The organism is Paenibacillus massiliensis 2301065 = DSM 16942 (genome assembly GCF_000377505.1).
GTDB classification, from domain to species: domain Bacteria; phylum Bacillota; class Bacilli; order Paenibacillales; family Paenibacillaceae; genus Paenibacillus; species Paenibacillus massiliensis.
Genome location: NZ_KB898189.1, coordinates 1 through 115,343, shown reverse-complemented (window position 1 = coordinate 115,343; position 115,343 = coordinate 1). Strand labels below are relative to the sequence as shown.

Annotated in this window: 98 protein-coding genes and 1 riboswitch (1 of these 99 running past the window's edge); of the genes, 71 read left to right on the top strand and 27 right to left on the bottom strand. The window is 49.0% G+C overall.

The window, feature by feature from the left end; translation table 11 throughout:
• A protein-coding gene (locus D328_RS28930) for an S-layer homology domain-containing protein (protein WP_018885160.1) crosses the window boundary here: on the top strand, positions 1-3,126 show its 3' portion. Its footprint begins 2,481 nt before the window's first position; 3,126 of the gene's 5,607 nt are visible here — the last part of the coding sequence; its start codon lies off the left edge, out of view; it ends in the stop codon at positions 3,124-3,126.
• A gap of 133 nt (positions 3,127-3,259) precedes the next feature.
• On the opposite strand, the gene D328_RS0111500 is transcribed toward D328_RS28930, so the two are convergent.
• Positions 3,260-3,829, bottom strand: coding sequence for a hypothetical protein (locus D328_RS0111500; protein WP_018885159.1), 570 nt, complete (start codon positions 3,827-3,829; stop codon positions 3,260-3,262).
• Positions 3,830-3,987: 158 nt separating this feature from the next.
• Between D328_RS0111500 and D328_RS0111495 the strand changes: the two genes are divergently transcribed.
• Complete coding sequence (locus tag D328_RS0111495; protein ID WP_018885158.1) at positions 3,988-4,809, top strand: hypothetical protein; 822 nt, start codon at positions 3,988-3,990, stop codon at positions 4,807-4,809.
• Positions 4,810-4,991: 182 nt separating this feature from the next.
• Positions 4,992-5,891, top strand: a complete 900-nt coding sequence (gene cyoE / locus D328_RS0111490) for a heme o synthase (protein ID WP_267879789.1) — start codon at positions 4,992-4,994, stop codon at positions 5,889-5,891.
• 249 nt (positions 5,892-6,140) lie between these two features.
• Here the strand turns inward: cyoE and D328_RS0111485 are convergent, their stop codons facing one another.
• Positions 6,141-6,992, bottom strand: a complete 852-nt coding sequence (locus D328_RS0111485) for a DUF6612 family protein (protein WP_018885156.1) — start codon at positions 6,990-6,992, stop codon at positions 6,141-6,143.
• A gap of 335 nt (positions 6,993-7,327) precedes the next feature.
• Here D328_RS0111485 and D328_RS0111480 point away from each other — a divergent pair, with 335 nt between their 5' ends.
• The 16 genes from D328_RS0111480 to D328_RS0111405 all read left to right on the top strand — a co-directional run bounded on the left by D328_RS0111480 (position 7,328) and on the right by D328_RS0111405 (position 30,470).
• Entirely contained in the window at positions 7,328-8,251 is a 924-nt protein-coding gene (locus D328_RS0111480; RefSeq protein WP_081625264.1) for an NAD(P)-dependent oxidoreductase, read from the top strand.
• Between the two features lie 398 nt (positions 8,252-8,649).
• A complete protein-coding gene (locus tag D328_RS0111475) occupies positions 8,650-9,618 on the top strand; it encodes a hypothetical protein (RefSeq protein WP_018885154.1) in 969 nt (322 codons plus the stop codon).
• 533 nt (positions 9,619-10,151) lie between these two features.
• Positions 10,152-12,749 carry a rhamnogalacturonan lyase gene (locus D328_RS0111470; RefSeq protein WP_018885153.1) on the top strand — a complete coding sequence of 866 codons (2,598 nt, stop codon included), beginning with the start codon at positions 10,152-10,154 and terminating at the stop codon, positions 12,747-12,749.
• A gap of 244 nt (positions 12,750-12,993) precedes the next feature.
• On the top strand, positions 12,994-14,931 hold the full coding sequence (locus D328_RS0111465; protein WP_018885152.1) for an ABC transporter ATP-binding protein: 1,938 nt from the start codon (positions 12,994-12,996) through the stop codon (positions 14,929-14,931).
• Positions 14,912-16,750 carry an ABC transporter ATP-binding protein gene (locus D328_RS0111460; RefSeq protein WP_018885151.1) on the top strand — a complete coding sequence of 613 codons (1,839 nt, stop codon included), beginning with the start codon at positions 14,912-14,914 and terminating at the stop codon, positions 16,748-16,750. The genes D328_RS0111465 and D328_RS0111460 overlap by 20 nt, the downstream gene beginning before the upstream one ends.
• A gap of 259 nt (positions 16,751-17,009) precedes the next feature.
• Positions 17,010-18,635, top strand: coding sequence for a DEAD/DEAH box helicase family protein (locus D328_RS0111455; protein WP_018885150.1), 1,626 nt, complete (start codon positions 17,010-17,012; stop codon positions 18,633-18,635).
• 100 nt (positions 18,636-18,735) lie between these two features.
• The gene (locus D328_RS0111450) at positions 18,736-19,692 is read left to right on the top strand and encodes a nucleoside hydrolase (protein WP_018885149.1); all 957 of its coding nucleotides are present in this window, start codon (positions 18,736-18,738) and stop codon (positions 19,690-19,692) included.
• Between the two features lie 271 nt (positions 19,693-19,963).
• Positions 19,964-20,356 carry a GntR family transcriptional regulator gene (locus D328_RS0111445; protein ID WP_018885148.1) on the top strand — a complete coding sequence of 131 codons (393 nt, stop codon included), beginning with the start codon at positions 19,964-19,966 and terminating at the stop codon, positions 20,354-20,356.
• Positions 20,349-21,251 carry an ABC transporter ATP-binding protein gene (locus D328_RS0111440; protein ID WP_018885147.1) on the top strand — a complete coding sequence of 301 codons (903 nt, stop codon included), beginning with the start codon at positions 20,349-20,351 and terminating at the stop codon, positions 21,249-21,251. Before D328_RS0111445 ends, D328_RS0111440 begins: the two co-directional genes overlap by 8 nt.
• The gene (locus tag D328_RS0111435) at positions 21,205-23,235 is read left to right on the top strand and encodes a DUF6449 domain-containing protein (RefSeq protein WP_156897695.1); all 2,031 of its coding nucleotides are present in this window, start codon (positions 21,205-21,207) and stop codon (positions 23,233-23,235) included. Before D328_RS0111440 ends, D328_RS0111435 begins: the two co-directional genes overlap by 47 nt.
• A gap of 470 nt (positions 23,236-23,705) precedes the next feature.
• Positions 23,706-24,923 carry a branched-chain amino acid ABC transporter substrate-binding protein gene (locus D328_RS0111430; protein WP_018885145.1) on the top strand — a complete coding sequence of 406 codons (1,218 nt, stop codon included), beginning with the start codon at positions 23,706-23,708 and terminating at the stop codon, positions 24,921-24,923.
• An 87-nt stretch (positions 24,924-25,010) separates the two neighbouring features.
• On the top strand, positions 25,011-25,997 hold the full coding sequence (locus D328_RS0111425; RefSeq protein WP_018885144.1) for a branched-chain amino acid ABC transporter permease: 987 nt from the start codon (positions 25,011-25,013) through the stop codon (positions 25,995-25,997).
• Positions 25,998-26,006: 9 nt separating this feature from the next.
• Positions 26,007-27,290: a branched-chain amino acid ABC transporter permease gene (locus D328_RS0111420; RefSeq protein WP_018885143.1), complete on the top strand. Its 1,284-nt coding sequence runs from the start codon at positions 26,007-26,009 to the stop codon at positions 27,288-27,290.
• A gap of 24 nt (positions 27,291-27,314) precedes the next feature.
• On the top strand, positions 27,315-28,100 hold the full coding sequence (locus D328_RS0111415) for an ABC transporter ATP-binding protein (protein WP_018885142.1): 786 nt from the start codon (positions 27,315-27,317) through the stop codon (positions 28,098-28,100).
• Entirely contained in the window at positions 28,097-28,801 is a 705-nt protein-coding gene (locus D328_RS0111410; RefSeq protein ID WP_018885141.1) for an ABC transporter ATP-binding protein, read from the top strand. Before D328_RS0111415 ends, D328_RS0111410 begins: the two co-directional genes overlap by 4 nt.
• Positions 28,802-29,060: 259 nt before the next feature.
• Positions 29,061-30,470 carry a helix-turn-helix domain-containing protein gene (locus tag D328_RS0111405; RefSeq protein WP_018885140.1) on the top strand — a complete coding sequence of 470 codons (1,410 nt, stop codon included), beginning with the start codon at positions 29,061-29,063 and terminating at the stop codon, positions 30,468-30,470.
• Between the two features lie 382 nt (positions 30,471-30,852).
• Here the strand turns inward: D328_RS0111405 and ald are convergent, their stop codons facing one another.
• Positions 30,853-32,004 carry an alanine dehydrogenase gene (gene ald, locus D328_RS0111400; protein ID WP_018885139.1) on the bottom strand — a complete coding sequence of 384 codons (1,152 nt, stop codon included), beginning with the start codon at positions 32,002-32,004 and terminating at the stop codon, positions 30,853-30,855.
• Positions 32,005-32,264: 260 nt separating this feature from the next.
• On the opposite strand from ald, the gene D328_RS0111395 reads away from it, so the two are divergent.
• From D328_RS0111395 to D328_RS0111380, 4 genes are all read left to right on the top strand, one after another.
• Positions 32,265-33,932 carry a PucR family transcriptional regulator gene (locus D328_RS0111395; protein WP_018885138.1) on the top strand — a complete coding sequence of 556 codons (1,668 nt, stop codon included), beginning with the start codon at positions 32,265-32,267 and terminating at the stop codon, positions 33,930-33,932.
• Between the two features lie 145 nt (positions 33,933-34,077).
• Positions 34,078-35,586: a copper amine oxidase N-terminal domain-containing protein gene (locus D328_RS0111390; protein WP_018885137.1), complete on the top strand. Its 1,509-nt coding sequence runs from the start codon at positions 34,078-34,080 to the stop codon at positions 35,584-35,586.
• A gap of 123 nt (positions 35,587-35,709) precedes the next feature.
• On the top strand, positions 35,710-36,630 hold the full coding sequence (locus tag D328_RS0111385; protein WP_018885136.1) for a PD-(D/E)XK nuclease family protein: 921 nt from the start codon (positions 35,710-35,712) through the stop codon (positions 36,628-36,630).
• 156 nt (positions 36,631-36,786) lie between these two features.
• The gene (locus D328_RS0111380; protein ID WP_018885135.1) at positions 36,787-38,058 is read left to right on the top strand and encodes a methyl-accepting chemotaxis protein; all 1,272 of its coding nucleotides are present in this window, start codon (positions 36,787-36,789) and stop codon (positions 38,056-38,058) included.
• A gap of 192 nt (positions 38,059-38,250) precedes the next feature.
• Here the strand turns inward: D328_RS0111380 and D328_RS0111375 are convergent, their stop codons facing one another.
• Positions 38,251-38,463: a hypothetical protein gene (locus D328_RS0111375; RefSeq protein WP_018885134.1), complete on the bottom strand. Its 213-nt coding sequence runs from the start codon at positions 38,461-38,463 to the stop codon at positions 38,251-38,253.
• Between the two features lie 201 nt (positions 38,464-38,664).
• Between D328_RS0111375 and D328_RS31520 the strand changes: the two genes are divergently transcribed.
• The 3 genes from D328_RS31520 to D328_RS31760 all read left to right on the top strand — a co-directional run bounded on the left by D328_RS31520 (position 38,665) and on the right by D328_RS31760 (position 39,923).
• Positions 38,665-38,778 (top strand): putative holin-like toxin, encoded by a 114-nt coding sequence (locus D328_RS31520; RefSeq protein WP_018885133.1) that lies wholly within the window; start codon positions 38,665-38,667, stop codon positions 38,776-38,778.
• A 242-nt stretch (positions 38,779-39,020) separates the two neighbouring features.
• The gene (locus D328_RS0111365) at positions 39,021-39,740 is read left to right on the top strand and encodes a M50 family metallopeptidase (RefSeq protein WP_018885132.1); all 720 of its coding nucleotides are present in this window, start codon (positions 39,021-39,023) and stop codon (positions 39,738-39,740) included.
• 51 nt (positions 39,741-39,791) lie between these two features.
• A complete protein-coding gene (locus tag D328_RS31760; RefSeq protein WP_267879788.1) occupies positions 39,792-39,923 on the top strand; it encodes a hypothetical protein in 132 nt (43 codons plus the stop codon).
• Between the two features lie 36 nt (positions 39,924-39,959).
• Here the strand turns inward: D328_RS31760 and D328_RS0111360 are convergent, their stop codons facing one another.
• Positions 39,960-40,754, bottom strand: a complete 795-nt coding sequence (locus tag D328_RS0111360; protein WP_018885131.1) for an SDR family oxidoreductase — start codon at positions 40,752-40,754, stop codon at positions 39,960-39,962.
• 342 nt (positions 40,755-41,096) lie between these two features.
• Here D328_RS0111360 and D328_RS0111355 point away from each other — a divergent pair, with 342 nt between their 5' ends.
• On the top strand, positions 41,097-42,473 hold the full coding sequence (locus D328_RS0111355; protein WP_018885130.1) for a hypothetical protein: 1,377 nt from the start codon (positions 41,097-41,099) through the stop codon (positions 42,471-42,473).
• A gap of 262 nt (positions 42,474-42,735) precedes the next feature.
• Here D328_RS0111355 and D328_RS0111350 read toward each other — a convergent pair whose 3' ends face one another.
• Together D328_RS0111350 and D328_RS0111340 are read right to left on the bottom strand one after the other, a co-directional pair.
• Positions 42,736-43,410 (bottom strand): peptidylprolyl isomerase, encoded by a 675-nt coding sequence (locus D328_RS0111350; RefSeq protein ID WP_026281130.1) that lies wholly within the window; start codon positions 43,408-43,410, stop codon positions 42,736-42,738.
• A 451-nt stretch (positions 43,411-43,861) separates the two neighbouring features.
• Positions 43,862-44,122, bottom strand: coding sequence for a YqkE family protein (locus D328_RS0111340; RefSeq protein WP_018885127.1), 261 nt, complete (start codon positions 44,120-44,122; stop codon positions 43,862-43,864).
• Between the two features lie 206 nt (positions 44,123-44,328).
• Here D328_RS0111340 and D328_RS0111335 point away from each other — a divergent pair, with 206 nt between their 5' ends.
• Complete coding sequence (locus D328_RS0111335) at positions 44,329-45,546, top strand: MFS transporter (protein WP_018885126.1); 1,218 nt, start codon at positions 44,329-44,331, stop codon at positions 45,544-45,546.
• Between the two features lie 287 nt (positions 45,547-45,833).
• Here D328_RS0111335 and D328_RS0111330 read toward each other — a convergent pair whose 3' ends face one another.
• The 3 genes from D328_RS0111330 to D328_RS0111320 form a co-directional block, all read right to left on the bottom strand.
• The gene (locus D328_RS0111330; RefSeq protein WP_018885125.1) at positions 45,834-46,118 is read right to left on the bottom strand and encodes a hypothetical protein; all 285 of its coding nucleotides are present in this window, start codon (positions 46,116-46,118) and stop codon (positions 45,834-45,836) included.
• Between the two features lie 29 nt (positions 46,119-46,147).
• Positions 46,148-46,309 (bottom strand): hypothetical protein, encoded by a 162-nt coding sequence (locus D328_RS31225; RefSeq protein ID WP_018885124.1) that lies wholly within the window; start codon positions 46,307-46,309, stop codon positions 46,148-46,150.
• 124 nt (positions 46,310-46,433) lie between these two features.
• Positions 46,434-46,700, bottom strand: coding sequence for a hypothetical protein (locus tag D328_RS0111320; RefSeq protein WP_026281129.1), 267 nt, complete (start codon positions 46,698-46,700; stop codon positions 46,434-46,436).
• Between the two features lie 286 nt (positions 46,701-46,986).
• Here D328_RS0111320 and D328_RS0111315 point away from each other — a divergent pair, with 286 nt between their 5' ends.
• Positions 46,987-47,277, top strand: coding sequence for a hypothetical protein (locus D328_RS0111315; protein WP_018885122.1), 291 nt, complete (start codon positions 46,987-46,989; stop codon positions 47,275-47,277).
• A 144-nt stretch (positions 47,278-47,421) separates the two neighbouring features.
• Complete coding sequence (locus D328_RS0111310; RefSeq protein ID WP_018885121.1) at positions 47,422-49,308, top strand: sensor histidine kinase; 1,887 nt, start codon at positions 47,422-47,424, stop codon at positions 49,306-49,308.
• 60 nt (positions 49,309-49,368) lie between these two features.
• Here the strand turns inward: D328_RS0111310 and D328_RS0111305 are convergent, their stop codons facing one another.
• The gene (locus D328_RS0111305) at positions 49,369-49,605 is read right to left on the bottom strand and encodes an NHLP leader peptide family RiPP precursor (protein WP_018885120.1); all 237 of its coding nucleotides are present in this window, start codon (positions 49,603-49,605) and stop codon (positions 49,369-49,371) included.
• A gap of 140 nt (positions 49,606-49,745) precedes the next feature.
• A complete protein-coding gene (locus tag D328_RS0111300) occupies positions 49,746-50,681 on the bottom strand; it encodes a hypothetical protein (protein WP_018885119.1) in 936 nt (311 codons plus the stop codon).
• A gap of 127 nt (positions 50,682-50,808) precedes the next feature.
• Between D328_RS0111300 and D328_RS0111295 the strand changes: the two genes are divergently transcribed.
• Positions 50,809-51,324, top strand: a complete 516-nt coding sequence (locus D328_RS0111295) for a hypothetical protein (protein ID WP_018885118.1) — start codon at positions 50,809-50,811, stop codon at positions 51,322-51,324.
• 88 nt (positions 51,325-51,412) lie between these two features.
• Here D328_RS0111295 and D328_RS0111290 read toward each other — a convergent pair whose 3' ends face one another.
• Positions 51,413-52,642, bottom strand: a complete 1,230-nt coding sequence (locus D328_RS0111290; protein WP_018885117.1) for an acyltransferase — start codon at positions 52,640-52,642, stop codon at positions 51,413-51,415.
• 284 nt (positions 52,643-52,926) lie between these two features.
• Between D328_RS0111290 and D328_RS0111285 the strand changes: the two genes are divergently transcribed.
• On the top strand, positions 52,927-53,409 hold the full coding sequence (locus tag D328_RS0111285; RefSeq protein WP_018885116.1) for a YhcH/YjgK/YiaL family protein: 483 nt from the start codon (positions 52,927-52,929) through the stop codon (positions 53,407-53,409).
• Between the two features lie 115 nt (positions 53,410-53,524).
• Here the strand turns inward: D328_RS0111285 and D328_RS0111280 are convergent, their stop codons facing one another.
• The 7 genes from D328_RS0111280 to D328_RS0111250 all read right to left on the bottom strand — a co-directional run bounded on the left by D328_RS0111280 (position 53,525) and on the right by D328_RS0111250 (position 59,022).
• Positions 53,525-54,793, bottom strand: a complete 1,269-nt coding sequence (locus tag D328_RS0111280; protein WP_018885115.1) for an MFS transporter — start codon at positions 54,791-54,793, stop codon at positions 53,525-53,527.
• 243 nt (positions 54,794-55,036) lie between these two features.
• Positions 55,037-55,534: a preQ(1) synthase gene (queF, locus tag D328_RS0111275; protein ID WP_018885114.1), complete on the bottom strand. Its 498-nt coding sequence runs from the start codon at positions 55,532-55,534 to the stop codon at positions 55,037-55,039.
• 50 nt (positions 55,535-55,584) lie between these two features.
• A complete protein-coding gene (gene queE / locus D328_RS0111270; RefSeq protein ID WP_018885113.1) occupies positions 55,585-56,346 on the bottom strand; it encodes a 7-carboxy-7-deazaguanine synthase QueE in 762 nt (253 codons plus the stop codon).
• Positions 56,339-56,830 (bottom strand): 6-carboxytetrahydropterin synthase QueD, encoded by a 492-nt coding sequence (queD, locus tag D328_RS0111265; RefSeq protein ID WP_018885112.1) that lies wholly within the window; start codon positions 56,828-56,830, stop codon positions 56,339-56,341. The genes queE and queD overlap by 8 nt, the downstream gene beginning before the upstream one ends.
• Positions 56,823-57,518: a 7-cyano-7-deazaguanine synthase QueC gene (queC, locus tag D328_RS0111260; RefSeq protein WP_018885111.1), complete on the bottom strand. Its 696-nt coding sequence runs from the start codon at positions 57,516-57,518 to the stop codon at positions 56,823-56,825. The genes queD and queC overlap by 8 nt, the downstream gene beginning before the upstream one ends.
• A gap of 130 nt (positions 57,519-57,648) precedes the next feature.
• A riboswitch (PreQ1 riboswitch) is annotated at positions 57,649-57,692 on the bottom strand.
• Between the two features lie 131 nt (positions 57,693-57,823).
• Positions 57,824-58,528: an AIM24 family protein gene (locus tag D328_RS0111255; protein ID WP_051091135.1), complete on the bottom strand. Its 705-nt coding sequence runs from the start codon at positions 58,526-58,528 to the stop codon at positions 57,824-57,826.
• Positions 58,529-58,590: 62 nt separating this feature from the next.
• Complete coding sequence (locus D328_RS0111250) at positions 58,591-59,022, bottom strand: hypothetical protein (RefSeq protein ID WP_018885109.1); 432 nt, start codon at positions 59,020-59,022, stop codon at positions 58,591-58,593.
• 224 nt (positions 59,023-59,246) lie between these two features.
• Between D328_RS0111250 and D328_RS31220 the strand changes: the two genes are divergently transcribed.
• From D328_RS31220 to D328_RS0111235, 3 genes are all read left to right on the top strand, one after another.
• Positions 59,247-59,393 carry a hypothetical protein gene (locus D328_RS31220; RefSeq protein ID WP_018885108.1) on the top strand — a complete coding sequence of 49 codons (147 nt, stop codon included), beginning with the start codon at positions 59,247-59,249 and terminating at the stop codon, positions 59,391-59,393.
• Positions 59,394-59,841: 448 nt separating this feature from the next.
• Entirely contained in the window at positions 59,842-60,543 is a 702-nt protein-coding gene (locus D328_RS30025) for a hypothetical protein (RefSeq protein ID WP_018885107.1), read from the top strand.
• A gap of 129 nt (positions 60,544-60,672) precedes the next feature.
• A complete protein-coding gene (locus D328_RS0111235; protein ID WP_018885106.1) occupies positions 60,673-61,659 on the top strand; it encodes a helix-turn-helix transcriptional regulator in 987 nt (328 codons plus the stop codon).
• Between the two features lie 95 nt (positions 61,660-61,754).
• On the opposite strand, the gene D328_RS0111230 is transcribed toward D328_RS0111235, so the two are convergent.
• The 4 genes from D328_RS0111230 to D328_RS0111215 form a co-directional block, all read right to left on the bottom strand.
• A complete protein-coding gene (locus tag D328_RS0111230) occupies positions 61,755-62,429 on the bottom strand; it encodes a 3'-5' exonuclease (RefSeq protein WP_018885105.1) in 675 nt (224 codons plus the stop codon).
• A gap of 256 nt (positions 62,430-62,685) precedes the next feature.
• Positions 62,686-64,521, bottom strand: a complete 1,836-nt coding sequence (locus D328_RS0111225) for a 5'-nucleotidase C-terminal domain-containing protein (protein WP_018885104.1) — start codon at positions 64,519-64,521, stop codon at positions 62,686-62,688.
• A 239-nt stretch (positions 64,522-64,760) separates the two neighbouring features.
• Entirely contained in the window at positions 64,761-65,207 is a 447-nt protein-coding gene (locus tag D328_RS0111220; RefSeq protein ID WP_018885103.1) for an ImmA/IrrE family metallo-endopeptidase, read from the bottom strand.
• Positions 65,208-65,341: 134 nt separating this feature from the next.
• Entirely contained in the window at positions 65,342-65,773 is a 432-nt protein-coding gene (locus tag D328_RS0111215; RefSeq protein ID WP_018885102.1) for a helix-turn-helix domain-containing protein, read from the bottom strand.
• A gap of 466 nt (positions 65,774-66,239) precedes the next feature.
• Here D328_RS0111215 and D328_RS0111210 point away from each other — a divergent pair, with 466 nt between their 5' ends.
• From D328_RS0111210 to D328_RS0111125, 18 genes are all read left to right on the top strand, one after another.
• Complete coding sequence (locus D328_RS0111210) at positions 66,240-66,713, top strand: ArpU family phage packaging/lysis transcriptional regulator (protein WP_025676579.1); 474 nt, start codon at positions 66,240-66,242, stop codon at positions 66,711-66,713.
• A 1,097-nt stretch (positions 66,714-67,810) separates the two neighbouring features.
• On the top strand, positions 67,811-68,650 hold the full coding sequence (locus D328_RS0111205; protein ID WP_018885100.1) for a hypothetical protein: 840 nt from the start codon (positions 67,811-67,813) through the stop codon (positions 68,648-68,650).
• 10 nt (positions 68,651-68,660) lie between these two features.
• Positions 68,661-68,873, top strand: a complete 213-nt coding sequence (locus D328_RS0111200) for a hypothetical protein (RefSeq protein WP_018885099.1) — start codon at positions 68,661-68,663, stop codon at positions 68,871-68,873.
• Between the two features lies 1 nt (position 68,874).
• Complete coding sequence (locus D328_RS0111195) at positions 68,875-70,335, top strand: phage tail sheath family protein (protein WP_018885098.1); 1,461 nt, start codon at positions 68,875-68,877, stop codon at positions 70,333-70,335.
• A 356-nt stretch (positions 70,336-70,691) separates the two neighbouring features.
• Positions 70,692-71,099, top strand: a complete 408-nt coding sequence (locus D328_RS0111190) for a phage tail tube protein (protein WP_018885097.1) — start codon at positions 70,692-70,694, stop codon at positions 71,097-71,099.
• A 423-nt stretch (positions 71,100-71,522) separates the two neighbouring features.
• A complete protein-coding gene (locus D328_RS0111185) occupies positions 71,523-71,957 on the top strand; it encodes a phage tail assembly chaperone (protein WP_018885096.1) in 435 nt (144 codons plus the stop codon).
• Between the two features lie 23 nt (positions 71,958-71,980).
• On the top strand, positions 71,981-72,124 hold the full coding sequence (locus D328_RS31215; RefSeq protein WP_169445798.1) for a hypothetical protein: 144 nt from the start codon (positions 71,981-71,983) through the stop codon (positions 72,122-72,124).
• Positions 72,125-72,133: 9 nt separating this feature from the next.
• Complete coding sequence (locus D328_RS0111175) at positions 72,134-74,026, top strand: collagen-like triple helix repeat-containing protein (protein WP_018885094.1); 1,893 nt, start codon at positions 72,134-72,136, stop codon at positions 74,024-74,026.
• Positions 74,027-74,112: 86 nt separating this feature from the next.
• Positions 74,113-74,772, top strand: a complete 660-nt coding sequence (locus tag D328_RS0111170) for a LysM peptidoglycan-binding domain-containing protein (protein ID WP_018885093.1) — start codon at positions 74,113-74,115, stop codon at positions 74,770-74,772.
• Positions 74,769-75,746 carry an XkdQ/YqbQ family protein gene (locus tag D328_RS0111165; RefSeq protein WP_018885092.1) on the top strand — a complete coding sequence of 326 codons (978 nt, stop codon included), beginning with the start codon at positions 74,769-74,771 and terminating at the stop codon, positions 75,744-75,746. Before D328_RS0111170 ends, D328_RS0111165 begins: the two co-directional genes overlap by 4 nt.
• Positions 75,739-76,146, top strand: a complete 408-nt coding sequence (locus D328_RS0111160; protein WP_018885091.1) for a hypothetical protein — start codon at positions 75,739-75,741, stop codon at positions 76,144-76,146. Before D328_RS0111165 ends, D328_RS0111160 begins: the two co-directional genes overlap by 8 nt.
• Complete coding sequence (locus D328_RS0111155) at positions 76,139-76,597, top strand: DUF2634 domain-containing protein (protein WP_018885090.1); 459 nt, start codon at positions 76,139-76,141, stop codon at positions 76,595-76,597. Before D328_RS0111160 ends, D328_RS0111155 begins: the two co-directional genes overlap by 8 nt.
• The gene (locus tag D328_RS0111150; protein ID WP_018885089.1) at positions 76,597-77,748 is read left to right on the top strand and encodes a baseplate J/gp47 family protein; all 1,152 of its coding nucleotides are present in this window, start codon (positions 76,597-76,599) and stop codon (positions 77,746-77,748) included. The genes D328_RS0111155 and D328_RS0111150 overlap by 1 nt, the downstream gene beginning before the upstream one ends.
• 101 nt (positions 77,749-77,849) lie before the next feature.
• Positions 77,850-78,380 (top strand): YmfQ family protein, encoded by a 531-nt coding sequence (locus D328_RS0111145; protein ID WP_051091136.1) that lies wholly within the window; start codon positions 77,850-77,852, stop codon positions 78,378-78,380.
• Positions 78,380-79,645 (top strand): pyocin knob domain-containing protein, encoded by a 1,266-nt coding sequence (locus D328_RS31340; protein WP_018885087.1) that lies wholly within the window; start codon positions 78,380-78,382, stop codon positions 79,643-79,645. Before D328_RS0111145 ends, D328_RS31340 begins: the two co-directional genes overlap by 1 nt.
• Positions 79,646-79,963: 318 nt before the next feature.
• Positions 79,964-80,338 carry a hemolysin XhlA family protein gene (locus tag D328_RS28915; protein WP_018885086.1) on the top strand — a complete coding sequence of 125 codons (375 nt, stop codon included), beginning with the start codon at positions 79,964-79,966 and terminating at the stop codon, positions 80,336-80,338.
• A 4-nt stretch (positions 80,339-80,342) separates the two neighbouring features.
• Positions 80,343-80,570 carry a hypothetical protein gene (locus tag D328_RS0111130; protein ID WP_018885085.1) on the top strand — a complete coding sequence of 76 codons (228 nt, stop codon included), beginning with the start codon at positions 80,343-80,345 and terminating at the stop codon, positions 80,568-80,570.
• A gap of 660 nt (positions 80,571-81,230) precedes the next feature.
• Entirely contained in the window at positions 81,231-82,190 is a 960-nt protein-coding gene (locus D328_RS0111125; protein WP_018885084.1) for a glycoside hydrolase family 25 protein, read from the top strand.
• Positions 82,191-82,426: 236 nt separating this feature from the next.
• Here D328_RS0111125 and D328_RS0111120 read toward each other — a convergent pair whose 3' ends face one another.
• The gene (locus D328_RS0111120) at positions 82,427-83,452 is read right to left on the bottom strand and encodes a LacI family DNA-binding transcriptional regulator (protein ID WP_018885083.1); all 1,026 of its coding nucleotides are present in this window, start codon (positions 83,450-83,452) and stop codon (positions 82,427-82,429) included.
• Positions 83,453-84,144: 692 nt separating this feature from the next.
• Here D328_RS0111120 and D328_RS0111115 point away from each other — a divergent pair.
• The 11 genes from D328_RS0111115 (at position 84,145) to D328_RS0111060 (ending at position 101,643) form a co-directional block, all read left to right on the top strand.
• Complete coding sequence (locus D328_RS0111115; RefSeq protein ID WP_018885082.1) at positions 84,145-85,491, top strand: ABC transporter substrate-binding protein; 1,347 nt, start codon at positions 84,145-84,147, stop codon at positions 85,489-85,491.
• A gap of 288 nt (positions 85,492-85,779) precedes the next feature.
• Positions 85,780-86,673, top strand: coding sequence for a carbohydrate ABC transporter permease (locus tag D328_RS0111110; protein ID WP_025679080.1), 894 nt, complete (start codon positions 85,780-85,782; stop codon positions 86,671-86,673).
• Positions 86,673-87,491 (top strand): carbohydrate ABC transporter permease, encoded by an 819-nt coding sequence (locus tag D328_RS0111105; protein ID WP_018885080.1) that lies wholly within the window; start codon positions 86,673-86,675, stop codon positions 87,489-87,491. The genes D328_RS0111110 and D328_RS0111105 overlap by 1 nt, the downstream gene beginning before the upstream one ends.
• 54 nt (positions 87,492-87,545) lie before the next feature.
• Positions 87,546-88,898, top strand: coding sequence for a GH1 family beta-glucosidase (locus D328_RS0111100; RefSeq protein ID WP_018885079.1), 1,353 nt, complete (start codon positions 87,546-87,548; stop codon positions 88,896-88,898).
• Between the two features lie 8 nt (positions 88,899-88,906).
• Positions 88,907-92,206 (top strand): hypothetical protein, encoded by a 3,300-nt coding sequence (locus D328_RS0111095; RefSeq protein WP_018885078.1) that lies wholly within the window; start codon positions 88,907-88,909, stop codon positions 92,204-92,206.
• A gap of 930 nt (positions 92,207-93,136) precedes the next feature.
• Positions 93,137-94,732: an ABC transporter substrate-binding protein gene (locus D328_RS0111090; protein WP_407667789.1), complete on the top strand. Its 1,596-nt coding sequence runs from the start codon at positions 93,137-93,139 to the stop codon at positions 94,730-94,732.
• Positions 94,733-94,843: 111 nt separating this feature from the next.
• Complete coding sequence (locus D328_RS0111085; RefSeq protein ID WP_018885076.1) at positions 94,844-95,848, top strand: ABC transporter permease; 1,005 nt, start codon at positions 94,844-94,846, stop codon at positions 95,846-95,848.
• A 19-nt stretch (positions 95,849-95,867) separates the two neighbouring features.
• Positions 95,868-96,764: a nickel transporter permease gene (gene nikC / locus D328_RS0111080; RefSeq protein WP_018885075.1), complete on the top strand. Its 897-nt coding sequence runs from the start codon at positions 95,868-95,870 to the stop codon at positions 96,762-96,764.
• Between the two features lie 91 nt (positions 96,765-96,855).
• On the top strand, positions 96,856-98,271 hold the full coding sequence (locus tag D328_RS0111075; protein ID WP_018885074.1) for a deoxyguanosinetriphosphate triphosphohydrolase family protein: 1,416 nt from the start codon (positions 96,856-96,858) through the stop codon (positions 98,269-98,271).
• 499 nt (positions 98,272-98,770) lie between these two features.
• A complete protein-coding gene (locus D328_RS0111065; protein ID WP_018885072.1) occupies positions 98,771-100,621 on the top strand; it encodes a methyl-accepting chemotaxis protein in 1,851 nt (616 codons plus the stop codon).
• The gene (locus tag D328_RS0111060) at positions 100,621-101,643 is read left to right on the top strand and encodes a TRM11 family SAM-dependent methyltransferase (RefSeq protein ID WP_018885071.1); all 1,023 of its coding nucleotides are present in this window, start codon (positions 100,621-100,623) and stop codon (positions 101,641-101,643) included. The genes D328_RS0111065 and D328_RS0111060 overlap by 1 nt, the downstream gene beginning before the upstream one ends.
• Before the next feature lie 264 nt (positions 101,644-101,907).
• Here the strand turns inward: D328_RS0111060 and D328_RS0111055 are convergent, their stop codons facing one another.
• Positions 101,908-102,879, bottom strand: coding sequence for a D-2-hydroxyacid dehydrogenase (locus tag D328_RS0111055; protein WP_018885070.1), 972 nt, complete (start codon positions 102,877-102,879; stop codon positions 101,908-101,910).
• Positions 102,880-103,279: 400 nt separating this feature from the next.
• Between D328_RS0111055 and thpR the strand changes: the two genes are divergently transcribed.
• From thpR to D328_RS0111040, 3 genes are all read left to right on the top strand, one after another.
• A complete protein-coding gene (thpR, locus tag D328_RS0111050; RefSeq protein WP_018885069.1) occupies positions 103,280-103,876 on the top strand; it encodes an RNA 2',3'-cyclic phosphodiesterase in 597 nt (198 codons plus the stop codon).
• A 98-nt stretch (positions 103,877-103,974) separates the two neighbouring features.
• Positions 103,975-104,814 (top strand): cell wall hydrolase, encoded by an 840-nt coding sequence (locus D328_RS0111045; RefSeq protein WP_018885068.1) that lies wholly within the window; start codon positions 103,975-103,977, stop codon positions 104,812-104,814.
• Positions 104,815-104,939: 125 nt separating this feature from the next.
• Positions 104,940-105,623 (top strand): metal-dependent hydrolase, encoded by a 684-nt coding sequence (locus D328_RS0111040; RefSeq protein ID WP_018885067.1) that lies wholly within the window; start codon positions 104,940-104,942, stop codon positions 105,621-105,623.
• A gap of 226 nt (positions 105,624-105,849) precedes the next feature.
• On the opposite strand, the gene D328_RS28910 is transcribed toward D328_RS0111040, so the two are convergent.
• Complete coding sequence (locus tag D328_RS28910; RefSeq protein WP_018885066.1) at positions 105,850-107,055, bottom strand: MGDG synthase family glycosyltransferase; 1,206 nt, start codon at positions 107,053-107,055, stop codon at positions 105,850-105,852.
• A gap of 610 nt (positions 107,056-107,665) precedes the next feature.
• Between D328_RS28910 and gltB the strand changes: the two genes are divergently transcribed.
• The 4 genes from gltB to D328_RS28905 form a co-directional block, all read left to right on the top strand.
• Positions 107,666-112,267: a glutamate synthase large subunit gene (gene gltB / locus D328_RS0111030; RefSeq protein WP_026281127.1), complete on the top strand. Its 4,602-nt coding sequence runs from the start codon at positions 107,666-107,668 to the stop codon at positions 112,265-112,267.
• Positions 112,268-112,641: 374 nt separating this feature from the next.
• A complete protein-coding gene (locus D328_RS0111025) occupies positions 112,642-114,252 on the top strand; it encodes a sensor histidine kinase (RefSeq protein ID WP_233426190.1) in 1,611 nt (536 codons plus the stop codon).
• A gap of 96 nt (positions 114,253-114,348) precedes the next feature.
• Complete coding sequence (locus D328_RS0111020) at positions 114,349-114,981, top strand: response regulator (protein ID WP_018885063.1); 633 nt, start codon at positions 114,349-114,351, stop codon at positions 114,979-114,981.
• A gap of 241 nt (positions 114,982-115,222) precedes the next feature.
• The coding region (locus D328_RS28905) for a transposase (protein WP_018885062.1) at positions 115,223-115,343 on the top strand (121 nt) is incomplete at its 3' end.

The window sequence follows — 115,343 nt, the reverse complement described above, 5'->3', positions numbered from 1 at the left end:
CCAGACATCATAGGTGTCATGGAGGTTCAAGACAACGACGGCGATACGAATAGTGGAAATACAGCAGCGGACCAAAGCTTCCAGACCCTGATCGACGCGATTCGGAATCAAGGCGGCGTTGACTACAGCTATACGGATATTGCCCCAGTGAACAACCTGGATGGAGGGGCACCTGGAGCGAACATCCGGGTAGGCTTCCTGTATAACCCTGACCGTGTAAGTCTGACAGGCAATGCCGGGAAGGGCGATGCTGCAACACCAGTTGAGGTGAACACAGATGGTACTCTGTCGCTGAATCCGGGACGGATTGCACCTGGTGATGAAGCGTTCGCCAGCTCACGTAAGCCATTGGCTGCGGAGTTCCAATTCAAGGATGAGCGGGTAGTTGTTATCGCTAACCACTTTAATTCCAAGGGTGGCGATCTGAAGCCATATGGCAGTGTGCAGCCTGTTGTACGGAGCAGTGAGGTGCAGCGTGCGAAGCAGGCGACGATCGTGAATGGCTTCATTAAGCAATTGGTGGACCGCGATCCGAACGTCAGAGTCGTAGCACTGGGTGACTTTAATGATTTCCAATTCTCCAGAACATTGCATCTGCTGAAGGGTCAAGAGCTTACGAATCTGGTAGATCAGCTTCCAGAAGAGAAGCGTTACTCGTATATTTATGACGGTAACTCCCAGACTCTGGATCATATTCTGACCGATCGTAAGACGGCTAAGGCAGCGGCTATTGAGGTTGTACATGTGAATGCGGATTTCGAGCAGGCTCATGGGCGAGTAAGTGACCACGATCCGTTGCTCGCGCAGTTGTCCTTCGAGGATCTTCCGCAGGATGGAGATTACAAGCTGCGTGTGCTTCATACGAACGATACACATGCCCATCTTGACAATGTGCCTCGTCGTATTACAGCGATTAACGAGCATCGCAATGACAACACCCTGCTTGTCGATGCCGGGGATGTATTCTCAGGTACACTGTATTTCAACCTGTTCAATGGATTAGCCGATCTACGCTTCATGAATCTGTCGGGATATGATGCGATGACGTTCGGTAATCATGAGTTCGACAAAGGACCAGCTTTATTGGCAGACTTCATCAAGAAGGCTGAATTCCCGTTTGTGAGCTCGAACATTGATTTTACAGCTGAGCCTAGCTTGTCTGGGCTGTACCGTAACGAGATTGGTCAGCCAGCAGCCAAGGCTACGATCTATCCAGCCATCATCAAGGAGGTCGAAGGCGAGAAGATTGGTATTTTCGGTCTGACGACACCGGATACCGTATCTCTGGCCTCACCTGGTGAGCATCTTGTATTCAAGAATCAAGTAGCAAGCGCCAATGCTACGGTAGATATGCTTAAGCAAGAGGGTGTCAACAAGATTATCGCTGTCTCTCATCTGGGTTACACGGTAGATCTGGAGCTGGCGCAGGCTGTACAAGGCATTGATATTATTGTGGGTGGACATTCTCATACGAAGCTGTCCGAGCCTGTGGTAGTGAATGAGCAAGCCGAGCCGACGTTGATTGTGCAGACAGGTGAATACAATCAATCCCTTGGACAATTGGATGTGACCTTTAATGAAGAGGGCGTATTACAGACATGGGGAGGCTCCTTACTGAACCTGGATCAGAAGGACGGCTCCGGAGCTTACGTCTACAAGGATGACCCGGAAGCAGCTGCCATTCTGTCTGAATATGCTCCTCAGCTTGACGAATTCAAGAAAACGATTGTAGGAAGCTCTGAGGTGTTCCTTGACGGTGAGCGGGGAAGTGTCCGCAAGAAGGAGACCAATCTAGGCAATCTGATGACTGACGGTATGCTGGCTAAAGTCAAAAGCATCGTTCAAGCGAATGATGTGAAAGGCTATGTAGCCATTCAGAATGGCGGAGGTATTCGTGCATCCTTGCCTCAGGGAGACATTACCTTGGGTGGGCTGCTGACCATGATGCCATTCGGCAACAATCTTACAGCGCTCAAGATGACAGGTAAGGAAATTACAGCCGCTCTGGAGAATGGTGTCAGCGGAGTAGAATCTGGAGAAGGACGTTTCCCGCAAGTATCCGGACTCCGCTTCTACTATGACTCGACCAAGAAGGGTGAGAAGATCGACGCTACAACTGGACAAGTGACACAGGTAGGCGAGCGTGTCCGCCGTGTTCAGATCCAAAATGCGAATGGCACGTATAGCAATATTGATCCTAATGCTTTCTATATTGTAGCTACGAATTCTTTCATGGCTGACGGTGGTGACTTCTACCGCTCCATGAAGGCAGCGAAGGCAGATCAGCGTCATTATGAGCTGAACCTTGTCGATTACGAGGTGTTCCTGGAGCAACTGGATCGGGTAGGTGTCGTGAAGCAAGGGGTGGAAGGGCGCATCATTGATCTTAAGGGAGGTCCTCTTCCTGGCGGTGGCTCCAGCAGTGGCGGCTCCGACGATATCGATGGAAATACCCCGGGTGGCAGCTCCGGCGGTGGAGGGGCTCCAACGCCTACTCAACCAACAACACCAGAGCCAACAACACCGGAACAGCCGACAACGCCAGAGGTTCCTGGTGATAACACAACTCCACCAGTCTCTAATGTGAACTTCTCGGATACGGCAAGTCACTGGGCAAGAGAAGCTGTTCAAAAGGCAGTAGCACTTGGAATTGTAAATGGCTATGAAAATGGCGAATTCCGTCCTAATGCAAAAGCAAGCCGGGCAGAATTTGTGGTTATGCTGGCGCGAGCATTAAGGCTTGAGGCTAGCAGCAATAACCTTTCCTTCCAGGATGCCAACAACATTCCGGCCTGGTCCCGTTCATATGTGGCCCAAGCAGTGCAAATGGGCATCATTAGCGGATATGAGGACGGAACCTTCCGCCCAGCCGCGAACATGAACCGGACAGAAATGACAGTAATGCTGGTTAGGGCACTTGGTCTGACGGTGGACCCGGCAGCGAAGCCGACATTCACCGATGCAGGCCGCATCCCAGCATGGGCAGCTTCATATGTAGCTGCTGCGGTAGATGCAGGTCTCGTACAGGGTGCTGGCAACAATCAGTTCAATCCACTGGCAGAAGCTACTCGTGCCGAAGTGGTAACCTTGCTTCTGAACGCCCTTGAGGCGCGTCAAGCACAATAAGCTTAAGGGAGCTCATTTCGTCTAAGGCATAACAACAACAGGATTGCATTCGTAAGCTCACTGCTTGCGAGGCAATCCTGTTTGTTATTTACAAGCTATTACTTGAAAATGAGCTGCTAAGGATCATCCTCCATTAAAGTGCCTTCAACGCATGATCGAGTTGGACGGCTGTATCGAGCGTGGCAGGATTATCCGTCTCCTCTGCATTGTACCAGTACAGAATCAGGACATTCTTGTGTTCGATAGCTGCTGGCTTTTTGATTGGGAGATTGGCGGTCTGTTCGTTGAAGTTGGCTAATCCCTCCTGCCGAGCCTGCTCGGAATCGAAGACATAGATGGTGACGATCTCGTTGTTCTCTGGCTGATCAGCCGAGCCATTGAGCGTATTTCTCTGTGGCTCTACATCATTCAGCACCCAGTCGTTTTCCTGCGAAGCAGCAGTAAGCTCCAGCCCTTGAGCCTGGATGGCTTGTTGGACCTGGTCCAGCGTTAAGATCGCAGCTTGTCCGGTGTTCGTATCCTCAGTTCCGTCAGGAGTGCCTGGCTCTGGTGTTGCCTCATTATCGGGAGTCTGGCCATCGGGCTCAGTTACGACCTCCTGTCCACTTCCTGTGTCCTCCTGTGCGGGTTCTGTACCTGAATTGGAGCATGCAGCTACGAGAAGTAGATCAGCTACGAGCATAAGACGAGCGAACCATTTCATAAAATATAACCTCCTGAGATATATAGAAAAGTTATGTTCTCATTAACCGATTTTTTATCATTCCAAACGTATACCTTAGCACGTGATGTCAAATTGACCGAGGGTAGATAATATTCTATAATCCTTTCATATGAATTTGTTTGAGGGAGGAGAATTCGTTGGAAGACAAGGTATTGTCGAACAGCACGAATCTGGACACCCTGGTAAACATGATTGAATTAGCACTTTCTTTCGAGGATTGGAGCACGATGATTATGCATGCGGATCATCTTGCATCTGTGGCGGGTAAGGCATACCAGCTGCAGCAGCGCTTCCGAAAGGATGGTGTACATCCCAAGAGATTGCAGATGAAACAGCCCCTGGTACATTACTATGGCTACAGCCATATGATGAAGGGGGTTGCATACAAGAGGATGGGCGAGTATGGATTGGCGAGAGATTGTATAAGTGCCTTTTCCCACCTCGATTGGTTCGATGATCCGAAGGAATCGGAGTGCCATATAAGAAAGCGTTTTCGATCTATAGCGAGATTACAGCTGCTGGAGCTTGACCTTCTGTCTGGTCGTATTGATAAGCTTTATGAATATACACAAGTTTTGCTTGAGCACAAGCCAGACATCCTCCCTGGTCTCGTCACCCTAATCCGCATAGCTAACCTACACCATCTGCTCATTGACGACCTGCTGCCTCTTCTGGCACAATCTATTTCGCTAATGAATCCTGCCCAAATGCTTAAGCATTTATCGGATTATCATATGTACCTATTAGAGCTTATTAAATATAATGCTTCGCGTCATCGGTTTGGACAAGTGGTGGAGCATGTCCTAGAGCTGCTCTCCTCGGCCATTCAGCATAATAGTGGAAATGACTTCAAGAAAAGCGTCGGGCTGTTCGAGCAATATAGAATACATGCCTCGAAGAATCACATTCAGCAGTATCAGGAGCTTGTAGAATCTGCACTTAAGGAAGTACTGGTATAGATTGAAAGAAATCATTGCTCGTCATGGACAACATAAATGTGAATGCTGAGTAAGCCGATTGCAGAATAACTGTAATCGGCTCTTGGTATTTCTCCTGTCATTGGCAGTGGTGAATGCGATGAATTAGGGTACATTATCTATAGGGGGTAGGAGGCTCGTCAAAGTTCTGGTACAATGATATTTTGCGTTGCAGGACTAATTGTCATCAGGAGGATTTTTACAAAGTGATAAAGGACATGATAAGTCTAACCAAGCCTAGGCTGCTGCAGTTAAATGTATTTGCCTCCTTGGCCGGCTTCTGGATTGCTTCACGCTGGTCGCTGGATTGGGGCATTATGCTCTGGATGCTGATCGGTACTACCCTAACGATTGCTTCGGCCTGCGTAATGAACAATTATTGGGACTATGAGCTGGATCAGCGAATGGAACGAACGCGGGAGCGTGCTGAGCCCATTGATCGACTTTCCTTACCATTTGTCTTCGGATATAGTATTGTGCTCGGGGTCATCGGGATCGGAATTTTGTTCTTACTCGTGAATCCCGTCACAGGCTTGCTGGGACTGCTTGCCTGGTTCGTTTATGTGGTAGTGTATACAATGTGGCTGAAGCGCAGCTCCACCTGGAGCACCTCTATTGGTGGAATTGCTGGCTCCATGCCTCCGGTGATGGGCTATTGTGCTGTTCGTGGAGAGGTTGATCTGGGTGCATGGCTCCTGTTCATCTTTTTGTTTCTGTGGCAGCCCGCGCACTTCTGGTCCCTTGGCATTCGTCGGGTTGAGGAATATCGGGTAGCTGGCTTTCCACTTCTGCCTGTCGTAAAGGGCGTCCGTCGTACGAAGCTGCAAATGATTCCCTATGTACTTCTGCTAATACCTGCTGGCATTTTACTTTTCGTATATGGCTATACCGGATATATTTTCTTGGTGGTGTCGGTCATTGGCGGCGTGGCATGGCTGGTGCATACCATCAGCGGACTTCGCGTTCAGGAGAATGAGCGCTGGGCCAAGGTGAATTTCATGTTCTCCGTCAATTATCTAATGATCATGTTCATTCTCATGGTAGTCGATACGCCACGCCTGTAGTGCTTATTTACTCTTCGTTAAACTTATGCTTCTTAAGAAGCATTCTTTCAGAAAGCTTTTAGCTACGCTTCTCCAGCACGCTTCTGCACGCTTCATTATCGTTTGTTGTTGAATTGCTTCGTATATAACGACTAGTAAGGTGCAGGAGGTTTGTTCATGATAATCTAATTTGCACTTGTAGCATGAAATCCATACAACAAAACCTCCTGCACCTTGACTAAGGTACAGGAGGTTTTGTTCGTGTTGATCTTATTGTGCGCTGTCGATAACCTCTTGCGGGATCGAAATAGCTTCCACCTCGTTAAGCTTGGAGAAGGTAGCGTCCATGGCCATGCTCATATCAAGTGATTGCCCATCCATGCTCATGTCCATCTGCATTTTGACAGTGGAGCTAAGTGGGAAATAGGTCTTTTTATCAATCAGATAGCTGATCTCCATACTCTTCAGGTTCATTTGCTGCAGCATCGCCGATAGCTGTTCGTCGGCAGCACCACTTTGACTCAGAAATTTCTCGGCCAAGGCTTTTACGTTATCGCCAGAAATCTTGGCTTCCATGAAGTATTGTCCATCCTTCTCGGAGACGTTAACTTCGTCAAGGATCGAGCTGAGCTGCTTCAGCTGCTCCTCAGGATTCCCTTGTGCTTTCATCTGTTCAACCAGTTTTGTAATGGTCGCATCAGGCAGCTTCATCCACGTTCCGGCATTTTCCATGTAGGCAGCTTTTTCGGTAATGTACTGCTTCATGGTTGTTTTCTCGGCAACACCAGGCATTTCGGTAACAATCTCCGAATAGACGCCAAGTGGCTCACCTACATAATCCATGTCAATAGTCATATTGAGCTTCTGATCCTGTGTATTCTCACCAGCTGTGATCTTCATGTCTTGGTTGATGCTGCTTTGCATGTGGAAGCTCTTCAGATTGGCTCCCTCACTAGCAACCTTCTCGATCAATTCCTGAGCTGTTGGCAATGCCTCTGCTTGAGTAGCTGTACCTGTACCTGCGGCCGGAGCCGCCTCTTGTGGAGCAGCGCTGTTGCTACCACATGCGGTGATGCTGATCGCCGCGAGCAACCCCACTGCAATTGATGTCCATTTCTTCACAATTATACCCCCTAATGTAGTTAGGGATTCTGCTTGTGTCGTGTAACACTTCTTTATTCCAGACTGCCTTCATGGTAATAGCAATAAAAGAAAACACAGAACCCTCTTTATTCAGTACTGCATAATGGTTATGCAAATACTCAATACACCTAATCATAACCAATATTGGCGAAATATGCAGGAGTCTTAATTCCTAACATGGAATGTATTGTTTGCACACCAAATTAATCATACTTTTTTTCAAAATCAGGAATAATGTCCTAGAAACAGACTTTTAGTATGTATTTTTTGTAAGCTATAATAGCATCAGGACAGCTCTGCTTTCACAAAAGAACATGATGTGGGATGATGAAGGCACAGGAAGGGGTAGGGATATGGGATTGGAGCCAGGAAAGACGGTTGTTGGTTTTATTGGTATTGGTGTCATGGGGAAAAGCATGGCTGGGCATATCAGGCGGGCCGGATATGAGCTGCATGTGTACACAAGGACAGCTGCAAAGGCGCAGGAGCTGATTGAGCTGGGTGCTGTGTGGCAGGAATCGCCTGCACATCTTGCGGAGATCTGTGACGTGATCATCACGATGATTGGCTATCCCAAGGATGTGGAAGAGGTATATCTGGGGACAGAGGGGCTGGTCCAGCATGCCAAGAAAGGTGCTTATCTCATTGACATGACGACCTCCAGTCCACTTCTGGCTGCGCGGATTCATGAAGCTGCAGCAGCGAGGGGATTGTATGCACTGGATGCTCCCGTATCCGGTGGAGATATTGGAGCACGGGACGCGAGACTGTCCATCATGTGCGGTGGTGCGGAGGATGACTTCGCAGCCGTGCTGCCGATCTTGGAGCTTATGGGAGCCAATGTGGTGCTACAAGGTAAGCCAGGAGCAGGACAGCACACGAAGATGTGCAATCAGATTGCCATCGCAGCGGGAATGATTGGTGTGTGTGAAGCGCTGGCTTATGCACGTACTGCTGGTCTGGACCCGGCGCAGGTACTGAAAAGCATCGAATCCGGGGCTGCGGGTAGCTGGTCGTTAAGCAATCTCGGCCCGCGGATGATCGCGGGTGATTTTGAGCCGGGCTTTTATGTGAAGCATTTTATCAAGGATATGGGGATCGCCCTTGAGGCTGCCAAAGAGATGAAGCTGGAGACACCGGGCCTGGCTCTGGCAGAATCTCTCTATCGCGAGTTGGCTGCTCTGGGCTATGAGGAGAAGGGCACGCAGGTGCTCTATAAGCGCTGGTTCCAGGACTAGACTAGTGACTTGACCGGCACCTTAACCAGTATCGAGATCAAGTGTGAGTGTAGAGTCGCTGCAAGCGGGGAGCCTTTTTCGATGCGAAATTAGATTCGCTCAAGGTACTGCTATAGGATTATTCAATAATCGCTAAGCTACAACTGTACGCCTTGGAGGGCTGTGAATAGTCTCCAGGGCGTTTTGAATTTCTACTATTTCGCAATTGCATAAATATGAAATGAACCAGAGACTGAGTACGAATAGATGACTTCAGCTAATAAGGGGAATTGGTACAAAGTTCTTAAAAAAAGGCTACCACAAGCTGATATGATTTGTCGCCGCATTGTACTATGATGCAATAAGTGCATTATTTGTAAGAGACTACATAAGAAGACATAGAGGAGTGGGTATTTGTTTTGAAGACAGGACATCAGGATCACAGCACAGTACACCAATCAAGCCTAATGGACAGATTCAGAGGCAGTGTCAGCTTGAAGCTGCTCATGATCGGATTAATCATCGTTCTGCTGAATGCATGCGGTAGTGGTAAAGGTAGTGGTGATGGACAGACGCTCGACAGTCCGAATATCGACAGTGATATCCAGGTCGGGCAGGAGACAGGTCAGCCGGCTACTAATGATACGAAGACAGAAGACGGGGCAAGTGAGACGACTGGAACGCAAGCAGCTGAAGACACAGCTACAGACTCAGGGACGGCCAGTCCCGCTGGACATCTCGGATTAGAGACCTCGCAGGAGGAGCTGGGCTCGTATGTGGATGAGCATGGCTTCATTCGCATTAAGGAGCATCCCATCCGTCGAGTGAAGGTGCAGGATACGGGCAACATCACTGTAGCCAATTTCGGGGATTCAGTAGTCAATGTAGAGACAGAGGAGGCCATCCATCCGAATTCAGAGCAATATATTCAGGATGCGTACACATTCTTCACAACAGGGCTTGCACCAGAGGAGACCTATAAGACATGGAACGAGGCCTCTAATACGGAGAGAGCGCTGGTGAAGGTACTATTTTTGTCGAGAGAAGGATTGCTGATCCTGGAGGAGGCTCAGCGGACCAACGACTTCACCAGTGAGTCGGCGCGTAATTCGCTTCGATTCTTCCAGGAAGCTTCTTCTTTGGATTCGTGGCTGCCTAGCGGGATAACCTCCTCGGACACGATTATGTTCACGAAGTATGACACGCTAACCAAGCCTGCCTGGGCGAAGCTGGCCGCAATTCAAGATCCGGCAGCACAGCCTGAAGCATTCGCAGCAGCCTACCAAGAGGCAAGAGCAGAGACTAACAATATCATGGGGCTTCTCAATATATTCCTGTCGCCGAATGCACAGGAGCGTCTGGACAAGCTGGATAATGGCAGCAAATAGAATCTATTCAGGTTGAACGCGTAAAATTAAGAAAAAGGAGGGCAACAGAGAAGTGTGAAATGGGAAGAGAGACCGCTGTATGCTCTCTTTCATTCTTCAATAATAGAGTCATAACTTGGCTGGCTAGGATGATCTAGTCAGCTCTTCTTTTTTGGCCACCTCTATGCTCGGGGGTCTTAGTTGATCCGCATATTCACTTGCTTCCTTAGTAGCTAGTATCACCGATTCGATCCACTCATCCAATCCAATTATAGATTGTTCGCTTTCGTCTTATAACGATGGATGCAGGAGCTTTATGAACTAGCTTCTCAGCATAACACCTCAAAGGTCGAATCATTGAAGAAATGGTACGGATTTTTGAACACTGTGGATAGAGGACAGAAATTATAATAATAAATGGTAATTCAGTATGGCGTGGTAGGGAGGCGCGCACCAGCAGATTGGCAGCATCTATTTTTGTAAGCGCAAACATTTAACGATTGTTCAGAATGAATGTACCTTGGACCATGACTACACTTGGAAGGAGACTGTACATGAAGAAGCGAACAAAAGGAGCTGCGCAAAAAATAGCGATCATTGCTGTAAGCGCAATCATGATTGTGACTGGTGTGGGAGCCGGGGGGCAACCGGCAGCAGCCAGCACCGAGGGGGCTGGGGAGACAAGGATGAAGCAGATGGAATATCTGAACCGTGGACTAGTCGCGGCCACAACGCCGGACGGAGCATTCTTAAGCTGGCGTCTGCTCGCGGATGAAGCTACGGGCCATACAGCATCTGGTCTTAGCGGACCGGGCTTCTATGTATACCGGAACGGTGAGCGGATTGCTTATGTCACGGACAGCACTAATTATCTGGACCGTGAGGGAACACCGGAGTCTCAATATTCCGTATCTGCTGTCGTATATGGAGCGGAAGCTGATCCAACGGGCACTACAGAGGATGTGTATGGCCTAGAGCTGGAGAGAAGTCCTGTAGTACAGCCTTGGGATGGCGAGTACATGGACCTGCCACTGAAGAAGCCGGCCGATGGCGTTACGCCAGCAGGAGAATCCTATACTTACTCGGCTAATGATATGAGTGTGGGAGACGTGGACGGTGATGGAGAATACGAATTGTTCGTGAAATGGGATCCATCCAATGCCAAGGATGTGTCCCAGAAGGGCTACACGGGGAATACTTACATTGATGCCTATCGCTTGGATGGCACCCTGCTGTACCGTATTGATCTGGGGAAGAATATTCGTTCAGGCGCCCATTATACACAATTCATGGTCTATGATTTTGACGGGGACGGGAAGGCAGAGCTAATGTTCAAGACGGCCCCGGGCACGCAGGTCATTCCTTATGATGCGCAAGGTCGTGCAGGCAAGGCGCGTTATATCACGATGCCCAAAGCAGATCTCAAAGCAGGCTATAGTCATAAGGATGACTACCGCATGAGTGCGGAGGATTACTATGAGCATGTCGTGAACATGTTCATGAACTGGCATCGTCATGAGGAGGTCCTTAACGGGAACTGGCCAGCAACTCTGGAGGAGAGCTTCGGAATCGAGCCTCGATACAACTATCCACTCTCTCGTGCAGACGCTGAGAGCCTGGCTGACTATTTCATAGATGAATACGCTCCTTCCCGGAGTACTCGCAATGAATTGCGAAGCTTCGAGGGCTTCATCCTGGAGGGACCAGAATATCTGAGTGTATTCGAAGGACTTACAGGCAAGGAGCTACAGACGATTCCGTTCAAGGTAGGACGTCATGATGATGGTCTAATGTGGGGAGATTATGCCATGAGCCGTATCGAACCGGGTAACCGGGTAGACCGTTTTCTGGCAGGAGTGGCCTATCTGGATGGCGAGCATCCATCGGCTGTCTTCGCACGCGGCTATTACACACGTTCGACGCTGGTAGCGTACCGTTGGGATGGTGAGCGTCTGAAGGAGGATTGGCTGGTGGATAGCGGCTGGACACCGATGAGCAATCCTTTCAATGACGGACCGCATGGTGTTAATGGCACGGACCCTGAGTTCGGAACACTGACGACCCAAGGCGCCCATTCTCTCAGCGTGGCGGATGTAGATGGTGATGGCAAGCATGAGATTATTTATGGCTCGGCTACGATTGATCATGATGGCTCCCTGCTCTATAGCTCCATGGATGTCATGCCTCCAGAGAGCGCCACGCCAGGGACGACAGCACGGCTCGGACATGGAGATGCGTTGCATGTCGCTGACATAGATCCGGATCGTCCGGGGCTGGAGATCTTCATGGTGCATGAGGGGGGCTCCTATGCTCCGTATGGCTATTCCCTGCGGGATGCCCGGACCGGTGAAGTCATCTACGGAGGATATACAGGCAGGGATACTGGACGTGGCATGGTCGGGGATGTAGATCCTTCGCATCGTGGTCTGGAGACCTGGGCTGTCCAGCTTCGTACCGCCGATGGGCAGCAGATTAGTACTTCTATTCCGGGTACGAACATGAATATCAAGTGGGCCGCTAACATGACGACACAGATTGTGAATGGCTCCCTGGAGAACACACCAACTATCGAGGACTGGCAACGGGGAACGTTGCTGACAGCAACAGGAACACGCACCAATAATCACACGAAGGGTACGCCCTCTCTTGTAGCTGACATCTTCGGTGATTGGCGAGAGGAGCTGCTTGTGCGCACAGCCGATAGCTCGGCCATCCGTATTTATATGAGCACCGAGTTAACGGATCGAAAGCTGTATACACTCATGCATGATGCGCAATACCGAACAGGAATTGCATGGCAGAATTCGGGCTATAATCAGCCATCCTATCCAAGCTTCTATTTTGCTTCAGATACGGAGTGGTCTGAGGTGCCGCTTCCACAGCTGCGGGCTCCGGGAGCACTGCATGGAATGGGGGAGGCGTTGAAGCAATTCAAGGCTGATGGTGAAGTAGATGAGAAGGTGTCCCGTAAGCTGGAGCAGCGTCTGACCCAGGCACAGCGACAGCTGGATCGAGGGGAGCTTGGCAAGGCTGAGGAGCATGTGCAGCAGATGATCCGATTGCTGGAGAAAAGTAAGAAGCCGCAGGATATCTCCGTGCGTGCTGAGCATGGCTTGCTTCGATACACGAATATGTTCTTGGGTTCGAACTAGATCGGGAACGTATTCATGTGACCCGACCCTGATCGCTTCATGATTCGTTAATATCTTCCGGTAGATATGGCCTTGTGCCATGATCTGCCGGAAGTTTTTTTGCAATTTCGGACGAAGCTACTGGCAAATGCAGAAAATCATAAAAATATGGGGTATATTAAAGTATACATATTTTGCAATTCACAGTATGAATAACAGGTCCGACAGAGGACGGAAAATTCCGGTTTCGGAGGAATGACTGACTATGGCACTCATATTTACTTTCTTGAAAAAATACCGGATTGCTTCTTGTGTGGCACTGAGTATGATGCTGATCGAACTAGTTGTAGAGCTGTTGCAGCCCTGGATCATCTCCAAAATCATTGATGAAGGAATACGTCAGCAGAATGCGCAGGTCGTATGGATGTGGGGTGGCATCCTGACTGGTGGAGCACTATTGGCCTTCGCAGGGGGTGTATTTGGCTCCTTCTACGCATCACATGCCAGTCAGGGAGTCGGCTACGATCTGCGTGATCGCCTATACCGCAAGCTGGAGTCACTGTCCTACGCAGCGTTTAGCCGCTTTGCCGTGTCCTCGCTCATTACGCGTCTCACAGGTGATGTCACGCAGCTGCAGGAGACGATCTTTATGAGTCTGCGTTTCATGTCACGGGTGCCGTTAATCGTCATTGGGAGTGTCATCATGTCATTATTGGTCCACTTCAAACTGGGGCTGCTGCTAACGGTGATGGTTCCCATCCTGATCGTAATCCTGACCATCGTCATGAAGCGGGCAGCACTGCTGTATCGAAGTGTGCAACGCAGACTGGATAAGGTAAATGGGGTCATCCAGGAGAATCTCAGCGGGATTCGTCTGATTCGCGTATTTGTTCGCATGAAGCACGAAATGGGCCGCTTCGCAGAGCATAATCGGAATCTGATGCAGGGGACGATGTCTGCCTTGCGGTTCACGGAGACGACAATGCCCTTTGTGCTGTTCCTAATGAATCTGGGCATTATCGGTGTGCTGTGGCTGGGAAAAGCGGATATTGCTACCGGAGATGCTACGATAGGTGAAGTCGTTGCGGTCATTAACTATATGCTGCGGACCATTGGAGCCTTGTCGGCCTTGTCGTGGATTGTATCGACGTATTCCAGGGCCGGGGCCTCCGCACAGCGGATTGGTGAGGTGCTCTACGCCGAGGATCTTGCTCCAGAGAGCTCGCACTCTCTATCGAACTCACACGCTCTATCGAACTCGCAAGCACTATCGAACTCGCAAGCACTATCAAACTCGCAAGCTCTAGAGAGCTCGTATGCTCCAAGGAGTCTTGTCCCACAGAGCCATGCATCAGTAGCGAGCCCTTCGAACGGTGATACTCCAATCTCCGAAGCTAATGGTACTACGGAACGGTCGAGGTCTGAGATAGGGCCTGCGTCAGCGCCGATTGTGGGAGACATTGCCTTCGAAGAAGTAAGCTTCAGCTACCCCGGAAGCGACCTGCCTGTCCTGCTAAATATATCGTTCCAAGCGAGGGCAGGGCAACGGATCGCCATCATGGGGGCTACGGGCTCAGGCAAGACGTCGCTGGTGCAGCTCATTCCCCGCTTATACGAGGAGAATTCGGGCGTGGTGCGTATCGATGGACATCCGGCGCGTGAGCTGGATGTGCACCGGGTAAGAGGCTCTATTGGATATGTACCGCAGGAGGTGCTGTTATTCTCGGGCAGTGTGCGTGACAATATTGCTTGGGGGAATCCAGCGGCAACAGCCGCGGAGATTGAGCTTGCAGCCCGCCAAGCACAGATTCACGAGACGATTGAACGTCTGCCCCAAGGCTATGATACGATGATCGGCCAAAAGGGTGTGAATCTGTCTGGCGGCCAGAAGCAGCGGCTGTCCATTGCCCGTGCGCTAGTTCGCAAGCCAGCCATTCTTATTCTGGACGACAGCACAAGTGCGCTGGATGTGCAGACCGAGAATGCTCTGTTGCAGGAGCTAAAAGAACTGGCGTGCACTACGATTCTCATTACGCAGAAGGTCAGTTCAACGGCCTCGGCAGATCTGATTTTGCTATTGGACGAAGGACGGCTAATGGAGAAGGGGAGCCATCAGGAGCTGATGGAGCGCTCATCCTTATACCGTACCATTTATGATTCACAGCATGAGGAGGAGGGGCAGCATGTTCAAGGCATTCGTTGAACCTTTCCGCCATCCACGACCTGTCATAGAGCCGGGCGCAGGACAGGCAGCAGGCTCTGGCCGAAGAGGCAGACCTGCCAAGGTCAAGGACTGGTCTGCTACGTTGCGGAGATTGTGGACCTACCTTGCGTCGCGCAAATTAAAGCTGTTCTGGGTGCTCTTCATGGTGGTGCTTAGCTCAGGCCTCGCATTACTAGGACCTTATATGGTTGGGGTGGCTGTGGATGACTATCTGCAAGGTGCAGGTAGCTGGAGCTGGGGGTATTACCTCTGTGCGCTGGCCCTTGTCTATGCTCTTGTCTCGATTACAGGCTGGCTGCAGAGCATCTGGATGATCGGAATTGCCCAGGATACGGTGTATCGTCTCCGGTGTGACCTGTTCTCTCATCTGCATAGACTGCCAGTCGCCTATTTTGGCAAGCGCCAGCAGGGAGAGATTATGAGCCGTCTGACCAATGACATCGAGAATGTTAGCTCGACGCTGAACAGCTCGGCTATCCAGATATTCTCAAGTGTGCTTACCCTCCTCGGTACGCTTGGCGTCATGCTCTGGCTGAGTCCGTTGCTGACACTGCTCACCTTTATTGTTGTGCCTTTGATGTATATGGGGATGCGCTGGATTACACGCAGGACAGGTCCCTTGTTCAAGCAACGCCAGCGCAATCTGGGCGATCTGAACGGCTACATAGAGGAGACATTGTCAGGACAACGGCTAATCAAGGCCTTCTCTCAGGAGCAGCGGGTCATACGTGAGTTCGGAGAGCGCAATGACCGCATCCAGTTATCTGGCTTCTGGGCGCAGACGATTTCCGGCTTCATTCCGAAGCTGATGAACGGACTGAACAATCTCAGCTTTGCCATTGTAGCAGGGATCGGCGGGATTCTGGCTATCCACGGAGCTGTGACGGTAGGCATCATGATCGTCTTCGCCGAGTATGCTCGCCAATTCACACGACCGTTGAATGATCTGGCGAATCAATGGAATACGCTCCTGTCTGCTCTGGCTGGAGCAGAGCGTGTATTCGAGGTGCTGGATGAGGACGAGGAGGCTGGTGATGAAGGAGCCTCTACAGTAATCTCCAGTGTACAGGGGGCTGTTCGTTTTCAGGAGGTCAGGTTCTCCTACGACAAGGATAGTGGTGTAACGCTAGAAGACATTACTTTTGAGGCTCGGCCTGGGGAAATGATTGCACTGGTCGGTCCTACCGGGGCTGGCAAGACAACCTTGATTCAGTTGTTATCCCGCTTCTATAATCCTGACGCTGGGACGATTACGCTCGACGGGCGCGACCTGGGCACGATCACCCGCGAAAGTCTGAGGTCTCACATGGCCTTCGTACTGCAGGATTCCTTCCTATTCGAGGGAACCATCCGCGAAAATATCCGGTATGGAAGGCTGGATGCGACGGATCGGGAGGTGGAAGAGGCTGCTAGGCTTGCGAATGCCCATTCCTTCATTTCCCGCTTGCCGCAGGGCTATGATAGACTGCTACGGGCAGATGGAAGCGGAATTAGTCAGGGGCAGAAGCAACTGCTGGCTATTGCCCGTGCCATGCTGGCTGATCCTGCCATTCTCGTACTGGATGAGGCGACCAGCAGCATAGATACGGTTACTGAGATCAAGATTCAGGAAGGGCTTCACCGTCTCATGCAGGGACGGACCAGCTTTGTAATAGCCCATCGGCTGAATACCATCCGCAGAGCCGACCGTATCCTGGTGTTGAAGGACGGAAGATTGATTGAGCAGGGGACCCATAAGGAACTTCTGGCCGAAAAGGGCTTCTACAGTCGCCTGGTCTCTGGTCAGTTGGAGAATTAAATAGCAGGTATATTACTGAAGGTCTATTAAGCAGAGCACTATTTCCCAACGATGGGGGAACGGGTGCTTTGCTTTTTTATATAACTGATCAATATGATCCTTTGTTAGAAGCCACTCATCCTGGCCTGTTCAGAATCCGTTCAGTGCGTCCTGTTAGAATGAGTGCCACAAGTTACTCAGACAGTCAGGTGTTCACTGAGCTCAATTCGAGAATGGGGACGGCATTACAATATTATATAAAAGGACGGACAGGGCTAATATGAGTAAAAGTTCATACAGCTTGGCGTTGTTGTCGGGGAAGACTGTGGAAGAGCATTGTACAGAGATTATGCAAATCTATCGAAGATACAAGTTCATGAAGGATGAAGATCTCGGCAGGATCATCCGTTCAGCACAGCAGGAGCCGAAGTCAGCACAAGATAATGAATGGCGTTACATGGTATTCGCTGCAGCAAAAGAGGCCGTTCGCAGGGTAACAGGGCTGGAGGTGCATGATGTTCAGCTCTCGGCAGCCTGGTTCATGACAGAAGGATACTTCATCGAAATGAGATCGGCAGAGGAGAGGCTGCTAGTCTCTCTTTTGGCATCGACATGGTTAGCTGTACAGGGCTGTGGGGCTCACATCATGGCTGTCAGTGATGAGGAAGCCTTTCAGGACTATAAAATGCTGCGTCCAATCTTTGAATTGCTTGGACTGCAGGCAGGTATGAATTATCCACAAGGAACCGTGAAGCGTAAGCAGCAGGCGTATTTGGCTGATGTGACGTTCGGTGGTTTTCATGAATTCATGGCCGATTATTTGCACGATCATCTGACGATACAGGACAGGGAGCGCATTCAGACCTTTCACCGATATGCGATTATTCATGATGCTGAATCTGTGCTGATTCGTCATATGCTGAGTCCATTGATCATGCAAAGGCAAGGGTATGGAAAAGAGGATAGAGAGCATCTGTTACGGGCAGAAATGTCGATAGCTCACTATTACAGACAATATACGCACGTATGTGGATCGGCGGCTGTACTGACTTCCGATGAGGAGGAGCTCGCAAGTATCTATGGTGTTGAATGTGAGATTATGCCTTCCTCGCATTTACGCCAGCGTGCACTCACAGAGGAGATTGTTCGCCACCACCGCTCAGCCGCCCAGATGACTTGGAACAGACCCGGCTACCAGCCTGAGTCATCAGACAGTCTTCGGGCAGCGGGATTAACTTGTCTCGCAATTAAGCCCGATAAGGAGAAGGAGCATGCGGAGAAGATCTTCAAGGAGCAGCAGGAGGAGCTCTCCTTCCATCTGCATCGACTTGGGCGCACCAAAGAGATGAGAACACGTGCAGCTGCGCTGGATGAGCCTTTATACGATCACCGCTCCAAGATATATAGCCGAAGAGATCAGATGTGGGAGAAGAAGTCTGTTGCAGGTCATCTCCATACACATATGAAAAGGTATATACGAAGGTATTCGGGGCCACGAAGTAGCCTTCAGCTACAATTATTTAACTTGGGGCTTGAGCTGCTTGAGGATCGACATCCGGTACTGCAGGAGGAGCCTTTAACAACTAGTGAGCTTATCGAGACCTGGGAAGATCTGTGGTCAGCCATGCTGCGTAGGAATGGTGCCTCCAGGATGCTCATGCACTGTCGGGAACAGTATATGCGTATGCTGGATAAGCACTGGTCACTATATACGGAGAGCTTATTGGAGCTTAAATGGGGAATGACCCAAGGCAAGGAAGAACGCCAAGGAGTAGCAGAGGCTTATTATCAGGCTGCTGAGCATTTCTTTCAGCAAGCGGATCAGGAATGGAACGGTGACTTTGCCTCATGGATGCTGGAGACCGCGTTGCCATCTTATTTGGCACATGGGTCCAGCTTGGCCTGATCCTCTGCCCGAATCGGACAAGCTCGTGTATACTGTAACCATACAGTGACGAACTTAGGAACAGCGACATGTTGCTAGGATTCATGATGGAGGTTATTGCATGACTACACGAATCATTCTGGATGTCGATACAGGGATTGACGATTCACTCGCTATTGCCTATGCTGCAAGCTCGCCGGAGCTCGAATTGGCCGGAATTACGACTACGTACGGGAATATCTCGCAAGAAGAGGCTACGCGTAATTCCTTGATATTGCTGGAGCTGCTGCAACATGATGCACCGGTGTATCCGGGAGCTGCCAAGCCCTATGCCCGTGAGCTGTTCAAGCCTTATGCCCGGCATATTCATGGGGAAGATGGTATTGGCAATCAACTGGCTGGGGAGCCGATCAGGAAGGCAGAGGAGAAGCATGCAGCCGACTTCATTATTGAGCAGGCCAAGCTTCATCCACAGCAATTGACGGTAATTGCTGTGGGACCTCTGACGAATCTGGCTCTGGCACTCGACCGATGCCCGGAGCTGCCGCAGCTGCTCGGCCATCTGATTATTATGGGGGGTGCCGTGACGGTTCCAGGGAACGTTACACCTACGGCAGAGGCCAATATTTATTCTGATCCAGAAGGAGCTGCTCGCGTAATCGAAGCAGGCTTCCACATGACGATGGTGGGGCTGGATGTGACGATGCAGACCCTTCTGCCACAGCGACTCGTAGAGAAATGGCGGGCACAGGGGACAGCGCTATCCGGTTTCTTGACAGGGATGACGGAGTTCTACATCGACGCCTATCAGAAGTTCAAGCCGGGCATTGCTGGCTGTGCGCTGCATGATCCGTTGGCTGTAGGAGTGGCCATTGATCCGAGCTTTGTTCGCACGAAATCCATGTACATTCAGGTGGAGGCTGGGGCTTCAGTGGCTGTCGGAAGAACGAGTCAGTCAGACGGACCCATAGGGTCCGCCAGTCAGCAGATTGAAGTGGCACTCGAAGTGGATGCTGACAGATTCCTGGAGCATTTCTTGCAAAGGGTCATGCATATCCACAGCACAGCGGCTAACTAAATGGTTCCAGCATTACAAGGGAGAAGGGCCGATAGCTCAGAGTGGCTTGTCACTCACGAGTTGGCCTAGATCCTGTACGTACATGCCCTGGCACGAATACGTTTTATTCTACAATCATGTCTCTCTTTTTGTGGGGAGCATGATTTTTTTTGTTGACACACCGTACTAACTGTATTATATATGATAGTACAGTTAGTACAGATATTAGAGATAAAGAACACTTGGAGCATATGAAACGGGATTATGAACCTTAACCGAAAGGAGGAAGTGTATGTTTGAATTGGATGTTCGCAGCCGGAAGCCCATCTACGAGCAGCTAATGGATAAAATTCGATCCTTGATAGTCAGTCGTGCTCTGGCACCGGATGAGCAGCTTCCGTCTGTACGCGTCTTGTCCTCACAATTGACGGTGAATCCCAATACGATTCAGAAGGCTTACCGCGAGCTGGAGCGAGAAGGCTACATTTATTCCGTTCCCGGCAAAGGCAGCTTCGTATCTCCGTTGGAGGAGCTACCCCAAGGAGTCAAGCTGGAAGAGCTACGGGGACATATGCTTACTTTGATGGAGGAGGCTATATTCTTGGGTATGACGAGAGAGGACCTGCTGCAGCTATATGCAGAAGCGTCTCAGCTTCAGCACGGAAGGGGGAAGCACGGTGATTGATATTAGTGGGGTCAGCAAAATCTATGAGAGTGAGAAGGCGGTCGACAGCCTGAGCATGCAGGTACAGCAGGGATCTATCTTCGGATTGCTCGGCTCGAATGGAGCTGGCAAGACGACTTTGCTGAAGATGCTCGCAGGAATCATCCGGCCCGATGAGGGGACGATTACATTGGAAGGGCGCGAGATCTATGAGCAGCCAGAGGTGAAGCGGCGGGTGCTGTTTGTTCCCGACAGCCCGTACTTTTTTCCACAATCGAATTTGCGTCAGATGGCGGATTTCTACCGATCAATCTATTCGTCATGGAGTGAGGAGAGGTTTAGTCAGCTCAGTAGCATATTCAAGCTGGACCCTCGTCGCAAGCTACATCGCATGTCTAAGGGAATGCGGCGTCAGGCAGCCTTCTGGCTGGCTCTGAGCAGTTCCCCGGATCTACTCATTTTGGATGAGCCCATTGATGGTCTTGACCCGGTGATGCGCAGACATATGAAGAACCTGCTGTTCCAGTATGCTGCCGAGCGTCAGATGACTGTCGTAATCTCTTCCCATAATCTGCGAGAGATTGAGGATATGTGCGATCACGTAGGCATTATGCACAAGGGGTGCCTCTTGCTTCATAAGGAGATCGACGATCTGCGAGGAGATATTCACAAAATTCAGGTCGCCTTCAAGGAAAGTGCTCATCTTGATGAATTAGAGCAGCAGCTAGATATCTTACATAAAGAACAACGTGGCACGGTACTGCTCTACATCATTCGTGGCGATCAGCTTCGTATTAAGAATGTGTTCGCTTCCTATCAGCCTTTGGTTATGGACCTGCTTCCGCTAACCTTGGAGGAAATATTTATCTATGAAATGGGGGACGCCGGGTATGCCATCCAACCGATCCTTCTTTAATCGTGGCATGTTTCGTCAGAATCTTAGACAGCACGGGTGGATCAGCATCTTGTATCTACTCGCTCTGATTTTCGTACTGCCGATCCAACTCATACTAACCGTGAATTGGGAGGGAAGGCTTGGAAGGGAGCAGCTCGACAATCTCTTTGTCGTGCAGGATGCCTTGCAAGCTCTCATTTTGGTGGTATTTCCTGTTATAACCGGGGTGTTCATAACCAGATACCTGCAGAGCAGGGCCGCTGCCGATCTCTACCATAGTCTCCCGCTACGTCGGAGCCAAATGCTGACCAATCAGCTGTTGTGCGGGGGGCTCATTGTGCTGGTACCTGTATGTCTGACCACTGGCATTTTGATCTTGATGACAGGGAACGAGCAGTTAGCTTATCTTTTTGAAAGTGCTGATGTATGGTATTGGGGAATTACCGCGAGTATGGTGTCACTGTTCCTGCTTGCCTTTACGATATTCGTTGGGATGTGCGTAGGACAGTCTATATTCCAGACGGTGGTAGTCAGTATTTTATTGCTTCTTCCTGCCCTATGGGTGGAGTTGATAGAGTTATATTTACGAAAGTTCATCTTCGGGTATCCAGATGTCAGTCTGCTGGGTATGAAGAGTGAAAGGCTATCGCCGCTAGTCACGGTATTCTCCGCTTATTATTTGCCATTAACCTGGATTGACCTGCTCATATATATTGGATTATGTGTGATCTTCGTCGCACTCTCATTCCTGCTGTACAAGAGAAGACATATTGAGAAGGCGTCACAAGCCGTCGTGTTTACTTACTTTCACCCGGTATTTAAGGCAGGGGTAGTCCTGTGTGCAATGATGGTGGTGGGATTTTATTTCAGTGAGCAATCACGAGGGAGTCTGTCATGGACGTTGTTCGGATACGTGCTTGGCGCGGTGATCGGATACATCGCTGCCGAGATGATGCTTCGCAAGTCGTGGCAGATCTGGGGTCGCAAGATGCTTGTGGAGTCTGCCGTATATACAGCTGTTATTGGACTCCTGCTCTATATTCCTGTCTCTCCGTGGACTGGCTATGAAAGTCGAATACCAGCAGCTTCTACGGTGGACGGCGTATTTTTCGGGGAATATTTACATCCATACAACCAAGATGGTAATGATAACAAGGACATTCCATATGTACAAAATGAAGAATATACGGCTGCTGTCCTGAGCCTGCATCGTGAGATCGTTACCTCGCGTCCTGACGAACGTCGGATAACGGGTAGAGAAAGCCGTCCCGTGGTGATCTCCTATCATCTGAAGAATGGGAAAACGATGCTGAGAGCATATACTGTGCCTGAGCAGCAGCTGAGGGAGCAACTGAAGACGGTTATGGAGATGCCTGCTTATAAGCAGGAGCGGTATCGTCTGCAGCAGCTGGAGGCTTTGCCGGATCGCGTCACCATTGAATCTCCTGACAGCTACAACAAATATACTGTGGTAACTGGTAAGGATGAGATTGATGAACTGATGCAGGTGCTTACTGAGGAATACCAAGCGATGGACTATGAAGTGATGAGCGATAGCATCCGGCCCCGTGCAAATATTGATTTGTTATGGCAGTCACAGGACAAACAAGAAGTGGACCAGAACAGGATTACTTTGCAGTGGAAGCCTAGCTTCAGCAAGCTGAGTGCCTGGATGGAGGAGCGTGGGTTTGCACAAGAGGTTGCTCTTCAGCCTAAGGACATTCGAAGTATTGAGATTGTGAAGTATACACCAGCAAGTGCAGAAGCTATGTCTCAGCAGTGGCTGCCACCATATGAGCTCGTCAAGCAACCCAATTCCATTTCCTTGATGGAAGCTCGGGACGACGCTATGATGCAATATATTCTGGACCATAGAAGAGATTATGATCCTGCTGATCCGCGGACAGCCTATGTACTTCGAATGCTAGTTCAGAATACGGAGAATTTCTACGTACTGTTCGCAGAGGATGTGACACCAGAGCTGACTGCATTTCTTGAGCGCTGACCAATTGCTCGCAAGATAAATTCAGCTTAAAGCAGTCTGTTGTCTGTGAAAGTACGTCAATAGAGTTTGTTATAAAGGAATACCAGGGATGATCTCTGATTGGTTCAGAGGTCATCTTTTTTTGGTATATGCGGATAAAAATCGACAACAAATGATACATAACGTATTTATGTTAGATTATTTGACCCGAAATTGGCTTGATTGCTGCAAGAAATTTCTAATGCAAATTAGTTTAAAAAGCATATATTAATTCAATTTAACATTCAAAATGTAAATAAATAAAGAGAAAAATGGTAGAAAACTAATATTTTTTGCGCTTATAATTATTTTTTTGTAACATTATTTGAAAAAGGTAATTGCCCACCCCTAGGAATGTGTGTATACTAATTGTATAATTCATACCACATAATGTTAAATAAACTAACGTGAAACAGCACAAAGTTTCGCAAAACTCATTAGGGGGAATCTCAGTGAAGTTCAAGGGACAGGTATGGATCGTGTTAGCACTGATTACGGCGTTGCTCGCAGGTTGCGGAGGGGCTGGTGGTAATGAAGCTGCTCCTGCATCATCTGAGCCTGCAAGCAGCAGTGAAAGCAAGCAGGTTATCAAGATTGCTACCCAGTCTCCGCTGTCGGGCGGAAGCTCTGTTCAAGGAGAGGCAATCAAGCTTGGAGCGCAGATGTCCTTGGACGATCACAAGGAAGAATTCAGTGCTCTTGGCTATGAGCTGGAGCTAGTGCCGTATGATGATCAAGGAGATCCCAAGAAGGGGGTCGCGAATGCGGAATTGATCGGTGCTGATCAAGCTGTACTTGGGGTCATCGGCCATCTGAATTCAGGCGTGACGATTCCCTCCTCCGTTATATATGAGAAGTACAATATTGCCATGATATCGCCAGCCAGTACAGCAACGGACGTCACCGACCGCAAGCTGAAGGTTGTGAATCGGGTGGTAGCCCGTGATGACTTCCAGGGCCCGGCTGCTGCCGATTATGCAGTGAATACGGTCGGAGCGAAGAATATCTTCGTGGTTCAGGATAAGACGGCTTACGGACAAGGGCTTGCGGAGGCGTTCCGCGATGCGGCCCAAGGTCTTGGGGCTAACATTTCGGGATATGAAGGAATTACGGTTGGTGAGAAAGACTTTAACGGCGTGCTTAATATCGTAGCTGCCCAGAAGCCTGATTTTATTTTCTTTGGTGGTATGTATGCTGAAGGCGGCTTGCTGGTCAAGCAAGCGCGTGACAAGGGGATCACAGCACCGCTGATGGGTGGAGATGCGCTGGATTCCTCGGGTATGGTTAATGTTGCAGGTGCGGAAGTCAAAGGTGCGCTATACAGCTCGGTTGCTGGGGATATTACGAATTCAGACAGCGGCAAACAATGGGCTGACAAGTATGAACAGACGTTCAAAAAGAAATCAGAGGGATATTCCGTATATGCTTATGACTCCATGAGTGTGTTGCTTGAGGCTATCAAGAAGGGCATTGATGAGAATGGAGGCAAGCTTCCTACGCGCGAAGCAGTCAGCACAGCGGTTCGGGCAACGAAGGAGTTTGAGGGTGTAGCAGGCAAGATCACATTTGATGACATTGGTGACAATGCGTATGCGAAGGTGTTTATCTACGAGTTCAAAGATGCAGCTTACCCGGGTGAGATGATCTCGGAGATTGAGAACAGTAAATAATCATCGCATTTTGCAGCCAAGGGGTTCGTGCCGATTGGAGGCCGTCATCCCTTGGCTGTTACTGCATTTGTCGAGAGGAGCAGAAATATGTTAGGGAGCATGCTGCAATCTTTGCCACAGGTATTAATTGATGGTCTGGCGCTTGGGGCGATCTATGCTGTCGTTGCCTTGGGATACACCATGGTGTACGGAATTCTGGAATTGATTAATTTTGCTCATGGCGAAATATTTATGACAGGCGCATTCGTGGGCACGGCGGTGCTGTTCATGTTCCAAGCCTTTGGCTGGATGCAGGGAATACCGTCATGGCTATTCTACATTCTTATTATTGTAGTAGCGATGCTAATTACCGGTGCGCTCGGGGTCGGTATTGAACGAGTAGCCTACAGGCCCTTGAGAAAAGCACCCAAGCTGATCTCGTTAATCTCTGCTTTTGGGGTATCCTTCGTGCTGCAGGATGTGATTCGTTTTATTGCGGAGCTGAAGACAGGGAATTTCGTGGTGAGCACCCCGACGCTGTTCTCGGAACGCTTCAATCTGGAACTTTCCTCGATCTCCAGTGTATTTTCAGATGCGACGATCAAGGCGAATACGGTGTTTATCCTAATTGTGGCCATTCTTCTGATGGCAGGGCTCGACCTGTTCGTGAATCATACCAAGTGGGGAGTAGCCATGCGGGCGGTTGCCCAGGATAGGGAGACGGCTTCGCTGATGTCCATTAATGTGAACAAGGTCATCGTACTTACCTTCTTCATCGGCTCTGCTCTGGGAGGTTCGACAGGTGTGTTGTTCGCCCAGCAGTATGGCACGATTGATCCTTATATCGGCTTTATTCTGGGAATGAAGGCATTTACGGCGGCTGTACTCGGCGGTATTGGTAACATTCGGGGAGCGATGTTCGGTGGTCTGGTTATTGGTGTGCTGGAGATGTTCGCCTCCTCGAATCTGGGTCTGATGACGAGCGGCAACTTCGGCGCGGAATACAAGGACGTGTTCGCATTCATGATCCTCATTGTCGTGCTGATCTTCAAGCCAGAAGGCTTGTTCGGTAGAGCAGTCAAAGAGAAAGTGTAGGTGGACTGTATGAAGCGAATTCAAAGCATGATTACAAGCTTAATTCAAGCTAGCAGGCCTATCCAGGCTGGAATTCTGATCGTCTTTGTAGCACTGGCAGCCTCGGGAGTCTATTTCATGGACAAATCGGTTGCCTCCTTCCTGCTGCTGCTGGGCTCATTGCTCATGTTGTACTACACAACCTTCAGTAACGGGATGAAATGGGCGATTGCCGGCGTGCTGCTGATCTTGATTATTCCGTTTGCTAGCTCGGGTGGACCTGCTTACGAATCCTACATGGAGGTAGCGACACAGTGCGGAATCTATATTGCCATGGCCTTGGGGCTGAATATTGTCGTCGGGTTCGCCGGGCTGCTGGACATGGGCTTTGTTGCATTCTTTGCAGTTGGGGCCTATACCTACGGCATTTTCGCTACGGGGCAGGCTAATAATTTTATCCGTGGCGATTTCTTTCCGCTCGATGGCACAAGCTTCTGGATCTTTATTCTACTGGGTGGCTTCATGGCGGGGATCTTCGGAATATTGCTAGGGCTACCTGTGCTCAGGGTAAAAGGAGATTATCTGGCCATCGTGACCTTGGGCTTCGGAGAGATCATCCGCATTATCTTCAATAATATGGAGAAGCCAGTGAATATTACGAACGGAGCGCTCGGGCTGTCCTCTATTCAACCCCCGGTGATGTTCGGATATGTATTTACGTTCCCGCATCAATTTTATTTCATTGTCATAGGGATTCTGGCCGTGGTCATCTTCGCAGTGAGAAGACTTGAACATTCACGCCTCGGTCGCGCCTGGAAAGCCGTCCGTGAGAACGAGATTGCCGCTCAGTCCATGGGAATTCCGCTGATTCGTACGAAACTTACGGCCTTTGCGATTGGTGCCTCCTTCTCCGGGATGATGGGGGTCGTGTTCGCAGCCAAGCAGACCTTCATTGACCCGACGAGCTTCACACTCATTGAATCGACCACGATTCTAGTCATGGTGGTACTGGGGGGGATGGGAAGCGTCCCTGGTGTCATTCTGGGTGCGGCGGTGGTCACTATTCTGAATCTGCAGGTGCTGACGGAGTTCACGGGTTGGCTGAACCAGCTCTCCAACAAGGGGATTGTAGAAATCCCGAATGCGTTATCTCCTGCGAAGATGCAACGCTTTATTTTTGGAGCTATTTTGATTCTGGTGGCCATCTATAGGCCGCATGGTTTGATCTCAGCCAAGAACCGCAAGGTGGCTGTACCTGGCAAGCAGGAATCCAACGTACGTCCAGTCTCTAGCAAGGCGACATTACCTGAATAACAGGGTCAGGAAGGAGGAAAGCGTATGTCGATACTGGCAGTTAGAAACCTTAAGAAGCAATTTGGTGGCTTGCTGGCGGTGAATGGGGTGAACTTTGAGTTCCCGGATGCGACAATATCGGCTGTAATCGGCCCAAATGGAGCGGGAAAGACAACATTTTTCAACATGATAACCGGCATCTATGTCCCGGATGAAGGGGATATTGTGCTGGATGGGGAGTCGATTGTGAATGTGAAGCCTGACCGGATTACGGGCAAAGGTATTGCGCGTACTTTTCAGAATATTCGTCTGTTCGGGTCCATGACGGTGCTGGAAAATGTTCAGGTGGGGATGCATATTCACCTCAGGACGGGAATTGTCGGTACATTGCTGAATCTTGCCCGTGTCCGGCATGAGGAGCAGTATGCGCAAGAGGAGGCTTACCGTCTGCTTGAATATGTGGGGCTAGCCCCGTGGTATAACGATGAGGCTAGCAGTCTATCCTACGGTGCTCAGCGTAGACTGGAGATCGCACGAGCGTTGGCGGCCAGACCGAAGGTGCTGCTGCTGGATGAACCGGCAGCCGGGATGAATCCGAGAGAGACTGTGGAGCTAACGCAGCTCATTCGCCGCATACAAGAGGAGCTAGGCATAGCTATCATTCTGATTGAGCATGATATGAAGCTGGTTATGGAGCTGTCCGAGCATATCCTGGTACTGGATCATGGAGAGAAGATTGCCGAGGGTGGTCCAGCAGATATTCGCTCCCATCCGAAGGTGATTGAGGCCTATCTCGGAAAAAGCGCTGTAGAGGAAGAGGTGACGGTATGAGTCTGCTGCAGATGGAGCAGGTGGAAGCTTATTACGGCGGTATACAGGCGCTCAAGGGCATCTCGCTAGTGGTGGAGCAGGGTGAGATCGTGACACTGATTGGCTCCAACGGGGCGGGAAAGTCTACGACACTCAAGGCCATATGTGGGCAGGTTCAGACGAAAGGTAAGGTGATGTTTGGCGGTAGCGACATCACGTCCAAGCCGCCCTACGGCATCGCTTTGGAAGGGATTGCTCATGTACCGGAGGGGAGACGAATTTTTCCCAAGCTGACCGTGAAGGAGAATCTGGAGATGGGCGCCTTCTCCGTAAAGGATAAGAAGCTGATTAAGGAGAGAATGGAGAAGGCGTTTGTCTATTTTCCACGCTTGAAGGAGCGATTCAATCAGGCTGGCGGCACGATGAGTGGTGGCGAACAGCAGATGCTGGCGATTGCCCGCGGGCTAATGATGGGGCCCAAGATATTGCTGCTTGATGAGCCTTCTATGGGGCTTGCTCCTGTGCTTGTGGATCAAATATTCGAAATTATACAGGAGCTGAACGCTGAGGGAATGACGATCCTGCTGGTTGAGCAAAATGCTTACCATGCGCTTCAGATTGCGCATCGTGGATATGTCATTCAGACGGGAGAGATTATACTGCAGGATGATGCTTCCCGCTTGCTGTCCAATCATCAAGTGAAGGAAGCGTATCTGGCCTGATGGTTAACGGATATGGAATTGAATAGAGGCATCTTGATCATGATCAGACAGGTCCCCTTTTTACCGTCGTGCGTTATCGTAAGGCGGAAGGAAAGGGGTCTTTGCTTACGACATACGGTGAGGATATAGCATTATGATACAAGACCTTGAGCGATGTGATGGGGCAGATTGACGATTGTCGAACAAGGAAATATAATATAATTATTGTAAAAATTTGGTGTAAATCTCTCGTCAAATTCCGATTGGAGGTGTGATTCGTATGGCTGAGACCACCACGATTCGTGACGAACTCAGGCAGCATCTGATAAGACAGAACTATACATTGGAGCAGTTCGCCGAGATCAGTGGGATTAATCGGGGGACGCTTAGCTCCATCCTGAGTCTACATTCACCGCGTCCCATATCTGTCGGGCAATTGGATCGGATCACTGAGGGTATGGGACGCATGGAGGGTGACTTGTATGACGTCTATGTAGAGGAATGTCTGGTAGAGTTCGCACCGCATTGGCGGAGAATTCGCCCTTTTCTTCTACGGTGCGCAGAGCTTGGCAAGACAGCCTGTATTCACAGAGTGCTGAATCAACTGGCTGATGATTTGTCCTACATTCCAGGGATTTTCGAGACGGCAGAGCAGATGTATCAGGGGCAGCTGTATAGCGCGTCGGCAGTGCTCTATGAATGCATTGCTGAGAGCGAGCGCTATGCTCACTCCGAGAGGCTGGCCACTAGTCATTACCGTCTCTTCGTCATCGCCTGCAAGCTTCAGGGCAATGCAGCGGACGAGACGATTCGCTTCATGCCATACCGGACCAAGCTGCCTGAGAGCTATGCTGTAGATGCCTTACTGATGTTATGTCAGCAATTTGCCATGACGGATCGCTGGGCTGACGTCTATGCGATAGCAAGTGAGCTGGAACAGTTAGCGGGGACTATGCTGCACAATCCCCGTGAACGAAAAGAATTTGGACAAACGTTGTTGCAGGAGAAGGAGCTTCAGCCGCTGATCGTCTACTATGGGCAAAGTCTGTTCTATCGTGGAATTGCAGCGGAGCAGCAAGGGAGGCTGGATGAGGCGCGGAGCTGCATTCAGGCTTACCAGGAGCTCAGCGAGCTTGGAGAGTTGGATGAATGTGGATTTCAGGAAGCGCAGCAGTTGGTTCGGCAGGCGCAGAAGCATCTGTATATGCTGGAGCTACGTAGCGGGAATGTGATGCTGATTACGGAATATGCTGAATTCCTGGCAGGAGGAAAGCCTGCGGAGCTTATGGAAGGGCTGCTGTTGCTGGTGCAGACGGCCATCGCTCATCGGATCTGCATCGATAAGCAGTTGGCGCTACTGCTGGTCGATATGGAGTTTGGTAGTCATGCTGGTGAAGGACAAGGGGGTGGTAGTCTGGGAAAAGCTCAATATGCCCGCTTCTGCTACTATTATGGCATCTATTTGCTTAGCAGCAGACGCTATACCCTCGGCTTGAACTATAATCTGCTCAGCCTCCGGCGTTCGCTAGAGCTGAATCAGACGGAGCAATTAGTATTATGCATGGCCTTGTTCGAGGAGTATCGTAGCGAGGCAACAGTAGCGCAGCGTGAGCAGTTCGAATTGCTCTGCAAAAATGTACTGCGTCAGACAGAGCGGACGATCCCGGCTGCCTTAGAAGCCTTGGCATGAATCCTACACGCTTTATTAAGCGTGTTTTTTTAATCAAGTGATCTCAACCCTCTGATGCTGCGGAAATTGCTATCAATGAAGGTGAAAGGCTGGCTTCCTCCTGTAGCTACTACTACTTGAAGACATGTGATGAAGACAGTGCAAGAATTATTAAGAGAACGGGCAAAAGGACAGCTCACAAAAGTCTGTCCCGTGCCTGTTTTTATTTAACTGCAAATCTATAAAAGTCTATAAAAATTTATGCAAGTCTACGCTAAACTATTGCAAGTCAACTTCTAGATTAGTGCCCCATAACCGATTAATAATTGGACAGGCTTAGCCATCTCAAGAGCTCTTAGATGCTTTATTTAGAGAAGGAGCGATCTTACTGGGGAGCTGTGATCTATCGAACGGAAGTGGCCTGCTCAGTTGGTGCTTGCGTTGCCAAAGCATCCTCTACGGACATATAGTTATATCCCAGATCCCGGGCTACAGCCTGATAGGTGATAAAGCCATTCAAGGCATTGGTCCCACTGCGAATGGCTGCATTACTGCGAATGGCTTGCTCGGCGCCCAGATCAGCAATGCGCATGGCGAAGGGCATTGTGGCATTGGTCAGTGCCAATGTGGAGGTCTGAGGGACGGCTCCCGGCATATTTGCGACAGCATAATGGAGGATGCCATACTTCACATACGTAGGGGCGTCATGAGTAGTGATATGGTCGATTGTCTCTACGATTCCGCCTTGATCAATGGCTACGTCTACGATGACAGAGCCAGGCTTCATCGTCTTCACCATCGCTTCAGTCACCAGCCTTGGTGCTTTGGCTCCCGGGATCAGTACCGCTCCAATCAACAGATCAGCCTCTGCTACGGCAGTAGCGATATTGGAAGGCGTGGATGCGAGTGTGCGTATGTGTGTACCAAAGATATCATCCAGCTGACGGAGACGAGGCAGACTCAAATCGAGCATCGTAACATCTGCGCCGAGGCCAATGGCCATCTTGGCAGCATGTGTACCCACGACCCCGCCGCCAATAATCGTTACCTTTCCTCTCGACACACCTGGAACACCGGATAATAGAATGCCTTTGCCGCCCTTAGGCTTCTCCAGCAGCTGTGCTCCAATCTGCACGGACATGCGTCCGGCGACCTCGCTCATGGGGGTCAGCAGTGGCAGACTGTCATTCACCTCTATAGTCTCGTAGGCGATAGCCGTCACTTTGTGATCCGTAAGGGCTTTGGCCAGAGCAGGCTCGGCCGCCAGATGCAAATAGGTGAATAAAATGAGTCCTGGGCGAAAATATTCATATTCGCTTGACAGAGGCTCCTTCACCTTCATGATCATTTCAGCACGTGACCATACCTCGGCTGTGTCATGAATGAGGGAGGCTCCTGCTGCCTCATATTCGGGATCAGAGAAGCCACTGCCCGCACCAGCTGCACACTCGATCAGTACGGTATGTCCATGCTGCACCAGCTGTGCAGCCCCCGCTGGAGTAAGGGCTACACGATTTTCATTGTTTTTGATTTCTTTGGGAACGCCAATAATCATAATCCAATCACCTCATTCATAAAATGGCATGCAGGTTGTACATTTCCTTTCATCCCGATGGTGTCTTCGTTCGTAGTTGTTCAGGCCGTTCTTCATAGCAAGTGTTAGATTTACTGTCAGTTTACTAGTCTCTGTTCCGGTTGGCACTATACATTCTGTCAATGGATTTACAGTGTGGGCGTTACTTTTTGTTGAATTATCCAGTGTGATGCCGTAAAATCCTCTTGTAATGTGAACTAATGTCACATAAGGGGGTCATTATGAACGGGAAAGATACATTTACCATCGCAGATCTGCTGAAGAGACCCGTATTCCAGCGAGCAGTTCTGGTCGCTGGAATCCAGGGCGTGCAGCGCACCGTCGGTTGGGTGCATGTACTGGAGATTACCCATGTATCTCCGTTCGTAAGCCAGCATGATCTTATATTATCTACGGGTCTTTGGATGAAGCGGGATGAGAAGGAACGAATCGAGTACATGGAGCAATTGATTCGTCAAGGAGCGGCAGGCTTATGCGTGGAATTTGGCACGACTATTGATACGATTCCCGAAGAAATTCTGTCGCTTGCCAATGCACATCAGCTACCGATTATTGTATTTGAGCAGCCTGTGAGATTTGTTGAGATTACTCAGGATATCCACTCCCTTCTTATTAACCGTCACCACCTGCTACTGCAAGATCTGGAGAGCTTCTCGCGAAAGCTACAGACAGAGACCCTGCGTAGCTCTGATATGACAGCAATCCTTCGTCTGCTTCAGGAATATGTGTCACGGCAGGTTGTCTATATGTCCACTATTGATGCGAACCGTTTTGTTCCTTCTATTCATCCAAGGCTTGCTGAACGTCTGGAACAGCTGTATTCACAGGAGGTAGAGGGAGCTTTGGGTTCAGATCGGGAGACGCACTCCGTATTCAGGCTTAATGAGCATACATCCATCCTATTCTCTCCTGTAGTCTGCTTCGGTCAAGTATTCTCGGCTGTCGGCATCTTCATTCAAGCGGATGAGACTCTGAAGGAGTCGATGTCGCTGCTTCTGGATCATACGTCGAGGGCGGCTGCCACACTGGTGCTGCGCACACAGTTCTTGGAGGAACGAACCCTTCGCAATCAGAATGAGCTAATTCAGGATCTGCTTCATAGGAGAATTGCTAATGAAGAGCAGGCTCAGAGTCGGATGGGATTACGTCTCTTGACGAAAGGGCAGTATTGGTTCACAGCGGGCATGATCGAGGTAGAGCATCTGCGCAAGGACATTAGCCAGGTGCGTAGAGAGGCCGTACACCAGGATCTCCTGGTGCTGTTGCGTTCCTTGCTCAAGAAACTGAACCTGCACGGGCAGATTATGGCCAAGGGGAATCAGGTCTACTTGCTGTGCACAAGAGAGGCGCTCACCCCCAAATCAATTGTGCATATTCGCGAAGTGTTGGCTCAATTGATTCAGGGTATGCGCAATTATGCAGAGAAGCAGCTGGAAGGAGTTCGAATCCATGCAGGCTTTGGCCGCAGCAGATCTCGTGCACTGGAGGCGAATCAGGGCTTTGAGGAAGCCTATCAGGTGATTGAGATCGCCCGAAGCGTGAAGGGAAAGCGAAATGTATTGTTTTATGAACAGCTTGGGATCTATCAGCTTCTGAAGGCAATTCCACGCAACCCTTTTCTGACAATGTTCGTAGAGGATCATATCGGCGAGTTGATCGCTTACGATCTGGAGCACCATATGCAGCTTATGGATACGCTGGAGATGTACCTCAATTGCTCTGGCTCCAAGCAAGATACCGCTGATCGGCTATTCATCCATCGGCAGACCCTCTACAATCGCTTGTCCAAAATCCAGGAAATTCTCGGTGAAGGCTACATGGAGGCGGATAAACGACGCTGTCTAGAGATGGCGCTGCTCGCTCATCGAATGCTCCAAGGTGAAAGCTGAATCGTACTAATTAGGACTAAGGACCCTGTCGTATGTAAGTGTTTACTCTCTTTAAGGCTGATTTACAAATGCAGCTAACATTGAGATAATAGGAGGGAAATTATTACTGGCATTGTAAAATGTTCATTAGGGAGGAGAAATCGCATTGAAGATTAAAAAGTGGCTTGCAGCTCCGTTGGTGCTGTTATTGATCGTCTTGACGGGGTGTCAGGCGGTAGGTGGTCTGGATGTGAACAAGGCTCTGTTAGGGAGCATTGATGTAAAGAGCTCGGAATCTCGCTCGACAATTTCGTTACACTTGGAACCAGCAGCGGGAATCACGGCCGGGGATAAGGAAATTATTGATCTTATTAATTCCATCAGTCTTTCCTTTGATGAAGTGAAGGCTCAGTCCCAGGAGGTAGCTTCTGCCAAAGGGGTGCTGGCTGTTCAAGATGTCCGTCTTCCATTTGAGATGGCTGTGGATACGCAAGGTGTAACTGTGCTAGTTGAGGGGGCCAAGAAGCCGCTATACATACCTATGACGCAGGACCCTATGCTGGCTGAGCTGGGATTGAATCAGAAGGAGTTCCAAGAACAAATCGTTGAGCTGGTGAAGGATGCGGCTGGTCTGTTCGTTGAGCACGCTCCGAATCCATCCAAAATCACCGTTCAATCCGTGAACGAAGAGGTATACGGTGAGAAGCTGCAACTGACCAAGCTGCAGGCTGAGATCAGTGCCGAAGAGGCTGTTAAGCTCGTTAAGCCGATGCTGGAAAGCCTGTCCAAGGATGAGACAGGGCTGAAAGAGCTTATCGGTCAAGTGCTGGAGGTTGCATCCAGCGTAACTGCATCAATGGGCGAAGAGGTTACGGAAGGTCCTCTGCTGCAATACCGTACAGACAAACAAGCGGGAATTGACGCAGCTTATGCTGAGGTGAAGACGGTTCTGGATGAACTGATTCAACAGTATGACGCAGGTGTGACCCTCATGTATGCCCAAGTACCTGAACTCAAGACGGTATTGGGACCGAACACGAAGCTGAGCACTGAGCTGTACTTTGACAACAACCTGAACATTCGCAAGGATCGGACGGAGCTGGTCGTAGCTCTGCCTGCTAACCAGGGGGTTCCGATCTCATCTGCAAGCCTTGTTAGCGAGAATGAAATCTGGAATGTGAATGGTGCAGTAACGGCAGCCAAAATTGATACCTCTGCTGGTGTGATTACCCTGGAAGACAGCTCGTCAACAACTCCAGGCAACATGCTTCGCAATTTTGACAGCAATTCCTACATCTATTCTTTGTTGAAGGATACGATGAAGATCACCCAGAAGTATGGCTACTTCTACCCTGAAGAGGAATATGGGGTCATTAACCGCAATGGCACGAACCTCGTGTCGGTTCGGGATCTGGCATATACTTTCGATGCTGATTTGAAATGGGATGCAGATGCCAAGGCAGTTCTGATGACTGATGATATTACTGGAACGGTCATTAGTCTGAAGAATGGAGCGAAGGAGATCATCGTTGATGGTCAAACGATTGCTCTGCCAACACCAATCTACACCGATAAGAATGGTGACATGTACATTCCGATTCGCCAAGGAGCACAGGCATTGGGAGCTACCCTGGAGATCGATGAGGATGGCATGATGATTCTGGAGCGTAAATAACCGTTGATGTACTACAGTATAGCTGTACTATAGTATAATAGAGGGCGGCTCGGACAGAGAACTTCTGTCTGGGCTGCCTTTTTCGTCGTATGAACACTGACTTTTGAGAGAGGAGAGGTTGTTGTGGTCATGTACCCGCCTTGGTCCTATTCCCAATCCAGAGCGAATATGTTCAATGAGTGCCTTCGCAAGTATTACTATCATTATTACGGCTCGCACAATGGCTGGAATCCGGAGCAGTCCACCCCAGAGCAGGTGAAATTATATCGTCTCAAACAGCTCAGCAACCTGTATCTGTGGTTCGGGGATCTTACGCATCGAATGTGTCAGTCAGCTGTGCAGGCGCTTGATCAGGGCAAGCCAGTGCCTCGAACGGCCTTTCTACAGCAGGCGATGAAGGATATGCTCAATCAAGGCTATCAGGAGTCAAAGGATGTGGAGGCGTGGCTGTTGCAGCCCAAGCGCAGATTGATGCTTGCCGAAATGTATTACCAGGAAGAGGACAAGCTCCGCGAACGAATCATGGTGATTAAGGAGCGCCTTGGGGCGGTCATTCAGCATCTATATACCTCTAAGACTTGGTCTGAGCTGCAGCGGAGTGGAAGCCAGATTGTAGAGGTGGAGAAGTGGGACACCATGCTGCTGCATGAGACCAAGACGTTTGTGAAGATGGATATGCTGTATCGGCGGAATGACGGTCGCATGATTATCGTAGACTGGAAGACGGGCAAGAAAGAGGATTTCACAGATCAGCTCTATCTGTATGCTTCTTATGTAAGAGATACGTATAATCTTCCCCTACAGGACATAGAACTCCGTGTTGAATATCTGGCGACAGGTGAGCAGGAGACTTATCAGGCGACCAGCGAAGACATTCAGCGTGTAGAAATACAAGTGGGAAGAGACCTCGATGAGATGAAGTCGTGTCTGGATGATGAATACTACAATCGGCCCAAGCCTATGACATATTTTACGCCAATACCCTCAAGACGAGCCTGTGGAGGCTGTAATTTTCGGGAAGTCTGTGAATATCGCGTCTACTAACAAGCTCTAAGACCCATATGACGAAAATATCTCTATCTTCATAGGTCTTTAGACTCTCGTACTCAAGGCCCCTGCTATTATATGGTAGTGATATATGTCACGCTAGCTTTATGGATGAAATGGTAAAATTATTCAATGACGATTCAAGGGGGCATCATGAAATTATCTTTGGGCGCTAAAATGGTATTAGGCTTCATCATTATTTCTGCAATCACCTACGGTACCAGTTCCGTCTTTATCTTTGTTCTCAAAGATTGGATTGCTCCGTCCATGGCAGAGTGGGTCTACATTTCAATCATTCTGCTGTTGGGTGTGATGTGGAGCGGGATTCTGGGCTGGCTCATCTCGAAGCTGCTCACCAAGCCGATCGTTGTATTGGCAAGAGTAGCAGAGGAAATCTCCTCTGGCAAGCTTGTGGTAGATATCCCTGAACGACGCGAACAGGACGAGATTAAAGTGTTGTACGATTCGTTCCGCCATATGGTTCATAATCTTAAGGACTTGTTCGAGGAAATCTCACATAGCAGCAATACAACCTCTCATAATGCAGAGACATTGAGCGCAGCAATCGCTGAAGCTACTGCACAGATTGAATCCATGTCTGGTCAGGTAGATGTCATTGTAGAGGGGGTAGAGGAACAGAAGAAGGCTTCCACTCAATCCATTGAGACAGCTGACCGCATGCTGGGCGATTTCAGGATGATGCATACCAAGTCTGAGCAGATGCTATCCATGTCAACCCAGATGGAGGGCTCGGTAGAGGCTACTCGTGCTGTCTTCTCGTCCTTGCTTGCAGGTATGAACGAACTTATGAAATCGCATTCGCAATCCAGAGATGTCGTATCCCGACTGGAGCAGGAAGCCTCCAAAATTGAAGAGATCACAGCGAGTGTCAAGGAAATTGCGGAACAGACCAATCTGCTGGCACTTAATGCGTCTATCGAGGCGGCCCGTGCGGGTGAGGAAGGTCGGGGCTTCGCAGTGGTGGCCGAGCATATTCGTGGACTGGCCTCCCAGAGCTCCGCATCGGTAGAGCAGATTAACGAGATGATCAGCCGTATACAAGGGCAGATTCATGAGACGGTCACGCTCATTCATCGTCAGAATACGTTGGTGATGGAGGAATCCAAGCGTAGCCACTCTGTCGAGGAGACCCTGAAAGGGCTCATAGCGATGATTGCAGAGTTCATTGATGCTACGCGGGTAATGGAGACGTCCGTTGCACAGCAAGCGACTCGTGTCGAGCAGACGTACGAGTATATGAATCGCATCCAGGAAATGTCGACAGCCTTCCATGATGGGGCACAGCGAATCTATGAGGCTGCGAACGAGGAGACAGCCATTATGGAAGAAATATCTTCCTCCTCCGAGGAGCTTAAGGCCTTGACGAACAAGCTGCTCATGAAGACACGGACCATACAGGCTTAGTGACTGTATTAGCTGAAGGCCTCTAACTAGTTCTTGATGACCTAGTATGGCCTTGTCGCTGAGCAACAGGCATGCATGGGACAGCTTGGGGGAGCTCTTGTAGCTTTACTAACAAAGAAAGAGGGATTCACGCAGCAACGGCTGCAGTGAGTCCCTCTTTGTGGTTATACTCGTGTATCGGATGAGGTATGACTAGTCCTTCAGAGCGAAGAACTCGCAGTTGTCACGTGAATGGTAATCGACCTCGCTGACACTTCGCTGGACGACGATAGTCTGATCATCAAAGCGAATGACGACTCCCCCGCTGCCAACGAGCTGATCCGCTTCGAAGATGCGGACCGGGATGCGCAAATCCATAACTTCCTGGAAATCGGCGTCTGTATTTAATCTGCGATTAATTGGCATATGATATCTCCTTATTGAACGGAATGCAGTGTTAAGAATGCATGATAAAGTATGCTATCCTAATCATCATATAACAAATAGGCATAAAAAGCTGTAGTGTGAGCCGAAGAAGCTCCGTGGACTCATTTATGTTATAATTTGGCTTGTACAACTTAGGCTAATAGGGCGGTCGGCTAATCTCCCGGAAGGGAGGTGATGCCTGTGGAGGTCAAAGACGCATTGATGCTAATGGTAGCGTTCGGATCATTGCTTATTGCACTGATCGGGCTTGTCGTTACAATATCCATTGCGCTTAATCAACACAAAAAGAAATAGACCGCCCGCCCAAGGGATAGGGTCTATTTCTGATCGCTTTCTCACAGCCGGCCGCTCTTTTAGCGGTGTTGTGCAGGGACCGGTTGCCGCCGGTCCTTTTTATATTCTTATGTTAGCATACACGAATTATACAAGCAATGTGACTCTGGACAGTTGCTGGAGCTGTTGGATGAAGGTTAGGAATATGAGACGGGACAACAACGGATATCGTAAAGGACTATAGATGTAAGGAAGGAGACTTTATGAAAGATTGGCTGAAGACAATATTATTACTATTTGTGGCCGCGCTGCTAACAAGGTTCATTCCATTTTCTTATCTATTCCGCACACTGGATACAATGGTGCATGAATTCGGTCATGCTGTAGTCACGCTTTTGACCTCAGGCGAGGTCATTCGTATTGATCTCAACGCAGACCATAGCGGAGTGACCTATTCAACATTAACCTCCAACTGGGCGGCTATTCTTACAGCATTGGCAGGATATATCGGTGCTTCTCTGTTTGCTGTACTTCTTTTCTATTTATTTTACAAAAGGCTTGAACAGCTGGGGTTCGCCGTGATGACCTTGATTGCCGCCGTTATGGTCGCACTGTACGTGCATGGTGGCTATGGCTTTTGGTGGCTAGCTGGCTTCATACTTCTGAATGCCATTATCATGTTCTTCGCGGGCGATTGGTTGCGCAAAGGGTATTATCTGCTGCTCGCGTTCATCACGCTTGAGGAATCGGTGCTAGCTCCAAGCATGCTCATGTTGGCTGCCGTCACCTCGCCAGGGCAAGCCGGGGATGCGTCTAATTTGGCCGCGAGTACGTTCATTCCTGCTCCGGTATGGGCTGCAATGTTCCTGTTTGTTGCGCTGTGGTGTGCAAGGCTGGCTGTCTCATTATTCTTACGCAGGAGCCGCGGGCAGAGCAGCAAGGGAGACTCTCGCAGACGACAATCCGTGGATATGACTGGATAGCAGGTACAATCACTGTACGTGGCATAGAAAGGAAGGGAGCTGTCACGATGATTGGCATTAATGTCACACTCCAGTCGTGAACACGCTGGGCAGCTTCAAGCACCGCCAGTAGGAAGAGCACAGCAGAGGGCTGAACAGTATGAGGGGATGGAGCCTCATTTCATGTTCGGCCTCTTGCTGTAGCTTCAAGCTATGCCTGAGTATACATTGACATAGCAGTTATCCGCGGAGCAACGATTCTGCTCCATCGATGTAAATCTCGGTTCCGGTGACATGAGAGGACTCGTCAGATGCCAGAAAAGAAACAAGATGAGCCACCTGCTCAGAGGTACCCGGTGCATCTTCAAGGGGATGATCCCCCTCCGGGAAATCGACTGTAATCTGTACCTCTTCCAGATCGTCAGACGGATAAGTGTTGTCGTCAATGTCTGTCTCGATGGCACCAGGACAAATGGCGTTGACCCGGATTTTGTACTGGGCCAACTCCAGAGCAGCCATTTTCATGAACGCTACTTGCCCGGCTTTGGTAGAAGCATAGGCTGAGAAGCCAATATTGGAGAAGGTACGATTGCCATTAATGGAGCTAGTAATAATGATGCTGCCTCCCCCACGTGCTCGTAGATGAGGAATGGCATATTTGACTGTTGCAAAGGTGCCCCGGAGATTAATGTTCATCGTCTGATCCCAATCCTCGATGTCCATCGTCTCAATGGGTGCCATGGAACCGTTAATGCCTGCGTTGGCAAAGATAATATCGAGCCCGCCCATCTGGCTTGCAGCCTGATCCATGCTGTCCTGGATCATATCCGTTCTGGAAATATCGCATTTCATGACAAGCGCTTCACCACCTGCGCGTTCGATGATGTTCTTCGTCTTCTCAGCATGCTCTGGTGTACGGTCCAGCATGACGACTCTGGCGCCTTCCTGCGCAAATCTGATTGCCGCGGCTTGTCCGATGCCTGAGCCGCCGCCTGTGACTACGGCCACTTTTCCCTGTAATCGTGAATTTGTCATAGGTATGCTTCCTCCCTCTCTAACAGGCTGTGCTTTCTTGTATTCCATACCCTTGTCGAGAATAGAATAAACACAGGAGCACGGGAATACAGACAGCCTAAGCTAGAATGAGGGTGTGTGTGTCCCCTTAACCCGATTCTGATATCCGCAGAGACTGATGAAATTAAAGCGGGGGCTATAGAAGCCATGTGAATAAAAGGTTAATGAATCGACAGAAGTTCATGTGCAAATACAAGAACAGAGACACAGAGACACAGAGACACAGAGACACAGTATAGTTACAGACACAGATTCCGATAGATATGCAGTCCATATCTAGCAGAAGAAGAAGGAGGCGGGGGAATGAGCGCAGGTACGTTGGGCCCGTATAAACGGGTACAGAGACTGATGACGGGAGCTTCTATTCAGATTGATCCGCTATTTGCGTATTACCAGGATCGCTCGGCTGACAGCGTGGCAGTAGAGCTTGAGGCTGCGGGCTATCGCTGTGTCCATTATTTTGTAGTCCGTGAGGATCAGGTCAACGATAAGATCGTAGAAGCTCTCCAGCGACGCGGAATTGCTGTATGGGCGATGATCCTGGGAAATGGGGCGTTCAGCACAGCTCATCTCCCTGAAGGCTGGAAGCAGTGGAGGATGGAGCTGGTAAAGGAGCCTAACGATAGCTATTGCCGACTGTCACCGTTCGCAGAAGAATATGTGCAGTGGCGAAAGCAGGAGGCGGCCCGCTTGGTACAGCGCATACCTTTCGACGGGTTCGAGATTGCCGAGCCTTATTTTCCCGAGTGGGAGGGGTTAGCCAGTGGGACCTATGGAGATATCGGGACACATGCGGCAGCTGTCTTCCAGGCACAATTCGGCTCTGCGATGCCGGATTTCAGAGACAAGCGTTCATCAAGTTACTACAAAAAAGTCCCTGAGCTATATAGCCAGTGGGTCGAACTCAGAGTGCAGGCCGTGAATCACATGATTGATGAAGTAATTAATGGAGCAGGTGGTGTTCGTCAAGCCAGACCGGATATTCAAATAGCGACCTGGTCGCTTGCTGTCCAGAGTGGACGGAGGGGGCCAGCGTTACTGCGGGAATGGCAAGGACTCGATGCCGTCTCCATGATTCGTCAGGTCAAGCCCGATATGCACATTCTCCAGACGCATTGGCCAGACTGGATGAAGGCCAGATTACCTGCAGATTACATTACAAAGTATCGAGAGTTCCTTGATCCAATCCGTTCCAGCTATCCAAGGCTACCCATTGGTATTCAGGCGGATATTGGCTCGCTTCCTCGTATGGTACGCGGGACAGATTGGCTGCGGCAATTTGCTGCCCATGTTCCCGCAGCTGGATTTGATGCTTGGACTGCCTATGAATACCATGTTGGCGGTTATATGTATGAGCAGCCCCCGATCCCATTATCGGTCAGTCGTTCGGCGGCTGATGAGCTTGTCGTTACCTTCAGCAAGCGCATTGAGACGAATGCTGCACTAAGTGTTGGTCATTATCCTCGTCAAATCTCTGATTACGTTGTGGAGGAACTGCGTATACGCTCATCAGAGACGGATGGGAATCGCCTGTATCTGCTGCTTGAGGGGCTACCTGCCGGAGCTTTTGTTATGCGCCTGAGCGGAGTACAGGATACGCCCCAGCTCTGGCTACAGAAGCACAGGAAAGCAAATTCTGTTCCTGCCGATACCCATGTTCAGGTACCTAGCTGGAGATAATCTCTCACTGGAATCCGCACCTAAAGTGACTCAAGTGCGTATAATTAGGGTAAAGAAAACGTATACATGATACATGAGGTTAGTTTCTCAAGATCACTTAGGTGGGTTCCGATGCAGGATCTCCTATACTTAAGCAGAGAGACCGCATGCATCGCATGCGGTCTCTGGTCCCAGGATATGAAGCTGAGATATAGATCAGGTTATGGTCACGAGAGGCTGATCCAGGTTTGGATTATGCTCATCCTGAAGAATGGGCGCTCTCTTATTGTACTTTTACAGGCTCGGGGTACTCTTTGCCCAAGGTGTCGATCGTTACCTTCTTCATAACTGGTGGATCATTTGGACGATCATTTGCACCGCGGGGAAGATTGACGATCTCCTCGACAACATCTTGTCCTTCCGTTACCTTACCGAAGGCCGCATATTGACCATCCAGCTGGCTGGCATCGGCTGTCATAATGAAGAATTGCGAGCCGGCAGAATCCAGACTTTGTGAGCGTGCCATGGAAATCACGCCTGTAGTGTGCTTCAAAGTGTTATCAAAGCCATTGGTTTTGAACTCACCTTTGATACTGTAGCCAGGACCACCTGTACCCATTCCTTCAGGGTCTCCACCCTGAATCATGAAGCCTGGGATGACCCGGTGAAAGATCAGCCCGTCATAGAAGCCCTGCTTGGCAAGACTAATAAAGTTATTGACCGTATTTGGTGCTACCTCCGGATAGAGCTCAAGCTTAATCACTTTGCCGCTGTCCATCTCGATCGTTGCAATCGGATGGGATACCTCGCCCGTGCCTGCGGTAGATTCTGTCGGAGCTGCCTCTGGTGTTGGCGCTGGAGTCGCAGCAGGCTTCGAGCCGCAGCCCGCAAGAATCACCATGAGTACAGCAAGAAGGCTGATCAGGATAGTGTATCGTCTGGAACGCTTTTGATTCATAAAGTTCATCGTTTCTACTCCCTTGTACATGATATGTAACCTGATTGTGTGCGGTAACTTGGGTATGGCGGTATTGAATTGCTGCTGGATGCCCATACTGCTGCTATCCCAAGGAAAGGGGAAGAGAACAATATGGAGATGAATACGAAACTAATCAAAGGTCTGGCGTGGGGGCTGCTGTTCAGCCTTCCGGTATGGACCGTCGTCTGCTATTGGTTGCTTGCTATACAGGATTGGCTATAGTTTTCAAGATTACTCTTTTCATATACATTTTTCATATACATGCACTAAGTGGCATGTTGCCAAGCCGGAGCCCAGAGGGCTGCGGCTTATTTAGATGTTAGAATGTATAAGCTGTCATCAGCGTCAACCACTTCATCAGCGCGAGAAAAGAAAAAGACCACAGCTTCACTCAGAAGGCGACATTCCATAAATGTACGTCAGCCGACGCTCATTTATGCTTTTGCCAGTCCATCTTGCTGTTGTTCAGCAGATACTCAAAATCATTATCCAACCGGGCTTGCTCAGCCTTGCGAGCCTCGGCGGCTCGTGTACGCTCTTCCTCCGCTTTCTTGTCCTGTTCGGCCTGAGTAGCTTGTGCTGCGGCCTTCAACTGGGCAAGCACATCACTGCTTAGCATATCCTTCAAGGTAGCAGGCTTATCCGGTGCAGAAGGACGAGCAGCTAAAGGCTTCTTATTCTTTTTAGCCATACAATCCTCTCCCAACTCTTCAGGTATTCCATTGGTTACAGCTATTTATTATATCAGCTTCTTCAGCGACATGCACCGAGGCTGGTGTGACGGATTCCATAGACCCGATGCTCGTGGGACTGTTGTAATTAGCTATTGATGTCAGGTAGGCTGGACATTTTCGGAAACAGGCGTAGAATGGAGGCAACGGAAAGGACGTGTGCACGATGGACTTCTCTTGGAAACGCAATCTGGTAGTGCTATGGATCGGTGTGTTTTTTTGCAGCACGGCCTATTCCATCTCGATCCCCTTTCTTCCGATCTATCTGACCACGGAGCTTGGTGTAACAGATCGTCTGGAAATCTGGTCTGGAGTGGCCTTTGGGATCACCTTTTTGGCCAGTGCGCTGATCTCTCCATTCTGGGGCTCACTGGCAGATAAATATGGACGCAAGCCGATGCTCATCCGTTCCGGATTCAGTCTTGCCGTTCTTTATTTATTGAATTACTTTGTGAGTGATCCTTACGCTTTTCTTGTACTAAGGGTATTTCAGGGCTTGCTGGCCGGGTTTGTACCGGCAGCCATTGCGCTCGTCGGGACAAATACCCCAGAGGAGAAGACAGGCTATGCACTGAGTATCATGGCTACCTCGGGTGCCACGGGCAGCATCATAGGGCCACTGATTGGCGGAGTAGTTAGTCATTATTACGGGAATCGAAGTGCTTTTCTGTTCTCTGCCGTGGTCGTTCTGATCTCGGCACTGATCGCTACGATCGGCGCGAAGGAGCACAAGCTGAATAGCTCTGCCCCCCGTTCTCATATCAAGGATGATTTGAAGGTGGCCTTTGCCAACAAGCCCTTTGTGCTGCTCCTTGGCATGGTTGCTCTCAGCTCATTCTCGGTCATGATCCTGGAGCCGCTAATTACGGTATATGTCATGGAAATGGGTGTTGATCGAAATAGCGCCTCGCTAACCTCTGGCATTGTCTTCTCCGCTGTTGGAATTGCCACGGTGGTCATGGCTCCACGCTGGGGAAGAATCGGCTCCAGAATCGGGTTCGGCAAGGTGCTGTTCATTGGTCTCATCGGCTCGGGAATCGGTAACATATTGCAGTTTTTTGTAACGGATTTTGTAGGCTTCGGTGTGCTTCGCTTTGCATACGGACTATTCTATGCAGGCGTGCTGCCCTCTATTAATGCCATGATCGTTCAAGTCACGGAACGCGAATTTCGTGGACGGGCATTCAGCCTTAACCAGTCGGCATCCCAGCTGGCAACAATGGCAGGACCAATACTGGGAGGGCTACTCGGATATCTGCTACCGATTCGCTGGGTATTCATCATTAATGGCATCATGCTTCTGGTGGCTGCAGTTCTCTTATACAGCAAGGCGAGAGCCATGGAGCCCAGAGTGCAAGCCAAGACAGCTCATTCTGCTCGGTGAGGTTATCAATATTACGATAAGATACTTCAGGATTATGACGAGCTATCCAAAGCACAGCAGAGCAGCCAGAATACCCGAGAACACACAAGAAGACAGCCGCCTCATGAAAATGGGTCGGCTGTCTTTTGTTCTCTGTGAGCCTGTGCTCACTCCGAACTATCTATTCGCCCAGAAAGCATCTAATGGGCTGCTGCTGTAAAGTTCCCTTGAGTATACTTGAGATAAGGATGCTTTGCTATTGCCCAAGGTTCCATACAATACATTGGGTATCCGAGCTATGTGACGAGCTACGTATCCGAGCGCTCCTGAGATAATGCAGACCCCGGGCCTCGTGGTCGATGATCTGCGCTCCTGCTATCACGCATACGAACCTCAAACGGGTCTGCAAGTGCCGACCGTACAGGTTCGGCTTTCTTGAAGCCAGGGATTGAAGCCAATCCCTCGTGATCAGTGACGGTGCCTACATATTCCATATCACTCTCCGGAATGTCCGGCTCTGAACTTGGTGGAGAGAGCTTATTATAGCGTTCGTAGGCCAGATCAGCCTGACTTAATGGGTCCTTATACATCATGCTTCATCTCCTTGTTCATGCGGATCGTATTATAGCATCGGAAAGACGTAGCGGACCAGAAAATACAGAAATCCAAAAAAGATAATAATATAGGCAGCATATTTGATGAATGTGGAGGCTACCCGGCTGGAATCGGAGGTTCTCCTTACTTCGGTACGTTCCATATCGACCTTGCGATGTTGTTCACTCATGATGTAACCCTCCTTGAATTCGGCGAATAAAGTATCTTGACACCACTTTAAACGGTTAACGGAGGCTTGAATCATAATTATAGTCTGTGTCAGGTGATTGCTATGTCATTGCATAGCTTCAAGCTTAGCCTGATGTACGCTCAGGATGTGAAGACGCCACTTCAGCGTTATCAGGAGGCGTATCCTCTTCGCCATCGAAGCCGTTCAGCAGGTCGATTCCGTGAAGTAGCTCTTCGGGTGCAGAGGGATCAATCGGGCTATTGGGACTGAGTGCATCTGCATCAGGTACATTTTGGAGCGTCTCATATTCTCCCTGCGTCAGATTATCCCAGTTGTTCTCTGCGTTCTGCAATGACGGCTCCGTGTACAGTCTCGGGTTATCATTAGGCATGACAATCATCTCCTTTGATAAATTAGATTGTGCATCTTTGTTGATCCTCTGAAATAACATGATCATGTTCGCTTGAATAAGAAACATCGTCACCTATGGCCACCCATGGCCTCTTATTGGCACCTTACCCCAACTACGCCAAGGTCAAACGCGCATGAGGGTGATGAAGTATATATTACCTAGGGAAGTGAAAGGCTATTCAACCGATGCCTTATTGCTGTATGATAAATGGACACTTCTGACGCTGATTTTTTCAGCAAGGGACCCAACAACGGGAGGTAACACAATGGACTGGCTGACACTCGGACATATGGTGAGGTCTATCAGGATCGGACAGAAGGCGTCTACTCCGGGTTATGGTCGAACGGTGATCCGCCGCCCTGATGGCCTGTACTGGGCAAATGGTATTTTGGCGGGCAAGGTTGTTGAACTACGGGACTACCTATTCAGTGATATATGGACGATATATGAGGATGAGGACAGCAAGCAATGGGTGGAATACAGAGATCAGATTGAGAAGCGGGAGCGTGAGATGATTGAGAATCAGTATGAGGAGGCCCGCTTTCGCTCCAAATGAGTTTGTGCATGCTACAAGCAGGTGTTCAAGGTGCGGCTATAGAATTATTACATGTAACATCAAGTTGAGCGAGTATTATAACTTCCATCATAGAAGTAATCACAGGATGGCTACATCGAAAATGAAACTGTTGAGGTGCCTTGCATGAAATACGCTTATAAGGCAATAACGGTTATCTGGATCGTAGTGATCTTCGCTGCAGTTGGCGCTATACCTGCATCAGCTACCCGAGTAGCTTCTACGGATCAGATTATTCCGACTTGGGATATGAGATGGGCTGGACCAGGTGAGAGAGGGACGATTCATGAAGGTCTATCCAAGGATCTGTCATGGACGACGGTTACAGGGGATGAAGTTCTGCCGGACAAGCCTGAACGTGTAACTGCTGCGTGGATCCGATTGAAGGTACCCCAGTTGTATGACGAGATACCGGCTATCTATTTTCAGAATATTTACGGGAAGCACATTACGATCTACAAGGACAACATGATTATGTATGAATCGTACCGTCCTTACAGCTATGAATTGAACAAGGTACTGCTTCCGATCCAGCAGAAGGACAGCGGCAAGGAGCTATACATATGGATGGACAGCCGTCAGGATAAGGTTGGAATTAGCGGTAAAGTGGTCGTAGGCGATCATCGGGAACTGATGGGAGACCTGATCTGGGAGGATATACTGGATATCGTGCTAGGTGGAGCCTTTATCCTGATCGCAACCGTTCTGGCTTTTTGCTCATTCTTTTTATTCCGACCGAATCTGCTTCTCTGGATTTCTTTATGTATCGTGGTGCTATCGGTAGGCGTGTTGATCGTCACTTATTCTCCGTTCCTGTTCACCTTTTATCGAGAGGGTGGCAAGCTCTATCTGCAATTATTCGATATTTCACTGTACATGCTGTCACCAGCACTCGCCCTGTTCTTCGAGCAGATTCTGGATGATAAGCGTTATATTCGCTGGGCACGGATTTGGCTAACAGGCTACTCCCTGTTCTGTATGGTGTTCATGGTCATTAATTTGTCGTCGGGCGACCGTTATTACGATAGCTATTTCGTAGTTAGCGTTCTGCTTCTGGGCGTGCAGCTCATCGCACTGCTCCTGCTACTCTTCTCTTCAGTCATTCGGCTGGCGCTGAAGGGGAGTAAGGAAGCTTCGATTATGTCCATGGGGTTCGCATGCTTCTGCTTCTCGTCTGTAGGAGAGCTACTGCTTTATTACGTAAGACAGGGGCAATATGAGTTCTTCTTATGGAAATGGGGCGTCGTTGGCTTCATTCTTTCACTGATTACGATTCTGGGCCGACGCTTGACAGAGAAGCACCGTCAGGTCGTCCAATATTCTCGCGAACTGGAAATGTTCAATAATGAGCTTCAGCGCTCGGAGAAGATGGATATCATCAGTGATCTGGCTGCATCCGTAGCTCATGAGGTGCGCAATCCCCTGCAAGTGACACGCGGCTTCCTACAGCTCATTAGCGGTCAGGAGAAGGGCAAGAATAAGGGATATCTGGATATTGCTCTAGGTGAGCTGGACAGAGCATCCAGTATTATTACCGACTTCCTCACCTTTGCGAAGCCAGAGCCTGACCACGTGAAGACACTGCAGCTTCTGGAGGAATTCAGGCATATTGAGGCCATCATCAGTCCAATGGCTAATCTGCAGGGTGATCGAATCTACCTGGATATTCCGCCTGGACTGAATGTGCGCGGAAACTCCTCCAAGCTGAAGCAGGCGTTCATTAATATTATCAAGAACAGCATTGAAGCTTTGGATGAAGAGGGTCAGATCAACATATGGGCATATCAGGAGGGCAAAGAGGTCATCATTCACATTCGGGATAACGGTGAAGGGATGGACTCGCAGACGTTGTCACGTCTTGGGGAGCCTTATTTCTCCAACAAGACAAAAGGTACGGGGCTTGGAATGATGGTGACGTTTCGAATTATTGAAGCGATGGGAGGCAGCATTTCATTTACAAGCTCAAAAGGGGTGGGGACAGAAGCTGTTGTCCGATTCCCGTCAGCCGGATAACTCCGGCTTTTTTTTCGGGTTAAGCTACGATGAGCTTCAGTTCCCCACGGTTAAACGCTGTTACCACCTTGCCTGAGGTCTAACGGCTGATAAGACTCCTGATGGATTCGGTGGCAGCACCAGATAGATTTGATCAGGTGTCTCCTCCAATGTTTTCAGCTGAATATGCTCTGGAAGCTGGACTCCGAGCATCTCCTGAATAACAGACTTAGGATCATGCAGCAGTCTTTCCCGGAACTCCGGATCTTCCCAGGCTTTTTGAATTACCTGTGTTTGAAGAAGTTCATTGATAGCCATCCATATCATCCTCTCCTAAGGGTATGAAGCGCTTGTCCCATCCAGTATAGCACGCAGCTTCAGAATTAGGCTATATTCATGATACATTTTGTTACAATTTTAAATTATAAAAATACCAAACATAAGCAACTTGTGCTCGATCACTCCAAGTGTCTCGACAGCCAATACTCCAATCCCCCTCGCTGCAATCGCTGTTTCCCCGCTTCAAGTGATTCGGCCTCCTGCAGCAGTTCCCTTGCGATTTCCTCGGTGAATTGATGCAAATCCGGAATGACAGGCTGGGCTTGTCCAAGATGCTCCGTGATGTCGATTGCGATGTAGGCATATCTCTTCAAGACATCGTGCAGGAAGATAGCCTGTTCAATCTGGTGCGCTTCCAGTCCTTCCATATAGCTGCGTCCATTCTCTGCACTGACCAGTGATAGCAGACAGTTGTAGTCTCCTGCCTCCAGATCTTCTCTCCAGTCTGCCCAGTCATCGGACATCTGCAGTACGACCAATGCGTCGTCTGTCATGCCAGTAACCGCAGGAATAAAGGCTTCCTTGCCAGCCAGTATCAGGGCTCCAGTACCAGCGAGCTTGAGCGGGCTAGCCTTCAGTGCAACCTTTCTCCGATCCTGCTGAAAATCATCCTTCGTTAGCTCTCCGGCGACGCTGTCGGCCCATTCATGGACATATGTACGGTAATATTCCCAGAACGCTGAATTGGAGGGGAAGTCACGCTGATATATATCCAGGCTTTCCGTTAGGAATAAGTTCGCTAGTACTAGCTGTGTGCGACAATCCTCTGCTTGAGAGTCGATCACATCGTCCTGCAGCAGGAAGTACAGCATGACAAAGACATTGCCAAGGGCCAGTCGGCGGTAGACATCATGGCTGAGACCCGTGAAATCACGCAGCCAGTAGGGAAGCAGATAACAAATGTAATTGCGCGTACTGTCCTCTTGAAGAGGATCAAAGCGATCCATGTACTGAAGAGCTTGATTCCGCAGAGCTAGGGGGAATTGATTGACTCGGTCTCGGGCATCTGCAAAAACAATCTCCAGCTCATCCTTGTATGTCGTGTACCATTTCATAGTTAGCCTCCCGCCTTCCAATGTACGTCCCGTTATAGTCACAGGAAAACTCTGCATAATAATGGGACATCCATGTCATAATATTACGGAATTGGAGGAAAAGACAAGACAATAAGGAGGTATAATCGTGGCATTACATTGGAAACGGCCTGTATGGATTGGATGCACCGTGGTCTTGTTGCTGAGCTCAATGCCCATGCATGCACACAGCTCCGAGATCCATCCGGCTCATCCTGCACCATCCAGAGAGCAGAAGTCCGAGCCGGGTCATCATTTACTGTACAGATCACATAGACCTAAGCATTCGTTCATGGCAGAGACAGCTCGACTGCTCGGCATGAGCCGGAAGGAGATACACAAAGAGATTGAAGCAGGCAAGACGCTTGCCCAACTGGCTAAGGCAAAACGAGGCTGGAATGAGGTTCAGTTAATTGATCAGCTCATGCTCGTCATGAATAATAATCAACAGCAAATGCTGAAGGAGGGAAGGCTGACGCCAAAGGAGGCAGAGCAGCGCCAGCAACAAGCGAAGGTGTGGCTGCAGAAGATTGTGAATCAACCATTGCGGGATATCCACGCCAGGGATTCATCTCAATGCAAAGAGCAGAAATCGACCGGTAAAGGCACTGAGCGCTCCAAATAAGGCCGCAACTGTGATGAGACGCAGCGCGGCCTTCAGCTAGCAACAAAGTAATTTAAAGTTTGTATTGCAAGGTTCTATACTATCTTATTCACAGACTGGTTCCAGCTGCCGATTGATCAGCGGAGGTGGAGGTACGTGTCCAGGGCAGCTTCAGAGAACGCTTCTTGCCGGGACCCACGAGCCAGCGGCCAAGAGAAAGCGAGGACAAGCCTCTGCTAATCGCTAGAGAGACGCTAGTGACCACAACAAAGGTCAATAGTGTAGCAATCATGTGATAGCCTTCCAGGGACCATTCCCGGGTTAACAGCGACACCAGTAGCAATACCAGTGCATGAGCTAAATAAGCACCGTAGGAATAGCTGCCCATCCAGGCTAGCATTTTCCGGAACGGTCCTGGCTCCACCGCTGTATCCGTACGAAGTAGCAGACCATAGAGCAGCAGAATCTGCGAAATGATCAACAGGAAGGTGCTTGGCTTGAGATAGGTGGAAATGTTCAGATTCATGGTCGTACCTGACTGGTTCAGCACGGTATAACCCATAATCATGTACAACAGGACGAACGCGATGCCATTCCAGGGCAGGACTTTCATGACCCACCGTCGCCAGGTCCCTATCATTCCCGCACATACGGCTCCCAGTGCAATGTAAAAGAAATACATCAGCACATTATAAGTGCGGAACTGAATGAACGGTTGGAGCCAGCTTGGCATTCGTTCGTACCAGTCAGCCATGTCATAGTAGGACCAGTGCATCAGGAGCGCATAAGCGCAGCCTAGTACAGCTAACAGCATTCCGGTCAGTAGCGTGCGGAAGGTGCTGTCATACCCATTCAGTGCGCTACGGACCCGGTTCACTCCGAGCACAACAAGAGGGAACAGAATATAGAACTGGAAGATCATGACGACGAACCACAAATGATAACCTTGAGTCGGGATTATAAATTCCTTCAATAGCCCCGTCCAGAAGGAAGGCTCCGTCCAGGTATGGGACGACCACATACGAGTCACCAGCCAGTAAATGATGGTCCAGAGCATAAACGGAACAAAAATATCAGAGAACCGTCTTTTTATATATTTCGGGTAGCTCACATCGTTCTTGTGATTATAAAATAGCAGCGCCGCTGAAAGAAAAACAAAGGTCGGCGTGCCAAAACGGGTCAGATGATAGATCATAACCAGCATGGTCGAATCCGGCTGCAAAATATCGCTCCTGTAAATATACTCCCCGATGCTGTGCTGCAGCACAATAGCCATAAAGGCAAGGCCGCGCAGCTCGCTCCACTCCGCAATCCGCGGCTTTCCTTTCTTTTCCAACATGCATGACTCCCTTCTTTCCCTACCCTAACCAACGGCTATTATAACGCAGCAAGATTAATGTAGTATTAATGCCTGAATACCGACGAACGTGTATATCAAAAAGTAGAACTATATAGAAATATAACCTCGTAACGTCGCTCAAAAACGACCATAACGTAGCAATATATACCTGAGCTGTGCGATTTGGCATATACAATATCCTATTCCAGCGTTTATAATGATACCGCTTACTTTTTTCTAATTTGTGAAATTCATCCTATTCAGCAAAGTAAGGAGCGACGGTAATGTTTATTGGTCGACTTTCGGACTGGGCGCAAGAGAAAGAGCTTTTGCACCCAGCTATTCATCAAGCGATGGCGTTTTTGCAGCAGACGGACTTTTCGGGCCTGGAGAATGGTAGATATGATATTGATGGAGATCGGATCTTTTGTCTACTGCAGGAGGCTGAGACAGCACCTACAGCAGAGAAGCGCCCAGAGGCACATGAGAGATTTCTCGATATCCAGTATTTGATCCACGGACGGGAGCGTATCGGTACGGCCCGCTTGAATGGACAACCTGTGGAAGAAGATTTAATGAGTGAGAAGGACATTGTATTTTTTGCAAGAGAAATGACTGATGAGATCGATGTTATTTTGGAGGAGGGCATGTACGCGCTCTTCACGCCACAGGATATTCATCGCCCATGCTGTGAAGCCGGGAGCAATATGACCATTCGCAAGGCAGTAATCAAGATCGATAGTCATATTCTGAAGTCTGCAGAATAACCAGTACACCAACAAAGCTAATACACCTGCAAAGCCACCAGAGGCGGTCTGCAGGTGTATTTTTATTAGATAATAGCATGTAAAGCTATCAGCGTAGCCTGAATGAATGGTAGGTCTACACTTCTGCACCGTTCTCCTCAGCCCAGCGATTCAGCGTGCGGTCTGATGGAAGCAGGTAAGTCAGTATGCCGAGCAGTGGCAGGAAGCCAGATACATACATAACGGTCGTAATCCCCGCGAAGTCTATCCAGTTCCCCATGACGAGGGCGCCAACGCCACCCAGACCGAAGGCAAGCCCGGTGATCAGCCCTGAAATGGTACCGATCATGCCAGGTACCAGCATTTGTGCGTAGACGACGGTGACAGAGAAGCTGGATAGGAGAATGAAACCGATCAGCGCAAGCAGGACACCTGTCCAGAACAGATTGGCATAAGGCAGTAGCAGGGCCATTGGAGCAGCCAAAGCCATAGACAGGAAGATCACATTGCGTTTCCCGAAGCGGTCAGCCAGCGGACCTCCAAAGAAGGTACCGACGGCACCTGCCGCAAGAAACAGGAAGATGTACAGCTGTGCACTGCTCAGATCCACCTTGAATACCTCCATGAGATAGAAGGAGTAATAGCTTCCGATGGAGGAGATGTACCATGAGCGAATGAACACCAGCAATACGAGCAGTACGAGAGCCGTCGCGATTCGTCGCCGCACATCGGGATGAATAGAGCGTGAATTTGCCTGTTTTCGCCGCTGGACTCCAGCAGTGAGCATGCGACCATACCAGCGTGCAATGAAGATTTGTACCGCAATCCCTGCAGCAGCAACTCCAGTGAACCAGATCGCACCGAACTGCCCCAGCGGGATGAAGACGAGACTCGTCAGGATTGGTGCCAGGGACTGACCAGCATTCCCGCCGACCTGAAAGATGGATTGAGCCAATCCACGACGGGCTCCGGCAGCCATATGGGATACCCTCGACCCTTCGGGATGGAAGGCAGCCGAACCAAGCCCCACAAAGGTAACCGCTACGAGCACGGCACTATAATCTTTGGCAAAGGCGAGCAGGAGCATTCCTGTGAACGTAAAGCACATCCCAATCGGTAGCAGGGCTGGTGTAGGCCGACGATCCGCGAACCAGCCGACGACGGGCTGCATGATGGAGGCTGTAAAATTAATCGTAAACGCAATCCAGCCGATCTGCGTGTAGCTTAGCTGCATGGATTGCTTCAGAATCGGGAATATGGCTGGAATGACGGATTGAATCGAATCGTTGAATAAGTGTACAAGACTAATTGCAATCAAGATGTAAAAGACCGTGCCTTGAGGCTGGGCTCCGGATGAGGGAGTCCCTGGGAGCTCTCGCGGCTTGGCGACACTAGGGGCGGGCATGCTCATTCTCCTTTGCAGATCATTGTGACAGCATGCTCGAAGGCTCACACAACATGCTTATGTAAATATGCAGATAACAAGTGCTAACAGTATAACACAGAAATGTGAATAAGAGGCCGCCCTCTACCCATTCTACAGAATGATGAAGAGAGCGGCCTTGGAAGGGTACGTGCTGCAGGCGTTCCTCACGTTCAGACTACGCCGTAGGCTTGATGGCCTCTTATTGGTTAGCCACTTTGTTGTTTAACGGTTATCTATGTTCTCCGGATACATATCATGGTTCATCATGCGATGCTCAGCCATTTGCTCATATTTCGTGCCAGGCTTGCCATAGTTGGTGTAAGGGTCGATGGAGATCCCGCCTCGTGGTGTGAATTTGCCCCATACCTCAATGTAGCGTGGGTCCATGAGCTTGATCAGGTCATTCATAATGATATTTACGCAATCTTCATGAAAATCACCATGATTACGGAAGCTGAACAGATACAGCTTGAGAGACTTGCTCTCGACCATCTTGATGTCAGGGATATAGCTGATATAGATCGTGGCAAAATCCGGCTGTCCGGTAATCGGACACAGACTGGTGAATTCAGGACAATTGAATTTTACGAAATAATCACGGTATGGATGCTTGTTGTCAAAGCTCTCCAGAATGCCTGGATCGTATTCAAAGGTATACTTGGTTCCTTGGTTGCCAAGCAACGTAATCTCACTCAGATCTTCTTTTTGTCTTCCTGCCATAGGTAGCACTCCTTATATAAATAAAAATAGATTGCGACGCAAAATATGAATCAGACTCCTCGTTTATTGCCCCAGACCAGCGTATGAAGCTGAGGAAGTACTCTGACGTCATTCAACTCCGGGTCCTCCATGACCCGATCAATGAGCCACTCATAACGGGCCAGTAGCGACAAGGCCTGGTCTGTGATCGCTGGCGTGTGGACATCCGGATTACCTGTCTGGAGGAACAGAGTAGCATCCGGGTATCTTCTGTAGACCTCGCGAGCGTAGTCCAGATCCTGCTCGTCAAAAATAACAATCTTGATGCTGTATGACTTCGAACCAGGACGAGCTGCCAGACGTTGAACGAGTCCATCAAGAATGTCCCAATCCGTTGCCATTCCCGAGCTAGGCGGCTTGGGAGAGACCGTAACCTCATCAATGCTCAGCAGCCAATCCTGCCAGCGGGAGCCCTGCGTCTCCACGGCAGTCGCAATTCCATGCTCATGCAACAGCTCAATGAGGCCGGACAGCTGCGGAAGCAGAGCGGGATTGCCGCCTGAAATGGTAACGTGAGAGAAGCGATCGCCGCCGATGCTGTGTAGCTCCGCCCAGATTTCTTCAGGAGACAGCCGACGGATCTGATCCTTCGCACTGCCATCCCAAGTGAACGCCGAATCGCACCAGGAGCAACGATAATCACAGCCAGCGGTGCGGACGAACATGGTCTTGCGTCCGATGACCATACCTTCGCCCTGTACGGTAGGCCCGAAGACCTCCAGCACAGGAATGGAAGCTGCCGTACTTGTATTCATGGTGGCTATACTAGTCATTGAGCATCCACTCCCGTCTGACCTCCGCATAGCTCGTCGGTGTCTCGTACAGTCGCACGAATTCGGTACGTCCACCGCGAACGCGATCCCTGTATTCAGGTGAGGTAAGCGCGGTTTCCATTTGCTCGAACATCCAGACGACCATATTCTCTGCCGTTGTGTTCATCGGTGGCAATGTCTCATTAAGATAGCGATGGTCAAGATAGTCGTTAATATACTCCTGCCAGATGCTCTTGATATCGCCAAAATCAATGGTAAGGCCGACCTCGTTCGGATAGCCGCTAACGCCAAAGACTACCTTATAGGTATGACCGTGCAGGTTCTTACACTTGCCTTCGTAGGCGTGAAGATGATGGGCGGCATCAAAGGTGAATTCCTTGCTCACCAACACACGCTTGTTATGATAGCGGAGCTGATCGTGACGAATATCCTCTCCGAACTTTTGAAGTTGCTCAACGATCCGAAAAGGTCCTGACTCACGCATGCGAAGCACCTCCGGCTGTGGAGTCCTTGGATGACTGGGCAAGCTCATTCCGATATTCATCCAATCCTGCCTTGCGCAGATGACACGCAGGACATTCGCCGCAGCCATCTCCAATGATGCCGTTATAGCAGGTGAGCGTCCGGGTATGCACGAAGTCAAATGCACCTAACTCGTCTGCGAGACGCCAAGTCTCGGCTTTATTCAGCCACATCAGCGGCGTATGAATCACGAATTGATAATCCATGGACAGATTTAATGTCACATTCAAGGATTTAATAAATACATCACGGCAGTCCGGGTAGCCACTGAAGTCGGTCTCACATACGCCTGTGATGATGTGACGTGCACCTTTTTGCTTGGCCATGATGCCGGCAAAGGTCAGAAAGAGCATGTTGCGTCCATCTACGAATGTGCTGGGCAGCTCGCCCTCGGCTTGTGTGATCTCAATATCATCACGTGTCAGGGCATTCGGGGCCAGCTGATTTAGCAGGCTCATATCCAGCACCGTCTGCTTCACGCCAAGATCACGGGCAATGCCCGCAGCGACCTCAATCTCCAGCTTGTGGCGCTGGCCGTAATCGAAGGTAACGACCTCGACCTCTGCAAAGCGTTCAAGCGCCCAATACAGGCAGGTTGTGCTATCCTGTCCACCGCTGAATACAACGATGGCTTTCTCATTTTTAAGCATAAAAAAACCTCTCAATCTTCTTGGAATCTGCAAAGCAACGGCTTTGCCAAAGGAAGACGGAGAGTTTCATGAACTGGCATCCAACAAAAAACAGGCCTTGCCTCATCCAGAATTTTCACTGGGGGCCAAGCGCCAAATAGTTTTTTATAGAGGGAGTTCGCGAACCTCTCCCGTGACTATGCACGGAATATCTTCAATTATTGAACTACTGCTTGATCTACTGCTTGAACTACTGCTACTGCACTGCGCGGTTGTCCTTAATTCAAAGAGCATAACCAGCACCGTAACATTATAGCATGTCAGAGCTATTTAATGAATACACTTCCGAAAGGAATAATTTCACGCAACACTCGTTTCATCAGTCCTTCATCCGCCAGATCCTGCTCCAGCCTGCGGCTATGCTGTCCGGCTTGAAACAGTACAGTTCCTTGTCCAGTCATCTTCAGATGATAGCTCATATGTTGACTGGCCAGATGATTGCCGTACACGGCCAGCTCCAGCTTGGCCTGCTCGGGATAAGCGATCACACTGCTCGCTTCGATGTACAGAGGCTTCTCGGGATCCAGAGCTTCCTGACAGACCATGCCGGGGGTCAGTAGACCAATCTCGCCGCTTCCATCAAATCTCATCTTGAGGACTTCCTTGGTGAAGAGCATATTCTTGACGTTAAGTAGCTTCGTTCTCATCCGGATGCCGTGCGTATAGTAGAACAGATAGCGAAAGTCGTACAGGAGGCTACTACCATCCTCAATCGGCACCGTCGTGAAGGAGAAGCCTGGGGGCAGAGCCGCTGTGAAGCGGCATGGACCGCTGAAATCCGCCTGAATCAGCTTGCGCTTGCGGTACATGCCCTTGATATTCATCAGCTTGTCATTCCGTAAATGACTGGAGCCACGATATGCAATAATCTGCTGCGGATGAAGGACATGGACAAGATCATCTTCAACCAGATCAAAGGTCACGGCTGATCCTCCCAGATCGCTGAGCTCATTTTCATTGTGTATTTGCACCTTGTCACCTCGTTATCCTTGCTGCCTGTGATCCAATGACTGCATTGGCATTGCAGAAATGATCAGTAGCTCTGTCCGGAGCGGAGCTTCATAACCAGACGTAATATGCGTATAAATAGGAAATAACCAGCGAATAGACCGACCGCGGTCCACAAAAGTATACGATTGCGATGTGAGGCAGCTTCACGCTGCTGTTGCAGTTGGGTCAGCTCACTTACTGTAGCAGCCAGCTGCTGATTCTGTGTGGAGAGCTTGGCGTTCAGCTCCTGGTAGCTCTCAAGGCTCTGTTGGGCCTCCTCCAGCTGCGCTTTGGTCTCCTGGTAGCTGTCCTGAAGCTGCTGTACCTCTCCAGGCAAGCGGGAGAGCTGCTCCCAGCCATTGGTGACATCCTCCCAGTATCCAGCATGAGCTTGTCCGCCCCACAGCCAGACTGCAACAGACATACTCAGAATCATAAGCCATCGTGGAAGGAGACTGCGAAGTCTGAAAAGCATATAGGGTTCCTCCTCAGCTATAGTTGAATCAGGATTGGTTTAAGTGTACCCCAAACGGGGTATATGAATAAAGTTCAGAGCGACAGGGGGCGATACATCCATGTTGCTGCACTATTTGAGCCATACTTCTATACTACGACACCATACGACCTTCAGTAGCACCCAGATCACTAAGAGCTGAAAAAATATTAGAACTATTTCACATAAAGAGGAGCTGGACGGATATGAAAAAGCAAGATGAAGCCTACAAAAAGATATGGATTACCGTGAATGGCAAGCCTTTGGGCAAGGAGCTCATGCTGGATAGTGTCACCTATGAGCTCATACAGACGGAGCTGATTCATGAGGAGACGTCCCCGCCATCTGTGTAATGCTACAGCGTTCTTTTGGTTAAGCTGAGCTGAATAGCACAACTTCTTGAACGAGTTAATCTACAACCCTTGTTACGATAGGCCACAGAGCAGGAAAAGCCACACGGCTTTCTAGATCCTGCACTGTGGCTTTTTGTCGTATATACCTCCTGCATATCTGTGATGTCCTACTGCGTAGAATGTCGCATGGAGGAATAGGGTCCGTGCTAGAGTTCGTAATTACGCAAGCTTCTTGTTATTGATTTGTGGAATACAAGGGCATAGATAACTAAAATCAAAGGTTTTAATGTAAAAAACATCACAAAAAAAGGATTTTTTTAGGCTGAAATACACGCTTGACTAAAAATATGGGTATTTTCTTCCACGGAACTGATGTTCCCTGACAATATGATGACGATTCTTCCTGATAGGGTATAGATATATTTGCGTACAATAGGGGGAAATGTTCATGAGTAGCATGTTAGATGTTAGCTATACCTGGAGTAGAGAGGCTATGTCCGCTACTGGAAGGCATCAGGCTCATTTGCTGGTAGAGTGGGGGAAAGTCTATGGTCGCAGAAGACGTATCCATATGAGACCCAAAATGATAGGCTGTGATCTTCGAATGCACCTGATACCTGAACCAGGAACTCATTTTGGTAGAGTCTTAGGAACTAGAGTGGAAATGGATCTGAATGATCGCCCCGGAGAAGTCATAATACACTGTGGGAATTTGTATAGTGGCCAGAGCAGACATGCTTTGCTAGACTTTCGAGTCGACCCGCATCCCTCCGGGAGGCATGCTGTATGTGCAGTAGAGTGGAGCTGGCGTAGACCTGGCAGTGACGAGCGCACCGCACTGCGTTCGGAAATGTTGTTTGTTCATTTTACGTTGCATACAGGTCTGATCATGGCCTCTCCTAACCCAAGAGTGCAGAAATTCATAATGTTCAATGAATCCTTCGAGATATTGAGAAAGGCACTGCGTCTATATGAAAGGGGGGCAGCTGTACAGGGAGGGGACATGCTGCGGAGACATGCAGATAGCTTGTTGATCCGGGCTACAAGACTAGGGGATTACGATTATTTGCGGGAAGCCGAGATTTTTTTGGATTTATATCGCTCATGGAACGAGACTTATGTAGTGAAAAAAGAAGTACTGGTTCAATAAGAAAATATTTCCTGCAAGCTCTAAATAGTCACAAAAACCATAGTTAACCTGCATTAAAATGAAAAATGTATGTCATTTATGAAAATGTTGGGCGAGTCTAATTTACTATGTTAAAGAGGAGGAAAGTCCTTGACTGATCGATTGATTCGGCTCATGCGCATCATTACCATTGTACAGGCGAACCCTGGCATTTTGGCAAGAGAACTCGCAGAGCGCTGTGAGACATCGGAGCGGACGATCTATCGGGATATGGAAGCGCTCAGTGCTATGCATATCCCCATCACCAATATGGGGCATGGTAAAGGATACATATTCATTAGCAATTTTGCCTTATACCCGCTGAATTGGACGGAACAAGAGGCAGCTGCTTTTTCCATGCTATCTATGGTGATGGATCGGGTGAAGCCTATGCTGCCGGATGGATTCGAAAGCGCCTATGAGAAGGTAATGGCATCAGCCCAGAAGAAGAAAGTAGAGCAGGCCAATGTTGCACAGCAGCTTACTAACATAATTCGCTTAGGTCAGCCTTCTAGCCGAGAAGATCAGCCTTATTCTCTTATGCCTATTATATTAGCCAGCCTGACCCAGCAAACGATAGAAGTAGATTATTATCCTGGCCAAGGAGTTGACGAGGGACTACAACGAATTGATCCCTATTGTCTCATTCCTCAGGAACGAAGGTTCTTCATGTTAGGTTATTGTCATTCTCAATCCAAGGTACGGACATTTCGGATCAGCCGATTCCGCAGTGTCCGAATACTCTCTCGTACGTTCCGCAAGGAAAGCTATGATGTAGAGCACTTTTTTCGTCACACATGGTCTGTACGCAAAGGTCAGGATCATACTCGATTTATCATTAAATTTGATCGTGAACTGGCGCAGACCATCAAAGCGGAGGAGCTATTCGTTAAGCCAATTCTGAAGGATCTACCTGATGGAAGTCTATTATTTGAGGTTACAGTGAATCGAGATAGCGATTTTTTACAATGGCTGTACAAGTTTGGACCTGGAGCTGAAATTCTTGAGCCCATCCACTATAGACAACGGTTAAGAGAAATGCTGAATATGTGGGGAACCATCTATGCCGAGCAGAAGGCAGAAGGAAGCGATTATTAAAACAGACCTTCAACGAAAGCATAATTGCAGCACGGGAGAGAATGTCCGTCCTCTACTGGAAATAGGCTGACCATATTGCTAATCAGCCTGTGTGTTCAGGTTTTGTCGCGAAACAGATTGGCAAGATTACCGAATGGATTGTAGCCCTCATCCTCGTCATCGCTGCTGGAATACACGACTTTTGAACTGATCGACTCCTCATTAGCCGCATTATTCGTCACGAGATTCAACTGATCGAAGTAACGAATGAATAGCTCGGCTGTATTCACGGCATCATCCAGTGCACTATGCTGACGCCCGTCGAAGACAATTCCGCAGCTTTCCAGCGCCTGGCCGAGGCTTAGCTGACGGTACTTCCCTGGTTCCCCTAGCACAGCCGAGATCTGTTTCTGGATATCGTTGGTATTGCAAATCCAGGACAGGTCTGTTCTATGCGTGCGACAGTGAGAAATAAGCTTCATCCGATCATCTGGTCCCCAAGCACACAAATAATAGCTGCCTGGTTCCCCCAGCCACGCTGCGAACTGGCTGGCGGCTTCACCAAATAAGGGCGCGGCATCAATCTGCTTCTGACCAATGCCAGTGAAGCGAATGGTGTCTGCAGATAATACGGGACGATTCGTAGGACGTACGAAGGTATGGAAGCGGTCCGAGATGACAAGCCTGTCGCCTTCCTGTGTGCACTTCACTGCGCCAATGTCTATGATTTCAGAAGAATAATTCGTATGGCGACTGACGGTAAACTCCAGATCGTAGATTACGTATTGCATGGGCCAAGCTCCTTTTGCAAAAGAATCATAATAATATGCTGCATTTCTGGCAGCAGCTTGATTTATTAAGTATCTATCCTCAGGTATCACAGAGTCAATACGTTAGCTGGATATTTTTTTACATAGCAAAGGACCTCAGTTCCACGATCATGTGGAAGCTGAGGTCCTTGCTTCTTGCTGGAATTTGACGCACAAGTTCCTTGCGGATGCTGGTCCGTCAGACTAGCATTCCTGAACTGTACTTGTCATCATGCCATTAGGATGCTGGCAGAATAATTTTTTGACCTGGATAGATCAGGTTCGGATTACTCAGCTTGTTCAGCTTTTGCAGATTCCGCCAAGTTGTTCCGTATTTCTTGGAGATCGACGTCAATGTGTCTCCGGATTTAACGATATAGATCTCCTTATCCGTTGTCTGCGGAGCAGATGGCTTCGCAGGCTGTGGCTTAGGAGTGGCTACAGGCTCTGGTGTTGGCTGTGGAGCCGGAGTTGGAGCTGGTGCAGGAGCAGCAGGCTCAGGCGTCGGTTCTGGGCTAGGTACCGTCGTAGAAGCACCTACTGCAGAGATTCGACCATCTGCTTCAGCTGCAATGGTTCCTGGCTGTTGCATGTACCGGATCAAAGCCTCATCCAGCGAGCCATACATACCAGCTTGCGGATATTTCGTGAACATGCTGTATTGGTCTCCGCCAGCTGCAGTAAAGTCATTCGTAGCCAGCGTATATGTGGCAGCAGGGTCATAGGCTTCACCGCCTACCAAAAGGTCAACGACCCGATTACCCGCTGCTGCGGAAGTATCAATCTTGAAGGTCATGCCAGATACTTGCGGGAAGCCGCCACTTGGTTCCGGGTAGGAAGCAACACCGTTCTCCAGAGCAGCTTTCAGGTCAGCACCAGTAACCTCAAGAGTTACCACTTGGTTGCCGAATGGAAGCACCGTAATGATGTCTCCTTTGTTTACGTTGCCGGCCTTAATGGAAGCACGGATGCCGCCACCATTCGTCAACGCTACATCAGCGCCACTCACGTCCTTGAGTGCATCGGCGATGAGATCACCAAGATTGGTCTCGCCTGCACGAACATGCTCACGCACGCCGTCCAGCTCTACAGTAGTCGTAGCGACCTGCTGTGCCAGAATAGGCTCTTGCTCTTTACGAATGGAATCAATGAGAGCAGCAACCTCTGTATTTGGAGCAATATCAGCCGCTTTGGTCTGATCGATCAATTGAGCCTTCTTGCTAACCACTTCGCCTTCATTGACCCAGAAATCAACGACTCCCAGGTATTTGGAATATTCCCCGGCGCTGGTAAGCAGCGTACCGTTATCGCTGACCAGGCCGTTCTCCAGCACGGTGTGGCTATGGCCATCAATAAAGATATCAATACCTGGAACTTCTTTGATCACCTTGAAGCTAGTATCCGTGCTAGAAGCATCCTGCCCCAAATGTCCCATTACGACAATTACGTCTACGTCGTCACGAATTTCGTCCACGATCGCTTTAGCCTCAGCAGAAGGATCAGTGAATTCAATGCCTTCTACGTTCTTAGGGTTGGTCTTATAAGCCGTTTCTGGCGTAGTCAGTGCGATAAGCCCGACTTTGACGCCGTCTACTTCTTTAATGGTATAAGGCTCGAACAGGCGGGTTCCGTCTGTTTTCTTTACGTTTGCACTGAGCATAGGGAAATTCATCAGACCGGCCAGCTTTACGAGCTGAGTGGAACCATAGTTGAATTCATGGTTACCAGGAACCATCGCATCATAGCCCATCTTGTTCATTACGCTTGGAATGCTCTCGCCATTCACTAGCGTTGCAAAGGTTGTACCATGCACTGCATCACCGATATCCAGCAGCAGTGTGTTCGGGTTCTCCCCGCGATACTTGTCGATGATACCCGCCAGCTTGGCATACCCCATCTCGGGATCGTTTGCTACGACATGAGAGTGAACATCATTCGTATGCAGCAGTGTGATGTGCTTGCTGCCTTCAGGCACAGCGGTATCGGCTGCAGTATCGGCCATAGCCATTCCTGCAGTTCCGAAGAGCATAGTAGCAGACAATAGCACGGCAGAGAGCCTTCTCCATTGCTTCATGTAGATATAACCTCCTAATATGTTTTTGTATAGATTATAGAATCCGCTGAATCTGTAGGAATCGCAGGATTCTGTAACCGCAGGTAAGCAGCATGGGATGCGCTCCGCGTCCTCTTGGGCCAAGGCCTCCAAGGAAATATTATGTAGTAGTTCTATCAGCCCAATATGATTCTATCAAAAAAAACGTAGAAAAACGTAAAAACTACGTAAAAATATGTGCCATCAATCTAACAAACTGATTATTTGTTGATATCAGGAGAATCCAGGCCCGTAGAGGGTGGCCAAAATACGGAGACCTCCTGGGGGAGACCAATTCTGGACATATACGTGTTCAGAGGCTCGTCTGGCAGAGGGGGATGCCCCTCACTGAGCAGTAGGATTGCAAAATGATTGGCCTGCCGCTCCCATTTTCCCGGCTGGAAATAGGAATGCTCTTCCAGAAAGAATCGACTAATTCCCTTGTGGAGTCGGTCATGGCCCAATTCGTGAGCACATACATAACGCTCCCATTCTGGGGTGAGATCGTTATGAATCACAATGAAGCGGCGGCGCAGCTTCCGAAAATACAGCCCTTTGGTCGTCTTGCCCAGATCCGAATAACGGATATGAATGCCAAGAGCAGAAGCAATATCAAAGGGACAATTGGTGCGGTGCTTGTGGATTAGTCTGCGAATCAGTTCATTCAAGGGCACTCACCTGCCATCCATATTGTTGATGAGCATTTTACAGGCGCTTCGCGTACAACTGTCATGCTGTAAAATGCGAGTATGTAATAACTTGAAGCTCGTCCATAAGTCCATTTCATGAACCGGTTGAAAAATTACCCTGAGCCTGGAGGCTTGCGCTTATTCATCTGCTTGGCTTCCCAGAACAGCCCTGTCAATACATCCTTGATTCTTTGTTTGTCCTCGTCATCCAAGGGGATTCCATCGAACATTAGCTCACCATCCTCCTCCAGCATTTTTTTGAAATCACGTTTGTCCTTGGAGGTAGCCCATTCCGGGACGGCACGTTCCGTTACGGAAAACTCCTGCTCCAGATAACCAGCCTTGCCCATCAGCTCCTCATAGGGTACGGCAAGGGCATCCGCAATCTTACGAATCGTCGCGGGCTTAGGTACACCGCGAAGACCGTTCTCAATCCTTGATATCTGGGAATTACTTATGCCTGCAACGTCTGCCAATTGATTGATACTGATTTTCTTCTGTTCACGCAGTTGTCGTAAATAGGTTCCGAAATGAGACTCTTGCACGGTACGGCCACTCCTTTTTGTCCAATCATCCTGTGCTCCGATCCAAGCCTGTGTCGTGTCATGACGTATTTGTAGGACTGTATATATAGTAGATAGCTATTATGACGAGGCCTGAACCATGCGACTCTTGATTGGTAATGGTTACCTATCTACTATATAACCATGTTGCCTTAAGGTAAAGAGATAATGAGAGATATATGCCAAAAGGTATAGAAAATTAGAGCCACAGGTCGATTAGCGCTCGAATTTCACGAAAAATGACAGTTGGTGAGTACATCATAAAGTGGTATATTATCCCTACAAAGCGAACAAAAACACGAACAAATTGTGAACAAAAACTGATGATAGATTAAAAGCTGACAACTATTGAAGCCTGATGCGATCTGCTTATCCTACTCCTCCCGGGATGAGTAAGACCATTGGACACATAATATTGCCAAAAGGCAAAAAAGGAGCGAATGCAATGATGAATGACATGCTGCCAGAGCTGGATCGACGTGCGACGCAAGCTGCACTTGAAGGACTATTTGAAAAATACAGGATCTATAAGACCATAACTTTCATGGACAAAGAAACCTCGGTTACAGCCAGCTATACAGATCGTCCGCATGGTCCGACGAACAAAACCTCGGACGCTACCGCTTCAACTGCTATTCACAACGTGCACGCCGCCGCCGCGCGGGCAGCCTATTGCAACATGATTGATACGGTGGTCGCCCGTCTGAGCGATCGTGAACAGCTGTTGATCCAGGAACGTTACCTGAAGCAGGATGATGTCTTTGATTATAAAATCTACAATCACGTATTCGATCCTCCAGTGAGCAAGGATACGTATAGCAAAATCAGAACACGTGCCTTCTACAAGCTAGCACTGGCCCTGGCTGACAGGGGGCTGATTCGTCTGGAGCAGCTGCGCAAGAAAACAGTCTCAAAGGCTTAGAATAAGCATAGCTGCATATGATTTCATTATACCATGAACGAGAACATTTGTTCTTGTTTTCGTGTGACAAATTCATGTTAACTTTGATGTAAGCGAAGTGGAGATTCAAATCCAGCTCGCTCTGGCATAGGCTTCAGATCGGATAAGAGTTGACCGCATTCAAGCACTCTTGTATTTATGCAAGAAGACATTTACAAGGTGAAATATGTAGTTGGGATGTACTAGTTAATATTCAAGAGCGTTATTATGTAGAGGCTTTACGTGGACTTATTGTACAAGAGATTAATTTATACAAGATTAATATACAAAAGATAATTACAAAAGATTAATAGACAAAGAAATAATATATAGAAGATGATTGTGAGTACTATATAGATTATAGAAGCTTAATAGTATAGAAAATTAGAAGATTAACATAGAGGATTAATATAGAAGATTAACGTTGAAGATCAATGTTGAAGATTGATATTGAAGGACAGTAATAAGTATTGCTTGGAAGCTACTATATAGAACTACTTTATAATAGGTACGATATAGAAGATTATTGAAGAGGAGTTCCTTTTACTGGAATATCCTCTTTTTTTGTTCTGAAGAAATGAGAACATGAGTTTAATCCGAGTTGTGGATTATCCCGTAATATCAGGTTTTTAGGCCCTGAATGAAGAGGGAATCTGATTCGAAATATAACGGGAACATAAGTTCGTCTTTTTCTCTTCTATAATCATGCTTATCTACGTCATCACAGCCGGAAAAAGGCTGTAAGATGTTAATATCGGGAATGAGGACAAGAGAAACGGATACCGCCTGCACAAGGCTGGTATCCGTTTCTTTATGGACTGCTTTCGTCTAGGCCAAGGCACACTTGGTGACAGTGACGATGATGTTATTTCTGTGGCTCTTTCACAGCTGCAGGTCATCTGAAATGTCAGCGTCATGGATGAAGCAGCAGCCATATCTGTGAACATCACGCCATCATGATCGACTGTCAGGATATGGCTTAAGCTGGTGGTGCCAGTGGTCAATGGAGACAGGGATGCGGCTCACAGTTTGTATTTATTTCTGTGTATTTAGCAATGAGAAAGGAGGGCTATAGCTGCATGAGAGAAGCTTTGAAGGCGAGGATCATCGAATTGATTCCCCAATTAGCAGGCCGAGTGTACGACCTGCAATCGGTTCCTGACCCGCCTCCGGATACTTATGCGGAGCTGTCCTTCGGGGAAGCGGTATGGAAATCGGCGTGGGCTGGCTATCGACAAATTGTATGCATCCAGCTACACAGTCTCGCTACCCAGGCTTCAGAACGCGATGCCTGGTCACAGCTCCTGATGGAAGGTCTGCATAGGCAGCCTCTGGATGATACGGACAGCAGCTCGGTAACGCTGCACTATGCTGGTAGTCGTGGGGCTGAGAGCGTATCAGATACGAAGGAGCGGATCGTGCGGACCATGCGGTTCGCTCTGTATGTACCTGAGGCTGAAGTCGTTGACGTCGGAGCGACGGAGGATGCTTGGCTAGCAGCACTGAAGGGTTGGACCGCATCGCAGTTGGATGATACATGGCGGGTATACGGTGATGCCTGGCCCGAGGCTATTGGCTCGCGCGCCATTCTGTGGCGCATGACGGGCAGTGAGACACGAATCCCAAGTGCATCCATGTATGAGGTCCGCAAAACGTTCACGGGTCATGTCTGGGCATCCAATCAGCGTCTGGAGCAGGCTACAGCCTCGCTCTTAATGGAGGCGATTAGCGGGGCTTTGCAGCTTCCACTGGATGCTGACACACGGCGGTATATGTCCGCGCAGGAGATTCGTGCAGATTGGCAGACGGATTCTTTCCTGAATGGACAGATCAGCCTTACGCTGGCCCAACGGCGAATGCGCCCAGCAGAGGAAGCAGCGTTGATTCGCAGGCTATATGTACATCCGAATTTGAAATGAGGTGCTTGATATGGTGTTCAAGAAGAAGACACAGAAGCCAGACCCACAGTCGGTCACAGACCCACGCTACACATTGAATGAACTGAAGGCCAAATCCGAGGTCTTGTTCGGGGTAAAGCCGGAGGTGCTGGCAGGCGCTTGTTATGGAACTGAGGATCAACTGCTATCCGTGGAGGAAGCAGGCACAAAAATTACAAAATTTATGAAAGCGAAGGTGGAGTAATATGGCAGGCGGAACTTGGGAGAACACGAATAAACCGGTATTGCCCGGATTGTATATGAATTTTCAGGCGGCGGCGGCATCCGCAATTCAAGGCGGCTCGCGCGGTACCGTCATTGTACCAGTCAAGGCCAATTGGGGTCCTGTAGGTACATTTGTGGAGATTGGCAGCGAGACGGCTATTGAGCAGATGTTCTCTGGTGGCACAGAGGATGGGGCTACTGCGTATTCCACTCTTTATCTAGCTCTGTTGGGTGGTCCGAGAAAGCTGCTCGCATACCGACTGGCAGACGATACCGCTGCGAAAGCTGCAGTGAAGCTGAAGAATGATGATGCAGAGGATGTACTCGAATTGACGGCGCTTTATTCCGGTTCACGCGGCAATCGCTTCACAGTAACGGTACAACCCACCATTGACAATAATGCAGTCAAAGAAGTGCTGCTCTATGAGGGCACGAAGCTGCTGAAGACGTTCACGGCGGAGAGTGCTACGGTCGAGGCTATTGCTGCAGCTATTAATGAAGATAGCGAGAACAAATGGGTGACCGCGAAGGCGCTTGCCGCAGCAGAGGATCTGGCGAATATTACTGGTGCTGGTCTTACCGGGGGCATCAGCGGCAACAGCCAGTTGACCAACGCCGATTATATTGCGATGCAGGAAGCACTGGAAGGCGAGGACTTCAACGTGCTTGCCTTGGATTATGCGGCTGATATGGCTCTGCTGCAAAGCTTCGCGGCTTGGGTTAGGCGTGTGCGCAACCAAGGTAAAGGAGTCGTGGCGGTATTCGGTGGCTCCGCAGCTGAGGATGTATCTGCTAATGCGGTACAGGCAGCTTCTGCACGTTCCCTCGCACTGAACCATGAGGGCATCATCAATGTCGGCACAGGTGTGCGTCTGGCTGGAGTGGAGTACAGCTCTGCACAGACAGCGGCTTATGTGGCTGGTCTGATCGCAGGTCAACGTCTGAACCAATCTACGACGTATGCGGTGACACCATTCGAGGATGTGACACGCCGTTGGACTCGCCCAGAGCAGGAGCAGGCCGTTCGCAACGGGGTATTCCTGTTATTCCATGATGGGCGTCAGGTGAAGGCACTGCGCGGGATTAACAGCCTTGTCACACCGGCAGCCGGTCAGAATAATGCCTGGAAGAAGATCCGTTCCATCCGCGTCATGGATGCGATCAATGCCGATCTGCAACGTGCAGCTGAGGAGACCTATATCGGAAAGGTCAACAACACAGAGGAAGGTCGTCTGGCACTGATCGGTGCTGTGAAGGAATATCTGGCACAGCTGGCGCTCAGCAGTGTCATTGAGGCATCCGGCTATGATGTAATTCTGGACCCGGCCTACTACGGACCATCTCCAGTTGTTACGCCAGAAGCGGATCAGGTGTTCCTGCAATGGAACGTCAAGCTGACCGATGTCATGGAGCAGCTATTCGGCACATTCTATGTGCAATAAGCCGCGAAGTACAGATGCCATAGCTTACGTATGCATGCTGTAATGCTGCTGTAATGCACATGAGGTACGTCATGATGCATCACATGCAGCTACATACAACCCATGCAGCATGAAGGTTGCGCATATGTAGGAGTGGCTATCATCCTATGGAACAATAGTGTATGGGTGCATGACAATGAGTCTTCATAATCATCATAGCTTCACACATGCAGCCCGCTGAGTAAAGCCCTCAGCAGAGCTTGATTTGGCGGGCTGTGTCTCATTTGACAGACTGTATCTAATTTAAAGGACTGTGTCTAGTTCAAATTCATAATTACACCATCCAAGGATGGTCCAATCACAAGGAGGAATATGCAATGTTGGATGCTTCAAGAGTAATTTTGGGAACGTATGGTCAGGCGTATATTGATGGGGTATGGCAGACGCATATCAACAAGCTGGAAGCCAGCGTGGAGATGGAGAAGCGTGAGCTGAATCTGGTCGGCAACGACTGGAAAGTGCACAAGAATGGCATCAAGAAAGGTACAGGCACGATGAGCGGCTACAAGGTTACTTCAGATATGATTCAGCGTGGCTTCAGCAAGTTCGATATCATTTCCAAGCTGGATGATCCCGAAGCGTTCGGACATGAGCGTGTGCGCCTCATCCGCTGCTCCCCGGACAAAATCCAGCTTGCCAACTGGACAGCCGGTGAAGAGGTGCAGGAGGAGACAACCTTCACCTTCGAAGGCTATGAGCTGCTGGACCCGATCGTTGCCAACTAAATTGAGCTGGAACTAACCAAGGGTGTTTAGCGAGATCTAGTCTTGGGGCTGCATTAATAGACGACAGGATTGGCGTGTAAACACTGTGGCCTGGGTAGCGGTAGCGTAATTAACTTAGTTAATTAATGTATCAACCTAATCAACGTGATGAAAGCAGCAGCTGTACAATGCGCTAGTTTCAGTAGAGCAAAAAGTGACTTATTGAAATCCGGGAAGCAGCTATGCGAGCTGCAGCTCCCGGATTCTTTGGTTTTCTTAAGTTAATAGAATATATAAGTTTTCAGCGGAGCTGAACAATTCGATTATCGCAAGGAAAACATCCATTATCCAAGAAAAATATCCATTTAAATGCAGTCTGTCTTCTGTGAAAGTACGACGATAGACGTGTTACTTATATCTGAAAGATGAAAAGGAGATAGACTTATGAGCATATACGAGAATATGACGGAAGAACAAATTTTGGACAGCCTGTTCGAGGCGACGGAGAAGCTGCCTGAGGAGACGGTGCATATTCGCCGTCTAGATATGCAACTGGTGCTGCGCGGGCTGACCTCCAGCAAGGTGGATAGCATCCGTGAGCGCTGCACGGTCCGCCGCACAGTCAAGGGACAGGTAGATGAGAAGGTGGATACGGAGATTTTCAACGCGTTGCTGATCTCGGAGGCGACGGCCAAGCTGGAGGTCAAGGGACTGTCGCTGAGCGGCTGGGGCGATCCACGCATTACGAGCCGTCTGAAGCTGTCGGGTGGCGAACAGGCTGTGCGCCGCATGCTGCTGGCTGGTGAACTGGACGCAGTCGGCGACAAGGTGCTGGAGCTGTCCGGCTTCGGCGTGGAGATTAGCGACCTAAAAAACTAATCGGCTCCGGGGGAATGACGACGATGCTGTATCACTTATGGGTCCGGCATCACCTCCGCCCCGGAGATTTCTGGAGACTGCCTCGCGGCGAGCGCTTGCTGCTGCTGGCTTTTTCGGAAGAGGAATTGGATCGTGATATCAATGCAGCAAATCTGGCAGGGAGGTGATCATACACGATGGATGAAGCGGTGAATTACCGTATGAAGCTGGTTATTGATCCTAAGAATGTCGTAAAGGCTAACCGCGAGCTGAGAGCGATGGAGCGCTATTTTGAGCGCATTCAGGGCCGGGTCATGAAGATCGGCCGCACTCGGATGGTACCTGAGATTATGATTAGGGATTATGCATCAAAGCAAATTGACGGGGTGTTGGGGAAGCTGAGGCGGCTGCGGTCAGTAAAAATGGATTTATTGAACAGAAAGCAAGTTAGCTCTAACGAAGTAGATCCTAATACGATGCTTTTAACGACCGTTTTACAAGCCAATACAATTGCGCTTCAACAGAATACTCTTACTCTAGGCAAAAGTGCAAATTCAAAAATTAACATAGAAATTAATCCAATTATCACAGCTTTGAGCTTTGGGAACGGTCCAGCTAATGTTCCAGATAAAGATGAAGGAAAGTCAGAGGGATTTGGTGAAAAGTTGCTGGGTTTTCTTCAAGATTCACTGAAAATTTTGGAGGGCATGAAGCTCCTTGATCCCACTTTTTTGAAGCGCATTCCCAAAAAAATATTTGGACCTCTAGGAACAATATTGGATATCATTGCCATTGCGACTTCTGAAGGTAGAGACCGAGCTGAAGCTATTGGATCAGCAGTAGGTGGAATAGGAGGAGGCTTGCTATTAGGTGCCGCAGGAACAGCATTGTTGGGACCTGGTGGAGGTGTTGCTGGAGCATTTCTTGGGGGTATTTTGGGAGGCTTCGGTGGGGAGTTCTTAGGAGGGTTAATCTACGACTATCGTAAACAAATTGGTGATTTTTTTGTTGCCTTCGGTAAATGGAATATGGACGCCATCAATTGGATTTCTACCCAAAGTAGCACGTTATTTAGTACTGTAGGAAGTTACTTGTCTGAGGCAGCTACAAATGCCAAGGATACGCTTGGTTCCTGGGGAAGTTGGATATCCGATCAAGGGAGCATCTTGAGCGATAACGTAAATGGTTATGTCTCACAAATAACTTCCAATACAACAGGGGTACTTACTAGTGGCAAGGATTTTGTATCCAATCAGCTAGACAACATAAGCAATAGTGTCAGAGGTTTTATATCTCAATTAACAGATGATCCTATGGGGACCCTAGTCAGTGGAAAAGAATATATCTCCAACCAGTTAGGCAACGTAAACAATAGCGCGGGAAACTTTATATCACAAGCGACAACTGACCCAATGGGTATGTTGGCTGGTAGTAAGGATTTTGTAACTAATCAGTTGGACAACATCAGGAATAGTACAAGTGGGTTTGTTTCACAATTTGCAATGAATTCAAAGAGTGTATTAGACACAGGTAAGGAATGGATAGAAACCGAGGGAAATAAGATCAAAGAGTCATTCAGATCTTTTAGTACACAGTTTTTACAAGAAGGAAACAACAAAAGTTCTAACTCTGTGTCACATTATAGTGCCCAAAAAGATGAGCCTAATGTGAAGGCTACACCATCCAACCCAAATAGTATTATGCAGAATAATACTGGTATGCTCACGATTCTTTTTGAAAAGCTCAATGGTTTTTTGAAAGAAAAGGGTCCAGAAATAAGAGAGACATTAAATTATCAGGTTGCTTCACATAATAATGCTCCAGCACTTTCTGCAGCGACAAAGAACGGCCAGCAGATCCCGCAGATTGTACAAATTAGTCCCGAGCAAATGGGTCAGATTTCAGGATACCTCCAGAATTTCAAGAAAGACACGATCAATAACGTCAGTGTGAACTTCCCGGCAGGAGCCGTACAAATGAACGTTCATGAGAATGCTATTGATATCGGAGCGATTGTGTCCCAGGTTGCTGCCCGTCTGGATGCTGAATTGCGTAAAGCACAGCAGAATCGCAAGCCTGCTCTTCCATAGCTATCGTACATCAATTTATACAAATATCTTACACATGGTAGAGCACAGGATCAGCTCCATGGAATTTATCAGGAAGGAGGCAGGCAATGGATTTTATATTAAAGGATGGCGCGGGAAATGAATTTAAATTTCCTGTGAATCCTGAAGAAGTGAGTATTTCGAGGCAAAAAGGCTTTGAGACGGTAAATATTTTATCACATGGGGAGTACGATTTTGCACAAGGAGAGAAGGTGAAGGAGATTTCCTTCTCTTCTTTTTTTCCTATGGAATATGATGAATCTTTTTGTAACTGTAAAGTTGATGAGCTGCCGGACCCGCAGGAGGCCATGAATACAGTCAATACCTTCCTGCTGTCCGCACAGCCGTTACAATTCATTATTACAGAGACTGCTGTCAATGTTCCTGTAATTGTATCTTCACATCAATCTACGTTCCGGGGTACAGAGCCAGGAGATGTGTCTTTTGATATTACGCTACGAACCTGGCGGGACATGAAGCTTGCACGTAAGCTTGGCAGCAATGGCAGCTCGACAGGCAGCAAGAGCATAGATAATAAGAAGCCGCGCACGGATTTGAAGGTATCCAAGAAGAGTTACACGGTCAAATCAGGAGATTCCTTATCCAAAATTGCCAAGCTGGAGCTGGGGGATAGCTCGCAATGGACTCGAATCTATAAATTAAATGAAAAAACCATCGGCAAGAGTCCGAATATGATCAAGCCGGGGCAGAAGCTGGTGCTGCCATGAGCTACAAGGTCATTATTGATAATCAATACGATGTAACCCCTTTTGTGGAGTCTATCTCACTTCGGGATTCACTGGAGCAGATTGCCTATCAGGGAACCGTCACATTGGTGAATACATCCGAGCTCCCCATATTCAATCCAGGTATGTCCATTCGGGTTAGCGGCATTCCTTATGGCAAGCATGATTATGTTCCGCTGTTGCACCCAGCTGTGATCTGGGAGGCAGAAAGTCAGAATAGTGGGACCAAGCGCTTGACTCTGACCTTGTATGACCGCACGGTCTATTTGGATAAATCGGAGGATGAGTATTTATTCCCGGCCAAGCAGACAGCCTCAAAGCGCTTTCGGAAATACGCCAGTGATTGGGAGATTCCAGTGGCGTCCATACCAGATACTGAAAAGTCTCTTGGAAAGGCTGTATATCGCACGCAATCCATCTATGCCATGATGCTTGCTGACTTACGTGAGACAGCTAGGACAGGGGGGAAGCTGTATCATCCACGAATGATCACTTCGGGACTGGAGCTGTATGAGCTTGGCACCAATAAGGATGTGTATTTGCTCGAACAAGTAACGGACACGACCCAATCCCGAACGCTTGAGGGAGCAGCTACGAAAGTAAAGGTACTTGCTACCTCAGCTAGCGAGACGGGAAAAGAGGTACCCTCCAAGATACTTGCGATTCAGACGAAAGATACGGACAAATACGGCACGCTTCAAGTGATCATTCAAGATGATGAGGTCAAATCGGGTGCGGCTGCGCAAGAGCTGGCCAAGAGTCGCTTAGCAGGCATTCAACAGACCATCTCCGTCACGGCACCAGATATCAACACCATTCGTGCAGGGGATGCAGTAATGCTGGGTAGCTTGCGCCTGATCGTCATTTCGGTTAGCCGTGAGCTGGGCAATCCGGGCAGTATGTCGCTGGAACTCGGCACCTATGGAGATGTAAAAAGGAGGTTTTATCTTGACTAAGGACCCTTATGTACACTTGGCTTCTGCCATCCAGTCCTCCTTCTCCAAGCACACCAAGCAGGCAGTAGACGGTCTGGGGGCAGTCCTTGGGACGATTACCGGGACAGGCCTGAAGCTGGATGATTTCAAGCATGAGATTCAGGATTACCTGGTGGCCGAGCTGCCTGGTCTGCTGTCGATGCCACGGCATATGTTCAAGGGAACATCGACCCGTGTGCAGGAGCCTTACTGGGAGGATAAGACGATGAATACCTCCTATTATTTTGACGAGACGGAGATTGAAGAGGTCAATCTGCAGTTGGACAAAGGGCTGAAGCCCGGAGACCGAGTGCTGGCAGTACGGGTGAATAGCGGCAATGATGTCGTGGTCGTATGCAGGGTGGTGAGTGGAGGTGGCTAACCTATTTCCCGAGACTGAAGAGATTCTGGATATAGATGTGACGGAGCTGGATACGCTGGCAAGCCAGACGGCTGTATTTGGCCGAAGCTGGCGTTTTGATTTTGCAAAGGGCGAATTCGTGCTGACACCGACCGGAAAGGTAGCGATGACGGATGAGAAGGATGCGTGGGTCATCTGGTGTGAAAAGGCCATACGAACCCCGCGTTACCGTCATATTATCTATTCCCGCGATTATGGCAGCGAGCTTGAGGATTTGCTGGGTAACAGCTACAGCCGAGCTGTGGTGGAAAGTGAAGTCAGACGAATGGTCAGTGAGACGCTGCTCGCAGATGCGCGCACAGCCGGCGTGGATCAGTTCGAATTCAGCTGGGAGCAGGATGCCTGCAGCTTCAGCTGTCGCATTCGGAATGTGAGAGACGAGTTCGAAACGATAGAAAGTGTGGTGATCTAATGGCAACCTTGCCTGAGTATTTGCAGGATCAGACAGAGGATGAAATTATGCGGCGGATGCTGGAGCGGGTGCCTTCGGATTTGGATAAATCCGAGGGCTCTTTTATTTGGGACGCTCAGGCTCCAGTCGCTTTTATGCTGGCAGAGGCTGCGGTATGGGCGCAACAGGTGTTGGAACGTGGCTTCGCCAGCTCGACCTATGGCGATTATCTGGATTTGCGTACAGCCGAGCATGGAGTGAATCGCCGACAGGCTGTCGCTGCTGCAGGACAGGTGCGTTTTACAGGGACAGCAGGGGCTGTCGTGCCCAAGGGAACGATCGTAGCGACACCAGCCGATGAGATATCCAGTGAACAGTCAGTCGAATACGCGACTACGAATGAAGTGGCATTGGGCAGCACGGGGGAAGCAAAGATTAATGTAGTAGCTGTCGTCGCTGGTAAAAATGGCAACGTACCCGCAGGAGTCGTGACCGTCTTGGCAACAGCTGTAAGCGGGGTGAGTGCTGTGACCAATCCCGAGGAGATTACAGGCGGCGCTGATGTGGAATCGGATGAATCGCTGCTGGAGCGTTATCTGCTGCGTGTCCGCAATCCGGGGACGAGCGGCAACAAGGCGCAATATGTGCAGTGGGCAAGTGAGATTCCAGGCGTCGGCGGTGTACAGGTAAAGCCGCTTTGGCAGGGGCCGGGTACGGTAGGGATCTATCTGCTGGACAATGACAAACGAGCAGCCAATGCAGAGATTGTAGAGGCTGTTCAGGAGTACATTGACCCGACGATGGATGGACAGGGCGAAGGGACTGCCCCCGCGGGACCTGTCATTACGGTGCAGCCTGCACAGGAGGTCCGCATTAACATTAGCGCCAAGCTGACTTTGGCGTCCAGCGCCAACTTGGAGGATGTGAAGCAGCAGATCGAGCAAGGGGCACGCGAGTACTTTAAGCGAATTTCCTTTGGCTCACCTGCGACACAAGATGCTCTTGTGCGTTATACACGGATTTCGGCGGTGCTGATTGATATACCGATGATTACGGACTACAAGGAGCTTCAGGTATTCAAGGCTACCGACCCGGGCGGGGAAGCAGACACGAATATCGAGATTTTCGAGGGTCAGGTCGCGGTGCTGGGAACTGTGAACGTATTTGAATAACAAAAAGACATTAGCAGGACACGAAGCAGTGTCATGTGAGGAAAGGAGGAGATTGCTTGTCCAGTAATATATATCCGGTCACAAGTCCAGCTGGACTGGAGATGCTGTCCTTTGTACCTGCTTATTACGAAGCGTCACGAATCGTCAGGGCAGACATGGATGCCAAGGGCAAGGAGCTAGATCAGCTGACCCGGGCGCTGAATGAGACATTGGATCAATTCTTCGTGCGGACAGCGACGTGGGGACTGGAACGCTGGGAGCAGGAGCTTGGAATCGGTACGGACCATCAGAAGCCGCTAGAGCAGCGGCGGGCTGTCGTGGAATCGAAGCTACGTGGCTCGGGAACCTTTACCGGGAGATTCGTCAAAAATGTAGCCGAAGCCTATGACAATGGCACGGTAGACGTAACTTTTCAACCAAGCGAATGGTCGTTCACGATCAAGTTTATTGATACGGTCGGCATTCCGCCGAATCTGGATGACCTCAAGGCGCTGATCGAAGAGATCAAGCCCGCGCATCTCGATGTTGAATTCGAGTTCCGCTATCTGGTCATTCGAGAGATTCATGAGGTCATCCCGCTGAAGGAGATGCAGGAGATTCCTTTACACAAATTTGCAGGAGGTGTTGTTTAATGGGTTCTAATACAACCAATTTAAATTTATTAAAAAAAGATCCAATAACAGATGGTGATCAAACATTTAATATTGAAACAATGCTAAATGATAATTGGGATAAAATAGATACTGGTTTTGGCGATTTAACGGAGAAAATAGAAAGCTTAGAACCTGAGATTCCGGAAGCTACAACAGCAAGAAAAGGAATCGTTCAGTTGAGCAGCGCAACCAATAGTGCATCGGAAATGATGGCTGCTACTTCCTTAGCTGTAAAATCAGCATTTGATAGAGCTACCACTGCGGAGACTAATGCTAAAAATGCCAGTTTACCGAGGGCGGGTGGGAAAATTACAGGAGCATTGAATATAAACGATCAGTTAGTTCTACAAACAAATGGGGACGTATTACTTAGAGGCTCTAGCCTTGCTCCTACCCGTCTGAATGGAACTCAACTGGAAGTTAACATTGGTGGATCATGGATTCCCGTTCAGACCGTTCGGACTACAGATGGTAGTTTAGCGATTAATATTACTGGACAAGATCTAAATACTATTCGCTCTACGGGTTGGTATATGGGTTCGAGTATGACTAATGCTCCCACTTCTGAATGGTACTGGGTTGAAATTATCAGACATAATGATGCCTGGGAAGTGCAAAATGCTTACTGCTTTAACCGACATAGTTTTTATCAACGAATCAAAATGAACGGGACGTTTGGCCCGTGGAGCGTAGACGTTTTTCAATCTGGCGTTAATGCAAAGCAAGGCATAGTGGATGCCATTAACGCCAAGGGGGGAAGTGCATCCACTGCCCAAGATTGGTCAACCTTGGCGGCAAATGTTAGGAGTATTCGAACTGGTGGATATACATTTTTTTGGGGAAGATCTTCCACAGCAATTGCTATGGAAAAAGTAGATGTTAGTCTACATCAAGGCAACTCTGTTACAACACTATCTACATCCAGGGGAATCGAAATGTCCGCTCAGTTATCTGCAGGTGGAGGTACAACAGTTTTCGCCGTTACTTCAATACCTATTAATTTCAAGAATTTACCTAATATGTACTACTCTATTTCGAGTATTAGTGGGAGTGTGCGTATTGTATTAACGGCGGATAAATATTCCCATGATCCTGCTAATGCATATTCTGCAATGTCTACTTCTTCAGTTGGTAATGGTAGAATGAGTACTAATGAGCCATCATCTGCATACATTAAAATTTTCTTCACATCTGGTTTTTCTAATACAACTAGTGTCGCTATTGATTCAATGATTTTTCTCTAGGGAATTTAAGGTTTTAATGGGAGACTAACTTAGATTATTCGCTTATAAATTAAAGAGTGGAGATTAGCTTTATTAATTTTATGTTCTACCCGGAAGAGACCTTCCGGGTATTTGCTTTTTTTACACCTTATCAGGGCCATAAGCCATACAGAGAAACATTGGACAACATACCTTGTACTATAGCATTTTGTATAGATCGACAGATCAATCGGAATTCGCTTGAAATGACCACATATAGCAGCGTGCAAGGCTGATATGTGAATCACAATAGATATACACCCAGGTCCATCCATTACAACAGGCAAGGAGGGAGACAGGATGGAGCATAACCGAGGAGGGAAGGCCATACCGGAAGCAGATTTGTTAACGGAAATTCGGGTTCAGCTCGCTCGTATTGAGGAAACATTGAAGACGTTGTCGGCGATCGCGACTACATTGGAGATCGCAAAGGAGACGGCTAAAGAGGCGCTCCAAGCGGCAAATAACGCCAAGCAGCGGATTGATCTACTGGAGCCAGTCAAGGATACGGCTGATGAGGCGCTGCGTAATGCCAATATTGCACTAGAAATATTGAGCAGGCAGGAAGAAGACCAAAAATGGTTCAGACGGACGTTTTATGGCGCGATTATCACGGCGGTTGGCGGTGGCGTTGTCGTAGCTGTCTGGGCGGCCATTACAGTGACGGGAGGCTGATCCTATGGAGGATCTATCCAACGATATACTGACGCTCGCAGCTCTTGTAGCGGCCTATGTAGGGGTGGCGCGAAGCTTCGCGCTGCCGGACCGCTGGGTCCATATAGCGGCGCTGCTCATTGCAGCTGTCTTCGTGCTCGTACCTGAATGGCTGCGCATGAACCTGGTGCAAATATCAGTGATCGGGCTTAGCGCTACAGGCGCCTATCAATTTGCCAAGAAGAAGGACTGAACATAGACAGAGGATGCAAGCACCAAATACGAGCACCTAATGCAAGCTCCTAATGAAAGTATCAAAACTAGCATTGGATGCAAAGATAACCTAGAAGCTGATCCTTATTGGATCAGATAGTCACGATAGGGAGAGTGAGTAGTCCAGGTTGTACATAAGTTGAGGAGCAATCAGCTCTGCTTGTGAAAATGGAGAAGCGACCGCCGCCTTTGTCTCTGGATATACACCGCTATAAGTCACTTATATTGGAGTATGTAGAGATATATGGGGATAACAACAGCAACATCTCAAACGTTCACCGCATTTGAAGGCCCGAGCCCATATCATATTTAGTTCAATCTATGTAACGGATCGTTCAGTCGATCTATTTCAGCATACTTCTCACACCGGGTCCTTTTTTTGACCTAATCTATTTCATGTGTAGTGGTCTGGAGAGCGTGAAGATTAGCGAAAAGCGGGGAAGCCCTAGAGAAACGAAGTGTCCGCCTTTAAGCTTGTTGTTCATCAACTGCCCATATTAGATCAAAGAACAACAGGCTTAACAGCGGTCGACAGGGCTCCCCGCTTGCAGCGAATTTACACTCACATTTGATTGGATCGAATGACAGACACTCACAAGATGATTACAAGACTACCGTAGCAAGAAAAGGAGGTTACGATATGCAGGATAAAAAAGCCAACGCCGCAGAAGGGATCGACGTATCCCGATACCAGGGCACCGTAGACTGGCGCAAGGTCAGGGCCGCTGGCAAATCGTTCGCTTTCATTAAGGCAACGCAGGGCAGCTCCTATCGGGACCCGAATTATGCCACTAATGTAAAAGGTGCGAGAGCAGCAGGCGTGCTGGATGGTGCCTATCATTTTGTGGATGCGACCAGCACCGAAGAAGCCGTAAGGCAGGCACAGAATTTTGCCAAAGCCTTGCAGGATGCAGGGGGAGCTACCTCCTTTGCCTTTCCGCCAGTCATGGATTACGAGAATAATCCTGCGAATCTGAGCAAGTCCCAGATTAATGCTATTGCCAAGAGCTTCCTGAACGAGCTGGAGCGGTTAACTGAACGCAAGCCGATGATTTACACAGGCAATTCCTTTGCGAATCAGTTTGATAGTTCCCTTGGGAGCTATTCGCTGTGGATTGCCCGTTATAGCACGACAAGAGTTCCTGCCGATACCCCGGCATGGAGGCAATGGGATTTCTGGCAATACAGTGATAGCGGCCGTGTGAATGGGATTCAGGGGGCCGTAGATCTGAACGTCTATCGTGGGACCGAGCAGGAGCTTCGTCAGGCCTATGGACAGAAGGAGGAGACACCAATGACCGAAGAGGAAAAGAAACAAATGCAAGCCTTGCAGCAGCAAATGGCAGCTCTGGAGCACAGTCGTGACGTGCTGAAGCAATCTGTTCTGGAGCAGGCAGCACATATCAAGCAGTTGGAGACTCGCATCGGCGAGCTTGAGGGCAGACAGCAGCTGGAGACGCCGGCCTGGGCCAAGGAGGCTATGGAAGCCGCCGTCGCCTACACGCCTGCACAGCCCATCGTTGACTCTTCCATGAAGAGCAGCTTTACGTTTTATCGAATCCTGGTCATTCTGCATCGCCTTGGTCTGTTCCGCAAATAGAAAGCGACTTTCTGGGAAAAAAATCCAAAAATATTGCGCATGATTAATGCGTGAGTTTAATGCGGGAATAGTGACATACTCATCCAGCGAACATCATTCTTGTGTAGATAACAAATAAGCTTTACGGGAGATTTGCCCGTAAAGCTATTTATTATTTTGAACTAGTTAAGCTAGCTCGATTGGCTACAATTCACCTTCGCACAGTTTGCACGTTAATGGAGAGTGTATATCCCGTCCTACACACCCGCAATATCCAAAGCCCCGCACGACTCTCTAACAACCAACTCAGGCTCCACCTTAATGCATTGATTTTCCATCTGCTTATTCATTAGATCGAACAGGACCATGGCAGCCAAGCGCCCGATTTTGTCCGTATCCTGCTTCACAGTGGTAAGTGGTGGGTCCGTGTAACGACAGGCCTCAATATCATCACAGCCCACGATGGCAATATCCTCTGGAACACGCAAGCCCGCTTCCTTGAAGGCCCGCATGGCGCCAAATGCCAGTAAATCCGTGACGGCGAAGACCGCTCGCGGTAGCTGTCCCTGTGCAATCATCTGCTTGGCCGCCTCGTAGCCCTCCTCTGCTGCATACCCCTTGCTATATGCCTTCCATTCTGGCCTGCTGTCTATGCTGAATTGCTTGAGCGAGCTATAAAAAGCCTCTTCGCGCTGCTGCATAACCAAGGAAGGACGCTCAATGCCAATGAACCCCATATCCCGGTAGCCATTCATATAGAAGTGTTCCACGACCTTGGAGGAGATCTTCCGATTATCTGACATGATATAGCAGGAGCTGGGCCCGGTCAGTTCAATATCTACCCCGATACACGGAATGGGACTGGCGTCCAGATCAAATACGCTGCGTTCCACTTCGTCCCCGGCAATAATAATGCACCCATCGACCTGAAAATACTTGGAGCGAGCAAGATAATCCTCACCGCGATCCAGAAATTTCTCATTGGAGAAGAAGAGTAGGTCGTAGCCTAATAGACCAATCTGCTTCTTAAAGGCATTAATGACCTCTACGAAAAAAGGATGGCTGAAATCCACGTTCAGCTTACCTGCGAACACGACACCAACGAGATTTGACTTCTTCGTAGCAAGCGTCTTGGCTGAGGACGACGGACGGTAGCCGGTCTCCTCCATGATCTTGAGCACACGCTGGCGTGTCTCCTCACTGATATCGGGATAGTTGTTAATAATCTTCGATACTGTTGCAACAGATACGCCGGCTATACTGGCAATCGTCTTAATATTCATAATGCATCCTCCGGCACCTAAACTGGTTTAGTGGCATGTCTGATTTACGTTTCGTTACTTATCTGCCTGTATTTTATGCTACTACACAAGGAGAGTCAACAGTACTTTTATAGGATGTGGGTGGATGATTCAAGAATTTCAGGCTGTAAAAAGGCGATTTTTTAGTGTTCATCCCGAAAAAAAATAGCAATTTTCTTCGATTATTCACTAAATCATACGAATATTCACTAAAATATACGAAGAGGAACTACCAGATAGGGGATATGCATTAGTGGACTAACATGTGAGGAAAAAGTATTTCTTCAAGGTTCTATAACGTTCTATAACGTTTCTTTCAGCGTATTACTAAAGGATTATTGTGGAAGATTCATCGTCTACAGGATCATTTTTTTGCCAGAGAATATAGCAGGTTTCTTGGCATGGAATTCGAAGTTATCCCTTTATTATCAAGGGGAATTAGCAGTAATACCAGTCAATCACATTAGTGGTTGCAGCGGATGTATAACATAAATTTCTAACAAGAACATCAATGGAGCACTTCGCCTTGCAGTAGGTTATTTCTAATGACAGCTTCGTCAAAAAAAATTTGAAATAAGCTATTTACAAAATTCCATGTGAGGTACATAATGGGGGTGTAAATAACGAAACTGATTTCGTTAACATCAACTCATACCAAGTTGGGGGATTCAGACATGCTGAAAAAATTATTGTCATTGTCTATTGTAACCGTTTTAATTGTGGTGCTGGCTGCATGTGGCGGCTCTAGCAGCTCCAGTAGTGATGGAGAGCAGGGGCAGAGTGCGGGCGGCAAGGTTACCCTGAAGATTATTCACTGGCAGCAGGAGAATATCAACAACTACATCAAGGAATTCAACAAGAAGTTCGAGGAGAAATATCCAGAGGTAACGGTCGAGTATACGACGGTTCCGGCAGATGCGACTTATGATCAACTGATGCAGACTCGTATGAATGCTGGTGCAACGGGAGATGCGGATATTATCCCACTGAAATTCAGCTTTGTGGGTGCCCCGCAGGAATGGTCCCCTGGAGCAGCTGACCCGATGTGGAAGCAATGGATCGACGCAGGGCTAATTGCTGATCTGAGTGATCAGCCGTTCATCAAGAACTACAATCCGGTAGACGTTGAGAATGCAATGACGTATGACGGCAAGGTATACGGCGTTAATATGGGTAAGGTTGCGTTCACAGGACTGTACTACAACAAGGAAATATTCGCTAAATACAATCTTGAAGTTCCAACCACATGGGATGAAATGCTGAATGTTATGAAGGTACTGAAGGATAACGGTGTTGAGCCGATCGGACTGGCAGGTAAGGACGTATGGCCGATCAACCTTGCGGTGCAAGGGCTGCAGGCTTCCATTCATGATGATCAATTGGCCTATATTAAGGGCCTGTGGACGGGGGAGAGCAAGCTAACCGATCCAGTGCAGCTGGAGGTGTTGGAGAAAGCCCAAGTGCTGATGAACAATGCAATGCCAGGCTTTATGGGTGTGGACTATGGTACACTGCCAAGTCTGTTCGCAACCGGACGAGTAGCCATGATCGCCGATGGTACGTGGGATGCGACAACGATCCAGACGGCCAATCCAGAGCTCAAATTCGGATATTTCCCGATTCCAGGCAGCAATGACCCTGCGAAGAACAAGGATTTGGCGGGAAAATACGATATGACGTGGATGGTAGTCGAGAATTCTCCGAAGAAGGATTATGCCCTGAAGTGGCTTGAAATGCTGTCTGAAAAGCAAAACTACACGGATTTCGTGAACACAGCAGGCTTCCTGCCGACACAATCTGATGTGGCGCTCACCAGTGAGTTTATTAAGGAAATTCAGCCGAATCTGGATAACTTCAAGCTTTCTTGGGATCAGCTGTTCATTAATCGCCAGAACGTCGGACAGTTCATCTCCGAGTCCAGTGTACATGCTGAATTCCTGACGCCAGCAGGACCACTGGCAAGTCCGAAGGAGCTGGCCGAGAAGTCACAGGCCGATTGGGATGCCGCTGCTCCGAAGTAGTAAGTAAGTAAGTAAGTAAGTAAGTAAGTAAGTAAGTAAGTAAGTAAGTAAGTAAGCTTGTCAGTTAGACGAACAACTTGTCAGTCAGACAAAGAAACAGCTGTTCACATAGAATTCGATATTATAGCTCACGAACGCGCCGGAATCACGCTCAGGATGTATGCCTGCTATCACATCGTCCCGGGCCGTGTTCTGGCGTGAGCTATGTTTGCAGGAGAATATGTGCCCTGAAATATCTATATCAAATAACAGATGATCAGATTCAACGAAATGAAAGGTGTGAGAACGATGTATCCTTTCGGAAAAGGAAAAGCGCGGCTTGTCCCGTACCTGTATCTGGGCATTCCACTGCTGTTATATGCTTTGTTTGGCTTTGGTCCTTCGCTGGTTACGGTGTTATTCTCCTTCACGGACGCCACAGGGGTAAGGGGACAATCCTGGAGCTTTGTCGGGCTTGAGAATTACCGGACATTCTTCAGTTCCTCCAATTCAGGGGATCGGATTGCTGCGATTGGGCGTTCGCTCTATTTTGCGTTCGCCGTGGTAGTGATTCAGAATGCCGTGGGTCTGTTCATGGCGATCCTCATTAACAAAAAGCTCAGAGGAGATACGTTCTACCGAGCTGTATTCTTTCTTCCAGTCGTGCTTGGTGTTACGGTATCCGGCCTGATCTGGCAGCTCGTTGCTAATCCGCTCGGCGGACCTGCGCAGTCGATATTGAACTTTTTTGGAACCAGCTCGAATTTCTTCGGAGACTACAATGTTGCCTTTGAGCTGATTATTTTCGTGCAAATCTGGATGTATATGGGCTATTCCATGACCATCTTCCTGGCCGGGCTGCAATCCATTCCATCGGATCTGTATGAGGCAGGCTATATGGACGGAGCTTCAGGCTGGAAGGCGTTCAAGAACATTACGTTCCCGATGATTGCTCCAGCGTTCACGGTGAATATGCTGCTGTCCATCATTGGTGCGCTGCAGACGTTCGATATTATCTACGTCCTGACCGGGGGCAAATTCAATACGACGACCCTTGCCTTTGATGTCTATGCGACAGCGTTCGGCACGGGTACCTCGGATTATGGTCTGGCATCTGCGGTTGCCATGATTCAATTCCTGTTTGTATTCGTTATTTCGATGGTGGCTCTGTATTATCTGCGTAGAAGAGAGGTGGAAATGTAATGAAGGAGAGCAAGGTCACACGTACTGTCAGTTACGTCATCGTATTGATCATGCTGGCATTGTACATTTTCCCTCTATTCTATCTGTTCAACGTCTCCATGAAGACGCAAAGTGAATATTTACTTAATCCTGTGGCACTGGCTGAAGGGATGCGCATGGAGAACTTCACGGAGGCCTGGGAACGCGGGAATTTCTCGCAGTATATGTGGAACAGTGTGCTCTACACCGGGGTGTCGACTGTGCTTACACTAATGCTGTCGGTCTTTGCGGCATTTCCACTGGCACGGAGATATGTCAGATTCAGCAGTCTGATCTATGTATTTTTCTTAATTTCGATGTACCTGCCGAATCCTCTGATTCCGCAATTCTCGCTGATAAACAGTCTTGGTCTGTACAATACACAGATCGGCTTTATTTTACTGAAGACAACGGGGACAGGGATTGCCTTCCTCATGTTTACAGGATACATCAAGTCCGTGTCGCGGGAGCTGGATGAGGCGGCTGCGATGGACGGCTGTGGCTATACACGTTATTTGTTCACGATCCTCATACCTCTAATGAAGCCAATTCTGGCTACGGGCGTGATCCTGACGGCTATCGGTGTGTGGAATGACATTATCGGGCCGACGATCTATCTGTCAGACCCGTCCTATCAGCCTGTCACCAAGGGCTTGTTCACCTTCTATGGACAATACATGAATAACTGGCCGCTGCTGGCATGTGGGATTCTGATTGTGACGTTGCCGCTGGTAGTGCTCTATGTGCTGCTGCAGCGCTTTATTGTGGGTGGAGCGATGGCGGGGGCTGTGAAGTCCTGAGTGTACCAAGAGGAAGTAATTATGCTATAGGCAAGGAAAGGAAGGGTTTGTGCGATGGGTAATCATGCTTTGGTTTTTCCAAATGACTTTATATGGGGGACATCAACCTCTTCATTCCAGATTGAAGGAGCAGCCGCTGAGGGGGGCCGCGTGCCTTCTGTGTGGGATACGTTCTGTCGTATTCCTGGCAAGGTGGTAAATGGGGATCACGGTGACATTGCGTGTGATCACTATCACCGCTATCAGGAGGATATTGCTTTGATGAAGCAACTAGGCTTCCAGTATTATCGCTTCTCTGTTGCCTGGCCGCGTATTATCCCTGCACCTGGCGTTGTCAATGAAGAAGGGTTGGCGTTCTATAGCCGGTTGCTGGATGAGGTGGAGCAAGCTGGACTCATCCCTATGCTTACACTGTTCCATTGGGACCTTCCGCAATGGCTACAGGATATGGGTGGCTGGACCCATCGCGGGGTGCTGGAGCATTTCCGGCTTTATGCAGCTACGTTGATGGATCGCTTCGGACCGCGTATAAGCTGGTGGAATACTATTAATGAGCCTTATTGCGCGTCGATTCTTGGATACGGGACTGGAGAGCATGCGCCGGGACATCAGAACTGGTATGAGGCGTTCGCAGCTGCTCATCATCTGTTGCTCTGCCATGGTATTGCGATGGATTTGCATCGGCAAAAGGGATTATCGGGTCAGATTGGAATTACGCTCAATATGGAGCATGTAGATGCAGCGTCCGCATCCAATGAGGATGTTGCAGCAGCCGCTCGGCGGGATGGGTTCTTGAATCGTTGGTTCGCTGAGCCAGTCTTTCACGGAAGATATCCAGAGGATATGATCGCATGGTATGGAGAGCATGTACATGGGATGGATTTTGTACAGGAAGGAGATCTGGAGAAGATTCACCAGCCGGGCGATTTTCTGGGGATCAATTACTATGCGCGTTGTGTGGTCAAGGCAGCCGTCAATGACAGTCTCCTACAGCTGGAGCAGATCAAATTTACTGAGCCGGTCACAGATCTGGGGTGGGAGATTCATCCGGAATCCCTGTACAAATTGCTAAAGCATGTGGAGCAGAATTATACCAAGGGGCTACCGATCTTCATTACCGAAAATGGTGCCGCCATGAAGGATGAGCTTGTAGAAGGCGTGGTTGAGGACACGGGGCGGCAGCAATATATTCATGATCATCTGGCTGCCTGTCACCGTTTTATACAGGAGGGTGGGCAACTGAAGGGGTATTACGTATGGTCCTTCCTCGATAACTTTGAGTGGGCGTTCGGTTACAGCAAGCGCTTTGGCATTATCTATGTCGATTACGGCACACAGCAGCGTACTCCAAAGCAAAGTGCGTATTGGATGAGCCGGGTCATTGCCGCCAACGCGCTAGAGCAATGAGGTGACGTATGACCGTGAAATATTATTTTGATAATGAAGGCCGATTTGTAATTGACCAATATCAGCAGGCAAAGCCATTCTCCAGCTTCCTGCCAGGCATTGCGGGTATTCATGGCATCCCGATGTGGACGTATTATGTGAATCGCGGACAGGGGATTGCGAGCTTCGGGGTTGAGGACAAGAATGGTGCCATTATGGAGTTCTTTCCAGCTGATCGCAGCTACAGCCTCGTGCCGTTGCATGGCTTTCGCACGTTCGTGAAGCATAGACCTGCCTTGCAGCACATGGATCCTGCACAAGCCACGGCTGATCCAACGTCCTCTTCAGAGCAGAGTAGCAGCTGCGCTTCAGAGGCTTCCTATGAATGGGGCTACCGTGAGATTTTCTCGACCATGAACATCCAGGGGCAAGAACAACAGCAGCTGCGAATCTCACGTAATCAGCTGGAACTGGTGAGTTCAGATACGGATACAGGACTTCAAGTGCAGGTGCGATACTATACTTTACCTGGCGAGAAGCATGCTGCCCTTGTGCGGCAGGTGGAGCTACGGAATGTCAGTGATGCAGCCTTGGAGCTGGAGGTACTGGACGGAATGCCTGCTGTCCTGCCATTCGGGATTGAGAATGCGGCGTACAAAGAGCTAGGCTACACCCTGAAGAGCTGGATGGATGTCGAGGGACTGGATAACCGGGTTCCGTTCTACAAGCTGCGCGGCAGTACAGCAGATACGAGCGAGGTTCACAGGATTGAAGCCGGTCATTTTATGTATAGCTTCATGGAGCAAAATGGTCACGAACAGCTACTCCAACCATTGGTAGATCCCGGTCTAATATTTGGCAGCAATACGGCTCTGACCATGCCAGAGGGATTTCTTCGTACCTCCATGCTGGAGCTGCTGAATCAGCCACAGATAACCACCAACAAGGTTCCCTGTGCCTTCAGCGGGTATGCCGTTGAGCTGGCTGCAGGGGCGACAGTTCGCCACTGTATGGTCATCGGTCATGTTCAGCGCATTGAGGACATTACAGGGAGGCTTAATGAACTGGCCACGATGAATTATATCCAGCGGAAGGAGCGGGAAGCGGAGCAGTTGGCCCATGCTTTGACCGACGATATGGAGACCCGTTCTGCGGTGCCGCTCTTCGATGAATATTGCCGCCAGAGCTATCTGGATAACCTGCTGCGAGGTGGTTATCCGCTGTTGCTGGATAATGGCACGGAGAAGCCCCATGTCTATCATGTGTACTCACGCAAGCATGGGGATCTGGAGCGAGATTATAACTTCTTCAAGCTTCAGGCAAGAACCTATTCACAAGGCAATGGGAACTTTCGGGATGCCAATCAGAACCGCCGTAATGATGTATGGTTCCACCCGGAGATCGAGGATTTCAACATCCGCATGTTCATGAGCTTCATTCAGCCGGACGGCTACAATCCACTTGTAGTAAAAGGCTGCAGCTTCCGGCTTCGTGCCATGGATGAGGAGCTGCTCCAGTTGGTTGGTTCTGAAGCGCATGAGTCCTTTCGTGCACTCCTGTCAGGTCACTATACACCGGGGGAGCTTGTCGATTGGAGTGAGCGGTTCAAGAAAGCTCTGATGGTAGATCCTCCAGAGCTCGTAACAAGGGTGCTGGGCTGCTCGGAACAGAGCTTCGAAGCGGATTTTGGCGAAGGCTACTGGACGGATCACTGGACATATAATCTGGATCTGATCGAAAGCTATCTAGGCGTCTACCCTGAGCGATTGACGACATTGCTCCTGACCAGGGAATACCGTTATTATGACAGTCCTGCCTGGGTACAGCCACGTCAGCATAAATATGTACAGCTCGATGATGGACGAATTCGTCAGTATGGGGCCGTGCTGGAAAGCAAGGCGAAGGAGGCACAGCTCCATGCTCGTGAGCGGGATGCGAGCTGGGTTCGTACACAGCAGGGCAAGGGAGAGATCTATCTATCCAATCTGCTAGAGAAGCTGTTCTCGCTCGCGATGATCAAGCTGGCAACGCTCGACCCCGAGGGTCTAGGCATTGAGATGGAGGCTGGTAAGCCGGGCTGGAATGATTCAATGAATGGGTTGCCAGGACTTATGGCCTCTGGATTCGGAGAGCTGTGCGAGCTGCAGCGTATTATCCAGTTCCTGCTGAACGCACTACAGCAATTGCCACAGGATAGCACGGTTCGACTGCCGGTCGAGATGGTTCGGCTCGTGGATAGAGTGGACTATGCCCTTAGAGCCTACGAACAGTCACAGCATGGACGTGAGCGGGATCATACCTTCTGGGCTACGGTGTCGGAGGCTAGAGAGGCTTACCGATGGGCTGTTCGTTGGGGCTTTGATGGGGCGGAGGAGGAGCTGGAGCTGGCTCGTATCCAACGTATTCTTACCAAGGCTGAGGGTAAGCTGCACGAGGGGATGAAGAGAGCGCTGGACATCGGTGAAGGCCTGTATCCTACGTACTTTTACTATGAAGCTAGTCAGTATGAGGTTAGTACAAATGAAAATGGACACAGCCAGATTGAGATCAAGGCGTTCAAGCGACATGATCTTCCACATTTTCTGGAGGGACCTGTTCGGGCATTGAAGGTGAAGGGAGCGCCAATCTCGCCGCAGGAACTGCACCGCAATATCCGTAGTAGTGGACTGTATGATGAAGCGTTAGGGATGTATAAGGTTAATGAAAGTCTGGATGGGCAGCCGTTCGAGCTAGGCCGCTCTCGTGCATTTACACCGGGCTGGCTGGAGAACGAGTCCATATTCATGCATATGGAATTCAAGTATCTGTTGGAGTGTCTGCGTAACGAGCTGTATGATGAATTTTTTGCAGACCTGCAGCGCGCGTTGCCTCCGTTCATGGATGCAGCAGTCTATGGACGAAGTACGCTGGAGAATAGCTCCTTCATTGCCAGCAGTGCGAATCCGGACGAGGGTCTGCATGGCACAGGGTTCATTGCAAGGCTCAGTGGCTCTACTGCAGAATTCCTTCATATGTGGCTACAGATGATGATGGGAGAGAAGCCGTTCCGATATGAGCAGGGTAAGCTGACCTTCCGGCTTGTGCCGAGTCTGCCTGACTGGCTTTTTGACTCAGAGGGAACGCTGTCATTCCGCTTACTGGGAAGCTGTGAAGTGACGTACATTCGAGCGAATCGGCGGGATACTTTTTCGCAGAACACGCTGGCCACTAGCTACGAATTAATTTACAAGGACGGCAGCAGTAAATTAATTCAAGGGGCTGTTCTTGAGGAGCCGGAGGCATACGATGTCAGGGAGCGTCGAATCGCTCGCATGAACGTATATTTGTAGCTGTGTATATAGTGTGAAATTTGTGAATGCACAAATGCACAAATATGATGGCATCATAGCTGTAATAGGGATAACGCATATACTGGAATGTTGTTGAGGATGTCCTTCTACCGATCGGAAAGCCATGAGCTTAAGCAAAGCATGGTGTGAATGAGGGTGGAGGACATCCTTTTTTTATTTTATAAGGAAATTTTATCTTGTCATTATACTTAACACCATGAATAAGCTAACTTAATTCCAATTACGAATAAATGTAAAAAAGACTTGTCTATTCTTCTGTTCTATTGTAAAGTTACCATTAATCACCTCTTTTCAACCGTTCTTTATGTTATTTTACTTGACGTATAGTAGTGTAATGCTCCATGCCACGACAGGATTTACATACACAAGAAAACCCCGTACACCAAGAGCGATCCTTCACCGCGTTAACACCATGCCAAGACATCCATGTCTGTTTTTCTTCCACTAGCTTAGATCTCATCTATAGTAAGTCATCCAGTATGCAAGCCAACTCTACTAGACCTACAGCATATGTCCGCCGAGGAATACAATTATATATGATCATATTGCATATGCTATCCAACTTCCAGGTTCGCAGTAAATCGAATTCTAATCAAATTCTAGTCAACTCAACTCTAATAATTCTGGTTATTCTAGTAAACTCTAGTCCATTCTAGTTCAGTACCTTTTAATCCACTAATCGAATGTGTCTCTACATTTAAGATCCACTGGATGTCTGCGTCATTTTGACGTATGCCGTCTTTTGTTGTCATATTAACAGTGAATATATGTTATTTAGTATATATTATGTCATTTTAGTGACATTTATTTTGTGTTACATCCATTCATTATATAAATGCTGCTGAAAGGGGTTATTCAATGTTGAAGAGAAGATGGTGGAGTGGTGTACTGATTCTTGTATTGGCGGTTATGGTGGGTATTGCCGGTTGCGGTGGAGGCTCTAATGAGGCAGCACCTGAGCCGGGCAATGAGCCGGCACCTGAACAGGATGCGACAGTACAGGATACATTGATTTTTGGACGGGGTGGAGATTCAGTAGCACTTGATCCCGGTATTGTTACAGACGGAGAATCTTTGAAAATTGCACAGCAGGTATATGATACGTTGCTGTCCTATGAGCCGGGTTCCACAAAAGTCCAGCCTTCTCTTGCCGAGAGCTGGGAAGTGGCTGAAGACGGTCTGGCGTACACGTTCAAGCTTCGTCAGGGAGTCAAATTCCATGATGGAACCGACTTCAATGCGGAGGCGGTGGTTTTTAACTTCGAGCGTTGGAGTGACCCGGCCAGTGAATACAAGTTCGAGGGAGATTCCTTCGATTATTATGATTCCATGTTCGGTAGCGAGGATAGCCGGGTGATCAAGGAGGTCAAAGCCGTTGATGAGCATACGGTGCAATTCACGCTGAACCAGCCGCAGGCGCCTTTCTTGCAGAATATTGCCATGTCCAGCTTCGGGATTGCCAGTCCGACGGCTGTGAAGGAGAAGACTACCAATTTCAAGAGCGAGCCGGTAGGGACGGGGCCATTCGTATTCAAGGAGTGGAAGCGCAATGATTCCATTACCTTGGAGAAGAACCCGGATTACTGGCAGGAAGGCTTGCCTAAGCTGAACAAAGTGATTGTGCGTTCCATTCCCGACAATACGGCTCGCTTCAATGCCTTGCAGAATGGTGAGATCGACATCATGGAGGATCTGAATGCGGATGATCTGACTGTACTGGAGAGCAATGCGAACCTGCAGAAGATCGAACGTCCTTCCTTTAATGTAGGATATGTTGGTTTTAATACGAAGAAGAAGCCGTTTGATGATAAAAAAGTACGTCAGGCTCTGAACCACGCTGTCAATAAGCAAGCTATTGTGGATGCCTTCTTTGGTGGCTCCGCTCAGGTGGCGAAGAATCCATTACCACCAACCCTTTGGGGCTATAACGATGAAATTCAGGATTACGCCTACGACCCGGAGAAGGCGAAGGCATTGTTGGCTGAGGCTGGCTACCCTGATGGCGTTGCCGAGGAACTTATCTTCTATGCGATGCCGGTATCCCGTCCTTATATGCCAGATGGCCGTAAGGTTGCTGAGGCCATTCAGGCAGATCTGGAGAAGATCGGCGTCAAGGTCAGCATCCAATCCCCAGAGTGGGCTACTTATCTGGATGACTTGAAGGCTGGAGAGAAGGATGATCTGTACATGCTGGGCTGGACAGGGGATAACGGTGACCCGGACAATTTCATTTACACCCTGCTGGATAAAGATACGATTCCAGGCAATAACCGAAGCTTCTATGTAAATGAAGAGTTGCATACCATTCTGGTGGAGGCACAGAAGGAAGTCGATCAGGACAAGCGTGCCGAGCTATACAAGCAGTCACAGGTCATCATCAAGGAAGATGCCCCGTGGATTCCGCTGGTTCATACGACACCACTTATGGCAGCCTCATCCAATCTAAAAGGCTATACCCCATCTCCAACTGGCTCCGAGCCATATGCCAGCATTTACTTTGAGTAAGATATAACCTCAGACAAAGTGAACCTCGGCGGTATGTTCCGCGGCATGTGTATGCCGCATTGGGACAGCCGCCGACATGTTCATGTCTGAGCTAGTGGATGGTGACCTGACATGAATTCTTACGTACTCAAACGAATACTTGTACTGATTCCAGTACTTTTTGGCATGACGATCATTGTATTTTCTATTATACATGCCATTCCGGGGGACCCTGCAGATACGATTCTGGGAGATAAAGCCACAGAGCAATCCAAGCAAGCACTGCGAGATCAGCTTGGGCTCGACAAGCCCTGGATTCAACAATATGGAGCTTATCTTAGCGAGCTAATGCGTGGCGATCTGGGTGACTCTATTCGGACCCGAGAGCCCATTGCCCGGGAAATTCTACCCTATCTTGCAGCAACGCTGGAGTTGACGGCGGCGAGCATGTTTTTTGCTTTATTCGTCGGGGTAAATGCTGGGATTATCAGTGCATGGAGACAGAACTCTTGGTTCGATTACGCCTGTATGGTGATTGCTCTTGTCGGTGTGTCCATGCCAATATTCTGGCTGGGACTAATGGAGCAGTGGATATTTGCGAACAAGCTGCAATGGCTACCGTCGATTGGGCGGATGAATCCGCGTGATCCGGTGGAGTTGGTGACGAATCTGGCAGTTATTGATGCCATGCTGGCAGGTCGCTGGGACCAGCTATGGGTAGTGATCAAGCATCTCATATTGCCAAGTATTGCACTTGGTACGATTCCGATGGCGGTTATTGCCCGAATGACTCGCTCCAGCATGGTCGAGGTGATGAGCTCCGACTATATTCGCACTGCACGTGCCAAGGGGCTCGCTCCATTTTATATCGTATATCGACATGCCTTGAAGAATGCGGCCATACCCGTGCTGACGGTCGTAGGGCTCCAGACGGGCTCCTTATTGGGTGGCGCAGTTCTGACAGAGACCATTTTTGCATGGCCAGGTGTCGGACGCTATATCTATGAAGCCATCAGTGCCCGAGATTATCCAGTTATTCAGAGTGGCATTCTGATTATTGCCTTTATGTTCGTTGTAATTAATCTAGTGGTTGACCTGCTGTACGCTTTCATTGACCGCCGGATTCGCTACCAGTAAAGACAGGCAGGAGGACGTTATGAGTGAAATGATGTTGAATACCCAGGAGCGGCGAGTCGTTGTACCAGCGAGACCACGATCCGGGCCATGGCGCGATGCATGGAGGTCCTTCAAGCGTAACAAGTCAGCGGTAATTGGCCTGCTGGTTATTATTTTCTTCATTATAATAGCGCTTGGAGCTCCATGGATCGCACCAGGAGACTATAAGGAGCAGGAGTTGACCAACCGTCTGCAGGCACCATCAGCCGAGCATTGGTTCGGGACGGATGATCTGGGTCGGGATATTCTGACACGCACAATTTATGGGGCCAGAATTTCTCTGTGGGTAGGCTTCGTGTCTGTGATAGGTTCGATTGTGGTAGGCACGGCACTGGGGATCATGGCAGGTTTTTTTGGAAAATGGGTGGACATGCTCATTTCACGTTTGTTTGATATCCTGCTAGCTTTCCCAGCCATCCTGCTGGCCATCGCAATTGTCGCGATTTTGGGGCCTTCCTTACAAAATGCCCTATACGCCATTGCCATTGTGAATGTACCGACTTACGGACGACTGGTCCGCTCCAAGGTGCTCAGTCTGAAGAACGAAGAGTACATTACAGCGGCGAAGGCTATGGGGGGCAGCAATGCACGAATCTTGATTAGACACATCCTTCCGAATAGCCTGACACCGATCATTGTTCAGGGGACGCTGGGTATTAGCACAGCTATTATTGAGGCTGCTGCTCTTGGCTTTCTGGGCATGGGGGCTCAGCCGCCTCTCCCAGAATGGGGCAAAATGCTGTCGGATTCCAGGCAGTTCATTCAGACGGCACCTTGGACGGTCTTTTTCCCAGGCCTCGCCATTATGCTGACTGTCCTTGGCTTCAATCTGCTGGGTGACGGGCTGCGTGATGTACTGGACCCTAAAATGAAATAGAAGAGGGAAGTCTGGCCAAGGTAGTGGCTACACGCTTTTCGGAAAGCCTAAAAATGTGTATAATCACTCCAATAGGTTGGGAGTGAAACGTATGACATGGAAATCAAAAAGAGAACATCGCCAGCATCCTGAGGATTTGCGTGTGGATGCTTCGCGAGCTGCATATGAACGAGATTATTCCAGGCTGATCCATTCGCCGACGTTTCGAAGATTGCAAGGAAAGTCGCAGGTGTTTGGCGCTGGAACAGGCGATTATTATCGGACAAGACTTACCCATTCTCTGGAGGTTGCCCAGATTGCGAGAGAGGCTGCGCGCAGTCTGATTCGCTCCTACCCGGAGGTGCTGGCGGAGCAGGCCGATAATCCTGGATTGATCATTGACTCTGAGGTCGTCGAATGTGCCTCCATTGCTCATGACTTCGGGCATCCTCCATTTGGACATAAGGGAGAAGAGGTGCTGGATGGTATTCTGGATCAGCTAGTGCATACCAAAGCCGAGCAGTTGGCGCTGTCCCAGGGCTTTCCGCCACAATCCGAACCAGCTCTGCAAGCACGCGTCGCGATGCGACATAAGTATGAGCACTTTGAAGGCAATGCCCATAATTTCCGGCTTATGATGTTTCTGGAGAAGCGTGAGAATATTGATGGCCTGAATCTGACGGATGCAGTCCTGTTGGGTGTCAATAAATATCCGTACCCGGGAACGGTAAATAAGAAGGGGATGTATCTGCACGAGTGGCAATATATTCAGGCTATTCGCAACGACTGGGAAATTCCGAATGGGAAGAAGACGCTGGAGGCTCAACTCATGGACCTTTGCGATGATATCGCCTATTCGGCTCATGATCTGGAGGATGGCATCAAGGCTGGCAAGATTGAGGTGCATGAACACTTTCTCCATGATCCGTATCTCAAGCGGCTGATTGTAGAGAAGATTACGACGCTGGAGGATGCCTTCTGGCAAGGCTGGACGGAGGAGCAGATCGGTCCGAAGGTGGATCAGGTACTGTCGGAATTCCTCAAGGTATGGACTAGCAAAATGCCACTCTGCGAGCACGACTATTCCCGGACGAGACGAGAGGTCAAGGCTTACTGGGTAAGCTTGTTCGTAAGCAGTCTTGGTGTCATCGAAGATGGCAACTGGAAGAAGGTTACTTTCGTGAAGGAAGGGAAAGAGGATCTGGATATGCTGCGCACGGTGAGTGTCTTGAAGAGCTTTGCATGGGTGACAATGATTCGTGATCTACGAGTGCAGCGTCTCCAGAAGCGAAGCGAATGGATGCTGAAGCGCTTATGGCAGGCTTTTCTAGATCCGGAGACCTCGAAGTCGATTATTCCGAGCGACTGGCTTCAGCGCTATGAGCGCGATCAGGCCAAGCCGAATCCGATCTGGACCTGGGAGCATATGGTCATTGACTATATTGCCGGAATGACAGACGCCTTTGCTGAGAAAATTTATAATGAACTATACGGTCTGAAGGTAGGGTCTATCTATGATCTGGACTGATCTTATCCCATGGGTCCGCCTATTTGGTTGATCAGATATGATAATGATTTGGTCATCTTCATGTAGATTCCTACAAGTAGATTTAGGCCACATTTATCCTCATAATCGTTAAAGCGAAGCAGAGCAGCATTCTCCTGTATTAGGGGGTGCTGCTCTTCGTTTTTAGTTATGTACTGTTTGCTATAACTAGTCTGCTTTAAAGTATAGATGCTGAGCTGAGTATAACCATGTCTATTTAATGGCTTGGGATAGATTCTAATGTGCATGCGGAATGTCGTTGTTCCCTGACACAGAGATCCTTATAATATAGGCTCTTATACTTGTAGAAGGGCTCAAAATTGGGCATGATGCCTGATTTTATGTAAGGGTTTATTAAACTTTCACCAATTTGTGTTAACTTTTCGCTCATGGCTTGACAGTAGGTAGCAAACTGCCGACACTAGCAATATAGGTCTATATAACTATGAAAGATGACGATTGAAGGAGTGGGCAGAAGGATATGGAAAAGGGAAAAAAATGGAGAGAGAAACGTACTGTAAAAGCTCGATCGCCCCAACAACGAAGCTGGAAGCATATATTTAGAGAACAGGCTTCCAAGCTACGTACAATCCCGTGGTCCAGCTTGCACAAGGGACTGGATGCCCGTGCCAGCATCAAAAGCTTCGTTCGGCTCATCTTTGGCATGCTTGTAGTCTACCTGCTGATCTTTGGAGCGCTGACATTATATCAGACGCTGAAAATGCAGCAGAGCACAGACGGAATTGTGAATCGGATCATGCCGTCTCTTGAGCATATTAACAATGTTCATTTTGCTACAGAACATATCCTAACACTTAGTTTTCGACATTTTGCTACGAGTGCACCAGCAGAGCGGGAGCTTATAGAGGAAGAACGGGCGGTAATGATTCGTACCGTAGCTGACAGCATGAAGGTGTTGAAGGCTACTGCCACAGATCCTACTGAGCTAGAGCATCTGGAGTCCTTGCGGAGCAAATGGGACCAGTATCTCAAGCTGAATACGCAGGCATTGAAGCTGAGTCAGGATGGGCAAGGGGAGCTGGCCTCGGAGGTTGCCGAGAAGGGCATGGATGCTTTTAATGTTATGCAGGGGGATATGGATCAATTAATCAGTCTGAACAAGGAGCGGGTGAGCGGAGAGGTAAGCCGCGCTGAGAATAGCTTCACCTTGGCACTCTGGATTACCGTCATTTGTCTTCTGATTGCGGTAGCCGCAGCTTATTTTGCCAATCAACAAATGTTCCGCAAAATCGTAAAGCCACTGATGGATGTAACTCATGGTGTGAAGGTAGTCGCAGCGGGAGATTTGAGCGGTCAGGATATTGAGGTCCGCAATCAGGATGAGATCGGCACGCTGGTGCATGCTGTGAATGCGATGAAGCATAATCTGGTTGCAATGGTGACGAATATTCACGATATTTCAAGTCTGATGAACCAGCGGAGCGGGGAGCTTAATGTATCTGCTGAGGAGGTCAGAGCTGGAAGTCTACAGATCTCGGTGACGATGGAGGAATTGGCGAAGGGCGCGGAAAATCAGGCCCAGACAGCAGCGGATTCGGCCAGAACGGTAACTGAGCTAAGTGAGCACATTGTGAAGCACGCACGTCAAGGACAAGAGCTGCAGCAGACCTCACAGCTTGTCAGGGGCCAAGGAGAGAACGGTCAGCTTGCGATGAAGAATCTGGGACAGCAAATGCACGCGATTGCAGGTCTGGTCAAGGACGCAATGAGCAGGGTCACGGAGCTGGATCATAAGAATCAAAGTATTACCAAGCTTGTGGGTAACATTCGTGAGATTGCCAGCCAGACCAACATGCTTGCATTGAATGCTACAATAGAAGCAGCACGTGCTGGTGAGAGTGGACGAGGATTTGCCGTGGTGGCAAAGGAAGTAAGCCTACTGTCCGCAGCAGTAAGTGACACAGTCGCCGAGATCACGGATATGACGGCTGGGATTCAGCAGGATTCCCGTACAATTGTGAAGCTTCTGGAGGACGGCGTGGAGCAGACAGATCAGGGCGATCGGCAGATGGTCGTTACAGGAGACGCGTTCAAGGAGATCATTTTATCGGTAGAGCAGATGGCAGATATCATTACAGAAATTGGCGAGCGACTGCACGCGATGGAGCAGTCCAGTATGATAATGAAGGAACACAGCGAGAATATTTCGGCAGTGTCCGAGCAATCGGCAGCAGGAGCACAAGAAGTTACGGCATCGGTACAGCAACAAAGCGGAACTCTGGACACCGTGGCTGGCAGTATTCTGGAGCTGAAGGAGATGTCAGATAAGCTGCTGCAATCGGTGTCGCGCTTTACCCTAGGAGGAGGATGATGGAAATAGACAAAGCGCAGCACAACTTTGCATGGACTTACAACGAGCGCGCGTTAGAGAAATCTGAGAAATACCTCTATGTATACACCTGTCATACTACAGAACGAGAACTGTGCCAATTGGAGCTTGACAGCTTGTTCGGGCAGCCGCCGCAGCACGATCATCTATACATGGCTAACAGAAGGATAGAACCGGGGCAAAGTGCGTTTATCCGTCTGCGGCTGGAAGTGCTAGCATGCTCTTCCGAATGGGAGGATATTTGTGAGTACGCCAGGCAGCTAGGACTGCCTGAAGGGGAGACCTTCAAGGTTCATTGTCTGAAGGAAAGCGATATGCCCCTGGATTACTCGGAGCGAAGACATCTGGAGCGCCAGCTCGGCATGCTAATTCAAGGCTCAGCTCGTATGAAGAATCCCGATTGTACATTGGGGCTGACCTATGTCGAAGGAAAATGGGTGCTCGGAATTTGTGAAGAAAGTGATCGTTCGTGGCTGGAGCGCAGGCATAAGCCCTATAACTATTCGACGGGTCTACCGATGGTAGCAGTGAGAGCTTTGATTAATATTGCCTTGCCTGATGCTGAAGGTCGAACTTTGATTGACCCCTGCTGTGGAATGGGCAACGTCCTGATTGAGGCGCTGCATATGGGGATCAGAGCCCAAGGGGGAGATATGAATCCGCTGGCTATTCAGGGGGCACGCGTCAATCTTAAGCATTACGGCTATGGAGAAGAATACGTTACCCTAGGTGATATGAATCATATCACAGCTCGTTATGATGCTGCGGTACTGGATATGCCTTATAATCTGTGCTCGGTTCAGTCAGTGACGGAACGAGAGAATATGCTGGCAAGCCTTAGAAGAATGACGGATCGGGCCATCGTCATCAGCATGGAATCCATCAAGGCATCGCTGGAGCAGGCAGGATGGAGGGTTATGGATACAGCGAGATTGCCTAAAGGGGAAAATAGCTCCATGGTCAGAGAAATCTACGTCTGTGAAGCTCGCAGGCAACCTTCTTGAATGGCAATGCTGATCAGGATGGGGCGCACATCTGATATGCTGATATAGCTTGAAAAGGAAAGACATAGCCATGTGAATTCGTAAAAGTGTAGCCACATGAGTTCGAAAAATATAGCCGCTACAGATCGTGGACGTGCACATTCTATTAAATGAAAGACCGTCTCCCAGTCATGGTTGATATGCTCCCTTCTACGACAGGTGGTAGAGTACTTGCAGCTGCAAGGGGAACATATCTTGTTGACTTCGGAGACGGTGTTTAGTCGTTTAATATTTTTTGCTATAGTCCACAAAGTTTCGTTGAGGGGTCTGACCCTTGATGTAATCCTGTAGATTCTCTAAGAAAATCGGCAGGACTCGTTCGCTATAACGATCTGTGCTTCCGGCTATATGAGGAGTGATCAGGACATTGTCCATGCTCCATAGCGGGTGCTCAGCTGGCAATGGTTCTTCCTCGAATACATCCAGTCCTGCATAGGCCAGTGTGCCTTGCCCCAGTGCCTGAATGAGGTCATCCGTCTTGACCGTGCTGCCACGGCCTACGTTGATGAAGCTGCTGCCCGGCTTCGCGGCTTGAAATGCGCGTTCGTCGAACAAGTGATGAGTCTCTTCTGTGTATGGGAGAATGTTCACAATGACGTCAGCCTGTGCCAAGGCATCGTACAGGCCATCCATCGTGTACATGTGATCCACATGCGGTACACTCTTCCCTGAACGGCGAACACCTAGCACTCGCATACCGAAGGCGCTGGCAATCCGGGCTGTCTCTGATCCGATCTCGCCGACACCGACGATCAGCATGGTCTTCCCGTGAATTTCACCCAACTCGGACGCTGGAGGAGACCACTGACGTTGTTGCTGATACTGAGCAGAGGGATGGATATACCGGGTATGTGCAAGCAGGAGGCCGAAGATCATCTCAGTAATGGGAATGGCATGGACTCCACTGGCATCCGTCAATACGATATTTCGATTCGCAAGCTTCTCCAAAGGCATCTTATCTATGCCAGCGGACCAGCTCTGGATCCAGCGCAGCTTGCTATCCTCATGAAGTGCAGCAGCCTCCAAGCCTCGTGACCAGCCGATGAGAATTTCCGCTTCCTGAATAATTGCTGGGTCGATCTTCTTGGCTTTCCCCAGAATAAGGCGGAATTCGGGAGCAGCTTCCCGAATCTGTGCTTCCTGCTCGGTCGTCAGATGATGCAGACATACTATAGTTCTCGACATGGTACTTGACATTCTGATTCCTCCCAAGTCATTCGCATGATATTACTTCTCTATTTCTCAGCATAACAGATGAACGCAAGACCTGCCCAAGATATAGATCCATACGCTTCAATTGCTTTATATCAGTAATTTAACCCATTTAGCAGTGGTCACGCACAAGTCATGATCCGCTAACAGCCATGCTAGGCATGAATAGCATGGTGATGCTCGAGTTATACTGACTCCACAGCAAGTACCTTGACACAGATTAGATGAGAGTAAAGGATGCTATCCGTTAAGCACACACTTTCCATGTCCTTTAATCTGCACATATTCAGTCAAGATGCTGATGCATAATAAGATGACACACAAGGCAACGTAGAGCTACGTAACAGAAGGTTGCACTAAATGGTAGTTAGGAGAGGGATGCTAAATGACCCCGCCGAATAAGGGTGTTGCTTCGCAAGAAAGAATATTTATCGCTGTTCCATTGCCAGACAGCCTCAAGGAGCAATTGCACGAGTGGGCTGAGATTTTGCGATCAGAGGTTTCTTTTCGCAAATGGACAGATTGGCAAGATTACCATATCACACTTCAATTTTTGGGAGATACGGATACGTCCCGGATTGCTGATCTCGTGCTGGCATTGAAGCGATCGACTGATGATCTCGTGCCATTTCAATTGAAGCTGGGAGCTGTAGGAACCTTTGGTACAACTGACCGACCGCGGGTTATGTGGCAGGATGTTGAAGGGGAGGTGGATCACTTATATCGCTTGCAGGAGCGAATTGTGGATGCTACTGAGCCACTGGGCTTCCAGAGAGAGGCCAGAGCCTATCATCCGCACATCACGGTTGCTCGCAATTACACGGGTACAGCCGCATTCCAGCACTCAGAGGATACGAATCTTCCGCTTACAAATTCGACCTGGAAGGTGGAGTCTTTTGTCGTCTATGCGACACAATTAGGGCAACGACCAATGTATAAAGTTGTGGGTGAAATACCAATAAAAGGGTCCGAAACTTGCTAAACTTCTCTACAAGTGATAATATTGTTCAGCGTTATTCAAAAGTCACATTTTCGGTTACATATACGTTTAAGTGTGCCTAATGTAGCGGGAGGAACAATATGGATATCATTAAAGAGAATCGTTGGGTAGCACCGATGTTAAGCGTGCTGCTGGTATGTATAGTGGGGATTAGTCTGTATTCTGAGGTGCAAAATAAACACAAAATTTCGGAGGCTGTAATCTATAATTCTATCTATTGGTCGGGCATTGGCGAACGATCTATGCAACAGGACAGGATCAGCTCTATGCATTTCTTAAAGGAATCTGATACATCCGTCCCAACCGGGAAAGAAATGCATAGATGGAAACAGATTGAATCGGCTCCCATGCTTCTGAATCAAGTGGAGGAAACGAAGCGACGAGCTACGGCGGAAGCCAAGCGAGCTGCTCAGGTTCAAAAGGCGGAGGCTGCCAAGAAGGCAGCAGCTGTGGCCGCAACCTCACAGACCCATACCCCCCCTAACAAAATCTTCTTTACGCGTACGCAAACGCTCACGCAGGCAGAACAAGCCAAGTCTACCTGGAGCTACAGCGTCAAGGCGAATGAAGTGCTTTTGCTGCAAAAAATCGTAATGGCAGAAGCTGAAGGCGAACCGTACGAAGGCAAAGTGGCAGTTGCCAACGTTGTCTTGAACCGGCTGCGGTCAGCCAATTTCCCAGATACAATCCAAAATGTCATCTATCAAAAAGCTCAATTTAGTCCGGTAGCGAACGGGCGTCTTCGTCGTGTTCAGCCTAATGAGGATTGTATTCGTGCTGTGAACGAAGCGCTGAACGGTGTGAAGGCTGTGCCTGACAATACGTATTACTTCTTGTCTCTCACGTTGGCTCAGGATCTGACCGTTCATCATAATCGTGAGAAAGTGAAGACGATCGGGAATCATACTTTTTATAAATAATCGTGCGTCGTCATGTGCGGTTCTATTCGGCTTATGTACTGACAAGTGTATTTGTCCTCCGTTATAACGATAGAATTGAGGGTAAATAATAGCATGCGCTTAACATTTGGAGGTGCCGTTGAATCATGAAAATTACGTACTACGGACATTCTGCAATTTTAGTAGAGGAAGCGGGCAAACGATTCATATTTGATCCGTTCTTGACAGGTAATGCACTTGCTACTATTAAACCGGAAGAGATTCAAGTGGATGCCGTTCTATTGACTCATGGTCATGCTGATCATTTCGGAGATGCTGTGACGATCGCAAAGAATAACGATTGCCCAATCATAGCGGTCTATGAATTAGCGGAATATTGTACCTTACTGGGAGCAAAGGCAGAGCATATGAATATCGGGGGAGGCTTTCAGTTCGACGACTTCCACGTAAAATTCACACCAGCCCTGCATAGTTCTTCACTGACTATTGATGGGCAGACCATCTATATGGGCGAGCCAGCAGGCATACTGTTAACGATAGGGGACAAGGTGTTCTATCATGCCGGAGATACGGCTTTGTTCAGTGAGCTTCGTCTAATTGGAGAAAGACATCAGATTGATGCTGCAGCATTGCCAATTGGAGACAAGCTCACTATGGGGCCCGATGATGCGTTGCTGGCTGCTTCCTGGATTCGGGCCAAACGAATCATCCCTGTGCATTATGATACCTTCCCCGGGATTGAGCAGGACCCTGTAGCCTTCTGTGAACGATTGGCCCAGGAGGGACTTGAGGGCAGGCCGCTGCGTCCGGGTGAGAGCTTTGAATTCTAGGAGAAGAAGACACGGTACGAATGCCATTTTCACTTACATCACTAACAACTAGTCTGTGAACTAAGGTAGATATGATGTGGACAGAAAATGATGTGGGTTATAGATGACAGAGGGTCGAGAGTAAGCCTGTACTAATTGTACTGAGCGTCACTCTCGACCCTTTACTTTTTGGCTAAATTTAGCCCATGCTTCAATTTATAATTTGGTTTATCATGTTACTCAGCACTCAGCTTAGCCTGGCAGTCTCCTTGGTGCCAAGTGAATGCGAGGAAGGTGAAGATGGACCACCGACGCTACGGTGTGACGTCCATTTCTCGGCATATTCCGGCGATAGGGTGCGGGAGGATACGAGCTGATGTACGACCCGTGCTCCTAACTGAGGGTGGTATGACTCCGCTCTAAGCCGGGAGTCGCCTATGCGAATGAGCTCCTCGATGGCTAGCTCCAGATCTGTTACATGCTCAAGCGTGAGCCCGTAGCCCTGCTCGACAAAATAATTGCGGTTCTCCTCCTCCTGTCCGGGAAGAGCTGGGAGGAAGAGCATCGGGATGCGTTTGACCATGGCTTCTGTACAAGTCATGCCTCCAGGCTTGGTAATGAGTACATCCGAGGCGTCCATCAATTGGCTAATCTTGTGAGTGTATCCAAGGATACGCACATAGGGATGATGCCATTGCGGATTCGAATGCAGCTGGTGGTAGAGCTTGCGGTTACTGCCTGTACAAATAATTAACTGTATTCGACCAGATAGCTGGATTAATTGTTCCAGCATCTCATGCTGCGCCGTTATGCCCCAGCCACCACCCATCACAAGCGCGGTAGGCAGGTTTCGTAATCCGAGATTTCGGCGGATACGCTCTTTACTACCTTTGCTCCAGAAGTCAGGATGGACAGGGAGACCCGTGACTGAGATACGTGAAGGCTCAGCCCCATGCGAAATGAGCACATCACGAACCTTCATAGCCGGAGCCAGATAGCCATCGACCTCGGCATTGACCCAGGTACCGTGTGCGTCATAATCGGTAATGAGCGTCAATAAAGGTATATTCAGACCTTGCTGCTTCAGATGCGCGATGACGGCCGCCGGAAAGGGATGGGAGCAGACGATAGCGTCCGGGCTCCATGCCGAGATGATGCGTAGGGCCTTGGCGTAGAAGAGCTTATGCAATGCTAGACGTGTGAATCCATTCAAAGGCTTGTGGTATTGCTTGCGATATAGGATGCCGATCAGCTCTGGCTGGACACTCACAGTTCGGCGGTAAGCATCCAGTAGCACCGGAACCAGCTTCGGATTCAGAACTGTTCCAAGCTCCATCACACAGGTGTCAGTTTCCGGGAACAGGTGCTTTAGTCCGTCTGCCAGAGCCTGTGCTGCCTTGGTATGCCCTGTACCAAAGCCTTCGGACAATAGCATGATTCGTTTTGCTAACATGATACACCTACTTTGCTTCAGATCATTTCATAGCATGGTGGCACATGGCTTGAATGGATGATGATAATATGGATGAGAAAAAAGATGAAAGCTAGAGCTTCATTAAATAGAAGCCGTTATTCAAATTGTATAAACGAAAAGAAGATACTTCAATCGTTATTTGTAAATTATGAATGTGAATTCGTTTTATGACGATCTGTTTAAATAGAATAGATATGAATGATAGAAAATACACATATTAATGTATAAATATGCATTGAATCCCCCTGGTTTTTGCATCATTACGGTAAAGCTGTACATCAAAAGATTTATTATCGCTATCATAAAAACTTTGAATTGCTTACGCGTTAGGTGAGTGTTACAATGATATAACTTAATCTTTCTAATAAGAGAGTAGCTGTATAATTATCGAGATTGCACTCCGGAAAGGCCGAACCTTTCCACCTCCAACACGCAAATCGACATCGTCGCCCTCGTATCGAGTGGTGATGTTCGTCATACCCTCTTTTCTCAGCCACTGCTGCTGAACATTTCATTTGTCGCTGCCGTCGTTTCCAATCCGTCCTTACTGAAGGATGGCCCTGATTTTATTAGAGAAAGGTTGCGTTCCATGAGACAGACAGGTTTACCTCCAAAACAGGGTCTATATGATCCTCAATTTGAAAAAGATGCTTGTGGTATGGGTTTTGTTGCAAATATTAAAGGCAAGCCATCTCATGATATTGTGACCCAGGCGCTCACGATGCTGGAGAACATGGAACATCGCGGTGGTCAGGGAAGTGAACCGAATTCCGGTGACGGAGCTGGGATCATGATTCAGATACCACATCAGTTTCTTGCTGATGAGATGCAGAAGCTTGGTGTGAACCTGCCTGAACCTGGTCATTACGGCGTTGGTATGCTGTTCATGTCTAATGATGCGGCTGTCCGCGCAGCACACCAGCAGCGCCTGCAGGAGATCATCGCGGAAGAAGGGCAGGAGTGCCTCGGCTTCCGTGAAGTGCCTACTTATGATGAGATGTTGGGCAAGACGGCCAAAGCAGCCAAGCCATATGTATGCCAAGTGTTCATTAAGCGTGCTGAAGGAATCGAGACGGATCTGGGCTTTGAGCGCAGGCTGTATGTCATTCGCAAGCGTGCAGAGCAGGCCATTCGATACAATGCAGAGGATGCACATGGCGAGAGCTTCTATGCTCCGAGTATGTCCTGTCGAAAAGTGGTCTATAAAGGTATGCTGACTACGGCGCAAGTGGGCCAGTTCTATCTCGACCTGCAGGATGAGCGTCTGTCTTCAGCAATCGCGCTGATTCACTCGCGCTTCAGCACCAATACCTTCCCGAGCTGGGATCGTGCGCACCCTTATCGCTTCATGATTCATAACGGTGAGATCAACACGATGCGCGGGAATGTGAACTGGATGCATGCTCGTCAGGCGCAGTTCGAGAGCGAGCTGTTCGGCGAGGATATCAGCAAGGTCAAGCCAGTCATCAATCCGGATGGCTCAGATACCGCAATGTTCGACAATACGCTGGAGTTCCTGTACTTGAGTGGTCGCTCCCTGCCACACGTAGCGATGATGATGGTACCGGAGCCTTGGAGCAACCATGAGGGTATGGATGCCACGAAGCGAGCATTTTATGAATATCACAGCACGATGATGGAACCGTGGGACGGCCCGGCTGCAATGGCGTTCACAGACGGTATCCAGATCGGTGCGATTCTGGACCGGAACGGACTCCGTCCAGCACGCTACTATGTGACGAAGGATGACCTGATCATTCTGTCCTCCGAGGTAGGCGTACTGAACATTGATCCAGCGAACATCCTCTACAAGGATCGTCTGCGCCCAGGTCGTATGCTGCTCGTGGATACAGAAGAAGGACGTATCGTGTCGGATGAGGAGGTTAAGGCAAGAATCGCTTCCGAGGAGCCGTATCAGGAATGGCTTGATGAGCATCTGATTGATCTCGCCGAGCTGCCTGACGCACCGGAGCTTCCTGAGCCGAAGCACGATAATGTGAATCAGCTACAACTATCGTTCGGGTATACCTTTGAGGAGCTGCGCAAGCTGCTGGAGCCTATGGCTTCCACTGGAGCAGAGCCAATCGGTTCCATGGGTTATGACGCTCCATTGGCCGTGCTGTCGGATAAGCCGCAGCGACTGTATAACTATTTCAAGCAGATGTTCGCTCAAGTAACGAATCCACCGATCGACGCGATTCGGGAAGAGATCGTAACAGCTACGGGGACGACGATTGGACCAGAGCGTAATCTTCTGCATCCAGAACCAGAGAGCTGTCGTCAGATTCGTCTGGAGACACCGGTGCTGTCGAATGAAGATTTTGCCAAAATCCGTCATGTTCATCGTCCAGGCTTCAAGTCCATGACGATTCCTATGTTCTTCAATGCGGCTGATGGCGCCGAAGGGCTGCGCAGTGCAATGGAGGGAATGTTCGAAGCGGCGGATCGTGTCATTGAGAAGGGGCATAATATCCTGATTCTGTCGGACCGTGGTGTCGATCATGACAATGCAGCCATTCCTGCACTGCTCGCAGTAGCGGGATTGCATCATCACCTGATCAAACGCGGTACGCGTACGAAGGTGAGCATCCTGCTGGAGTCGGGAGAGCCGCGTGATATTCATCATTACGCGCTGCTGCTTGGCTATGGCGTAAGTGCAGTGAATCCGTATCTGGCATTCGAGACGCTCGACGACATGATTCAGCAAGGCATGCTGCGTGGCATTTCCCATGAGAAGGCCGTTAAGAACTACATCAAAGCCGCTACTAAGGGCGTGCTGAAAATTTTGTCCAAGATGGGGATTTCCACAATTCAATCCTATCGTGGAGCGCAAATCTTCGAAGCAGTAGGCTTGAAGCAGGACTTTGTCGATCAATACTTTACCTGGACACCTTCTCGCATCGGCGGAATCGGTCTGGAGGAAGTAGCGGCAGAAGCCCTTTCACATCATTATCGTGCCTTCAATGAGAAGGATGGCAATGACAAGGTATTGGATTCCGGTGGTGAATACCAATGGCGCAATGATGGAGAGGAGCATCTGTTCAATCCGCAGACCATCCATCTGTTGCAGCAAGCAGTTCGTACTGGAGATTACCAATTATATAGAAAGTATGCCACGCTGGTGCAGGGCGAGAATGAGAAGAAGCTGACCATTCGCTCGATGCTGAAGCTCAAGCAGGTAGGCGAGCCTATTCCGCTGGAGGAAGTGGAATCCGCTGAGTCCATCATGCGCCGCTTCAAGACCGGGGCCATGTCCTTCGGATCGATCAGTAAGGAAGCGCATGAGGATCTTGCGATTGCCATGAACCGAATCGGAGGCAAGAGTAATACAGGTGAGGGTGGCGAAGACCCTTCTCGCTTCGTAAGAGACGAGAACGGAGACCTGCGTCGCAGCTCGATCAAGCAAGTGGCTTCAGGACGCTTTGGCGTAACCTCCAACTATCTGGTGAATGCGGATGAGATTCAGATCAAGATGGCACAGGGAGCGAAGCCGGGCGAAGGCGGACAACTGCCTGGTCGTAAGGTATACCCTTGGGTTGCCGAGGTTCGCGGTTCCACGCCTGGTGTGGGTCTGATTTCACCGCCGCCTCACCATGATATCTACTCCATCGAGGATCTGGCAGAGCTGATCTATGATCTGAAGAATGCCAATCCACGTGCAGATATTAACGTGAAGCTCGTATCCGAGGTGGGTGTCGGCACGATTGCAGCAGGTGTTGCCAAAGGACGTGCGGATATTATCCTGATCAGCGGCTACGACGGAGGGACAGGAGCATCACCACAAGGCTCCATTCGTCATGCAGGTATGCCATGGGAGCTGGGACTTGCTGAAGCTCATCAGACGCTGATGATCAACAATCTGCGTGATCGTATCGTACTGGAGACGGACGGCAAGATGCTGTCTGGACGCGATCTGGCTGTAGCTGCTCTGCTGGGTGCTGAGGAATATGGCTTCTCTACTGCTCCGCTGGTAGCGCTTGGCTGTATTATGATGCGGGTATGCCAAATGGACACTTGTCCAGTAGGTGTGGCTACCCAGAATCCGGAGCTGCGTAAGAACTATATGGGGGACCCACAGCACGTCGTGAACTTCATGCGCTTTGTGGCTGAGGATGTACGTGAGATCATGGCTGAGCTGGGCTTCCGTACTATTCAGGAGATGGTAGGACGTACCGATTGTCTGGATGCGAATCATGCAGCCAATCACTGGAAGAAGAAGGGCGTAGACCTGTCCGTGCTTCTCCATGTGTCTGAGCTGGCTGCAGGCAGTGAGCGAGTTCGTACACAGCGCCAGAATCATGGTCTGGAAGAGACGCTGGATATGCAACACCTGCTTCCACTCGCTGCACCAGCGCTTGAAGATAGCATTCCTGTAGAAGCAACACTCCCAATCACGAATGTGAACCGTGCCGTTGGTACGATTTTGGGAAGCGAGGTTACCCGTCGCTATGGAGCAGCGGGACTTCCGGAGGATACCATCCGTCTGAACTTCACAGGTTCGGCTGGACAGAGTCTGGGTGCCTTTGTTCCTAAGGGAATCACGATCAAAGTGGAAGGTGATTCCAACGATTATGTCGGAAAGGGACTTTCTGGCGGTAAAATTATCGTCAAAAAGCCAGCTGAAGCGACATTCGAAGCGAATAAGAATATTATTATAGGTAATACGGCCCTATACGGTGCTACTAGCGGTGAGGCCTACATTAATGGTATTGCCGGAGAACGCTTTGCTGTTCGTAATTCCGGGGTCAAGGTCGTCGTAGAAGGTGTAGGCGATCATGGCTGTGAGTATATGACAGGCGGACGTGTAGTCGTGCTCGGGGATACTGGACGGAATTTTGCAGCAGGGATGTCCGGCGGTATTGCGTATGTGTATGATCCGGAAGCTACCTTCCTGGGACGCTGCAATCTGGAGATGGTACTCCTGGAGCGTGTAGAGGATATAGCTGAGGCCGCAGACCTAAGAGGGCTGATCCAACGTCATGCGGAGTACACAGGTAGTGAAGTGGCTGAGCATATTTTGAATGATTGGCAGAATGCCATTGGGCATTTTGTACGGATCATTCCGAAGGACTACAAGCGGATGGTTGAGCATATTGAGAAGGTCGAAGCGACAGGCTTGACTGGAGATGAAGCCCTGCTTGCAGCCTTTGAAGCCAGTATGCGTGAATTAGCACGTGCCGGCGGGAATTAATTTGGGACTCTGGTAGAGACACTTAAGTGCACGATCAAGGCTACCAAATCATAGTTGAATATTGTATATGAAAAAGACCCGTAGAGTCTCTCTCGATCAGAGAGGAACTTTACGGGTCTTTCCATTTGTTGGAGCGAAAAAAACTTGACAGGTCGAAAAAAAGGCTTTCTATACCCCGTTTTTTGTGGAATGAAACAAGATTTTGGCACAAAAAATACCATATTTTTTTCGATGTAAACGTTTACTATTTTTTGGGTGGCTTGTTATTTCGAAATTTATTCGGTATCATTTTTGTAACACATTGATTATGGACTTCCCGATTATCAACAGAATAGGGTGACATGATGAAGGCTAAGAAGTCTGCAGACGCCAGGATGATTTTTGTGTACAGGTATGCTTCCTTGGCGGTTACATCGCTTGCTTATGTATTTGGAGACTCGGGCCACGACGCGAATCACAAATGGCTTTTAATTATTTTGCTATTCATGATCGTCAGTACATTCACGTATATTTATCGCAGGTACCAGAATCATCCCAAGATCATGATGTTCACCATTGCTCTGGAGACCGTTGGAATAATAGCCCTGTTGTTTCCTACGGGGGGAGCGGGAAGCCCCTTCAAATGGTACATCATTAATCCGATGGTGACTGCGGGAATATATTTGTCAACAATTTACAGTTGGATCTTGCTTACATCCTATATCGGAATTCAGCTCACTTTTTGTTATACCTTTTTTAACCAATTGCAGACTCGGTTTTTCCCGGATGTCCTGATTCAGAATATGAATCTCATCCTGGTATTGTCGATTACGATGATGGCGATGCAAATGATCGGCACCATGAAGAGGGAGCTGACACAAGCCAATACCCGGGTACATGAGACGATGGAGCATATCAGATCCATCTATCACATCATGGAGACGGCGAGCCGCAATGAGGCCATGAATATGGGGCAAGTAATCTCGGACTACACGGTGAAGCTGACTGGGCAGCAGAAGGCCTTCTTTTGGCTGGACCATATGGAGGAGGATGCACCTGCGAGCAGTCAGACGGGCTGGAGTGTGGAAGAGGAGGAGGAGCTCTTTGCTGAGATTAATCATCATCGGGAGCAATATCGCTCGGAGCGGGAGCCCTTTTTCAAGACATTGCCAGACTGGGGCGAATTCCTCATGATTACGGTGCCGATGACGACACGCTTCGTGGCCATCATCGGTGTGAAGCTGGAGCCCGAGCAGGAGCTGAGTCGTAGACGCTGGCTGGTGCAGCAGCTGATTTTCCTCGCGGAGCTAAGCGCCGTATTCCTGGAACGTTATGAGTTGGAGCGTATCGAGAGTCAACTGATCATCACGAATGAGCAGAACCGAATTGCCAATGAGATGCATGATAATGTATCCCAGAGTCTGTTCGGCATGGTGTACTCCACACATTCTTTACGTCAGACGTGGCATAAGCTGCCAAGGGTCAAGGTCAACGAGCAGCTGGATCTGTTACAGGAGTCTGCCAATCAGGCGGCACGGGAACTGAAGCTGGCAATACATAGCTTAAGCTCCCGCAAAGGAGGAGCTCCTACCTGGATGGCCTCAGTGAAGAGTCATCTGCATATGCTTTCCCGTCTGAATGAGGTGCAGATTGAGCTGTCTATTACAGGAGATCATCACACGTTGCCTTACCTGTATCAGAAAATGCTGTATCGTGTCATATCCGAGTCAGCAGGTAATGCCATTCGTCATGGATGTGCGAAGCATATTAATGTTAGTCTGGCTATTCATCCACAGCGAGTGAAGCTCGTGATCACGGATGATGGAATTGGATTTGAAGCAGATAAAATTACGGCAGGAGGTGAGGCGCTTCAGCCCGAAGGAGGCCTCGGATTAGGGAATATGGAATATTTAGCAAAATCTATGGGAGGTGAATTTAATGTAACCAGCGGGATCGGGAGCGGGACAGAACTTGTCCTCACGGTTCCGGTACAGCTCAGTTCTTGATGAATGTACAGACACGACAGGGAACGGGATATGCACGGGATGTGTTCACTGGAATGCGGATCATATAACAGATACATAAGATCAGGAGGTCGTTTCATGAAAGTAGTCATTGTAGATGATCATCCTTTGGTGAGAAAAGGGCTCGCTGCTGTAATATCAATGCAGCCTAACGTACACTTTGCGGGAGAGGCCAAGAACCAGCATGAAGCACTCATGGTGCTGGAGGAGACGAACCCTGATCTGGTATTACTGGATTTGAAGCTCGCAGATGAATCCGGTCTGGATATTATTAAGTCCGCCAGAAATCGAGGATTCAACAGCAAATTCATTCTTTTGACGTCCTCAGCAAGTCGGGAGGATTTCCTGAAGGCAGAAGAGGCCTCTGTAGATGGCTATGTGCTGAAGGAGGCTCTGCCAGAGGAGCTAATCTATGCGATTCAACTGGTGAACAAGGGTCGCAAATATTATGATCCGACGATCCTGGAGACGAAGCTTCGTGAGGATGCGGTGAACCTGACAGATGATCTGACGCCGAAGGAAAAGGAAGTTCTCATTGAGCTTGGGATGGGAGCCTGCAATCGTGAAATTGCCCAGCGGCTATTCATCAGTGAGTTCACGGTGAAGAAGCATGTCAGTCAGATCCTCGCCAAGCTCCGATTGTCAGATCGTACACAGGCAGCACTGTATGCGAATGCTATTGGTCTGGCCAAGTATGAGCCAATGAACTAAGCTACACAGCATTCATCGAGTGTGTCTTCTATGCTTTGTTTTTTTAAATAAAATATAGAATTAAAGTAAAAACACGGAAGCTATTCCGTGTTTTTTTATTATGGCTTTAGCCAGTTGAGTGCGTGAAGCGCGCGAAACAAAAAACCACCCGCTATGCGGGTGGAGGGATTGAGGGTTTGACCACCATGACCATTCCAATAAAATTGAGATGTTCAGGCTCAAAAGAGAGGAATGGTCATCAATGGCAACCAAGAGCTACAGCCTAGCTCACACAAAATGGATGTGCAAATACCATATTGTGTTCACCCCGAAGTATAGACGGAAAGAAATCTATAATCAAGTGAGAAGAGATTTAATTGAAA

What these genes read in the sequence shown, in the direction of transcription:
- D328_RS0111175 (WP_018885094.1), top strand. Translation starts at nt 72,134, where the DNA reads ATGGATGAAGCGGTGAATTACCGTATGAAGCTGGTTATTGATCCTAAG.
- D328_RS0111330 (WP_018885125.1), bottom strand. Translation starts at nt 46,118, where the DNA reads ATGATGTATAAGGACCCATTAAGTCAGGCTGATCTGGCCTACGAACGC.
- gltB (WP_026281127.1), top strand. Translation starts at nt 107,666, where the DNA reads ATGAGACAGACAGGTTTACCTCCAAAACAGGGTCTATATGATCCTCAA.
- D328_RS28915 (WP_018885086.1), top strand. Translation starts at nt 79,964, where the DNA reads ATGGAGCATAACCGAGGAGGGAAGGCCATACCGGAAGCAGATTTGTTA.
- D328_RS0111360 (WP_018885131.1), bottom strand. Translation starts at nt 40,754, where the DNA reads ATGACAAATTCACGATTACAGGGAAAAGTGGCCGTAGTCACAGGCGGC.
- D328_RS0111205 (WP_018885100.1), top strand. Translation starts at nt 67,811, where the DNA reads ATGAGAGAAGCTTTGAAGGCGAGGATCATCGAATTGATTCCCCAATTA.
- D328_RS0111125 (WP_018885084.1), top strand. Translation starts at nt 81,231, where the DNA reads ATGCAGGATAAAAAAGCCAACGCCGCAGAAGGGATCGACGTATCCCGA.
- D328_RS0111120 (WP_018885083.1), bottom strand. Translation starts at nt 83,452, where the DNA reads ATGAATATTAAGACGATTGCCAGTATAGCCGGCGTATCTGTTGCAACA.
- D328_RS0111085 (WP_018885076.1), top strand. Translation starts at nt 94,844, where the DNA reads ATGAATTCTTACGTACTCAAACGAATACTTGTACTGATTCCAGTACTT.
- D328_RS0111395 (WP_018885138.1), top strand. Translation starts at nt 32,265, where the DNA reads ATGAACGGGAAAGATACATTTACCATCGCAGATCTGCTGAAGAGACCC.
- D328_RS0111230 (WP_018885105.1), bottom strand. Translation starts at nt 62,429, where the DNA reads ATGCAATACGTAATCTACGATCTGGAGTTTACCGTCAGTCGCCATACG.
- ald (WP_018885139.1), bottom strand. Translation starts at nt 32,004, where the DNA reads ATGATTATTGGCGTTCCCAAAGAAATCAAAAACAATGAAAATCGTGTA.
- queC (WP_018885111.1), bottom strand. Translation starts at nt 57,518, where the DNA reads ATGCTTAAAAATGAGAAAGCCATCGTTGTATTCAGCGGTGGACAGGAT.
- D328_RS0111165 (WP_018885092.1), top strand. Translation starts at nt 74,769, where the DNA reads ATGAGCTACAAGGTCATTATTGATAATCAATACGATGTAACCCCTTTT.
- D328_RS0111150 (WP_018885089.1), top strand. Translation starts at nt 76,597, where the DNA reads ATGGCAACCTTGCCTGAGTATTTGCAGGATCAGACAGAGGATGAAATT.
- D328_RS0111315 (WP_018885122.1), top strand. Translation starts at nt 46,987, where the DNA reads ATGGACTGGCTGACACTCGGACATATGGTGAGGTCTATCAGGATCGGA.
- D328_RS0111450 (WP_018885149.1), top strand. Translation starts at nt 18,736, where the DNA reads ATGACTACACGAATCATTCTGGATGTCGATACAGGGATTGACGATTCA.
- D328_RS0111090 (WP_407667789.1), top strand. Translation starts at nt 93,137, where the DNA reads ATGGTGGGTATTGCCGGTTGCGGTGGAGGCTCTAATGAGGCAGCACCT.
- thpR (WP_018885069.1), top strand. Translation starts at nt 103,280, where the DNA reads ATGACCCCGCCGAATAAGGGTGTTGCTTCGCAAGAAAGAATATTTATC.
- D328_RS0111210 (WP_025676579.1), top strand. Translation starts at nt 66,240, where the DNA reads ATGAATGACATGCTGCCAGAGCTGGATCGACGTGCGACGCAAGCTGCA.
- D328_RS0111095 (WP_018885078.1), top strand. Translation starts at nt 88,907, where the DNA reads ATGACCGTGAAATATTATTTTGATAATGAAGGCCGATTTGTAATTGAC.
- D328_RS0111280 (WP_018885115.1), bottom strand. Translation starts at nt 54,793, where the DNA reads ATGCCCGCCCCTAGTGTCGCCAAGCCGCGAGAGCTCCCAGGGACTCCC.
- D328_RS0111045 (WP_018885068.1), top strand. Translation starts at nt 103,975, where the DNA reads ATGGATATCATTAAAGAGAATCGTTGGGTAGCACCGATGTTAAGCGTG.
- D328_RS31220 (WP_018885108.1), top strand. Translation starts at nt 59,247, where the DNA reads ATGAAAAAGCAAGATGAAGCCTACAAAAAGATATGGATTACCGTGAAT.
- D328_RS0111300 (WP_018885119.1), bottom strand. Translation starts at nt 50,681, where the DNA reads ATGAAATGGTACACGACATACAAGGATGAGCTGGAGATTGTTTTTGCA.
- D328_RS0111100 (WP_018885079.1), top strand. Translation starts at nt 87,546, where the DNA reads ATGGGTAATCATGCTTTGGTTTTTCCAAATGACTTTATATGGGGGACA.
- D328_RS31340 (WP_018885087.1), top strand. Translation starts at nt 78,380, where the DNA reads ATGGGTTCTAATACAACCAATTTAAATTTATTAAAAAAAGATCCAATA.
- D328_RS0111075 (WP_018885074.1), top strand. Translation starts at nt 96,856, where the DNA reads ATGACATGGAAATCAAAAAGAGAACATCGCCAGCATCCTGAGGATTTG.
- queF (WP_018885114.1), bottom strand. Translation starts at nt 55,534, where the DNA reads ATGGCAGGAAGACAAAAAGAAGATCTGAGTGAGATTACGTTGCTTGGC.
- D328_RS0111060 (WP_018885071.1), top strand. Translation starts at nt 100,621, where the DNA reads ATGGAAATAGACAAAGCGCAGCACAACTTTGCATGGACTTACAACGAG.
- D328_RS0111445 (WP_018885148.1), top strand. Translation starts at nt 19,964, where the DNA reads ATGTTTGAATTGGATGTTCGCAGCCGGAAGCCCATCTACGAGCAGCTA.
- D328_RS0111500 (WP_018885159.1), bottom strand. Translation starts at nt 3,829, where the DNA reads ATGAAATGGTTCGCTCGTCTTATGCTCGTAGCTGATCTACTTCTCGTA.
- D328_RS0111040 (WP_018885067.1), top strand. Translation starts at nt 104,940, where the DNA reads ATGAAAATTACGTACTACGGACATTCTGCAATTTTAGTAGAGGAAGCG.
- D328_RS0111195 (WP_018885098.1), top strand. Translation starts at nt 68,875, where the DNA reads ATGGCAGGCGGAACTTGGGAGAACACGAATAAACCGGTATTGCCCGGA.
- D328_RS31225 (WP_018885124.1), bottom strand. Translation starts at nt 46,309, where the DNA reads ATGAGTGAACAACATCGCAAGGTCGATATGGAACGTACCGAAGTAAGG.
- D328_RS0111065 (WP_018885072.1), top strand. Translation starts at nt 98,771, where the DNA reads ATGGAAAAGGGAAAAAAATGGAGAGAGAAACGTACTGTAAAAGCTCGA.
- D328_RS0111425 (WP_018885144.1), top strand. Translation starts at nt 25,011, where the DNA reads ATGTTAGGGAGCATGCTGCAATCTTTGCCACAGGTATTAATTGATGGT.
- D328_RS0111105 (WP_018885080.1), top strand. Translation starts at nt 86,673, where the DNA reads ATGAAGGAGAGCAAGGTCACACGTACTGTCAGTTACGTCATCGTATTG.
- D328_RS0111375 (WP_018885134.1), bottom strand. Translation starts at nt 38,463, where the DNA reads ATGCCAATTAATCGCAGATTAAATACAGACGCCGATTTCCAGGAAGTT.
- D328_RS0111455 (WP_018885150.1), top strand. Translation starts at nt 17,010, where the DNA reads ATGAGTAAAAGTTCATACAGCTTGGCGTTGTTGTCGGGGAAGACTGTG.
- D328_RS0111110 (WP_025679080.1), top strand. Translation starts at nt 85,780, where the DNA reads ATGTATCCTTTCGGAAAAGGAAAAGCGCGGCTTGTCCCGTACCTGTAT.
- nikC (WP_018885075.1), top strand. Translation starts at nt 95,868, where the DNA reads ATGAGTGAAATGATGTTGAATACCCAGGAGCGGCGAGTCGTTGTACCA.
- queE (WP_018885113.1), bottom strand. Translation starts at nt 56,346, where the DNA reads ATGACTAGTATAGCCACCATGAATACAAGTACGGCAGCTTCCATTCCT.
- D328_RS0111200 (WP_018885099.1), top strand. Translation starts at nt 68,661, where the DNA reads ATGGTGTTCAAGAAGAAGACACAGAAGCCAGACCCACAGTCGGTCACA.
- D328_RS0111380 (WP_018885135.1), top strand. Translation starts at nt 36,787, where the DNA reads ATGAAATTATCTTTGGGCGCTAAAATGGTATTAGGCTTCATCATTATT.
- D328_RS0111350 (WP_026281130.1), bottom strand. Translation starts at nt 43,410, where the DNA reads ATGAATCAAAAGCGTTCCAGACGATACACTATCCTGATCAGCCTTCTT.
- queD (WP_018885112.1), bottom strand. Translation starts at nt 56,830, where the DNA reads ATGCGTGAGTCAGGACCTTTTCGGATCGTTGAGCAACTTCAAAAGTTC.
- D328_RS0111250 (WP_018885109.1), bottom strand. Translation starts at nt 59,022, where the DNA reads ATGCTTTTCAGACTTCGCAGTCTCCTTCCACGATGGCTTATGATTCTG.
- D328_RS0111460 (WP_018885151.1), top strand. Translation starts at nt 14,912, where the DNA reads ATGTTCAAGGCATTCGTTGAACCTTTCCGCCATCCACGACCTGTCATA.
- D328_RS0111335 (WP_018885126.1), top strand. Translation starts at nt 44,329, where the DNA reads ATGGACTTCTCTTGGAAACGCAATCTGGTAGTGCTATGGATCGGTGTG.
- D328_RS0111170 (WP_018885093.1), top strand. Translation starts at nt 74,113, where the DNA reads ATGGATTTTATATTAAAGGATGGCGCGGGAAATGAATTTAAATTTCCT.
- D328_RS0111055 (WP_018885070.1), bottom strand. Translation starts at nt 102,879, where the DNA reads ATGTCAAGTACCATGTCGAGAACTATAGTATGTCTGCATCATCTGACG.
- D328_RS0111465 (WP_018885152.1), top strand. Translation starts at nt 12,994, where the DNA reads ATGGCACTCATATTTACTTTCTTGAAAAAATACCGGATTGCTTCTTGT.
- D328_RS0111185 (WP_018885096.1), top strand. Translation starts at nt 71,523, where the DNA reads ATGAGCATATACGAGAATATGACGGAAGAACAAATTTTGGACAGCCTG.
- D328_RS0111320 (WP_026281129.1), bottom strand. Translation starts at nt 46,700, where the DNA reads ATGCCTAATGATAACCCGAGACTGTACACGGAGCCGTCATTGCAGAAC.
- D328_RS0111365 (WP_018885132.1), top strand. Translation starts at nt 39,021, where the DNA reads ATGAAAGATTGGCTGAAGACAATATTATTACTATTTGTGGCCGCGCTG.
- D328_RS0111115 (WP_018885082.1), top strand. Translation starts at nt 84,145, where the DNA reads ATGCTGAAAAAATTATTGTCATTGTCTATTGTAACCGTTTTAATTGTG.
- D328_RS30025 (WP_018885107.1), top strand. Translation starts at nt 59,842, where the DNA reads ATGAGTAGCATGTTAGATGTTAGCTATACCTGGAGTAGAGAGGCTATG.
- D328_RS0111420 (WP_018885143.1), top strand. Translation starts at nt 26,007, where the DNA reads ATGAAGCGAATTCAAAGCATGATTACAAGCTTAATTCAAGCTAGCAGG.
- D328_RS0111405 (WP_018885140.1), top strand. Translation starts at nt 29,061, where the DNA reads ATGGCTGAGACCACCACGATTCGTGACGAACTCAGGCAGCATCTGATA.
- D328_RS31215 (WP_169445798.1), top strand. Translation starts at nt 71,981, where the DNA reads ATGCTGTATCACTTATGGGTCCGGCATCACCTCCGCCCCGGAGATTTC.
- D328_RS28910 (WP_018885066.1), bottom strand. Translation starts at nt 107,055, where the DNA reads ATGTTAGCAAAACGAATCATGCTATTGTCCGAAGGCTTTGGTACAGGG.
- D328_RS0111415 (WP_018885142.1), top strand. Translation starts at nt 27,315, where the DNA reads ATGTCGATACTGGCAGTTAGAAACCTTAAGAAGCAATTTGGTGGCTTG.
- D328_RS0111305 (WP_018885120.1), bottom strand. Translation starts at nt 49,605, where the DNA reads ATGGCTATCAATGAACTTCTTCAAACACAGGTAATTCAAAAAGCCTGG.
- D328_RS0111290 (WP_018885117.1), bottom strand. Translation starts at nt 52,642, where the DNA reads ATGTTGGAAAAGAAAGGAAAGCCGCGGATTGCGGAGTGGAGCGAGCTG.
- D328_RS0111355 (WP_018885130.1), top strand. Translation starts at nt 41,097, where the DNA reads ATGAGCGCAGGTACGTTGGGCCCGTATAAACGGGTACAGAGACTGATG.
- D328_RS0111025 (WP_233426190.1), top strand. Translation starts at nt 112,642, where the DNA reads ATGATTTTTGTGTACAGGTATGCTTCCTTGGCGGTTACATCGCTTGCT.
- D328_RS0111020 (WP_018885063.1), top strand. Translation starts at nt 114,349, where the DNA reads ATGAAAGTAGTCATTGTAGATGATCATCCTTTGGTGAGAAAAGGGCTC.
- D328_RS0111470 (WP_018885153.1), top strand. Translation starts at nt 10,152, where the DNA reads ATGAAGAAGCGAACAAAAGGAGCTGCGCAAAAAATAGCGATCATTGCT.
- D328_RS0111285 (WP_018885116.1), top strand. Translation starts at nt 52,927, where the DNA reads ATGTTTATTGGTCGACTTTCGGACTGGGCGCAAGAGAAAGAGCTTTTG.
- D328_RS0111310 (WP_018885121.1), top strand. Translation starts at nt 47,422, where the DNA reads ATGAAATACGCTTATAAGGCAATAACGGTTATCTGGATCGTAGTGATC.
- D328_RS0111410 (WP_018885141.1), top strand. Translation starts at nt 28,097, where the DNA reads ATGAGTCTGCTGCAGATGGAGCAGGTGGAAGCTTATTACGGCGGTATA.
- D328_RS0111435 (WP_156897695.1), top strand. Translation starts at nt 21,205, where the DNA reads ATGAAATGGGGGACGCCGGGTATGCCATCCAACCGATCCTTCTTTAAT.
- D328_RS0111145 (WP_051091136.1), top strand. Translation starts at nt 77,850, where the DNA reads ATGCTGTCCTTTGTACCTGCTTATTACGAAGCGTCACGAATCGTCAGG.
- D328_RS0111190 (WP_018885097.1), top strand. Translation starts at nt 70,692, where the DNA reads ATGTTGGATGCTTCAAGAGTAATTTTGGGAACGTATGGTCAGGCGTAT.
- D328_RS0111480 (WP_081625264.1), top strand. Translation starts at nt 7,328, where the DNA reads ATGATGTGGGATGATGAAGGCACAGGAAGGGGTAGGGATATGGGATTG.
- D328_RS0111340 (WP_018885127.1), bottom strand. Translation starts at nt 44,122, where the DNA reads ATGGCTAAAAAGAATAAGAAGCCTTTAGCTGCTCGTCCTTCTGCACCG.
- D328_RS0111130 (WP_018885085.1), top strand. Translation starts at nt 80,343, where the DNA reads ATGGAGGATCTATCCAACGATATACTGACGCTCGCAGCTCTTGTAGCG.
- D328_RS0111225 (WP_018885104.1), bottom strand. Translation starts at nt 64,521, where the DNA reads ATGAAGCAATGGAGAAGGCTCTCTGCCGTGCTATTGTCTGCTACTATG.